We start from the raw sequence: 115,343 nt of genomic DNA, 5'->3' as shown, positions 1-115,343 counted from the left end.
ATTGTCGCCGAGAAACGCCGACAGGCCTTCTGCAATCACACGCCGTTTGAGCCGCCGATTGTTGATGGGAAACGCAACTTCCACGCGGCGGAAGAAGTTGCGATCCATCCAGTCCGCGCTCGACAGATACACCTGCTCGCGGCCGTCGTCGTAGAAATAATAGATGCGATGATGTTCGAGAAAGCGCCCGACAATCGAGCGCACCGTGATGTTTTCCGACAGGCCCGGCACGCCCGGTTGCAACGAGCACACACCACGCACGATCAAGTCGATCTTCACGCCTGCCTGCGATGCTTCGTATAGCTCTGCGATCACCGTGGGTTCGAGCAACGCGTTCATCTTCGCGACAATGCGCGCTTTCTTGCCGGCGCGCGCATGCTCCGCTTCGGCGCGAATCGCCTCGACGAGTTTCGGATGCAACGTGAACGGCGACTGCCATAACTCGTGCAGCTTCAGTTCGCCGCCAATGCCGGTCAGTTGCTGAAAAACGTGGTGCACGTCTTCGCAGATTTTCTGATCCGCGGTCATCAGGCCGAAGTCGGTGTAAAGGCGTGCAGTGCGCGGATGGTAATTGCCGGTGCCCAGATGCACGTAGCGCTTGAGCGTCATCTTGCCGCCCACCGTTGCGCGCCGCACGATCAGCATCATCTTTGCGTGGCACTTGTGGCCCACCACGCCGTACACCACATGCGCGCCGACAGCTTCGAGCTGCGAGGCCCAGTTGATGTTCGTCTCTTCGTCAAAGCGCGCGAGCAGTTCGACGACCACTGTCACTTCCTTGCCGTTGCGCGCGGCTTGCATGAGCGCGTCCATCAGCGGCGAGTCGGTGCCCGTGCGATAAATCGTCTGCTTGATGGCGACGACGTTTGGATCTTTCGCAGCCTGCAACAGCAGTTCGAGAACCGGCTGAAAACTTTCGTACGGATGATGCAGCAGCACGTCGCCCTGATCGATCACGTCGAACATGCTTGCTGCGTTGGCAATGGCGGAAGGGATCGCGGGAATGTGCGGCACGAACTTCAGATCGGGCCGATCCACCATCTCCGGCAATTGCATCAGACGCACGAGATTGACGGGGCCGTCCGCGTAATAGCAGTCCTTGTTCGACAGGCCGCTCTCGTCGAGCAGGCGCCGCACGACATGCGCGGGTGTCTCCGCGGATACTTCGAGGCGTACCGCGTTACCAAGGTGCCGCGCGGGAAGTTCGCCCTGTAGCGCGACGCGCAGATTCGTGATTTCGTCTTCGTCGACGAACAGTTCGCTGTTGCGCGTAATGCGAAACTGATTGCAACTTCGCACGACGAGATTCGGAAACAGTTCGCCGACAAAGCGCTGCAATAGCGAACTCAACAGTACGAAACCATGCGGATAACCCGACAGTGCCTGCGGCATCCGCACGAGGCGCGGCAAGGCGCGCGGTGCCTGCACGATGCCCATCATCGCCTGACGGCCGAACGCGTCTTTGCCTTCGAGTTCGACAACGAAGTTCAGGCTCTTGTTCAGCACACGCGGAAACGGATGCGCCGGATCGAGGCCGATCGGCGTGAGCACGGGCAGGAGTTCGTCGAAGAAGTAGTTGCGCGCCCATTCGGTCTGCGCTTCGCTCCAGGCTTCGGTGCCGTGAAAGTAGATGCCCTCTGCTTCCAGCGCGGTGAACACGGTGTCGTGCAGCATCGTGTACTGCCGATGCACGAGCTTTTGCGCCCGCTCGACCACGAGGTCGTAGACATGCTGCAGCGACATGCCGTCGGGCGACAGCGCACCGGGGTTGTCGCGCATCTGCTCCTGCAGTCCGGCCATGCGGACTTCGAAGAATTCGTCGAGGTTGCTACTGGTGATGCAGATGAAGCGCAGGCGTTCGAGCAAAGGGACGGCGGGGTCGGCGGCTTGCGCCAACACACGCTCGTTGAAACCCAGAATGCCCAGCTCGCGATTCAATAAGGGGTAGCGGATGGACATCGGCAGCGAGAATGGAATGTCAGATATGGAGGCAGAAAGACGCTCGGAAATTCTCACAGTATGATGACGTTGTTATGACATTCTCAATGTTATAAATTCTACGCTGTATTCCTCGCCTGTCGTCAATATGACGCAGTCCGTATGGGACCATGGGGCACCCCCATCTCCGCGAGGTGACATCGTGAGCTCCGGTACGCTTAGAATGGCGTCTTTGAACAGCGCGGCCGGCCGCAAGACGAAGGGAACCTCGCGTGACGGTCCCGCCTTGCTCACATCCACCGCTGCCGCGCTCGCGCGCATGGAGTCCGCATACCCGATGGTCAATACCCCACAACTCCTTGCTGCAGTCGACCTTGGTTCGAACAGCTTCCGGCTGATCGTCGGCCGGGTCGAGGAAACCGACGCGGGCAGCCAGATTTATCAGGTCGATGCATTGCGTGAGCCCGTGCGGCTCGCCGCCGGTCTGTCGCGCGACAAGATGCTCGATCGCGCGTCACAGGTGCGCGGCTGGGATGCACTGAAGCGCTTTGGCGAGCGGCTGCGCGACTTTCATCCCGACCACGTTCGCGCGGTCGCGACCAACACATTGCGTATCGCGAAGAATGCGGGCGAATTCCTCGGCGAAGCACAAGCCGCCCTAGGCTTCCCGATCGAGGTAATTGCCGGCCGCGAGGAAGCACGGCTGATTTACGCCGGGGCAGCACACTCCGTGCCCGCGAGCCCGGGCAAGAGGCTCGTGGTCGATATCGGCGGCGGCTCGACGGAGTTCATCATCGGCTCGCACTACACGCCGATCAAGATGGAAAGCCTGTACATCGGCTGCGTGAGCCACAGCCGGGCGTTTTTCCCGTCAGGCAACGTCGACGAATACACGATGCGTCAGGCCGAGCTTGCAGCAGGCCGCGAAATCCAGATCATTTCGGCCGAATACAAGAAAACCGGCTGGGAGCAGGCAATTGGCTCGTCCGGTACGGCGCGTGCCCTTGCCGAGCTTGTCGAGGCAAACGGCTTTAACGACGCCGGCATCACGCACGGCATTTCGCGCGGCGGCCTCGAGCGTTTGAAGCGTGCGCTGATCAAGGCGGAGAACGTCAATCGTCTAAAGCTGGTTGCGTTGAAGGGTGACCGGATCCCGGTGCTCGCGGGCGGCCTCTCGATCATGATCGCGGTGTTCGACGAACTGGGCGTCGATTACGTCGATACGACAGATGGCGCTTTGAGACTCGGCGTGCTCTACGATCTGCTCGGTCGTTCGCAACACGAAGACATGCGCACGGTCACCGTGGAAGGCTTCATGCGCCGCTATGGCGTGGATCGTCCGCAGGCCGGGCGTATCGGCGAGCTGGCGGTGCGCTTTTACGATCAGTTCGCGGAGCCCGACGAAGAACGCCGCCAGGAGAACCGCATGTTTCTCGGCTGGGCGGCGGCGTTGCATGAAATCGGCTTGTCGATCTCGCACAGCGCCTATCACAAGCATTCGGCCTATATCACGAGCAATGCAGACATGCCCGGCTTCTCGCGCACCGACCAGGCGCGGCTTGCAGCGCTCGTGCTCGGTCATGCAGGCAAGCTCGGCAAGCTGTCGCAAACGCGCGAAGTGGAGTGGCCGCTGCTGTTCTGTTTGCGGCTCGCCGCACTGCTATGCCGTCGGCGTGCGGATGTCGGCCTGCCTGGCATCACGGTCGCGCAGGCCAACGGCGGATATGAGGTACGTTTGCCTAACGAGTGGGTCGCCAATAATCCGCTTACAGACTACAGCCTGATTCAGGAAGCCGCGGAGTGGGAAAAGGTTGGCATTCCGTATCGAGTGGTCTATACGGACGAGTGACGTGTCGATGTCCGGTTCTGTCAGTACGTAGGCAGAGCAAGCGGCACATGGAGAAAAGCCCGGTTTTTACCGGGCTTTTCTGTTTCTGCTTGCAAGCTCGCTCAAGCGTTGTCAGCGCGGCAATGCATCGCCGAGGAAGTGGCGCGCATAGCGGGCGTTGATGTCCGACAGACGGAACAGCGTCAGAAAGTCGGCGGTATTGAAGTCGGGATCCCATGCCGGTGCGCCGCAAATCTTCGCACCTAGTCGCAGATATCCTTTGACGAGCGGTGGCGGTGCGACATTCGCGCCGGTCTGCAGTTCGTCGACGGGCAGCGGCGTGTGCGGAAATGCGCGATATTCCGGCGCGGTCAGCGCGCTATCGCGCAGCGAGCAATAGAGGTTCGCTGCATAGTGCCCGCCGTCGACCATCGCGACGCTCGCGCAGCCGAGCATCGTCTCGTAACCGTTGTGCTTCATATAGGCCGCGAGTCCAGCCCACAGCGACATGATGACGGAGCCGCTGCGATAGTCGGCGTGCACACACGAGCGGCCGACTTCGACCATCTTCGCGCGCAGGTGAGTGAGACGCGAGACGTCGAACTCGCTTTCCGCGTATAGACGCCCGATGCGCGCCGCCTGATGCGGCGGCAACGCGCGATAGGTGCCAACCACTTTCAGGGTGTCGAGATCGCGCACCAGCAGGTGATCGCAGTACGAATCGAACGGATCGACGTCGAGGCCTGCGGGGCCGCTCAGGCGAGCGCCCATTTCCTCGGCGAACACGCGGTAACGCAGACGCTGCGCCTCGCGAAGCTCTTCGTCGGTGCGAGCCCACGTGACTCGCAGGCGGTGCTGGGCGGTGACCGTCTCTTCGGCGCGGGGCAGGCGACGCGACTCGAAGATCGAAGCGAGGGGCAGGGTAGGCGTCGGCAGTTCTCGCATTGGGGCGTCCTGGTCGAAAAAAGGATGAGTCTTTTTTCGCCAATGTAGTAACGCCCGGTGACGCTCGCATGGCAAAGCTGTGACGATTGGATGACTGTATGAAAGCTGCGGGTGCCGCGTCGCTTGCCGGGCCGCGTTCCTCGTACTCGCCGCGCCGGGCTCGCGGACGTTGGCGGCGCGCCGTTTGCCGCTCGGATCAGACGAGTTCGGGCGTCATTGCTGCGAGCAGCACCGCCTGGTCGTCGCCGTGGCGCTCGCGGCTGGCGATCCACCATAGGCCCGCTTTCTTGAGCGGCCAACTGGCGTCGCTGTTCGCAAGCAGCTTTGCGGCAACGTGGCCGAGCGTCGGCTGATGACCCACGATCACTACCGTTTCAGCGATGCCCTTCGGCCAGCCGGATGCGGTGAGCACGTCTTGCGCGCTTGCATTCGGCGCCAGCTCGCGCACGACACGGTATTGATCGCTCAACGTCTCCGCGGTCTGGATGGTCCGCACCGCGGGACTGGCGAGGATCACGGCGTCGTCGGGCAGACGCGTGCGCAGCCACTTGGCGACGTGTTGCGCCTGCTTGCGACCGCGAGTGGTGAGTGCGCGGGCGAGATCCGTGGCGGCGTAGTCCTCGGCTTCGGCGTGACGCCAGAGAATCAGATTCATGCGTGGCTCCTCGAGTCTGGATGCGGGTGTTGCAGTGCTTTGCATGCGGCGCTGCACGGTTCCGACGCTGGGGCGCGGGCTTGAAGTCTAGCGTGGCGGCCTGCTTCGTCGGCTGAATCGCGCTTCGGTTGCAATTGTTTTAGCAGATCGCGAGCCCGGCCTCATCTGCGTTCATTCGGATGCAAAAAGCAAAAACCCGCGAAGCCGGAGGCGACGCGGGTTTTTGTGATGCCGTTGCTGCTTTTTTCGTGGTCGGAGCGAAAGGATTCGAACCTTCGACCCTCTGATCCCAAATCAGATGCGCTACCAGGCTGCGCTACGCTCCGACGAATCCGAGATTCTACGTGGCTTTAGGTGCCAGAGTCAATCGCGAATTGCGTCGGAGTGAAAATAGCCGCGTCATATGCGTCCCATGAGCAGCAACACGATGACGATGATCAGCACAACGCCGAGCAGGCCCGTCGGGCGGTAGCCCCAGCCGCTGCTGTACGGCCAGGTCGGCAACGCGCCGATCAACAGCAGGATGAGCACGATGAGGAGGATGGTTCCGATTGTCATTTGAGTTCTCCCTGTCCGGCTCCGACGAATGCCGGGCCGCATGGTTCGTTGATCCGACGCAAATTGCCCGTCGCGATGAGCGACCTGCAACGTGCGCTGCTTGCAGCCACCCAATCAGCAATGCGTGTGCCTAAGCTTGTAGTGCCGGCTGCGCCCCACGCGGAACGTTGGGCAGAGGCAATGCTTGACGAGACGGACAAGTCGGAGGTGCAACAAAGGCAGTGGTAAGTCGGCGGGCAAAGGAGAGCGTGACGAGGCGCAGTAGAGCACACAGTGACAAAGCTGGACGGAGAGCAGGCCAGACGAAGGCCAAGGCCGGACAGGGAGGGTCAGGACCGGCGCTTGACGGGAAAGGCTCAAGACGGGACAGATTTGGGCGTGACAGGCTCAGGCGCAACCCGGCCAGCCGTGGCGCCTCAATCGCAACATGAGCAGACGACACACCTCGACCGACACGACAGCGCCCCTCCCGCAACCGCGGGACAGCCTGCAATCGAACGAGGCACAAAAACCTTCAGTGCCGGCGGCGCTTCCAGTGCGGCATGTGCACGTGCTGATGAGTCAGCCAGTGATGCAGCATGCCTTCGCCGTGTTCGCGTCGATATGTCTTCGATTCAAAAATCGAAAGTGCGAGCAGCACGGCGAGGCCGATCCCGAGTCCGACCAGACCGGCAACCGATTCAGCGTCCATGGCAGTCTCCTTTGACGTTCTGCTGTGACTTTATAGTAGGTCACGCATCGCGAAACGGCAGAGCGGACTGCGCGCGCCGCGTCATGGAACGAGCGTTGCGGGTAGACTCTCGCGCTCCGCAGCTTCGTATCCCCGGCGCTCACGCCTTGCGTTCCTTCCCATAAGAGAGACTACCGTCCATGTTCCGTGTTTCGATGATTGCCTTGTTCCTGAGTGCCGGTGTCGCGGGTTGTGCAAACGAACCATCCGGCCACCACGCGGCCCCGCCGCAGGATCCCGCCGATTATCATGGTGTGCCCACCGACACCCGTCCGCCCGCAATGGTGCCCGCGCCGGTAGCGCGTTGAGCGCGAGCGGAAAACCGACGCGCCCTCGCCGCTACACCCCCACGCTCGCCACCACTTTCGTCAGATGACGCGCAAGCGTCACGCCACGCGCGGCCATGAAGACAAGCATCGCGGCCCACAGGCCATGGTTGCCGTACAGCATGAGCAGCGGCCACGAGGCGCCGACGAAAATCGCGAACGACAGGACCATCGACGTCATCAGTTCTCGCGTGCGTGTTGCGCCGATAAACACGCCGTCGAGCACATAGCCGCCTACCGACACCACCGGCGAGAGCGCCGCCCAAGGCAGATAACGCTCGGCCGTGGCACGCACGGCTGCCTGATCGGTCAGGCGCTCGACGATCCACGAACCCAGCCCCGCATACACGAGTGCGAAGCCGAGCGCGCCGAGCGCCGACCATAGCGCCGTAACCTTGATGGCCTGGACAAACGCGTGCCGGTCGCGCGCGCCGATTGCCGCGCCGACCAGCGCCTCGGCGGCGTGTGCGAAGCCGTCGAGTCCGTAAGCCATGAAGGTCTGAAAGTTCAGCAGCAGCGCGTTCGCGGCGAGCGTCGCGTCGCCCTGTTTCGCCCCGAGGTGCGCAAACCAGCCGAACGACAGCAGCAGGCACAGCGTGCGAAAAAAGATATCGCGATTGAGAACGATCAGGCGTCGCAGCGCCGCGGCGTCGAAGAGCGCCTGCCGAGTGAGGGCGGGCAGGCCGCGCGTCCTGCCGTGCCACAGCAGCGCCGCGCCGAGCACGAAGCCGAGCGCGTCGGCGGTGGCAGTGGCCGCGCCGATCCCCGCAACGCCCCAATTGAACACATACACATACAGGAACACCGCAACGATGTTCACGCCGTTGATAAACACTTGCGACAACAGCGCGAGACGCACGCGTTGCGTGCCGAGCAGCCAGCCGAGTACCACGTAGTTGCCGAGCGCGAGCGGGGCGGCCCAGATGCGCGCGTGGCAGTAGAGGCGTGCGTTGCGCTGCACGGCGTCGCTTCCGCCGATGGCGCGCAAAGCGTATTCGATCAGCGGCACCTGCAGCGCGAGTATTGCGGCGCCGATCGCGGCCGCGAGCAATAGTGCTCGCACGACGTTATCGCGCAATGCCGCGTGGTCGCCCGCACCGTGCGCCTGCGCGACGAGGCCGGTCGTGCCCATGCGCAAGAAGCCGAAGCCCCAGAACACGAAGTTGAAGAAGAGTCCGCCAAGCGCGACGCCGCCGAGATACGCCGCTCCGTCCAGATGACCGGCGACGGCGGTATCCACGGCGCCGAGAATCGGCTGAGTCAGATTGGCGAGGACGATCGGAAATGCAAGCGCAAGCACGCGGCGATGCCAGCGCACCGGCAGCGCGGGCGCCGTATGTTCGACGCCTGACGCCGCTTCGCTCAATGGCGTTCCTGCACGCAAATCCACGGAGAAACGACCACGGCCCAAAGGTCAGGGTCGCGCGCGGCGAAGTCCGCGGCGGTTTCGGACTGCACTCGCTCGACAAGTCCCGCCGACAGCCATTGCGTGATCTGCGCGGTGTCGTCGCTGGCGATGGCTTCGGCCACGCTCACGAGATCGAGGTCGCTCGCGACGCGTAACAGCATGCCCCGCGCGAAGAAGCGTTCCAGTTCCGGCCAGCCGATTTTCGCTGTTTCGGCGAGGAGCTTGGCGTACAGGGGGCTATGAGCGGCGTCGTTGGAAGTCATCGTAAGCGGGTTCTGGCGGGGGTCGATACTATAAACCATCGGCGCAAGCAGCCGGCGCGGCACGCATTCCGGTACGCTTAGGCCCTTCGCAATTCGTCCGATTCTGAACCTTCATGTCACTCGATTCAACCGCGCCGGCTCCGGGCGCGCCAGTTCACGAAGTGGCCGACGCCACGCTCACTCGCGCCGATGTCGAGCAACTGATCGCGGCAAGCGCCGTCGCGAACGGGCAGGCGAGCGGCACGCAGTTCGTCTTCAACGATTGCGATCTGGAAGGCGCCGATCTTTCGCGGCTCGACTTGCGCGGCGCGCAGTTCCACCGCTGCGCGCTTGCCGAAGCTTCGTTTTTCGGCGCAACGCTTGCGCAGACACGCTGGGTTCGTTGCCGGGCGCGCCAGGCCGATTTTGCATCGGCGGATCTCGTGGATGCGGCATTCCAGTCGAGTGATCTGAACAACACGAACTGGCGGCGCGCCAAGCTCGCGTCCGCGTCGTTTCGCGGCTGCAAGCTGACCGGCGCGAACTTCGAGGCGTGCACGGCGCTGGGCCTGAGCTTCGTCGAAACGCTGCTGGTCGGCGCGCATTTGCGCGGCCTGTCGTTCCGCAAGGCGACGCTGCATCAGCTCGATTTCTCCGACGCCGACCTCGCGGGCGTCGATTTCCGCGAGGCGATTTTCGATGGCGGCAGCCTCAAGGACGCACACTTGAAGGGCGCGCGGTTCGACGGGGCCGATCTGCGCGAGGCTGACTTGAGCGGCGTGCGGCTGGTGGACGCGGCCCTCTTCAAAGGCGCGACGATTTCGCATCTACAGGCTGCGGTGCTCATCACCGAGCTGGGATTGCGAGTCATGTAAAACCACCGCGCAACCCGGCCGGATTATGACTTTCGGCCGACTTGTGCGGAACCGCACGAATGACTAACATCTGATTTATTCAACGCCTGAAACCTGGGATTTTAAGCGGTTTATTTGTCAGTGGATTTGAGTCGAGTTTAGAGTTTTGCCATTCGCGGATTCTCATGAGGGGTATTGGACGTGAACAACGCGCGCTGATTCCGATTATTTAATTGAATTGGTGCGGTGGCGCACCTAGCGTTTTTAACACCAACGGTCCGCGAATAAGGCGAGGCGGCAGCGCTGGAAAGAGAAGCGCGTTATTCGTCAGCCTTGTCGCGGTGAAGTGATCCGGAGCCGTGCTGCGAAAGGGTTTGCGGGCGTATTAACATGTTTGAACCGCCGGGCTAATAACCTGCCGTCTGCCGGGCTGGCCTGATTTATCAGGCGGTTAATGCCTATGTTTTCGGTTCACGTAATGCGAAATCCGTGCGTCGCATCACATTGCTGTCGAAATTAAGATATTGCGCTTGTAAAACCGGGTTGTTAAATTTCGTTCTGGCGCATGGTGAACCGGTCCTTTGCCGATATGCGCCGAACCCCCGTTAGCCCGGCCTCGCGCCGGGCTTTTTTTTGGGCAGACCTTTAATTGCCGTCACTGCGATTACACACGCCGCGCGGATCATAAAAGCTTACCTTTTCTTTCCTCGGTTATGACCTGGGTAATCATATTCGTTGCCGCGTGGCCAATTGCATTCGGAGCGTTGCTGGCGTTCGCCGCACGCATCGAACCGCGGTCGGGGCGTTGGGTGCGCGGCCGGCTGCACTTCGTGCAACCCGGCAGCGTGGTACGCATGCTTTACTGCTTGCAGCGGATCACCATCGAGCGGTTTTTCACGTTCGCCCCAAAAATTCCGCCGACGGAGCCGCCCGAAGTCGCGCCGTTGTCGACATCTTTCGATACGACGTCGTAGCCATAATTGCCGCAGACTTCGCCCGCGCGCTTGTAGCATTCGGCCCAGCTCGTGCTGGCGTCGCTGCCGCTGCAGTTGATCGCAAAGCCGGTGTCGCCGCTTGGCAGATAAGTCATGTTGGTGGTGGTCGAGCAGCCGCTGAGGCCGCCCAATGTCAGCAGGCCCACGCTGATCGCTGCGGCCGTCGCCACGGACGCAAATGCGCTCTTCATTGCAGATTCCCTTACAGATGACATGAAAGACGTGGCGCGAAGCCACGCGTGTCGGATTGAGCGTTTATAGCACGCAGGGTTCCCCTGTCAGTCCGTGTAACGCGGTGCTCCGGATGCGCGGACTGTAGCGCCGCGAGCCAGGCGGCGCGCCAGCCGCAGGCTGTCGCCACGCCTAGGTCGCGTCTAATGCCACGTCTAACGTGCGGGCAGCGCCCGCGACGGGTCGATCGAGCGGCCCTGATAGCGCAGCTCGAAGTGCAGCATGACCCGATTGGTATCGGTGTCGCCTACCTCGGCGATTTTCTGGCCTTGCGCGACGGTTTCGCCTTCCTTCACGAACAGCACGCGATTGTGCGCGTAGGCGGTCAGATACTCCGCGTTGTGCTTGAGAATCAGCAGATTGCCGTAGCCGCGCAGCCCGTTGCCCGCGTAGACGACTGTGCCGGCCGCGGCCGCGACCACAGGCGTGCCCGCTGGAGCGGAAATGTCGATGCCCTTTGAGTTTCCGCCGTCAAAGCCGCGAATGACATTGCCGTTCGTCGGCCACACGAGCGAGATCGATGACGCGGGCGGGGAAGAGGGCGCGCTCTCGACCGGCGCGGAACGCGGCGCGGCCGAAGCACTCGCGCTCCCGTTGCCGCTGCTGCGCACGGCGCCGTTCGTCGAAGCCGCGCCGTTGGGCGGATCGACACGCAGTACTTGCCCGACCTCGATGCTGTCGGGGTTCGTCAGGTTGTTCCAGCGCACGATGCTTTGCACCGACTGGTGATGACTACGCGCGATCTTCGACAGTGTGTCGCCCCGTTCGACGCGATAAAAGCCCGGCCCCACCGGCGCCGACCCGCACGCGGCGATGAGCGCCACTAACGACACGCACGCGAGTCGTTTGATAATTCTTGTTGTTTCAGACATTGGACCTCGCAAAGCGCTGCCGCGCGCCGATCCCGATCACGCGGCAGGTAGATACAAAGCGTCTGATTCTAACGGTTTTGCGTTGCAGCATCGGAAAAACGGGCATTGGGCGCGCTCGGCATCTCGCGCAATCGAGCCGCGCGCACGTCACCGCTGCGCCCGTGTGACCCGAAATTAGTCGAGTTTTCCGACGCTGATGCGCAGCGCGGCAACCTCGGTCTTGCCCGAATCGAGCCAGCGCAGGCCCATGCCGTTATGAATCGCGTCGGGTAGCCCGAGCCACGGTTCGACGCAGTAGAAGTCGGACTCGGCCGCTTCCGTCCATGTCGTCACCGCGTACCAGGGCACGGAGTTCGGCCGCTGCAGATCAATGGTGATCACCCGACCGAGGCCCGGCGCGATCAACCGTACTGGTCGTTCCGGTGCGCCCGTGAGGCAATGGAAGCGGTCGTGAATGCGTGCTTCGTCGAGTGTGTAACGCGCTTCGCCCGGCTCGGCCGCGCTGATCGAGCCGTCTGCCTGCTGGAAGCGCCTTTCAGTGCGCGGCAATTCGAGCGACGTCTCGGCACGTTGCCGGTGCGGCAGCGTGAAGTAGAAGTGATGGCCGGCGTAATAGGGCAGCGGTGCGTCGCCGGTGTTGGTGGTCGTCAGCGTGACTTCGAGCGTGTGCGCGTCGATCAGCGTGTAGGCCGCCTCGAAGCGGAAGCCGAACGGATAACCGCCGCGCGTTGCGTCGCTATCGGTGAGCACGAGGCGCAGGCCCGCGCCGTGCACGTCGGCGTGAGCGTCGAACGGAAGGTCGCGTGCAAAGCCGTGCATGGGCAACTCGCGGACCGTGCCCTGCGCGTCCCGCCAGTAGCCGATCTTGCCGTCCACGCGATGACGTCCGAGAAACGGAAACAGCAGCGGATTGCCGCCGCGGATGCGCGCGGGCTGACTCCAGTCGGCGTGCTCTGGCCAATGGATCACCTCTTCGCCGTCGATGATCCACGAAAGCAGACGGCCGCCGGCTTGCGGCGCGAAGCGGAGCACGGAGGCGTCCTGAGCGATCTCGAGAATGTCCTGCTGCGGTGAAAGAGGCATGGTCGATGGTGTGATGGAGTAAGTGGTAGACGCGCCGGACGCGGCAGCCGCAGCAGCCGCGACTTCCGGTACCGGCGGAAACGACGATTTTGCTCTGCTTTACGCTACGGGGAAACCCTTCTGGGGAAATTGCGGGTGTCGCAAGCGGCCGATCGTTGCCGATAATCCGTCTCACTGCCCGGTGATATCTACCGCCGGGCGAGATCGCTCAGGAGGGGTTATGGATCTCGCAATGGCAATGGGTGTCGCTCTCTTCGGCATGTTCACTGCAAGCACGGTCTACTTCTTTTACAAGCTCGAGCGCTGATCTGCGCGCTCGCCCGCTGTTTGCTCGCTAGCTTCAAACGATGCGTCGCGTTGCCTATGCGAGGGGCTTGCATTTCGTAAGCTTGACGACTTCTCGAACGCGCTAATCCCGCGTTCGCCGTTAGGCGATTGAAAGGGCTGCGGTCTCTCTGCGGCCCTTTTCGTTTGCGTTTCGCGTAGCGACAGTCTTATGTCGTGACGCAGCGCGTCAATATCTCCCCGAATGTGGCCCAAACGCTTGGCGCTGACTTGCCAGCCAGGCATAATCGGTGCGCTTTTTAACGCGCCGGGTAATTCGTTGTGCGGCGCGCTGTCCCCGACATCTTCCTTACAAGGACTGCCGCGTGAATCTGTCGTTTCTTATCTTCCTGAGCGTGCTGCAAGGCGTGACCGAACTTTTCCCGGTGAGCAGCCTCGGTCATACGCTGCTCGTGCCAGCATTGTTCGGCATGCATATCGATAAACACGCGCCGCAGTTGCTGCCGTTTCTCGTCGCCTTGCACCTCGGTACGGCCTTCGCGCTGCTGTGGTATTTCCGCGAACGTTGGTGCGCACTCGTGCGCGGCTTCTTCGCGTCGTTTGGCGGCCGCCGTAACGACGATGCTCACATGATGTGGGCGCTCATCATCGGCACGATTCCGGCTGGGCTCGTCGGCCTGCTGCTCGAGAAGCGGCTAGAACGGATCTTCCACGACCTGCGCATCGTGGCAATCGCGCTGATCGTCAACGGCGTGCTGTTGTGGCTGGGCGATCGCCTACAGCGTTCGCGCGCGCATCAGGCGCCGGAGAAAATGGGTTTTGGCCAGGCGTTCCTCGTCGGCCTCGCCCAAGTCGGCGCGCTGATTCCCGGATTTTCCCGCAGCGGCCTCACGATGATCGCCGGCAATGCTGCTGGCCTCACGGCGGAGAAAGCCGCGGAGTTCTCGTTCCTGCTCGGTACGCCGATCATTTTCGCAGCCGGTTTGCTCGAGGTACCGAAGCTTTTCCATGCACCGGGCCAACTCGCGGACGCACTGCTCGGCGGCGTGCTGACCGCCATCGCCGCGTATCTGAGCGTGCGTTTTCTGATGCGCTATTTCGAAGGCCGCGGACGTCTTGCTTCGTTCGGTGTGTACTGCGTGATCGCGGGCATCGTGTTCCTCGGCTGGTTTGCGCTGCATCCGCAGCCGGTCTGATAATGTGCGATGTGCCCGCCGCGTTCTGGCGGGCATGAGGCGATCGGTTATAATCCGGGCCGACCTTTGCGGCGGTAGCTCAATTGGATAGAGCACAGGTCTTCTAAACCTGAGGTTGTGAGTTCGATCCTCGCCCGCCGCGCCATTGCCCGCATGTCAAGAATCCCATCTACCGAATCCGGTGATGGGATTTTTTTATTGCCTCGCGTTTTCCCGCGTTACGACAGCGCTTGCACGTCGATCGAATCGACGCGGTCGGGATAGAACGCGAGATGCTGGGCTATCTCTTTCACGGCCGCGTACGGCGACTCGTAGGTCCACACTGCATTGACCGCGCGCTCCCCGCCCGGCGTGATGCTGTAGTACGCACACTCGCCTTTGTACGGGCAGTAGGTCGTGTGGTCGGTACGCGCGAGCAGGTTCATGTCGGCGTCGTTGCGCGGAATGTAATACACCGCCGGATAAGACGCTTCGCGCAGCACGAGCGCCTTTTCCGTGTCGGCGATCACGCGGCCCGCCACCGTCACGACAACGCGAGCCCGCGCGGGCTCGACGCTAATCGGATGATCGGCGCCGGGGACCTTGATGGTTCTTTCAGTCATGCTGTCGAACTCCTGATGATCGGGCGAAATGACGTCGACGCAAACCGTCGAGCCTGTAGCGCAGCATACGCTCGTCGAGTCCGATGCGCCGCGCCGAAGGTCACCGGTCATCACGCCCATATCACGGCTGCGGGTCTATGCGTCGCGCCGATAAATCGCGCCAATAAAAATGGGCAGCCGAAGCTGCCCGTCGAAAGCCGCGCCGCAAGGCCGGCTGTTGCTTACCAGTGCCGCTGCGCTGTCGCGCTTACTGCCTGACGTTCAGTGCGGCGGTCAGATCGCCCATCGGCTTGCCGCCGTTGGCGACGAGCGCCGAGTCGCGCGCCGCGATGCCCGGGAGCGTCGGCAGCGAGAAACGGTGCGTGATGAAGCGCAGGATCGAAGTCGTGTCGTATTGCGTGTGATCGACGAAACCCTTCTTCGCGAACGGCGAGATGATGAGGGCCGGAATACGCGTGCCCGGACCCCAGCGATCCGCCTTGGGCGGCGCGACGTGATCCCAGAAGCCGCCGTTTTCGTCGTAAGTGACGACCACCAGCATGTTGTTCCACTGCGGGCTCTTCTGCAGATGCGAAATCACGTCCGCGATATGCTGGTCGCCCGACGCGACGTCGGTATAGCCCGGGTGCTCGTTCAGGTTGCCTTGCGGCTTGTAGAACGTCACTTGCGGCAGCGTGCCGCTGTCGATCGCCTTGATGAACTCCGAGCCGCCGAGGCCGCCGTCCAGCAGATGCTGCGAGCGGTTTGCCGTGCCCGGTGCGAGATCCGCGAAGTAGTTGAACGGCTGATGATGCGGCTGGAAATTAGGCGCCGTCAGATTCGCGCCGTAAATCACGTTCGACGTGCCGTTCTGTGCCGCGCTCAATGCCGCGCCCCACGCGCCGCCGTACCATGCCCACGACACCTTCGCATTGTTCAGCAGGTCGCCGATGTGTTGCTGCGTCTGCGCGGGCAACGTGGTGGCCGCGCCCGGATCGGCGAGATTCGCGTCGCCGCCCGAGGCCGCCTTGTTGCCGCTCGGCTGATACGGCGGCTGCATCGTGTTGATCGCGTAGAAGTCAGGCGTGAGGTTGCCGGACAGCACGAACTTCGGCGGCCCATTGAGCGACGAAGCCGGCGAATTGGACGCAACCTTGAGCGTCACGCCGTCGCTTTCGACGGCCGAAATCGAACCGGCCGCCGGGCTCTTGTCCGCGTTCGGATAGGTCGGCGTGCACGCGCACACGAGCCACTGGTGATTCAGAAACGAGCCGCCGAATGCCCCCATGAAGAAGTTGTCGGCAAGCGTGTACTGCTGCGCGATCTTCCACAGCGGCAGCTTGTCCGCATTGAGCGTGTAATGGCCCATGACGAGGCCGCCCGAATCGGCCCATGCGGCGAACTTGTCGTTCTTGCCGCCGTCGATCTGCATCTGGTTCTCATAGAAGCGGTGATACAGATCGCGCGTCGTCGCGGTGATCGGCGTGTTGAAACCGTTGGGGTCGTCGATCGCGAACGGGCTGTTCGGCAAGTTGGCCGTCATGGCCTGCGTGACGACCGGCGTCACGCCGGTTTGCGTGAGGCCGTTCCAGACCTGCGGGAGCGTCGCGAGCGTGGAGCCGTCGCGATCCAACTGCTTCGCGCTCGCCGCGCTCACGTTCTGCAAACCGTTGGCACCAGGGAAGTTGCCGTACAGGTTGTCGAAGCTGCGGTTTTCCGCGTAGATCACCACAACGTTCTTGATCGACGTGATGTCCGGTTGCGTAACCTCGTTGCCGCCGCATGCATAAAGGCTTAACGCTGCAGCGATCGCCAACGGCGCCGCGCAGATCAGTTTCTTGTTCATCTTTGTAAGTTCTCTCTCTCGCGTTGGGGACGGGCCGGGTGCGTTTGATAGCTCGATGACCGCCCGCGAAAGTGTGGCGATGCAATTTGACAGAAAGATGTATTCATTACGAATTGCTTCGGCGCGGCGATTCGCTGTGGGGCGAATGTCATTTGAACGTCATATCCATGAAATACGCTCGCGGACTTCATATCGCACATTCACATCATTCACATGCGACTCGGTCTGACGGGGATCCGGAAAACAGTAGCGCCTGACGTGGCGCTGTCGCGCGCGAGGCCGGCGGTCAACCGCGGATGTCGCGCGATAGCGCTTTCGTTCGTGGTTGCGGGAATGGCGGTGAGCATGAGTCTCGCCGGCTGCGATGCCGGCACGCCGGCCGCTGCCGCGGATGCGGATGCGGATGCGGGTGCGAGTGCGGCGCGTGCTTCGGTGGGTTCCGGTGCGGCCGTCGTGCGGGTCGCGGCGCGTGAGGTGGCACATGAGGTGACGCAACCAACGCCGGCCGGTGGTCAATCGCGCGCACAAGTCTACGAATCCGTGCGGCAGATGACCGCGGTCGGCAAGCAGCTGTTCTTCGATCCGTCGCTATCCGGCTCGGGCAAGCTGGCGTGCGCGTCGTGCCACAGTCCGGATCACGCGTTCTCGCCGGCCAACTCGCTGTCCGTGCAATTGGGCGGCGGCGACATGCACCGCACCGGCATGCGCGCGGCGCCGACGCTCAAATATCTGCAATCGGTGCCGGCGTTCGCCGAGCACTATCACGAGTCCGACGACGAAGGCGACGAAAGCGTCGATGCCGGTCCAACCGGCGGCCTCACGTGGGACGGCCGCGTGGATCGCGGCAGCGACCAGGCGCGCATTCCGTTGTTGTCGTCGTTCGAAATGGGCAGCTCGCCGGCCAAGGTCACCGCCGCGATCAAGGCCGCGCCGTATGCGGGCGCCTTCCGCGCCGCGTTCGGCGAACATATTTTCGATAGCGACGACGCGACCTTCAAAGCCGTGCTGCAGGCGCTCGAAACCTTCGAGCAAACGCCCGAAGTGTTCTACCCGTACACCAGCAAATACGACGCTTATCTGGCGGGAAAAACGCAGCTCACAAAAGCCGAGCTGCACGGTTTGCAACTTTTCAACGACGAAAAGAAGGGCAACTGCGCGAGCTGTCACATTAGTCAACGGACGCTGGACGGGGCGCCGCCGCAGTTCAGCGACTTCGGGCTGATTGCGATCGGTGTGCCGCGCAATCGCGCGCTGCCCGTGAACCGCGATCCGCGCTTCTACGATCTTGGCGCATGCGGCCCGGAGCGCACCGACCTGCAGGGACGCGCGGAGTTCTGCGGCATCTTTCGCACGCCGACGCTGCGCAACGTCGCGTTGAAGAAGAGTTTCTTCCACAACGGTATCTATCATTCGCTCGAACAGGTTTTGCACTTTTATGCCGAACGCGACACGAACCCGGAGAAGTTCTATCCGGTGTCGAAGGGGAAGGTCCAGAAGTTCGACGATCTGCCGCAGCGCTACTGGGCGAATCTGAATACGGAGCCGCCGTTCGACCGCAAGCCGGGCGACAGACCTGCGCTGAACGATGCGGAGATCAAGGACATGGTGGCGTTTCTGAACACGCTCACCGATGGCTACAAGGTGGGGAACTGACGAACAAGCATCGGGAGCAGCGCGCCGTCGGCCCGATGTGACTTCGCGGTCCCTGGCGCTTCAGACAGACGCGCCGGCGACGATGCAGAAACAGGCGGCGAGCAGCAGCGCAAAAGAGACGAGCATGCATGCGATGCCGGCGCGCGTTACGAGGTTCGGCCAGCGGGGACGGCGCAGTCCGTCGATCCGGACGATAGGCCGCGCGAGACCGGGATCGCCTCGGATAGCGACCGGCACGAGCGCCACGCAAAGCAGCGCCAGTGCGACGGCAAAGGTTTCCAGTGCAACGGTGAATTCCATGATTGGGCGTTTGAAGGGAGCAGCGCGAAAGCGCAATACGGCCAATCTTAGGAAAGCGTGACGCACGGTGATATGGGAGCCATCCTAAAAATGAGAGCGCCTAAATCAGAGTGATTAGGTAAGAGCGGCTAATAGAGCGACAACCGGTCGCGAGCTGCAGGCGCACATCGCGCATTGTTTCGGCGGGCGATCGTTGCGTGGAAGGGGAACGGGTCGCCTCGGTGCAGCGCGCCCAAGCTGTCACGACGGACATGCTATGCTTTTGGGGTCCAGATCAAGCGCGGCCATCAGTGCGCTCGAGACCGCCCAAAAACGCAGTAAAACGTTTCCGAGGAGCCCCTTCATGTCGATGCGAACTCGTGCACTCCGTCAACTGACCGCCGCCGGTCTCCTGCTTGGAGCGGCCATCGGCGCGCAAGCGGCGAATCTCGGTTTCCTCAACGACACGCCGATCAGCTACATGAAAGAACGCGACGTCGAGTCGATCAAGCAGGCGGTCTTCGCCGCACTCGACCAGAAGCACGACGGCGAAAGCATCACTTGGGTCAATGAAGGCACGCGCAACAGCGTGAAGATCGACGCGACCATTACGATCGCGAGCACGTCGAAGGAAGGTGAGCGCACGTGTCGCGACCTCGGTGTCGTGCTCAATGCAAAAGGGCAGTCCATGAACCTGCGCCCGCAGTTCTGCAAGCAGGGCGGCGGCAAGTGGCAGTTGCAGAAGAAGAATTAGGCATGCATCCAGTCGTTGGAATGCCGGCGGGTCGTTCGCGAGCCCGCACGGATGCCGTGAGTCGGACTGGGTCGGGGCGGCGATGAGCCCGCGGATCGTCTCGTGCGGAATCGTGCTACTCGATCCTGAAGGCCGCGTGCTGCTCGCGCATGCCACCGAGACATCGCACTGGGACATTCCGAAAGGTCATGGCGAGGAAGGCGAGGCGCCGCACGTCACCGCGCTGCGCGAGATGATCGAAGAGACCGGAGTCGCAATCGAGCCGGAGCGTCTGAAGGATTTGGGCCTCTTTGTCTACCGGCGCGACAAGGATCTGCATCTGTTCGCAGCGCGCGCCACCGTCGATGAACTCGACCTGAGTTCCTACACATGCACGTCGCTGTTTCCGCGCCGCTCGGACGGTAAGCTGATTCCCGAGATGGATGCCTATCGCTGGACCGCGCCCGACGAAGTGGAAAAGTACGCGAGCCGCAGCCTCGCGCGGCTCTTTCAAACCACGCTTTCACTGACGGAATTGCATCGGTCGTTATAGCGGCGCGGCAGCGCTTCTGTCGGCATTGCTATCAACGATTCCCGACGCGAGAAGGCACGCACAAAGAAAAGGCGTGCATCCGATGAAACAGATGCACGCCCTGGTCGATTATTGGTGCGCGGCTAACGCCCTCTGAAGCGGCGACGCTTGCCATTAGCCGTTGGCTTCGCCGCTTACGCCGGCTTGCCCCAACTGTCGCGCAAACTCACGATCCGGTTGAACACGGGCTTGCCCGGCTGCGAGTCCACGCGGTCCGCGACGAAGTAACCGTGCCGCTCGAACTGATAGCGCTGTTCAGGCAACGTGCCGTGCGCGCCAGGTTCGAGGTAGGCGTTGACCACGCGCTTCGAGTCGGGATTCAGCGCTTCGAGGAAATCGCGGCCGCCTGCGTCCGGTTGCGGTTCCTTGAAGAGGCGGTCGTAAATTCGCACTTCGGCCGGGCACGCGGCTGCCGCGCTGACCCAGTGAATGTTGCCTTTGACCTTGTAGTTGTTCGCGCCTTCGGTGCCCGACCGGCTGTCCGGGAAGTAGCTGCAATGCACCGCGACGATGTTGCCGTTCTCGTCCTTCTCGGCACCCGTGCATTCGATCACGTAGCCGTAGCGCAGACGCACCTTGTTGCCCGGGAAGAGGCGGAAATAGCCCTTCGGCGGCGTTTCGGTGAAGTCGTCGCGCTCGATCCACAGCTCGCGCGAAATCGGAAACTCGCGCATGCCCTGTTCCGGATGATGCGGATGCACCGGCGCGCTGCACGGCTCGGTGAGTCCCTCAGGGAAGTTGTCGATGATCAGTTTCAGCGGGTCGAGCACGGCGGCGATGCGCGGCGCCTTTTCGTCGAGATCGTCGCGCAGCGCGCCTTCGAACACGCTCATGTCGATCCAGGAATCGACCTTCGTTACGCCGATACGCTCGCAGAACAACTGGATCGACTCAGGCGTGAACCCGCGACGGCGCACGCCGACGATGGTCGGCATGCGCGGATCGTCCCAGCCATCCACATGGCCTTCGTTCACGAGTTGCAGCAGCTTGCGCTTGCTGGTGATCGCGTACGTCAGATTCAGACGCGAGAATTCGATTTGCTGAGGCAGCGGGCGCGTGAAGATACCCGCTTCGGCCAGCTCGTTCAGAATCCAGTCGTACAGCGGACGGTGGTCTTCGAATTCGAGCGTGCACAGCGAATGCGTGATGTTTTCCAGTGCGTCCGAAATGCAATGCGTGTAGTCGTACATCGGATACACGCACCACTTGTCGCCCGTGCGGTAGTGATGCGCGAAGCGGATCCGGTAAAGCACCGGATCGCGCATGTTGAAGTTCGGCGACGACATGTCGATCTTCGCGCGCAGCACGTGCTCGCCTTCCTTGAACTCGCCCGCCTTCATGCGGCGGAACAGGTCCAGGTTTTCCTCCACCGAACGCTCGCGGAAGGGCGACGGCGTGCCGACCTCGGTAGCCGAGCCGCGGTTCGCGCGCATTTCCTCGGCGGACTGGCTGTCGACATACGCCTTGCCGCGCTGAATGAGCAACTCGGCGAATTCGTACAGCTTGTCGTAGTAGTCACTCGCGTAGTAGAGGTGTTCCTTGCCGTCTTTCTGCCACTCGAAGCCGAGCCAGCGCACGGCGTCGATGATCGAATCGACGTATTCGACGCTTTCCTTTTCCGGATTGGTGTCGTCAAAGCGCAGATGGCATACGCCGCCATAGCTGCGCGCCACGCCGAAGTTCAGGCAGATACTCTTGGCGTGACCGATGTGCAGATAGCCGTTCGGCTCGGGCGGAAAGCGCGTTTCGACGCGCTGGCCCCACTTGCCGGTACGGTTGTCGTCGTCAATGATGTTGCGGATGAAATTGGATGCCGCTGGCGCGTCGTTGCGTTCGGTATTCATGCGAGATGGTGAAAGTCTGTCGGGGGCGCGCAATACGCCCACTTATCCGACAATTCTACCTGACGAGGCACGATGCGGCAGGCGAGTGCGGCGCGCAGCCGACGTTCGAGCGGCTTTCATGGCGCGCCGCGCCGCGAGTTATGCGAGGACTTGCGCGGCAGTTCGGGCGCAGTTCGATGCGCAGACCGGCTGTAACAGGAGGTAAATCGTTTTGTTCAGCGCCTGACAGCGACTTAGCATGCCGGTCGGCGCGGGTCTGCGCGGGCGCAGGAAACGCGCGTTGCCGGTCAGGCCGCCGCGCGCCGCCCCGGGCGGCCACGTCGGCGCCCGCCGATCATTTAAGAACGGTGCAGGATGCGCCGTGGCGGCGCATCCGCCTCGCGCTGCGCTCACGCAAGCCGCACGTTCCGTCTCGCCTTGCTCGGACTTTTTCTGTTCGTGCAACATGGCGCCCTTAGTTGCCGGAGTTCCTCGGATGCCAATCTTGACGCACGACGCGCCTCGCGCGCCCTTTGCCTTTACTTCGTTCGCGCGACTGATCGCGGCCGCCACGTTATCGGCCACGTTCGCTGCGTGCATCGTCGCGCCTGCCGCGGTGTTCGCCAAAACGCCGCAGCCTAAAGCCGTGTTCGATGCATCCGCGGTGGCCGCGCCGGATCGCTACAGCGCCGACGCCGCGCAGCAAATCTTCGCCGCAGGCGGCAACGCGGTGGACGCCGCCGTGGCCATCGCGTTCACGCTGGCCGTCACGCGGCCGGATGCGGGGAACCTCGGCGGCGGTGGGTTCATGACGCTGTTCGTCGACGGCAAGCCGTATTTTCTCGACTACCGCGAGCGCGCGCCGCAACAGGCGACGCGCGACATGTATCTCGACGACAAAGGCAACGTCGTGCCGGGCATGAGCTCCATCGGCCATCGCGCGGTGGCTGTGCCGGGCAGCGTCGACGGTATGTGGCAGGCTCAGCAGCGTTTTGGAAAGCTGAAGTGGAAGCAGGTACTCGCGCCCGCCATCCGCTACGCCACTGAAGGCTTTCAGGTCGATCCCCGGCTCCAGCAGCAGCGTGACGCGGCGGCGAAGAATTTCGCCGGAAGGACGAACTTCGACGCCTATTTCTCGGGCATGAAAGCCGGCGCCACTTATCGGCAGCCGGAACTGGCGCAAACGCTCACACGGATTGCGAGCGACGGCGGCCGTGAGTTCTACGAAGGGCGCACCGCCGATCTGCTCGCGCAGCAGATGTACGGGCATGGTTTCGTCACGAAGGGTGACCTGTTGCAATACAAGGCCGTGTGGCGTCAGCCGCTCACTGCAGACTGGAACGGCTATCAGGTGCTGACAGCGCCGCCGCCGAGTTCGGGCGGCGTGGGGCTGATCCAGATGCTGAAAATGAAGGCCGATCTGAAGCCGGCTTTCGACGGGCTCGAAGTGAACTCCGCGCCGTATATCCATCTGGTCGCGCAGATCGAAGACCGCGTGTTCGCCGATCGCCAGCAGTACCTGGGCGACCCGGATTCGTACAAGCTGCCGGTCGATAAACTGCTCGACGACGCCTACCTTAGCCAGCGCGCCTCCGAAGTCAGTGCGGACGAAGCGCCAGGCGCGACGCCGGTCAAACCCGGCCTGGGCGACGCGGTACCCGAAAAAGCGCAGACCACGCATTTCTCTGTCGTGGACAAGTGGGGCAACGCGGTGTCGAACACCACGACGCTCGACGGCGAATTCGGCTCGGGCGTGGTGGTCGACGGCGCGGGTTTCCTGCTCAATGACGCGATGGACGACTTCGTAACGAAGGCCGGCGCCGCGGGCCAGTCTGGCTCGACCAGTGCGACGGCTGCGACCGGTGCCACGCCTGCCGCGGGTGCGGAACTCAACACGGTGCTGGCGGGCCGCCGCCCGCTCTCGTCGATGACGCCGACCATCCTGCTAAAGGACAACAAGGTGTCGCTCGTGATCGGGACGCCCGGAGGATCGCGCATTCTCACGTCGATCTTCCAGGTCATGACCGATCTCTACGACTTCAATATGCCGCCCGGCGACGCACTCGCCGCGATGCGCTTTCATCATCAGTTACTGCCGCCCAAGACGATTTACTTCGAGCCGTACCATCCCATTACGGGCGAACTCGCCACCGCGCTGCAGGACCTGGGCTACGCGCTGGAAGGGCAGTCGTTCAACGGCGACGTGCAGATGATCCGCATCGACGGCACGACGCCCGAGCCGGCCGCCGATCCACGTGGCATGGGAACAGGACGTGTGATACGTTGAGCGCTCGACGGGTTGCAGCCGGCCACCGCTAATAGCGGTCGGCCGCGATTGCACGCTAAAACAAAATCTACGGGGAACACAATGAACGCACGACAGCCGGGCGTACTCGTATTGCCGGGTTACCAGAACTCCGGCGCAGGGCATTGGCAGACGCGCTGGGAGGCTCTCGATCCTGCATTCGCGAGGGTGCAGATGCCTGACTGGGATTATCCCGTGCGCGATGCGTGGTGCCGCGCGCTCGACTCAGCGGTGGCAGCCGCTGATGGTCCGGTCGTCTTCGCGGCCCACAGCCTCGGTTGCCTGACGGCCGCGTTCTGGGCCACGCAGTACGCGAGCGTCGCGCAGCTCGGCAAAGTTGCAGGCGCGTTGCTGGTCGCCGTTCCCGATCCCGCTGGAGCGAACTTCCCGCAGGACGCGAGCGGATTCGCGCCCGTGCCGACTGGGCGTTTGCCGTTTGCGAGCATCGTGGTCGCGAGTAGCGACGATCCATACGGCGGCGTGCCGTTCTCGCAAGCCTGCGCAAACGCGTGGGGCAGCCGCTGGATCGACGTGGGTCCGCGCGGACATATCAATGCCGACAGCGGGCTCGGCGATTGGGACGAGGCGCGCGGCTGGCTCGCTGCGCTGCGCGCTTCCGCTTGAGCGCGGGACGAGAGGCAGCCCGGGCGGAAGCGGGCATTTCTCAAATCACGGATTGCCCGCGTAACGCCGCGATCCGTTCGTCGCCGTAACCGAGTACGTCGCGCAGAACGCTTTCCGTATGCTCTCCGAGCGTGGGCGGATGCGTGAGCGCTTGTGGCGGCGTGCCCGTCATATTGATCGGATTGCGCACCAGCTTGACGGTGCCGCCCGACGGATGCGGCAGATCGACCTGCATGCCGCGCGCCACCACCTGCTCGTTTTCGAACACTTCTGCGAGATCGTTGATCGGACCGCACGGCACGCCGGCTGCCTCGAGCGCCGCGATCCAGTCCTGCTTGCCCTTCAAGCGGACCATCTCTGCGAGGATCGGCACGAGCACCTCGCGATGCCGCACGCGCGCGGGATTGGTCGCGAAACGCTCGTCTTCGGCAAGTTCCGGGCGTTGCCCCACCTCGACGAACTTGCGGAACTGGCCGTCGTTGCCGACCGCGACGATGATCCAGCCGTCGCTCGTCTGGAACGTCTGGTACGGCACGATGTTCGGATGCGCGTTGCCCCAGCGGACTGGCGGCTGACCGCTCGCGAGGTAGTTCGAATTCATGTTGGCGAGCATTGCGACCTGAACGTCGAGCAATGCCATGTCGATATATTGGCCTTGCCCGGTGCGGTCGCGGTGCGTGAGAGCCGTGAGCACGGCGATGGTCGAATACATGCCGGTCATGAGATCGGCAATCGCCACGCCGGCCTTCTGCGGGCCGCCGCCAGGCTGGCCGTCGCGCTCGCCGGTGATACTCATGAATCCGCCGATCCCCTGTACGATGAAGTCGTAGCCCGCGCGCTGCGCATACGGTCCCGTCTGCCCGAATCCGGTTACGGAGCAGTAGATCAGATCTGGCTTCACTTCTTTCAGCGACGCGTAATCGAGGCCGTATTTCTTCAGTTGCCCGACCTTGTAGTTCTCCAGCACCACGTCGCTTTGCGCGGCCAGTTCGCGAATGATCCGCTGACCTTCTGGCGACGCGATGTCGATGGTCACCGAGCGCTTGTTGCGGTTCGCGGCGAGATAGTAAGCCGCCTCGCGCGTGTCCGCGCCCTCGGGCGTCTTGAGGTACGGAGGGCCCCAGTGGCGCGTGTCGTCACCCACGTCGGGGCGTTCGATCTTGATCACGTCTGCGCCGAAATCGGCAAGCGTCTGCGCGCACCAGGGGCCGGCGAGCACGCGGGTGAGATCCAGCACGCGGATATGACTGAGAGCGCCCATGTTTGTCGATGTCTCCTATGTAAGCGGCCGGCGCGCAAGGCACCGTGTATGTGGGCAATCTTAAGCGATTCGCGGGCGCCGGCGCAGTCGGCCAAACGTCATAAGACGAATGACGCGCAATTCTCGCAAGCGCTGCAAGAGCCACGCGAGGACCCATGCGCGGCTTGCCGCGTCCTGTGTCTCACACTACCCGGTGCGACCTGGCCGAACGGCTAACCACGCGGCAGCGCGCCGCGCAAGGCCGCCGATCCCGTATAATCAGTCGTTTAAGAAACAAACAGTTGGCGCATCTTCCGATGCCGCCGGTAAAAGTCTGGAAACAGTCAGGACCGTCCCCCGCACGCTATGAAAGCCGCCGAAATCCGCGAGAAATTCCTCAAGTTCTTCGAATCGAAGGGCCATACGATCGTTCGCTCGTCGAGCCTTGTGCCCGGCAACGACCCGACGCTGCTCTTCACCAATTCGGGAATGGTGCAGTTCAAAGATGTGTTCCTCGGCGCGGAGTCGCGTCCGTATTCGCGCGCCACTACCGCGCAGCGCAGCGTGCGCGCGGGCGGCAAGCACAACGATCTGGAAAACGTCGGCTATACCGCGCGCCACCATACGTTCTTCGAAATGCTGGGCAACTTCTCGTTCGGCGACTATTTCAAGCGTGACGCAATCCACTACGCGTGGGAACTGCTGACGGGCGTGTACCAGCTGCCGAAAGACAAGCTGTGGGTCACCGTCTATCACGAAGACGACGAAGCGCACGACATCTGGGCGAAAGAAGTCGGCGTGCCGGTAGAGCGCATCATCCGCATCGGCGACAACAAGGGCGCGCGTTACGCGTCGGACAACTTCTGGCAAATGGCAGACACCGGCCCGTGCGGCCCGTGCTCGGAAATTTTCTACGACCACGGCCCGGACGTGTGGGGCGGCCCGCCGGGATCGCCGGAAGAAGACGGCGACCGCTACATCGAGATCTGGAATCTCGTGTTCATGCAATTCAATCGCGACGCGCAAGGCAACATGACGCCGCTGCCCAAGCAGTGCGTCGACACAGGCATGGGTCTCGAGCGAATCGCCGCGGTGTTGCAGCACGTGCACAGCAACTATGAGATCGACCTGTTCCAGGCGCTCATTCAGGCTGCCGCGCGCGAAACCGGCGTGAGCGATCTCACCAACAACTCGCTGAAGGTGATAGCCGATCATATTCGCGCGTGCTCGTTCCTCATCGTCGACGGCGTGATTCCCGGCAATGAAGGTCGCGGCTACGTGCTGCGCCGTATCGTGCGTCGCGCTATCCGTCATGGCTACAAGCTCGGCAAGAAGGGTTCGTTCTTCCATCGCATGGTGGCCGATCTCGTCGCGCAAATGGGCGGCGCGTACCCTGAACTGAAGGACGCACAACAGCGCGTGACCGACGTGCTGCGTCAGGAAGAAGAACGCTTCTTCGAGACGATCGAGCACGGCATGTCGATTCTCGAAAACGCGCTGGCCGACCTCGAAAAGAAGGGCGGCAAGACACTCGACGGCGAACTTGCGTTCAAGCTGCACGATACGTATGGCTTCCCGCTCGACCTGACCGCCGACGTATGTCGTGAGCGCGAAGTGACGGTAGACGAAGCAGCGTTCGACGAAGCCATGGCGCGTCAGCGCGAACAGGCTCGCGCAGCGGGCAAGTTCAAGATGGCGCAAGGGCTCGAATATTCGGGCGCGAAAACCACGTTCCACGGCTACGAAGAAATAATCTTCGACGACGCGAAGGTGACCGCGCTTTATGTCGATGGTGCTTCGGTGCAGGAAGTCACACACGGGCAGCAGGCCGTTGTCGTGCTGGACCATACTCCGTTCTACGCAGAGTCGGGCGGCCAGGTTGGCGATCAGGGCCTGCTCGCCAACGCAAGCGTGCGCTTTGCGGTATCCGACACGCTGAAAGTGCAGGCCGACGTGGTCGGTCACCACGGTACGCTCGAACAGGGCACGCTGAAGGTGGGCGACGTCGTCAAGGCTGAAATCGACGCGGTGCGCCGCGCACGCACGGCCCGCAACCACTCGGCCACGCACCTTATGCACAAGGCGTTGCGCGAAGTGCTCGGCTCGCACGTGCAGCAGAAAGGCTCGCTCGTCGATCCGGACAAGACGCGTTTCGACTTCGCGCACAACGCGCCAATGACAGACGAGCAGATCCGCCGCGTCGAAGAGATAGTCAACGCCGAAGTGCTGGCGAACGCACCGGGCATCGTGCGCGTCATGCCGTTCGACGAAGCGGTGAAGGGCGGTGCCATGGCGCTGTTCGGCGAGAAATACGGCGACGAAGTGCGCGTGCTCGACCTGGGCTTTTCCCGCGAGTTGTGCGGCGGCACGCACGTGCAACGCACCGGCGACATCGGTCTCTTCAAGATCGTGATGGAAGGCGGTGTGGCGGCAGGGATCCGTCGCGTGGAAGCAATCACGGGCGACAACGCCGTGCGCTTCGTGCAGGATCTCGACGCGCGCATCAATGCCGCGGCGGCCGTGCTGAAAGCTCAACCGTCCGAACTGACACAGCGCATCACCCAGGTGCAGGATCAGGTGAAGCAGCTTGAGAAGGAACTGAGCGCGCTCAAGTCGAAGATGGCGTCAAGCCAGGGCGACGAACTCGCCGGTCAGGCGATCGAAGTGTCCGGCGTGCAGGTTCTGGCCGCCACGCTCGAAGGCGCAGATGTCAAGACGCTGCGCGAAACGGTGGACAAGCTCAAGGACAAGCTGAAGAGCGCGGCGATCGTGCTGGCTTCAGTCGAAGGCGGCAAGGTCAGCCTGATCGCCGGCGTCACCGCGGACGCGAGCAAGAAGGTCAAGGCGGGCGAGCTCGTCAACTTCGTCGCGCAGCAGGTGGGCGGCAAGGGCGGCGGTCGGCCGGATATGGCGCAGGCTGGCGGGACCGAGCCGGCAAATCTGCCCGCAGCGCTTGCTGGTGTGAAGGGGTGGGTCGAAGCGCAGCTTTGATCGGGTTTCGATCCGGCTGTTATGCGTTGGATCAAGCCGAACCTCGTTGAAAAGATCTGAAGTGGGTCACGCGGTGCGCCGGATTGTCGGCGTGGCGCGTGACCCAATTTTTTTGCTGGGTCGGCGGTCGGTTAGCGTCTCGGGCTTGCCGTTGGGGAGCGAGATACGGCGGCGTGACGCGTCTACCGGCCCATTTCAGATACTCGCCGTGTGTCCAGCGTTGTAGCGAAAATCAGGCGACGCCAGCGCTCACGCCAGCGCGAACGCCTGGATCAGCGTCTGAACCTCCACCCGCAACCACCTCCGCCGTCACAACCCCGGCGCCCTCCTGCGCGACCAGAGTCTGCTTAAGCGCGTTGAGGGCCGACGAAAAATGTCCACGTCGCCAAACGAGCAATGTCTCGATTACACCGATGTCGGGCAAGTCATGCACGGCGATGTTGCTCGCGTCCGCTTGCAGTCCCAGCACCGAGCGGGGCGCAACCGCCACCCCGGCGCCCGCGGCCACGCAAGCCACGATCGCATGATACGAGCCGAGTTCCAGCACCCGCGCCGGCCTCACGCCGTGCTCCAGATACCATTTCTCGATGTAGGCCCGGTAGGCGCAGCCGCGCTCGAACGCAACGAGCGTCGATAGCGCGATGTCGCGCACTCCGCGAATGGGCCGATGGCCGCGCGGCGTCAGCATCACCAGTTCCTCTCTGAACACCGGCACAGTCTCGAACAAGTCGCCAAGCGCCGCCGGGTCCAGTGGTGTTGCCACGAGAGCGGCGTCCACTTCGAATTCGCGCACCCGTTCGATCAGCTTGCCGGTCGTACCGGTTTCCAGTTCGAGGGCGACATCGGGCCATTGCTGGTGATAGCGGGCGAGCAACCCCGGAAGACGTGTTGCCGCGACACTTTCCATTGTGCCCAGACGCAGCCGCCCGCTCGGACGGTCGGCGCGCACCGCGTGGCGTGCTTCGTCGGCAAGAGCGAGCAGCCGTTCGGCGTACGGCAGCAGCGTCTCGCCGGCGGGCGTCAGCACGAGGCGTCGCCCGTCGCGGATAAAGAGATCCGCCCCGAGTTGCTCCTCAAGCTGTTTGATGCGCGTGGTGACATTCGATTGCACGCGATTGAGCTTCGCGGCGGCGCGGGTCACGCCGTTTTCGCGCACGACTGCCCGAAAAATCGTCAAGGCTGCCAAGTCCACGATTCTCTCCTAGCGATGGATGGTATCCAAATTATTCATTTTCCATGATCGAATCGTCAAGCTAATATGGATACAGCTTCGGCTCAGGCGCCGCCCGCATGCTGGTCGGCGCTGGGGCCGACCGCGCCGCAGCTCATGTGAGTTGCCGCGCGGCTTCCTGCATGTCGCGTGCGTTTCCTTCAACGGCCATCCATGAACGATTCTGCTTCCCAAGCCCAATTCATGTCCGCGGAACCCCATGCCGCCCGGCGCGCAGCGCTCGCCTGTATGGTGACGCTGGCCGTCGCGCTCGGAGTCGGGCGGTTTGCGTTCACGCCGCTATTGCCGCTGATGCTCCATGGCGGCGGCGTGTTCGGTCAGCCGCCGATCGACATCCAGCACGGCGGCTGGCTGGCGTCGTTCAATTACGCGGGCTATTTCGTCGGCGCTTTGACTTGCGCGGCGTTGCGCGTCGAGCCCGCCCGGATGGTGCGTTCCGGGCTGGTACTGACCGTTCTGTTGACACTGGCAATGGGCGTCACGAGTCAGTTCTGGGTGTGGGCCGCGGTTCGCTTCATCGCCGGAGCGGTGAGCGCCTGGACTTTCGTGTTCGCGTCGCAATGGGGTCTGCGGCGGCTCGCGGAACTCGGTCAGCCTGCATGGAGCGGCGTGATTTACACGGGGCCGGGCGTGGGCATCGTCGGAACCGGCTTGCTGGTCAGCGCGGCGGGCGGTTATGGCGCGACGGTGGGCTGGATCGGCTTTGGCTTGATCTCGGCGGTTCTGGCGATGGTGGTCTGGTCCGCGTTCGGCGGGTCGGCCGCTTCCGGTTCGGGTGCTAGGAGTGCGCGTCGCCGCTCTGCGCCTTTAGTCAATGAAAGGGCGATGGGCGAAAGGCCGACTAGCGGCTCGTTCACTGGAACGGTAGCGGGCGCCGGTCAACGCGCCGGCCAAGAACACACATCGAGTTTTGGCCCGGCGACGCGCGGCCCAACGGCGCCGGAGGGTCTGGCTGCCGCGAACTCCGGCGTAACTACGGCAAAGAGTTTTGCTACCGCCGCGCCTGACGCCATCGAAGCAAACGTCTCCGCCGCTGCAACCGCACATGCAACAGTAGCGCCCAGTCCTGCCCCGGCAACGCCCAACGCCGCCGCCCGAAGCGACTATGGCCACGCAACCCGACCGACCGTGGGCGACGAGCGTCGCAGCCACCCCGCGGACGCTTTCTGGCTCGTCGTCCTTTACGGTGTGCCCGGCTTCGGATACATCATTACCGCGACGTTTCTGCCGGTTATCGCCCGCCATGCGCTGCCCGGCTCGCCGTGGCCCGACCTGTTCTGGCCGATGTTCGGCGCTGCGTTGATTGTCGGTGCATTGCTGGCCGCGCGGCTCCCGCTGCACCTGGATAATCGCGTGTTGCTGGCCGGCAGTTACGTGTTGCAAGCCTGCGGTATCGCGCTCGGCATTGTCTGGCCGACGGCGGGCGGCTTCTCACTCGGAAGCATTCTGATCGGCGTGCCCTTTACTGCAATTACCTTGTTCGCGATGCGCGAGGCACGGCGTCTGCGCGGCGACGACGCGGCCGGCCTCATGGGCTATGCCACTGCCGCCTACGGCCTCGGCCAGATCATCGGACCGCTCGTCGCCGCGCCGATCGCCGCGCATACCGGTTCGTTTTCACCGGCTTTGTGGCTGGCGGCCGGCGTGTTGTTGCTGGGGGCGGGCGGTCTTGTCGCCGTCGCCAGAATGCCTCGCGGGCGAGGGCGCATGCCGGAGTGTGGCTGCGGTTAAAGCCGCGGTTGGACACCTGCGGTAAGTTCGCCGACCGTCGCGCAGCCCGGTGATGAGACGACGCGCCGTCGCGTCCTCCGGTTGCATACTTGTGCTTGGGCACCGGCGGCGGACACCTTGGTAAATCTGCCGACGTTCGCGCAGCCCCGTGACGAGACAACGCGCCGTCGCGCCCTTCGATTGCTTTCTCGCCAGCGAATATCCTCGAACAACCCTCTTCCGCAATCCCACGCAAAAACCTCACGCTTGCCCCCCAAGCTCGATCCACCCACGCTCAACCCCGAAACCGTCCCCATCAAAAACAAATCCCGCCCTCTAGCACTAAAATGACGGCTTTCCGTCATCCCCGCGCGTCTGTCGCCGGCCGCGCTGCTCACCATGCAACATTTCGCGTCCGACAACTACGCCGGCATCTGTCCCGAAGCGCTCCATGCGCTGATCGCCGCCAACAACAGCGGCCACGAACCGGCCTATGGCGACGACTCCTGGACCAATCAGGTATGCGACCGCCTGCGCGAACTGTTCCAGACCGATTGCGAAGTGTTCTTCGTGTTCAACGGCACGGCGGCCAATTCGCTTGCGCTTGCGTCGCTTTGCCAGTCATACCACTCAGTGATCTGCCATGAACTCGCGCACATCGAGACCGATGAATGCGGCGGCCCCGAGTTCTTCTCTGGCGGCTCGAAGCTGCTCACGGCGCCCGGCATCGGCGGCAAGCTCACGCCTGATGCGATCGAGGCGGTCGTCACGCGTCGCGCCGACATTCATTACCCGAAGCCCAAGGTCGTCACGCTCACGCAGTCGACCGAAGTCGGCACCGTCTACACCGTCGAGGAAGTGCGCGCGATCGCTGCAATCGCCAAGCGGCGTCATCTGAAGGTGCATATGGACGGCGCGCGTTTCGCGAATGCCGTCGCCGCACTCGACGTGCATCCGTCCGAGATCACCTGGCGCGCGGGCGTCGACGTGCTGTGTTTCGGTGGTACGAAGAACGGCCTGCCGGTGGGAGAAGCGGTGGTTTTCTTCGACCGCGCGCTCGCTGCCGACTTCGCCTACCGACTGAAGCAGGCGGGCCAGCTTGCTTCCAAGATGCGCTTCATTTCTGCGCCGTGGCTCGGCCTGCTCGATAACGACGTGTGGCTGCGCAACGCGCGTCACGCGAACGCGATGGCGCAACTGCTGCAAACGCGGTTGCAGGAAATTCCGGGCGTCAGCATCATGTTCCCGCGCGAGTCGAACGCGGTCTTCGCGCAGTTGCCCGCGCAAGCCGCGAAGGCCATGCGCGCGCGCGGCTGGAAGTTCTACGAGTTCATCGGCGCGGGCGGCTGCCGGCTGATGTGCGCGTGGGACACGCAGCCCGAAACGGTCGAGCGTTTCGCGACCGAAGTCCGCGAGTTGTGCGCGGCGTAAAGTTCGTCCGCTGTGCAAACCGGGAAGCCGGGAAGCCGGGAATCCGTGTAAGCCGCAACACCGCAACGCCGCCAGCGCGCCGCGCCGGCAAAGACCGAACCTCCAAGTCACCTCACCATGACCGAATACCGATTTTGTCCCCGCTGCGCGACGCCGTTGACGGAGCGCGCCGACGCCGAGCATGAAGGCGGCCGCATCCGCCAAACCTGTCCCGATGCCGGATGCGGCTACGTGCACTGGAACAATCCGCTGCCGGTGGTCGCGGCGATCGTCGAATACGAGGGCAAGATTCTGCTCGCGCGCAATGCTGCGTGGGCGGAGGGCGTCTTTGCGCTGATCACGGGCTTCCTTGAAAACGGCGAGACGCCGGAAGAGGGCATTGCGCGCGAGGTGCTTGAAGAGACGTCGTTGCATGCCGAGTCGGTCGAACTGATCGGCGTGTATGAATTCATTCGCAAGAACGAACTGATCATCGCGTATCACGTGAAGGCAAACGGCACGATCTCTCTGTCGCCGGAACTGCTCGAGTACCGGCTGGTCGAGCCGGCGAAGCTGCGGCCATGGCGCGCCGGCACCGGGCAGGCGCTCGGCGAATGGATGCGGCGGCGCGGCTTGCCGTTCGAATTCGTCGACAAGCCGGGGCAATAGTCGTGAGCGGCCCGATCGCCAGTAACGTCGGCGAGCCGGACAGCGGCGCCGCAAACCCAACCGCACCCCGACACCACCACTCAAGCGACCCAGCCACCTCAATGTCCAAACCCGCTGCCGCGTCACGAAGCTCGTACCCGCACTTTCTCGCCATCACCACGCGCTGGATGGACAACGACGTCTACGGTCACGTGAACAATGTCGTCTATTACAGCTACTTCGATACGGTGGTGAACGAGTATCTGATCCGCGCCGGCGTGCTCGATTTCGAGCGCGGCGAAACGATCGGTCTGGTGGTCGAGACGCATTGCAACTACTTCGCGCCGCTCGTGTTCCCCGAGCGCGTCGAAGCGGGCTTGCGAGTGACGCGGCTCGGCACGTCGAGTGTGCGTTACGAAGTGGGGCTCTTCAAGGAAGGCAGCGACGAGGCCGCCGCGCACGGCCACTTCGTGCACGTGTACGTGGATCGCGTCACTCGCCGTCCAGTGAGCCTGCCCGATGCACTGCGCGAGGCGCTCGAGCCGATCCGCGTTGTCACCGGCACAGCGGCGGATTAGGCACGTGCAGTCGTTAGCCATCAACCTGCTTAACGGGCTCAGCTTCGGACTGCTGCTCTTCATGCTGTCGGCCGGGCTGACGTTGATCTTCAGCATGCTCGGCGTGCTGAACTTCGCGCATGCGAGCTTCTACATGCTTGGCGCCTATGTCGGCTATTCGGTGGCCGCGCGGGCCGGATTCTGGAGCGCGCTCGTGATCGCGCCGCTCGTCGTCGGTTTGATCGGTGCTGCGTTGGAGCGCTGGCTGTTGCGCCGGGTGCGAAGCCATGGCCATCTGGCGGAATTGCTGCTGACGTTCGGCGCTGCCTATGTGCTCGGCGAACTCGTGAAGCTCGGCTGGGGTTTGAGTCCGCTCGACGCGAGCGTGCCGGCCGCGCTGGACGGTCCGCTTTTCACGCTCTACGGCGCGACCTTCGCGCGTTATCGAGCGTTCATGATGCTCGTCTCTCTTGTGATGCTCGTCTCGCTGTACGCGGTGCTGCGCGTGTCGAAGGCGGGCCTGATCGTGCGGGCCGCGCTGACGCACCCGAGCGCCGTCGAAGCGCTCGGCCACAATGTACCGCGCGTCTTCACCGGCGTCTTCGCGGCGGGCACGGCGCTCGCCGCGCTGGCCGGCGTGATCGGCGCGCCGCTTTCCGTGATCGAACCCGCCATGGCCGAATCGCTCGGCTCGATTGTGTTCGTCGTCGTGGTGATAGGCGGGCTGGGATCGCTGGGCGGCGCGCTGGCTGCGTCGCTGCTGATCGGCTGTGTGCAGACACTGGCGGTGGCGAGCGATGTTTCGCTCGGCGACGTGCTCGCCACGTTCGACGCTTCGCTGCCGCGCGAATGGGACGCGCTGACGCTCGCGCAGCTTGCGCCGCTGATTCCGTACCTGCTGCTCGTCGGCATGCTGGCGCTGCGCCCGCGCGGACTCGTCGGCCGGCGCGACGATCATGCGTGAACTGCTCAAGCCGGAGCCCGCGCAAGCGTCGCCCGTAGCCGGGACCCAGCGTTCTCACGCGATGTGGCGTCGTCTCGCACCGTGGCTCGCGCTCATTGTCCTTCTCACGGCACCGCCATTGATCTGGCGTCAAAGCTGGCTGCTCGTCTATCTCGCGCAGACCGCCACGATGATCGTCTTCGCGCTCTCGTACAACCTGTTGCTCGGAGAGACCGGACTGCTGTCGTTCGGCCATGCCGCCTATTCGGGCCTCGGGGCGCTGATTGCCGCGCAGGTTTTCAACCGTATCGGCGCACCGCTCGCGCTGCTGCCGCTGGTCGGCGGCGCGGGCGCCGCGTCGTGCGGGGCGTTGCTCGGTTTTATCTCGACGCGTCGCGCCGGGACCGCGTTTGCCATGATCACGCTAGGCATCGGCGAACTCGTCGCGGCCGCCGCGTGGACCTTGCCCGACTGGTTCGGCGGCGAAGCGGGTGTTGCCATAGACCGCGCAAGTGGGCCCATGCTCGGCGCCTTTACGTTCGGCCCCGCGCGCGAGGCTTACACGCTGATCGCGCTGTGGTGCCTGGTCGCGAGCGCCGCGATGTTCGCCCTGTCACGCACGTCGTTCATGCGGCTCGCCAACGCGGTGCGCGACAACCCGGCGCGCGCCGCGGCGATCGGCTGCTATCCGCGCCGCGTCCGCTATAGCGTCGTGGTCATGTCGGCGTTCTTTGCGGGCATCGCGGGCACACTTGCGCTGATCAACGTCGAGCTGGTGTCGACCGATAGTGTGAGCATGGTGCGCTCGGGCTCCGTGCTGATCGCCACGGTAATCGGCGGTACGGGTGTCTTTTTCGGACCGGTCGCGGGCGCGGTCGTGCTGACGTTTTTCAGCGTGGCCGTGGCCAGCATCACGCGGGCCTGGCTCTTTTATCTGGGCCTTTTCTTTATCGTGATCGTGGTCGCTGCGCCGGACGGACTCGCCGGCTTTATCCAGCGGCATACGTCGCGGCTCGCGCGTGACGGTTGGCGCACATGCCGCGCCGTCTACCTCTGCGGCACGGCTGCGATCCTGTTGTGGACGGTTGCCACCGTGCTCGCGGTGCAATGGGCTTACGCCGTCCAGTTCGGTGCCGAGGCGGGCGCTGCGCTGCGCGTCGGCGGTCAGTCTTCGTGGCTATCGTTCGTCACCGCGTCGCCGTTGCGGCTCGGGCTGACGATCTTCGTGCTCGCAGCACTGGGCGCCTTGGCGGCTTTGTCCGCGTCGCGCGCGCAAACCCGTCTCGCGGCCCATGTACGCACGATGAAGAACGCCGGAGGTCCGCAATGATCCCCGCGCTCGCGCTCTACGGCGTCGAGAAGCGCTTCGGCTCCACGCGCATTCTGCGCGGTGTGAATCTCGCGATCGAACCGGGCGAGCGGCACGCGTTGATCGGCCCCAACGGCGCGGGCAAATCCACGCTCTTCAATCTCATTGCCGGTGCCACGCGGCCAGACGCCGGGCGCATCGACCTCTTCGGTGCTCAGATCACGCGCCTTGCGCCGGCGGCGATTGCGCGCCGTGGTCTCGCGCGCAGTTTCCAGAACACGAGCGTGTTTGCACGGTTGAGCGTGTACGACAATTTGCGCTGCGCGGCGATGCTCGCCGAGCGCGACCGCATACGCTGGTGGCAGCGATTCTCTGGCGCACCGGAGGTCGATGCACGCGCGGCGCAGGTGCTCGAAGCAGTCGGCCTTGACGCGCGCGCGCATGTTCTGGCCGGCGCGCTGAGTTACGCCGAGCAGCGCGCGCTCGACCTCGGCATAGCACTCGCCGGTGGCGCGCATACGTTGTTGCTCGACGAGCCGACTGCCGGCATGAACCGCGCGGAGGCGGCGCGCGCAATCGAACTGATCCGCGAGACCACAGCGGGACGCACGCTGCTGATGGTCGAGCACGACATGGACGCGGTGTTCGCGATCGCCGATCGCATTTCAGTGCTCGTGCAAGGGCGCATTATTGCGACCGGCACGCCTGCGGCGATTCGCGCGGACGCCGCCGTGCGCGCGGCTTATCTCGGCGAAGGATTCGACGCATGACATCCTTGCTCGAGATTCGCGGACTGAATGCCTGGTACGGGCCGAGCCAGGCGTTGCACGGCGTGAATTTGCAGATCGGCGCGGGCGAAGTGGTCGCGCTCGTCGGGCGCAACGGTTCGGGACGTTCGACACTCGTTCGCTCGATCATGGGCCTCTTGCATGCCGAAGGCGAGTTGCGCTTCGCGGGCCACTCACTTGCCGGATTGCGCACCTTTGAAATCGCACGGCTCGGCATCGGCTATGTGCCCGAGCATCGCGATGTGTTTCCCACGCTGAGCGTCGGCGAAAACCTCGAACTCGGCGTAGCCCCGCGCAATCGCGCGCGCACGCCGCGCTTCAGCATAGACGACGCCTACTCGCTTTTCCCCGTGCTGCACGAGCGACGGCGCACGCGCGCGGGCGCGCTGTCCGGCGGCGAGCTGCAGATGCTAAGCCTCGCCCGCGCGCTGCTCGGCGATCCCGATCTGCTGCTGGTCGACGAGCCCGGCGAGGGCCTCGCGGGATTCGTGATGCAGCAGGTCGCCCAATGCCTGCGTGTGCTGCGTGAGCGCGGCATGGCGATGTTGCTGATCGAGCAGCGACTCGTGATCGCGCAGGACATCGCGAGCCGCGTCGCGGTAATGGGTCATGGCGAGATCGTGTTCGACGGCGAACTTAACGCGTTCTTGCAGCGTCCGGACGTCATGCGTGAATGGCTCGGTGTGGGTTGATCCCTGGGTGTGGATTAAACCCTTTCCCTGCGTGCGGTTCTCAACCTCGCGTGTGCTTTTGTCGAATGCCCATTCTTCCGCAAACTAAAAAGGGCGGCGGTATTAGCGTTTGAATCTCCGTTCCGACTGTGCCGCTTATCCCGAGCCCGCACGGCTTTGCGTCGACTCGTCAAAGCGATTCAAACGCTTGATCGTTTGGTGAGCGTCCTCCAGAAATCTTGTCGGCAGCGCGCGTACAAATGAAGACAATCACGTGAAAGACGAGCGACGTCGACGTCAGCGTTGAAGACGCGTCGCGGCTTCAGGAGGAGACATCATGAACGAGACAGGCGCGGTCGCCACAGTGCTCACCGTGGCTCTGCTGATGTGTGCTTGTGCCGACGCCAGTTCGTCGGCGAATCTGGCAACGTCGGCGACCATGCAGGCGTCGCAGGATAAAACGGGTTACGACTCACAAGCCGCATCCCCGTCGCTGCCTGCCATCGAGAGCGCGAAGGCCAACCAGCTCGCCATCGAGCAAAGCATCGCCGCGAGAGTGCCGGCGGCGAGCGGCCTCAGCACGAAGCGCAGCCGCGCGCTCACGCTGCGCGACTCGGGCATCGACGGTTCGCTGATGTTCGCGCGCAACGTCGACTTTCGCGTGACGGGCGACATTGGCTTCATGATTCACGACATGGCCGCGACGCTGATTCCGTCGCGGCCAGGAGAGCCGATCGTATTCGACGACCCGACTAGCCTGAGCATCGACGTTCATCGCGGCGAGGTGATGCTCGACAGTGCAAAGCTCACCGCGATCTTCAACCGTTATCTGTTCCAGTATCGAGGTTCGCCGCTGCGCAACATGCGCGTCGTGCCGCAAGACGATGGCAGCTTGCGCATTACCGGCGAGATGCGTCGCGATACGTGGGTGCCGATCGTTCTGTCTGGTTCACTGTCCATGCGCAGTGCCGACGAACTCGTGTTCCATGCCGATCACGTCGAAGTCGCAGGCGTGGCAGCCGACAGGTTGATGCAGGCCGCGCACGTCAGGATGGCCGATCTGTTGAAGGTCGATACGCCGATTGCGCGTCTCGACGGCGACGACGTCGTCATGCAGGTTGCGAAACTGACGCCGCCGCCCGCGCTACGCCTGACGATAACGAAGCTCGACACGAGCGCGGCGGGCGTGCGCTTCATGCTCGACGACGGCTCCGTGCCGAAGATCGACTGGCCTGCGAACATGCCCGCGCGCGGCATGCTGCTGGAAGGCGGGGACGTCAAATTCATGCGCTCGATGCCGATGAACATCGACATGGCGCTCACGCCTATCGACGCGGACGCGCCGTTCGTGCTCGATCTGTACCACTATCGCGACCAGATGGCCGCGGGATATTTCACCTTCGACGAAGCGGGCGCGCTTGCCGTCCACCTGCCTTCGTACACGACGCTTGCGGGTGCCGCGAAAGATTCGTCGCTGCTGATCGGCAGCGCTAGCGCGCGCTTCAACGACAGCTTGATTCGCGCGCAGCAGGCCTCGCTTGCTCAGGCGCGGCTCGAGTGGCGACGCGTGCCGCAGGAGTTGCAAAGCGCGTCGGCGGCGCGTGCTGTTCCTGTCAGCATGCGGCGGGCGTTTTCCGGTGCCAGGGAGGAGACTCGAACCCCTGCAACCGGCGACGAACGTCATTTATCCGGCCATGCGTCGTTGATACATGTCGAAAACGTCGACTTCTATGTGGCGGGTCGCATCGGCTTTCATGTGCGTTCGCTCGACGCGCAGATGATTCCGAAGACGCCGGGCGAGCCCGTCGACCTCGACGATCCGGGACAGTACGACATTCGCATCATCGGCGGGGAAGTGGTCGAGCCTTGGCCGGCAATGGCGGCGCTCTTCAACGACTACCTGCTCGATTACGAGCCGCGCTCGCTCAATGATCTGCAGTTGAAGCCGGTGGACGGCAAGCTCGAAGTCACGGGCGGCATCAAGTTGTGGAATCACTTTCCCGGCGTGTGGCTGCCCGCGACGATGAGCGGCACCATCGTCGCAAGAGACGAGCGGCATCTCGTGTATGAACCTTCGTCGGTGAAAGTGCTTGGCATACCGCAGGCCGGGCTGCTGCGCGCACTCGACATTCCGCTCGCTTCACTGACGCCATTTGCGCGCAAAGGCGTCGCGCTCGAAGGCAACGAACTCGTGTTCGATCAGTACACGGTGTTCCCGCCGCCCGTCTTGCAAGGGCGTCTTGCAAGCGCGACCGTGACCGACGAAGGTCTTCTACTGAAGTTCAGGCGCGAGACCGGGATTGCGCCCGCGCGGCCGCCGGCAAACATGGTCAACGTCGCAAAAAGTTATGTGTGGATCGAATCCGGCGACGTGAAAATGTTCAATTCGCTCGTCACGAATGCGCGGACGTTCATCAAGGACAGCTCGAACGCCGGCGCGATGAAGTTCAATTTATACGGCTATCGCAGGGACGTTTCGAAGGGCACGGTGAAAATGGACACCAACGGGGGGCTCGAAGTCGATCTCGCCGCGCGAGGCAAATGATCGCGCTTTGGCATTGCGCGAGTCGCTTGCGCGGGGTTGGGTGGTGTTACGCGAAGTTGCCTCGCTCCTCGCGCGAGGCAACTTCGTGCGAGGCAACTTCGCACGGCTCAATCTTCCTTGTTGATGATCCACTCGTGCGCCGGATCGTTGCGGAAATGCCAGACACGTTGGGCACCGGCCATGACATTCAGATAATACGAGTCATAGCCATACGGCACGACCACCGGATGATAGCCGCGCGGCACCATCACGACATCGTGGTCCTCGACGGCCATTGATTCGTCGATGTCGCGCATATCGGTGTACACGCGTTGAAACGCAAAGCCTTGCGGCGGATTCAACCGATGGTAGTACGTCTCTTCGAGCGAACTCTCGTGGGGCACGTTATCGGTGTCGTGCTTGTGCGGAGGATAGCTCGACGCGTGTCCGCCGGGCGTTCTCACTTCAACCACCAGCAACGATTCCGCCGGCTCTGTTTGCGGAAGAATGTCGCATACATATCGCGTATTAAGACCCTTCCCGCGCGTCGAGCGCTTCATTGAAGACGGCTCGATCAGGCGTGCGGGGAACTCGCCTTTCGCAGGCGCGCTCGCTACGCCGACCTCGGCATCGCGGCACGCGCGCACGGTGGCGCGCACGCCCGGCGGCAAATAGACTGCATAAGGCGCGGCATCTTCGAATACGCTGTCGCGCGAACCGAGCGAACTCCATCGCGTGTCCGCAGTTTCAATATCCACCGCGCCCGTGAGCACGACAATGCACACTTCGCGCGACGGCTCCATCACGTGCACGACTTCACTCGTGCCAAGACGGTAAGCGGCAAAACCGACATAGCGCCAGCACGCCGATGCCGGTGTAACTCGCGCGATTGTCTGGCCTTCGCGCTGCGCCTTCACTAATAAAGTCATGCTGCCTCCTGCGTGGTGCTATGGCTGTCGCCCCGAGTGCCGGCAGACGTCGTGTCGAGCGGGGCATCGACCAACGCACGCAATGTTTGATAGCCCTTCTGCGCATACTCGAAAGACGGCGCCACGACCGGGTCCTGTTCCGCCTCCACGACGAGCCAGCCCGAATAGCCATGCCGCTTCAGGCGCGCGATGATCGACGGGAAATCGACTGCGCCGTCGCCGGGCACCGTGAAAGCGCCGGCGATCACCGCGTCGAGAAAGCTCCAGTTGCGATTGCGCGCGAGTTTCATGACGGCAGGGCGCACGTCCTTGCAGTGCACATGACACACCCGTCCGATGTGTTTGTCGAGCACGACGAGCGGATCGCCGCCTGCGAAAGTGATGTGCCCCGCGTCGAACAGCAGGCCGACCGCGTCGCTCGTGCGTGACATCAGCTGATCGACCTCGGCCGGCGTTTCCACATAAGCCCCCATATGATGATGGTAAGCAAGCCGCACGCCGCGGCTTAGCGTATAGCGCGCGAATTCGTCGACGCGTGCGGCGTAGGCGGCCCACTGTGCGTCGCTGAAAAAACGCGGCCGTTGATATAAAGGTCTTGGCGCGCCCTGAATAGAATCCGCCACTTCGCCATAAACCATGACCGTCGCGCCGTTTCGCGCGAGCAGTTCGAGATGCGGGCCGACCTCGGCGATTTCCTCTTCGACGCTACGCCGCGCGAGACGTCCCGAGTACCAGCCGGACACGAGCGCGAGATCGTATTGCGCGAGCAGCGTCTTCAATGCCTGCGGTTCGCGCGGAAACTTGTTGCCGAGTTCGAAGCCCTGGTAACCGATCTCGCGGCCTTCGGTCAGCGCTAGTTCGAGCGGCGTCTCGCCGCCGAGCGAAGGCAGATCGTCGTTCATCCACGACAACGGGTTGATGCCGATGCGTACGTTGAAAGCTGTCATGCGAGCGTCCTCAATCGTTGGCCTGGTCGTTGCTGTTGCTGCCATTGCCGCTGTTCTCTGCCGAAGCGGGTGGTTTCCCGCGCGCCGAGATCTGCGCGTCGTAGTTTGCTCGCGCTTCGCGCACGCTCGCTCGCGGCGAGACTTCGGGCACCGCGACTTCCCACCACCAGCCGCCGTCGCTCGTCGTGCGGGCCGGATCGGTGTCGATGCTGATCACGTAGGTCCGGTCCGCCGAGCGCGCGCGTTGCAGCGCGGCTTCCAGTTCCGCCACATTCGCCGCGTGTTCCGCTCGCGCACCGAGTGCGCGGGCGTGCGCGGCGAAGTCGATCTGCGGCGCGCCGAGCGGTCCCTGCATGCTGTCTTCGAGCAGGTTGTTGAACGGCGCACCGCCGCATGCCTGTTGCAGGCGATTGATGCAACCGTACCCGCGATTGTCGAGCACCACGACAATGAGCTTCGCGCCGAGCATCACCGACGTGGCGATCTCGCTGTTCATCATCAGATAGCTGCCGTCGCCTACCATCACGATCACTTCACGCTCGGGCCGCGCAAGCTTCACGCCGAGTCCGCCGGCGATTTCGTAGCCCATGCACGAGTAGCCATATTCGACGTGATAGGCGCCTGGCGTTCCGGCGCGCCACAGCTTGTGCAATTCGCCGGGCAAGGTGCCGGCCGCGCACACGACAATGTCGTTCGCCGGTGAATTCGTGCTTGAACGTTGCACGGCGCCGATGACATCGCCTTCATAAGGCAGCACGGACTCTCGTTGCGGCGCGTGCGTGAGCGCATGCACCGTATCGCGCCAGCTTGCGGCTAGTTCGTGGGCGCGCGAGGTCCACGCTCGATCCGCCTGCCAGTCTTGCAGACGTTCGGCGAGTGCGTCGAGCGCGAGACGCGCGTCCGCCTCGACGACTTGCGCGCGATGCTTGAGGGCATCGAACGCGTTCGCATTGATGCCGATCACGTCGGCTTGCGTGAACAGCGTATTCGAGCCGGTTGTGAAGTCCTGCAAGCGCGTGCCGAGCGCGAGCACGCAGTCGGCATCGCGGGCAAGCGCGTTGGCCGCGGGCGAGCCGGTCACGCCCAGCGAGCCGGCGTTGAGTGGATCGTCCCATGCAAGCGAACTCTTGCCGGCTTGCGTCTCTGCAACCGGAATGCCGTGCGCGGCAGCAAAACGTTGCAACGCATCGGTCGCACGGCCGTACAGCACGCCGCCGCCCGCAACGATCAGCGGACGCTTCGCGCGCTGCAAACGTGCTACAGCAGCGTCGATTTCGTCGACACGCGGTGCCGGCGCATAGAAGGTGACAATGCGCGGCGCAAAGAACTCGGCAGGCAAGTCCCACGCCTGCGCCTGCACGTCTTGCGGCAATGCAAGCGTGACCGGCCCGCACGACGCGGCGTCGGTGAGCACGCGCAGTGCGCGGGGCAGTGCACTCAGCAGTTGCGCGGGATGCATGATGCGATCGAAGTAGCGCGACACGGGTTTGAACGCGTCGTTCGCGGAAACGCCGCCATCGTGGAAATCTTCAACCTGTTGCAGGACAGGATCGGGCGCCCGCGACACGAAGATGTCGCCCGGCAGCAGCAGCACCGGCAAACGGTTCACGTGCGCGAGCGCGGCGGCCGTCAGCAGATTGGTAGCGCCTGGTCCGATCGACGTGGTGACCGCCATCATGCGTCGGCGAAAGTGCGCCTTTGCATAAGCAATCGCGCTGTGCGCCATCGCCTGTTCGTTATGGGCGCGCAGCGTCGGCAACTCGTCGCGATGCTGATACAGCGCCTCGCCCATGCCGGCGACGTTGCCGTGTCCGAAGATCGCGAACACGCCGCCGAAAAGCGGTTCTGTTCCCAAGCCGTCTTCAGTGGCGACGCGTTGTGCGGCGAGGTAGCGCACGAGCGCTTGCGCCGTGGTCAGCCGGATGGTGGTCCCTGAGACTACTGGGTCCGCCGATGCCGCCTCGTCGTGTCCATGATGTAACTCGCGCTGATTCATGCCGCCTGCTCCTGATGAACACGGTTGCTAGCGCCTCGTTCGGCGGCGGCGGCGTCCCGCGCCGCGCGCCACGATGCGATTAGCGTTTCGAACGTGCGGCGCACGCGCGCGATTAATTCGTCGTCGCCGATATCGCCTGCGAGCCACGCATGACTCGGCTCGTGGAAGATCGTGCGGCCAACTGTGAAACCGCGACACGTCGACGAGCGCGCCGCCGCGCGAAAGCCCTCGTTCAACTGCTCGACGCCCGCCGACAAACCGAGCAGCACGACGCCCCGGCAATACGGATCGCGCTCGGCGATCAGCGCGTCGATGTTGCGCCATTGCGCGGCGTCCATCGGTTCGAGCTTCCACCACTCGGGATAGATGCCGATGTTATAGAGCCGCTTCAACGCGCGATACACAATATCCGGACCCTGCGGCAAGTTCGCGTGCTTCGGCGGAATCACTTCGAGCAGCAACTCGTGCCCGCTCGCTTGCGTCGCGTCGTATAGCGCGCGCAATTGGGCTTCCTGTTCGAGGCGCTGTTCGACGGGTTCGTCGGGGTGGAATTGCACGAGGCACTTCGCGACGTGTTCCTGCGGCCACGACACGAGCGTCGTGCCGACCGAGCGGCCATGGTCGAACACGAGCGGCACCGAGCCGGGCAGCTCGACCGGGCGGCCGATCCACCAGCCGCGGCCCGTTGCCGCGTTCAGCGCGTCCTGACCATAGCGGCTGTCGATCAGCACGCCGATGCGGCCTTGCAGGCCCAATGCGCTTTCGGTCTGCGCGACCGCGTCGACGAACAGCCCCTTGAGCTGGGCGATGCGCGCTTCGCTTGCGCCGCTCTGCTGCGCGAGTTCAAAGAACTGATTCCGATGATCGAACGCGAAGCCGAGCACCTCGTCCCACTGCTTGCGCGCAGGTGTCACGCGATGCAGGCGCGCCAATGTCGCGTCGCGGTCGGGGCGGCGCATACGCTCGGGATCGGCCTTCGCCTCGCGCAGAAAGTAGTCGAGTTCAGCGGGCGTCGGCATGGCCGGCGCGCACGCGTGGCGCGAGACGACGAGTGCGCCGCTCGCATTGGCGGCACGCGCGCAGGCGTCGAGCGGTTGATCGCGCAGCCATCCGGAGAGAAAACCGGACGCGAAGGCGTCGCCGGCACCGAGCACGTTCAGCACTTCGACTTCCACGCCGCCGTGCACCGGCGTGTCGTCGAGCGAGGCGGGCACTTCGCCGTCGATGATCTGGCAGCCCATCGGCCCGCGCTTGAGCACGAGCGTGGCCGGAGTGACCGCGCGCACCATTGCCAGGGCGTCGAGAAGATCGCTTTTGCCGCCCGCAATACGGAATTCCTCTTCGGTGCCGATCACGAGATCGAACAACGGCAGGATGCGCTGCAAATGCGCGGTGACGCCTTCGCTTGCAACAAAGCGCGTTTCGCCGTCCGCCTTACCCGTGAGGCCCCACAACACGGGGCGATAATCGATGTCGAGAACGGTGCGCACCTGGTTGCGCCGCGCGTAATCGAGCGCGCGGCGGCTCGTGCGGTTCACCTGTTCGGTCGAGAAGTGCGTGCCGGTAATCAGCAGCGCTTTTGACGACGCGATAAATGCCTCGTCGAAATCCGCTTCGTCAACGGCCATGTCCGCGCAATTCTCGCGATAGAAGATCAGTGGAAACGTATCGCGATCCTTCAGGCCGAGCAGCACGAGCGCGGTCAGACGTTCGGGATCCACGCGCACGTGGCTCACATCGCAGCCTTCCTTCGTCAACGTCTCGGTAAGAAAGCGGCCCATGTGATCGTTGCCCACGCGTGCGAGCATTGCCGACGCAAGTCCAAGCCGCGCGCAGCCAAATGCAATGTTCGCCGACGACCCGCCGAGATACTTCGCGAAGCTCGGCACGTCTTCGAGCCGCGCGCCGACCTGCTGCGCGTACAGATCGACCGCGAGCCGGCCAAGACACACGATGTCGCGGCTGCGGCCCGGCGCGAAGCGGCTGCCGGCGGTTGCGCCCGGTTGCTGCGCCGGCGTGCCGCTGAATGTACTGGATTGAGCCATGAATGTCCCTGAATGACAGAGCGCGGCGAGCGGTGCCACGGCAGCAGCCGCCGCGCGAATGAATCAGATCGTTGCGCCTTCGAGTTCGCCTATCATCTTCTGCATCTCGGCACCGCCCGCCATCATGTCGAGCACTTCGTCCTTGCTGATCGTTTCTTTTGTGAACGTACCGAGCGATTTGCCGCGATTGAGCAACGTGAACGAATCGCCGATCGGATAGGCGTGATGCACGTTGTGCGTGATGAAGATCACCGAGATGCCTTTCGCGCGCGCCTTGTGGATCAGCTTCAGCACATTGAAGCTCTGCTTGACGCCGAGCGCAGCGGTCGGCTCGTCGAGGATCAGCACACGCGCGCCGAAATGGATGGCGCGCGCAATCGCAAGGCACTGTTTTTCGCCGCCCGACATCGTGCCGATCGGCTGATGCGGATCGCGCACGTTGATGCCCATTTCTGCGAGCTTGTCGCGGGCTGTCGTCGCGCTCGTTTCGAGGTCCATCACGTTCAGGAACCCGAACAGTTTCCTTTGCGGCTCGCGTCCCATGAAGAAATTACGCGCGACGGAGAGCAGCGGCACCAGCGCGAGATCCTGATAGACGGTCGCAATGCCGAGGTCCAGCGCGTCTTTGGGCGACTCGAACAGCACCGGCTTGCCGTCGACGAGATACTGGCCCGACGACGGTTGATGTACGCCCGCCAGAGTCTTGATCAGCGTCGACTTGCCCGCGCCGTTGTCGCCGAGCAGGCAATGAACTTCGCCGCGTTTCAGGCGCAAGGTCACGCCGCTTAGCGCGATTACTTTTCCAAAGTACTTGTTGACGTTCTCGAGAGCGAGGATCACGTCGTCCTGCGGCGCGGCACTCGACAGGTTCATTTCGTTCGTCACATGGTTCGTATCGGACATGTGCGTCTCCTCGTTACGATTGCGCGACGCGACGGCGCACATAGTGATTGAACAGCACGGCGATGAGCAGCATCACGCCGAGGAATACGCGGAACCAGTCGGAACTGACATTCGTATAGGTGATGCCGATTTGCACCACGCCGAAAATCAGCGCGCCGAAACATGCGCCGATCACCGAGCCATAACCGCCCGTCAACAATGTCCCGCCGATCACGGCCGCGATGATTGCCTCGAACTCCTTCTGCAAACCGCGGTCGGCCGCAGCGGAGCCGATATCGCACACTTGCAGCACCGCGAACAGGCACGAGCAGAACGCGGTCAGCACGAAGAGCAGGATTTTTACGCGACGCACCGGAATGCCGACGTTTTTTGCCGCGTTGGCGTCGCCGCCCACTGCGAGGATCCAGTTGCCCGCGCGCGTTTTCGCGAGGACGAATGCGCAGATCGCGGCGAGACCGAACCACCACAGAATCACTTTGGGAATGCCCGGCACGAGCGCGTGACCGTTATCGAGCAGGGTGCCGATGCCGTGATGCGCGAGCATCGTGAAGAGGCCCTGCAGCGCAACGCCGTGAAAGAGCGTGTTGGCGAGCCAGTCCTGCTGTGCGAGATCGCCCACGCCGGAAACGATGGTGCGGTCCGCGAACATGATCGACAGCGCAAGAGTGAGGCCGCGCAGAATGAAGAGGAACGCGAGCGTGACGATGAACGACGGCAGGCGCGTGCGCATCACGAGATAGCCGTTCAGCGCCCCCAGCAGCATCGAGCCGACGAATGCAAAGAGAATCGCGAGCGAGATCGGCCAGTGAAAGTACACAGTGGGGATCGCGACCATCATGCCGGCAAAGCCGATCATCGAGCCGATCGACAGATCGAACTCACCGGCGATCATCAGGAGACACGCGCCCACGGAAAGAATCCCGAGATAAGCGGACACCTGCGACCAGTTCATCACGCCGTCGAGATTGAACATGCCGGAGCCGCCGGCCGTCAACGCGAAGACTAGAAACACCAGCACCGCGCCGGAGATCGCGGCGAACTCGGGGCGGTTCAGCAAATGACCGAACCGTGATTCCTTGCGCACGCGCTCGTCGCGCCCGTCCGTTTCGGGGCGCGACGCAGCGCTATGCGAAGCGGCGCTATTCGAGTCGACGCGCGGTGGAAAGTGCTTGCCGGCTACACCCATGATGTCTCCTTGGAGCCGGCTGTGTGTCCGGGCAAGCGGGAATGCGTTGCGGGAACGACAGCCGGTGAAATGCGCGCTGGCAGCGAAGCCGCCCGGCGGGAGCGTTGCCCGCCGCGCGCGTGACTAGCTAGAGAAAAGAATCAGCGGTACTGCCCTGCGTATTTGATGACCTTGTCGAGGTTTTCCTTCGTGATGAAGCCCGGACCGGAGCGAATATTCTTCGGGCCATACGAGGGCGCCAGGCCGTAAGTGGCAAGCCGTGCCTTGAACTTGGGATTCGCTTCGAGAATCTGGCGAATCTTCGCGGGGTCGGTGGTGTGCTCTTTCTTCACGATGGCCAGCACGGCGACCGGAATGTAGCCCTGCAGATAAGGCTGCTGATCGATCGCGAACTGGATCGTGCCGTTCTGGATCGCCTTCGCGATGTCGTCGGAGAAGTCAAAGGTGCAGAAGTAGATCTTGCCGTTCAGGCCCATTTGCTGCACTGCTTTGAGCGTGGCCGAAGCGGGCGTCGGTCCGAGCGTGAGAATGGCGCCGGTGTTCGGATGATTGCGCAAATAGGCGCTGACTTTCGATTGAATTTCGGTCGGGTCCTGGCCGGAATCGATCGTGGACGACTTGTAGTCGACGCCAAGCGCCTCGGCGAAACCGCGGCAACGGTCGAACGAAACGGTGTTGGTCGCGAGGTGATTCACGCACAGGAACGACTTCACGCCGGCTGCTTTCGCCTTTTCGCCTGCCGCCTTGCCGGCGACGTATTCCGGCTGGCCGATGTGCATGATCGCGCCGAGTTGCGCGCTTTGTTCCTCGGTGCCCGAGTTGATCGTGACGAGCGGGATCTTCTTCGCGGTGACTTTGTTGATAGAGCTTTTCAGCACGTCGAAATCGGCGATGGTGACGATCACACCGTCGTAATTGCGCGCTGCGGCCTGTTCGACGAGACGCGCCATATCGGCGATGTCACCGTTCGGCGGATTGCGATAGTCGGTCTCGACGTTGAAGTCTTCGTCGGCCTGCTTGATGGCGTTTTTGATCGTGTTCCACCACGAATCGGAGTCCGGCGCGTGGCTGATCAGCACGAAATGAGCGTCAGCCGCGCGGGCGGCCGAGGCCGCTCCGAATCCCGTCGCCAACGTCAAAGCCGTCACCAGAATCCTGAGCGTAGCCTTGCCCTTGCAAAGTCTCATGTCTCCACCTTTCTCGGTCTGTCGTTATTGAAGGAGCGTGTGGCGCACGGTACGCAACGCGGCACCGGAGGTGTCGCACGATCGCCGAAGCACCATCGCTCACGACCAAGATTAGGTCATCTTCGAATGGCTTGCAATGGAAATTTCACCGTAGATAAAAATGGAAAATACGTTCCATTTATGCGGTGTGCTGCCTATAATCGGCAACGTCAGCAGCCTCTGCGGCGCACGTCCGAAAGCGTCTGCCGCAGTGCAGTAAAGCCCCGAAGAGAGAACCATGGCGGAAGAGAGCACAGAAGAATTGCCGAGCGTCGAAGAATTGATGCAGCGCATCGCCGATAACTACGAGGCGCTGCCGCGTCAGTTGAAGAACGTCGCGACGTATATCGAGCAACATCGTTCGAGCGTGATGGTGGACCGCACGAGCGACATCGCCGCGAGTTGCGGCGTGCATCCGTCGGCGGTCGTGCGATTTGCGCAGCGCTTTGGTTTCTCCGGCTTCTCCGATTTGCAGGCGGTGTTTCGTCAGGCGTATACAGGCCAGGGTGCGTCGTCGCCCAGTTATCAGCAACGCATTCGCAAGCTCATTGACGAGAAGCCCGGTGCGTTGTCCGGCGGCGCGGTCGCGCGCGAGTTCATCGCGGCTTCGCGTGGCGGTCTCGAAGAACTCGAAGCGGGGCTCGACGACAAACAGTTCGACGCCGCCGTGAAGATGCTGCAACAGGCGGACAACATCTATGTGATCGGCGTGCGGCGCTCGTTTCCGGTGGCGAGCTACATCGTCTATGCGTTGCAGCACACGCCCAAGCGCGTGCACCTCGTATCGGGTTTCGGCGGCATGTACCGCGAGCAGATTCGCAGCGTGAAAAAGGGCGACGTGGTGATCGCGATCAGTTTCGCGCCTTATGCGAAGGAAACGCAGTATTGCCTGCGGGTCGCGCATCATCATCAGGCGAAGACGCTGGTCATTACGGACAGCCAACTATCTCCGCTCGCGCGTTACGCGAGTACCCAGCTGTATGTGAAAGAGGGCAGCGCGTTCGCGTTCCGCTCGCTGACCAGCACGATCTGCCTGTGCCAGGCGCTCTTCATCGCGCTTGCGTACAAGCTCGAATTAAACGTAGAAGAATCGAAAGACACTGGAGGATACGATGACTGACGCAGCAAAACCGATCGACGTCGCAGTGTTCGGCGCGGGCCGTATCGGCAAGATTCACGCGGCCAATCTCGCGCGGCAACCGGGTGTGCGGCTGAAATATGTGGTCGATGTGAATAGCGAGGCGGCCGCGGCGCTGGCTGCCGTGCATGGCGCCAAGGTGGCCGATATTGACGGCGCAATGGGCGACGCGTCCGTCGGCGCCACGGTGATCTGTTCGAGCACGGACACGCATGCGGATCTGATCTTGAAGTCGGCCGCTCAGAAAAAACACGTGTTCTGCGAGAAGCCGGTCGACCTGACGCTGGAGCGTGCGCGGGCTTGTGCTGATGCCGTTGAGCGCGCGGGCGTGGTGTGCATGATCGGCTTTCAGCGCCGCTTCGATCCGACGTTCTCCGCGTTGAAGGCGCGCCTCGATGCGGGCGAGATCGGCACGCCGGAAATGCTGGTGGTGACGAGCCGCGATCCCGGCGCGCCGCCGGTGGACTACATCCGCCATTCGGGCGGCATCTTCAAGGACATGCTGATTCACGACTTCGACATTTTCCGCTGGATTCTCGGTGACGAAGCGGACACGTTGCACGCTACCGGCAGTTGTCTGAGCGACCCGGCAATCGCGGAGGCGGGCGACATTGATTCGACCGCGGTGACCATCCGCACGAAGCGCGGCCGCCTGTGCCAGATCAACACCGCGCGCCGCGCCGCCTACGGCTACGACCAGCGCTTCGAAGTGCTCGGCAGCGCGGGCATGCTGCAGGCGGGCAACGTGCGGCCTACGGAAGTCACCGCTTACTCCAGGACGCAGGTGTCGAGCGACGTGCCCGAAGCATTTTTCCTCGAACGTTATCGCGCCGCTTATGCGCTCGAAATTGCGCATTTCTTCGAGGCGGTCACGCAGGGCAAGCCGGTGCGCACCACGGTGGCCGACGGTTTGAAAGCGCTGGAACTCGCTGAGGCCGCCACGCGCTCATGGCGTGAGGGGCGTGCGGTGAAGCTCGGCGAGGCCGCGCAATGAGTGCGGCGGCGTCAATGCGGCGGCTGCGTCTCGGCGTGGTCGGCCTCGGGCGGCTCGGCAAACGTCACGCTGAGAACCTCGCGTATCGCGTGCCGGGCGCGGAACTGGTTGCTGCTTGCAGCCCGCTCGAAGAAGAGCGGAGGTGGGCGCGCGACGCTTTGCCGTCGCCGCGCCTTTACGATGACTACGCGCGGCTGCTGGACGACAAAGACGTGGACGCCGTGTGGCTCGTCACGCCGTCGTCGTTGCACGCGCAGCAGATCGTCGACGCTTTGCGCGCCGGTAAGCACGTGTTCTGCGAGAAGCCTTTGTCGCTCGATCTGGCCGAGTGCGAACGCGTGCTGCACGAGGCCGCGCAGTTCCCGCATCTGCAGGCGACGATTGGCTTCATGCGGCGTTTCGATCCGAGCTACAAGGACGCCTTCGACAAAATCGAAGCGGGCGCGATCGGGCGGCCGTTTCTCGTGCGCTCGCAAACCACCGACAAGAACGATACCGACGGCTTCTTCGTGCGCTTCGCGGCAACTTCCGGCGGCATTTTCCTTGACTGCACGGTGCATGACATCGACGTCGCGCGCTGGCTGCTCGGAAAGCCGCGCGCAAAGCGCGTGTTCGCGGCGGGCGCTGTCGCGCTGCACGAAGGCCTGCGTGAATTCGGCGATGTGGATAACGGCGTGGCGATCTGCGAATTCGAGGACGGCAAGCTCGCCATGTTCTACGCGTCGCGGACCCAGGCACACGGCAACGACACCCACAGCGAGGTGATCGGCACGACGGGCGGACTGACCATTGGCCGTAATCCGCGCGCGAATCGCGTCGAGATTTACGACGCGACGGGCATTCGCAACGAGTGCACGCCGAGCTTTTTCGATCGCTTCGAAGAAGCGTTTCTGCACGAGGCGCGCGCGTTTGTCGCGTCGGTGCAGGGCGGGGCGGGATCGACCGTGCAAGCGGGCGCGACGCTCGCCGACGCGCTGGAAGCGACGCGCATCGGCAATGCGTTGCGGCAGTCGCTGCAAAGCGGGCAGGCTGTGACGCTGTAGCGTCGATATGGATGGTTGGACGGCGTGGTGCGCGGTGCCTGCGCCGGCAAGGCGGCGAAGGCTGCGGTAGAATTTGACCCTCTGTCCGGCGTCGCGAACGACGCCTTGTCCCGAAGGTCATCGTCGATGCAAATTCAGATTCATAAGGAAGTCGATGCGCGCGGGCTGATGTGCCCGCTGCCCATTTTGCGCGCCAAGAAGGCGCTCGCCGATATGGAAAGCGGTCAGATTCTCAAGGTGCTCGCCACCGACCCCGGCTCGCAGCGCGATTTCGCCGCGTTCGCGAAGCAGACGGGCAATGAGATCGTCGAGAGTTCGGCGCACGACAAGGTCTTTACGTTCCTGATGAAGCGCCGCTGAAGCGCATACATTCAGACGCACGCCTCCAAACAAAAGGCGCTGTGCCCGCGAAAGCGGGGCACAGCGCCTTTTTGACTTTCGGGAGATGCCTCGCGATTCAAGGCATCTCGCAGAGGCTTTAGCCTTCCAGAACCGGCGAACGGGTACGCAGATATTCGTCGAAATCCGCGGCCACTTCGGGGTGGCGCAGCGCGAACTCGACCGTTGCCTTCAGATAGCCAAGCTTGCTGCCGCAGTCGAAACGCGTGCCGTGGTACTTGTACGCGAGAACCTGTTCGTCGGCGAGCAACGACTGGATTGCGTCCGTAAGCTGCAGTTCGCCGCCGGCGCCCGGCTTGATCGAGCGGATGTGATCGAAAATACGCGGTTTGAGCACGTAGCGGCCCACTACGCCGAGATTCGACGGTGCGACGCTCGGCTCCGGCTTTTCGACGATGCCCGACATCTTGATGATCGAGTCTTCCCATTCCTTGCCGTCGACAATACCGTACGACTTGGTTTCCTGCGCCGGGATCTCTTCGACGCCGATCACCGAGCTGTGATAGTGGTCGAACACCTCGATCATTTGCGTCATGACGGGCGGCGTGCCGTACAGCAAGTCGTCAGCCAGAATCACCGCGAACGGGTTGTCGCCCACCAGCTTTTCCGCGCACAGCACGGCGTGGCCGAGGCCGAGCGCTTCGGGCTGACGCACGTAGAAGCAGTCCACATGGCTCGGCTTGATGCTGCGCACGAGTTCGAGGAGCTTGTCCTTGCCGCGCGCTTCCAGTTCGGCTTCGATTTCATACGACTTATCGAAGTGATCTTCAATCGCCCGTTTGCTGCGGCCCGTGACGAAGATCATTTCGGTGATGCCGGCCGCCATCGCTTCTTCCACCGCGTACTGAATCAGCGGCTTGTCGACGATGGGCAGCATTTCCTTCGGGCTTGCCTTCGTGGCAGGGAGGAACCGGGTGCCAAGACCTGCTACCGGAAATACTGCCTTTGTAACTTTTAGCATGTGATTACCCTGAGTCCTCTGGTTTAGCTATCTGTCCGTGCCCACCGCGCGGGCGGGCGTAGAGCGTCGATCAGGCCGGCAAGCGCGCGAGCTGCGCTTTCAGCTTGCCGACAGTCGCTTCGAATTCCGCCAGCCTTTTCTGCTCCTGCTCGACGACTGCGGGCGGCGCCTTGGCGACAAAACTTTCGTTCTGCAGTTTAGCGTTGCACTTGACGACTTCTGTGCTCAACCGCGCAATCTCTTTCGACAACCGCTCGCGCTCGACCGCGACGTCGATTTCCACCTTCAGCACGAGCTTGTCACTGCCTACGATAGCAATTGGCGCGCCATCTGCTTGCGCGTCGAGCGCGGCTTCGTCGGCAATGATCTGCACTTCCGACAAACGGGCCAATGCCTGGGCGTACGGAGCAAAGGTGCGCAGACGCTCCGCGTTGCCGGTAGCGAGCAACGGCACCTTGACCGCCGGCGACAGATTCATTTCGCCGCGCAGATTCCGGCACGCATCGATCACTGCTTTCAGGTCGGCCGCCCATTGCTCCGCGTCTTCGTCGAGCTTCGACATCTCGGCAACGGGGTACGGCTGCACCATGATGGACGCTTCGCCCTCGGCCTTGCCCGCGGGATAACGCCCGGCCAACGGCGCAACTTTTTGCCACAACGCCTCGGTGATGAACGGAATCACCGGGTGCGCGAGGCGCAACACCGTCTCGAGCACGCGCAGCAGGGTGCGCCGCGTGGCGCGCTGCTGGTTCGGCTGACCCGTCTGGATCTGAACCTTGGCGAGTTCGAGATACCAGTCACAGTATTCGTCCCAAACGAACTTGTATAGGGCGTTGGCCACATTGTCGAAGCGATAGTCGGCGAAACCCCTGGCGATCTCGGTTTCCACGCGCTGCAGGCGGGACACGATCCAGCGATCCGCCGACGAGAAGTTCAGGTGGCCGTCCGGGCCGCACTCGCCGCACTGTTCCGGCTTGCCGAAACCGCAATCGTGGCCTTCGCAGTTCATCAGCACGAAGCGGGTGGCGTTCCACAGCTTGTTGCAGAAATTGCGGTAGCCCTCGCAGCGTGCGAGATCGAAGTTGACGTTGCGCCCGAGCGTGGCCATTGACGCCATCGTGAAGCGCAGCGCGTCGGTGCCGAATGCGGGAATGCCGTCGGGAAATTCCTTGCGGGTTTTCTTTTCGATCGACGCGGCCTGCTTCGGGTTCATGAGGCCGGTGGTCCGTTTGGCGACGAGGGCGTCAAGGCCGATGCCGTCGACGATATCGATCGGATCGAGCGTATTGCCCTTGCTCTTCGACATTTTCTGACCTTCGGCGTCGCGCACGAGACCGTGCACGTAGACCGTGTCGAACGGCACCTTGCCCGTGAAGTGCGTGGTCATCATGACCATGCGCGCGACCCAGAAGAAGATGATGTCGAAGCCCGTAACCAGCACCGACGACGGCAGGAAGTGCTTCAGTTCCTGCGTTTCGTTCGGCCAGCCGAGCGACGAGAACGGCACGAGCGCGGACGAAAACCACGTGTCGAGCACGTCTTCGTCGCGTTTGAGCGGGCCCGTGTAGCCGGCTTCTGCCGCTTTTGCATGCGCGCCTTCCTCGGTCTTCGCGACGAAAATCTCGCCATTTTCGCCGTACCACGCAGGAATCTGATGACCCCACCAGAGCTGGCGCGAGATGCACCAGTCCTGAATGTTCTCGAGCCACTGGTAGTAGGTGGTGGTCCAGTTTTCCGGCACGAACCGGATTTCGCCGTTGCGAACCACGTCGAGCGCGGTTTCGGCGATCGATTTGCCCGGATTGAACGTGCCTTCAGGCGCCGGTTTGCTCATCGCGACGAACCACTGGTCGGTCAGCATCGGCTCGATCACGACGCCGGTGCGGTCGCCGCGCGGCACCATCAGCTTGTGCGGCTTGACCGATTCCAGCGCGCCGAGCGCTTCGAGGTCGGCGACGACCTGCTTGCGGGCTTCGAAACGGTCGAGGCCACGGTATTTTTCCGGCGCGTTGTCGTTGATCTTCGCGTCGAGCGTGAGGATCTCGATTTGCGGCAGCTTGTGGCGCAGGCCGACCTGATAGTCGTTGAAGTCGTGCGCGGGCGTGACCTTGACGACGCCCGTGCCGAACTCGCGGTCGACGTAGTCGTCGGCGATGATCGGCACTTCGCGGCCCGACAGCGGCAGCGTGACGGTCTTGCCGATCAGATGCGCGTAGCGCTCGTCTTCCGGATGGACCATCACGGCGGTGTCGCCGAGCATGGTTTCGGGCCGCGTGGTCGCGACCGTCAGATGGCCGGAGCCGTCGGTGAGCGGATACTGAATGTGCCACAGGTGGCCGTTTTCTTCTTCGCTGACCACTTCGAGATCGGAAACGGCGGTGAGCAGCACCGGGTCCCAGTTGACGAGGCGTTTGCCGCGATAGATCAGGCCCTGTTCATAAAGGCGCACGAACACGTCGCGCACGGCGGCCGACATCTTGTCGTCCATCGTGAAGTATTCGCGCGACCAGTCGATCGACGCGCCGAGGCGGCGCACCTGGTTCGTGATGGTCGAGCCGGATTCCTGCTTCCATTCCCAGACGCGTTCGACGAATTTTTCGCGGCCGAGGTCGTGGCGCGACACGCCTTTCGCGTCCAGTTGCCGTTCGACGACGATCTGCGTGGCGATGCCCGCGTGGTCGGTGCCCGGCACCCACAGCGTGTTGTCACCGAGCATGCGGTGATAGCGGGCGAGGCCGTCCATGATGGTCTGGTTGAACGCGTGGCCCATGTGAAGGGTGCCCGTGACGTTCGGCGGCGGCAACTGGATCGAGAAGTCTTTCCTGTTCCCGTCGAAAGAGGGCGCCGCGTAGGCGCGCTTTTCCCATTCGGGGCCCCAGTGCGCTTCGATGGTGTGCGGCTCGAAGCTTTTGGCAAGGGTAGAGGAGGTGTCGCTCGGGGTGTCGCTCATGGGTCGATCGGCTGGTAAATGCGGAGAATGTTCGATTATAAAGGGCGCCGGGGCGCGGCTCTGGTTTTGGTGTTTCTCTGCTGCCGGAGGCTCGAAGGCGAGCGCCTGGCGACGCTGGCCCGAGGTGAGGTGCCGACGCTGCGCGACGTGTGCGACAACACGCTGACTGGCTTCGGGCCGCGCTTGCGGCCTAACGGCTCCGTGTCGTTCGTGTACCGCTGGAGCGTACCTGAAGGCCAGCAGAAAAGAAGCATCGGACGCCGCCCGGGGATAACCGTCGAGGAAGCATGGGCGGCCGCAAAGGCGTTCATGGGCGTGCCGATCACCGCTTGCTCCGCAGGCAGAAGAGGCCGATTCCCACCGCGACAATCAACTGTGGCGCAATCAGACGAATCCAATTTTGTGAATTTCATTGCGCGCGCACAAACCGTGACAGTTCTTGACGATCCCAAGGGCCGGATCGTGGGACCATCGCGCGGCTGTATTCCGCAGACAAAATGGTCTCCTGCACCGGGCTGGAGTTGGTCACGCGGATGTAACCCCGCATCGACGGGATTCAGGACCGGACCGCCAGAGGAAACGAATGCCGTGACGAAGCCGCATCAACCGCTCGCAGACCCCGAACTGCTCGATTACTACACCGGTGAACTGCTCTATGCAGGCAGCCGTGCGCAGGAATTCGCCGCAGGGCACCTGAAGATCGCGGCGCGGCTGGGCATGCAGGCGGGCGGGATCGACGACCCCTCTGTCGAGCGCCTGGTCCAGGCCTCCGCGTTCGTGAACGCCCGCGCGCAGATGCGCATCGACCGTGCGCCGGATCCGTTCACGCAGCGCCTGCTCGAGGGCGTGCATCCCAACTACGTCACGCCGTTGCCGTCGATGGCGCTCGTGCAGTTCTACCCTGGCGAAGGTGCCGGACAGGGCGGCGAGGCACAGACGCTGCCGCGTGGCACGCCCCTTTTCTCGCGTGCGCATGAAGGTCAGACGCCGGTGGAATTGTGCACCGCCTTCGATGTGACCGTCCAGCCACTGACGATTGCCGCCGTCACTGCGGGCGGTATTCCGCCCGATATTCCCAACCTTTACCGCCATGTGTCCGGAGGTGCCCAGGTGCGCGGCTCGCTGCGCCTGCGCATCCGGACAACCCACGGCGGCCCCATTCGCGCGCTGTCCGCTCTGGACCGCCTGCCTGTTTATCTGTGTGGCGCGGAGCGGATTGCCTCGCAGCTCTTCGATCTGATCCACACGGCGACTGTGGCGAGCATTACGGGCGTGCCGGGGAAGTTTGCGACGGGCGAGCTGCACAGCGTGTTCCAGGACGGCATGCGCAATGGCCGTATCGAGCATGCGGTTGAGTATGAGGGGCTGGAGCCGCAGCGGAGTCTCCTGCCGCCCGTCCATGAGGGCATGCACGGCCATAACCTGCTGCACGAGTACATGGTTTTTCCGCAACGGTTCTGGTTCTTCACACTCGCGGGCCTGGCCGGTGGGCTGTCGCGCATCGACGAACCCGAAGCCGAGCTCGTGCTGCTGCTATCCCGCGAGCCGGGAGAACTGGCGCAGCATGTCGATGCCTCGCAGTTTGCGCTGCACTGTGTGCCTGTCGTGAACCTGTATCCGGCAGCGTCCGAGCGGCTGAAGGTGGCCCCCCAGGACAGCGAACACCGGCTCGTGCCCGAGGTGACCGCGCCCGACGATCATCTGCTTCACTCGGTCAATCACATCATCGGCCAGGTGGACGATGACGCGACATCTGAGGCAATTCCCTTTGTGCCTCAGGACGTGGCACTCCCAAACGACGAGCGTCGCGATGCGCGCCGCTTTACCGTGCGGCGTGAACTGGAACTGCCGGCGGACAACGTGCGCCGCTACGCCACCCACCAGCCGTTTGTGCGCACCCATACATGGCTGTCGCTCCTGCGGCACGACCAGCAGCCAGACGATTCGGGGGTGCGCTACCTGTCACTCGATGCATGGCTGACCAATGGCGACCTGCCTTGCACACTGCCGCGCAATGGCCGCGATGACCTGATCGTGCACGGTGCGAAATCAGTCGCCAGTGTGGGCTTCGTGCGGCCACCCACCATGCCCGGGCCACCGCTGGCGCGTGGCGAGGCGGCATGGAAGCTTCTGCGGCAGTTGAACCTCGAATACGGCGTGTTCGATGACGAATACGACGAGCCGTGGCCCGGCGAGGGGCTGCGCATGATGCTGGAGCCGTACCTCGCTGCAGGTGCACCGCAAATGCGCCACCAACTCGATGGCCTCATCGCTGCGCAGGCTGTTCCGGTGAACGACTGGCACCGGATCGCGGGCGACATGCAGTTCATGCGCGGCATCGGTATCACGCTGGAGTTTGACGAGGCGGCGTTCGAAGGCTGGTCGGCCTTCACGTTCGCCCTCGTGCTGGAGCGCTACGTGGCCCGCCACGTTTCCAGACATTCCTTCACGCGCACTACGTTCAGGACGAAGCAGCGTGGCGCGGTTTTCACCTGGCCCGCGCGTGACGGTACGCGCGAGGTTTTCTAGGAGGTGCATTCATGTCATGGAATACCCAGGCCCGCACGCTTGAGGTGAGCTGCGAGGCGTTTCCGACCTACCGGGGCGAGCCGGTGTTCGTGGCCACGCGCCTGGCGGGCACGGAAAAACTCGGCCGTCTCTACGACTATGAGGTCGATGTCTCGACCATCGAGGCGGACGGCCTGTACATCAGCGAATTACACAAGCTGGTTGATGTCAACAAGCTGGTGGGCAAGCGCATGACGGTGCGCATCGCCATCGGAGGCAACGGCACCTGGCAGAACGGCCTGACACTGGACAGCGGCGTGAACTTCGGGGCCGACATCCGCGAGATCACGGGCGTGATCACCGAGGCAAGCTGCCTTGGAGCGGAAGCGCCGCGCCGCATGTTCTATCGCTTTCGCCTGCGGCCCGCGCTCTGGCTCACCAGCCTGAACCGCGAAAACCGCGCGTTCATGGACAAGGATGTCGTCGAGATTACGCGCGAGGTCCTGAAGAAGTATCCCATCGAGGTGCGCTACCGTCTCAGCGGCCCCGGTGGCCAGAAAAGCTACTACCCGAAAAGGGACTACACCCGACAGTGGTTTGAATCTGACTGGAATTTTCTGGACAGACTATGGCAAGAATTCGGGGTGACATTTTTCCAGCAAGGCGACACCCTGGTGCTGTTCGACAACGCGAGCTGGAAGAAGCATGGCCCCGCGTACCGGACCATCCGGTATCTCGACCGGGGCGGCCAGCGCATTGACGAGGAGCATGTTCATACTTTGAAGCTCGCGCGGGCGCTGACCACCGGCCAGACGACGGTCACCGACTACGACTATATGCAGGGCGAGTCGCACCGCACGTACACGGTCAAGATGCATCGGGACGCCTCGCACGACAACGCCGAGGAGTACATCCAGGCCGACTATGCGCAGCCGCTGCAGGGGGCGATGGGTGTCAATGGCCAGCGCAACGACGAGCAGTATGAGGCTCGATTCCTGGCACGGGTGCGCGTCGATGCGCACCGCTGCAAATCAATGCGCATCAAGGGGGAAGGCAACCTGCGGGGCCTGATGACGGGTTACTCGTTCTTCCTTGAAGGCTATCCGTACCAGCCGGCGAACGCCGAGTACGTGGTGACTGGCACGACAATCGAAATCGTGAACAACGACACGGTCACCCAGGGTGGCGGCCTGAAACGCCAGTACACGTGCAAGACGAAGTTCACGGCGCAGGACGCCAACGAGGTATACCGCACGCCGCTGAAGGCGAAGAAGCCACGCGCGTTTGCCGAGACCGCCATCGTGTGCGGCTACGACAACCCGGTTGTGACCACGGACCCGCTCGCGCGGCTGCGCCTGTGGTTCACCTGGGACCGCAAGGGCCAGCGCGACGGGCAGGCCACGTGCTGGGTGCCGCTCGCGCAGCCGTGGCAGGGTACGCGCCGTGGTGCCATCTGGATTCCGCGTGTGGACGACCACGTCCATGTGGGCTATTACAACTCGGACCCGGACCGCCCATTCATCCTGGCAAGCCACACGACGAACGATAACAAGACGCCGTGGGACCTGCCCGCGAACGAGGCGCTGTCGGGCTGGCGCAGCCAGGACATTGGCAGGAAAAGCGGGTCTGCCTCGAACAGCGTGGTGACCGACGACACGCCCGGCAGGCTTCAGGTGCAGGTGACGAGTGACCATGCCAACTCGCGCTTCGTGGCGGGCTTCAACACACGCATTGATGGCAATAAGGGGCGCACGGAGGCGCGTGGGGAAGGCATCGAGGTGGCCACCGAAGCACACGCGGTAATGCGGGCGAACAAGGGCACGCTGATCACGACAGAGCCGCGCTCCGGTGCAACGGCGCCCGCGCTGGATCGGGGGGAAACAGTCCAGCGCCTGGCCCAGGCAGCGGAGCAGCATGACGTGCTGGCCGCCGCAGCCGTTCAGGCGGGAGCGCAACAGTCGCAGGACCGGCACGAACTTGGCCAGCCGCTGAAGCAGCAGGCAACGGAAATTGGTCGCACGGGAGACGACGGTCTCGGCGGGCCATCGAAGCCGCACCTCGTTCTGGCCTCCGCTGCCGATGTTGCAGCAACCGCGACCGGCAGTACCCATCTGCATAGCGGCAGACATACCGCCCTGACGAGCGGCGACCATACGAGCGTCAGCACGGGCGGCAACCTGTTCGCTTCGGCACGCAAGGCGATAAGGCTGTTTGCCTATCAACTCGGCATCCGCATCATCGCCTATGCCGAGGACATTAATATTTCCTCGCTGAAGAAGAACCTCAATCTGCTGGCGAAACTCGACATCACCCAGAGTGCCAACCGCATCACGATCAAGGCAACCGAAGAGGTGATGCTGCACGGTGGCGACAGCTATATCAGCCTGAGGAGCGGCAAGATTACCGTCGGCGGCGGTGTCTATGAGGTCAACGCCCAGGCGAAAAACCTGCCCCCGAAACCGATGGGGGTGAATGCGAATGGACTGCCCGATGTCCAGGCGAACGACCAGCTTTTCCGCGTGCTCTCGCCGACGGGCCAGCCGCTTCCTGGTGTGGACTACCAGATGATCGCCCAGTCAGCCGGTCATATCTTCAGGACAGACGAACTGGGACGCTCACCGGCACTGAATACCGTAGAGCAGGAAGGCGCAGCGTTCCAGTTGCACTGGGATGAATTTGCCGCCGCTCGCGGCGAGGTCAATGCGTAATTACGACATGGATCAGGGAACGAGAAAATTTTGGCAGAAAATCTGAAAGCGACCGGCACGACGAATCCCCGGCCCAATACGTGCGTTGACGCGAAGTGTAGTTGTGATGTTATCTGGTCGCTCGCGCAGCAGTTTGCGATGCGGCACCTCGTGACGCATGCGCCGGTTCACCAGCACATGCCCGACTACCGCGAGGGCGATCCGCATGTTTCGGGCATACAGGTTGAAAAGGGAGCGCCGGCGTTCGTCAGTGATCCTGAGGTACGGGCGAGACGCATCGCCGCAGCCTATGCGCGAGTGTTCCTTGAAGACTTCCATCTGGGTGACAAGAGCAAGATCGGCCGCTTCTATTGGCTCGGCCTGGGCGCGTTCGCGTCCAAGCAGGTTGCGGCCACGCTCGCGCTCTGGCGGGTGAAGTATGGCGCACGGTGGTCCGATTTACGCGCAGGCTTGGGCCGTGGCAATCTCTGGCTCTTCAACGATGTTCTGCCGTGGTTCTATGGCTATGCCGCTGGAGCCGGCACCTTCGATATGTGTGCGCAGTCCCGCGATAGCAGGAATTTTGTCGATCAGGTTGCAACCAACTTCTCCCGGCAGAAGAGCCACGCAGAATCAATCGGCAAAGTTCCGTACGAGATTGATGGCGACACGGGGAACAAGAAGGCAAAGCTCGGTTATCTCAAGTGTACGCCGCTGGTTAGTGATGGATTTGCTGCTGTGAGCCAATGGGAGACGGCGGGGGATAAAGCTCGGCCAGATATTGCATTTACTCATTTGCTGGCGATTGCCAGGCACGAACAAGGCGAGGTGCTGCAGGGTCTGATCTACGACGATCCGTCTTTCCAGTGGTGGCTCAACGGCCAGAGAGCTGCACTGGCGACCTCCGACGATACAGCAATCAATGCTTCGGTAAGCAAAATGCAATACGGCTTGTCGGACGGTTCTGATATTGCGCTGTCGCCGGTTGTTCGTGCCTTGGTGCCAAGTCTTCAACTGGTACTTACTGACGAGGACACCACAAACAACCTGGTATTCCGATCCGATGCGCCCGACCGGCTGGTGCTGCAGGATTACCAGAAGCGGATGGGCTGGATTAAAGATGCTGCAACGAAGTATCACCGACTGATGCAAGGCGACTACCGGCAGACGATGCTCGACTACCTCTCAAACATCCGCAACTGGGGCGATATGCCGGACAACTCATGAGGACGTTCCTTGCTGCAGTGCTTGCTATCGGGGCATTTTTGTTTGCCGTTCTGATGTTTTCACTTTACTGGAGTCCCGCTCCATCATTTTCTAACGGTCACGACATGTCCCAATTACCTACGCTTATCAGGCTTGGCAACCCACGAAGCTCCGATCTCAATGGTCCCGGCTCATCCGTCGACAATCATCCCACAGGCGCGAAGTTTTACCAGCGTGACTGGCAAAGAGGCGACCTTGGCACGGTGCAATTCGTGAATGGGAATCACAGTTTCGTGATCGATAACGTCCTGTCGATGATCGGCTTCGCGGCCGAAAACGTACCGGAGGGGATCTACAGGTGGAACATCAGTTTTGGTGTGAGTCCCGGGCAAGCTGATACGCATGAAGCCGCGCGGGACCGGGTTATGAAGTTGCTCGCACAGTTGCGTGCTTCGGGATGGAAGCGCTATGTAGATGTCGGTGATCCTCGCCTTCAGGGCCGAGCGGCATGGCACTACGGTGCCTCATTCCCCGTTGCTGTCTATTCTTTAGATTCGGAATACCCCCCAACGCAAGACGAATGGAATGCGATGTTACGACACACCCCAAGATGGATTTTCTATGGAGATGGTGCTTATCTAACCCTCTCGGTAATGGAAAGCAACATGGGCGGATTCGTCGGAAAGAGCACCTACCTGCTAACGGTCGATGTGAAGAGTGAATACGCTTTTTATGGTCTAGGGTATTTCCCGGGAAAAGCAGAAAAAATCCACAACTGGAAGGCACTATTGCCCGCAGAACTGGAGAAGTACCACGCCATGAGGCTCAAGACGGAAGCTGCACTGAGGGCACAAGGCTCCGTCATCGACACGACTTACCAGGACCCGCCCATCAAGGCGCTGCCGTCGTCCAGTGCATCCGGAAACTGAGCGGGAGGTCGTGGCGATGGAACGAGCGGACACGAATGGCAAGAAGCAGATCGTAGTGGGCGACACGACAAGCCGCGGAGGTACCAGAAGCGGATGGGCTGGATTAAAGATGCTGCAACGAAGTATCACCGACTGATGCAAGGCGACTACCGGCAGACGATGCTCGACTACCTCTCAAACATCCGCAACTGGGGCGATATGCCGGACAACTCATGAGGACAATCCTTGCTGCAGTGCTTGCTATCGGGGCATTTTTGTTTGCCGTTCTGATGGTTTCACATTACTGGAGTCCTCCTCCATCCTTTTCTAACGGTCACGAGATGTCCCGATTACCTACGCTTATCCGGCTTGGCAACCCACAAAGCTCTGACCTTAATGGTCCCGGCTCATCCGTCGACAATCATCCCACAGGCGCGAAGTTTTACCAGCGTGACTGGCAAAGAGGCGACCTTGGCACGGTGCAGTTCGTGAATGGGAATCACAGTTTCGTGATCGATAACGTTCTGTCGATGATCGGCTTCGCGGCCGAAAACGTACCGGAGGGGATCTACGAGTGGAACATCAGTTTTGGTGTGAGTCCCGAGCAAGCTGATACGCATGAAGCCGCGCGTGACCGGGTTATGAAGTTGCTCACACAGTTGCGTGCTTCGGGATGGAAGCGCTATGTAGATGTCGGTGATCCTCGCCTTCAGGGCCGAGCGGCATGGCACTACGGTGCCTCATTCCCCGTTGCTGTCTATTCTTTAGATTCGGAATACCCCCCAACGCAAGACGAATGGAATGCGATGTTACGACACACCCCAAGATGGATTTTCTATGGAGATGGTGCTTATCTAACCCTCTCTGTAATGGAAAGCAACATGGGCGGATTCGTCGGAAAGAGCACCTACCTGCTAACGGTCGATGTGAAGAGTGAATACGCTTTTTATGGTCTAGGGTATTTCCCGGGAAAAGCAGAAAAAATCCACAACTGGAAGGCACTATTGCCCGCAGAACTGGAGAAGTACCAAGCCATGAGGCTCAAGACGGAAGCGGCACTGAGGGCACAAGGCTACGCCATCGACACGACTTACCAGGACCCGCCCATCAAGGCGCTGCAGTCGTTCAGTGCATCGGGAAATTGAGGAGGAAATCATGCTCATGGAACGCGCGGACATGAATGGCAAGAAGCAGATCGTAGTGGGCGATACGACAAGCCACGGCGGTAAGGTTGTTTCGGGCAGCCCGTCTTCGACCTGGGGGCCTTCGGAAATGCTTATCGCGCGTAAGGGTGACAAGGTGACCTGCCCGAAGTGCGCACCTCATATGTTCGAGATTGCCGAGGGCTACGATGGAAGCCTTGATTTCGGCTCGCCCATCGCAGTAGAGGGGCACAAGACCACATGCGGCGCAACGTTGATCGCTAGCGAGCAATGACGCAGCGGGAAGCAAAATTGCATCCTGTACCTCGGCGTGCCCGCGCGGCAAGACAATCACGCCACGTGCTGGCGCGGACGAAGGGTCTGCGCCTGAGCATCGGGGACATGCGCGCGATGCCGCTATGCGACGGACCGGATATCCTGGTCAATCCGTTCGCCAGCACCTCCGGGCTGCGGTGCCCGGCTGGCGGCCCGGCGCCTGCCAGTCATCTGCTGCATTAGCCGTGCGCTTCACTCTCATGAGATGACCTGATGAAGTCTGAACAACCTGATACGGCTTCGGCTGTGCCGCCGCTCTCGCAGGCGCTGATCGCGCACGTGGAAGCCGAGCCGTGGCGTTACGGGTTTATTGCGCTCATGCGCCGGATCAATGCGAACCCGGCCATCGATCCGGTCGGCACGGCTGCACTGACTACCACCGAGACATTCAGGCTCGGCCAGAAGCCGAGCCTGGTCTTCGCTCCACGCGAAATTGCGGATGCCACGCTCAAGGACGGCAGGCTCCGCATCCGGCTCTTTAGTCTCGGCATGCTCGGCCCCAACGGTCCGCTACCTATCCACGTCACGGAGATTGCACGCGAGCGTGAGGAAAGCCGTCGCGATCCAACACTCTGCAATTTCCTCGACATCTTCCATCACCGCTCTCTCTCGCTGATGTTTCGCGCATGGAAGTGGTCGCAGTCGGCGGCGAGCCTCGACCGGGCCGACGACGATCACTTTTCTTTTTACGTGGCCTCGCTGCTGGGGGATGGGGGGCGGCGCGAGCGGCGCTTTCCGCTGGCCTCCCATGCACGCCTGTCGGCCGCGCCACACCTGATACGCCAGTCGCGCAATCCTGACGGCCTGCGTGCCACGCTGGCGCACTACTTTGGCGTGCCGGTGGAGATAAAGGAGTTTGGACTGCACTGGATGGCCATTGAGCCGGGTCGCGAGAGCCGTCTGGGTGGAGAGCGGATGTCGTCCTGCATGGCGATGGGCGCGACCCTCGGGCAGGTGGTCCCTGACCGCAGGCACCGATTCTGTCTCGTGCTTGGGCCGCTCGATTCGGAACAGTATCAGCGCTTTACACCGCGGGGCGCCGACTTGCTCAAGCTCATCGAGTTCGTTTGGACCTTTGTCGGCCGCGAGTATTCCTGGGAGCTTGAGCTGTTGCTCAAGCCGGAAAGCGCGACACCCTCGGTCATGGGCGGCTCTCAGCAGCTCGGCTGGTCGAGCTGGCTGGGCCAGTCACCCCAGTGGAAGCCCATCGCCGGGATGCGCTTCGAGCCGGAAAACTACGTGCGCCAGCTGCGGCAGAAAGTGAAAGCCCGCGCCTCAGGCGACATGCCCGCGTAACGCTCGACCGTTCTTTGAGTTCAACATCGCTGACCTCCTGGCGGGTACCCCGATAAGTCAGCCGGACTGGTGCGTGTCATCGCTCTTCGGCTCGACTCGCGGGATGCCAGTATCCAGGACGGACATCTGGTGCCCGAACTGGATGTCGAAGACGAAGAAGGGGAAGCGCGAACGCTGTGATGTGGCAGGCCGAAAAGGGACCAAAAGAAAGAGCTGCTGCAAGCAAAGGAAACCGCCGCCGCCGCAGCATGAACCCACCGAGGGCGCAAAAAATCCCTTCCCCCTCGCGGGCATATAATGACGAACACCCCGCCGTCCCTCCGAAAAAATGCCCGATCTGCTAGCCAATCTCAACCCCGAACAACACGCCGCCGTCACACTCCCCAACGAGCCCGCGCTCATTCTCGCCGGCGCGGGCAGCGGCAAAACCCGCGTGCTCATCACGCGCATTGCGTGGCTCATCCAGCACGGGCTCGCGTCGCCCGCCACCATTCTGGCCGTGACCTTCACCAACAAGGCCGCGCGCGAAATGATGTCGCGCCTGTCGGCGCTTTTGCCCATCGACACGCGCGGCATGTGGATCGGCACCTTTCACGGCCTGTGCAACCGCATGCTGCGCGCGCATCATCGCGATGCCGGCTTGCCCGCCACCTTCCAGATTCTCGACACCGCCGACCAGCTGTCCGCGATCAAGCGTCTGATGAAGGGCCTGAACATCGACGACGAAAAATATCCGGCCAAGAACCTCCAGTACTTCATCAACAACGCGAAGGAACAAGGACTGCGCCCGAAAGACGTCGACGCCACCGACAATTTCAACCGCAAATTCGTCGAACTGTACGAAGCGTATGACCAGCAGTGTCAGCGTGAAGGCGTCGTCGACTTCCCGGAACTGCTGCTGCGCTGCTATGAACTGCTCGCGCACAATCCGCCGCTGCGCGCGCATTATCAGGCGCGCTTCAGGCACATTCTCGTCGACGAGTTTCAGGACACGAACAAGCTGCAGTACGCGTGGCTGAAGCTGCTCGCGGGTCAGACCAATTCGATCTTTGCGGTCGGCGACGACGACCAGTCGATCTACGCGTTCCGCGGCGCCAACGTCGGCAACATGCGTGATTTCGAACACGAGTTCAATGTCCGGCATCTGATCAAGCTCGAGCAGAATTACCGCTCGCACGGCCATATTCTCGACGCGGCCAATCAGTTGATCGCGAACAATTCGCGGCGTCTCGGCAAGAATCTGCGCACCGACGCCGGTCATGGTGAACCGGTCCGTGTTTATGAATCGGCGACGGATTCGCAGGAAGCCGGCTGGATCGTCGAGGAAATCAAGGCGCTGATCAGCACCGGCACGTCGCGCAGCGAAATCGCGATTCTCTACCGCAGCAATGCGCAGTCGCGCACGATCGAGCACACGCTCGTCAATGCGGGCATCGCGTATCGCGTGTATGGCGGCTTGCGCTTTTTCGAGCGCCAGGAAGTCAAGCACGCGCTCGCGTATCTGCGTCTGATCGACAATCCGAACGACGACACAGCGTTCGCGCGGGTCGTCAATTTCCCCACGCGCGGCATCGGCGCGCGCTCGATCGAACAGCTCGCGGACGCGGCGCGACTGTATAACTGCTCGATGGCCGCGGCGATCCCGTATGTCGCCGGCAAGGCGGGCTCCAGTCTTGCGAGCTTCGCGAACCTGATCGGCAAGATGCGCGCGGAAACGCAGCAGATGAGCCTGCCGGAAACCGTCGAGTATGTGGTCCGTGCAAGCGGTCTCGCGGACTTCTACCAGAACGAGCGGGAAGGTCAGGACCGGCTCGAGAACTTGCAGGAACTCGTCAACGCGGCCGCCGCGTTCGTCAGCGAAGAGGGCTACGGCATGGACACGCCCGCGCGCTCCATTCCGCTGCGTCCGGGCGCCACCGCGGCGCCGGAACTGGCAGTCGCGACCGACGACCCGAACACCGTAGTGCTCGACGCGCCCGGCATCGCCGATCCCGCGCAAAACCCGGACACCATGACGCCGCTCGCCGGCTTCCTGTCGCACGCGGCGCTCGAAGCGGGCGACAACCAGGCGCAAGCCGGCCAGGAAGCCGTGCAACTCATGACGGTGCACGCGGCCAAGGGCCTCGAATTCACGGCCGTGTTCATCACGGGTCTCGAAGAGGGGCTGTTTCCGCACGAGAACAGCGCAATGGAGTCGGACGGACTGGAAGAAGAGCGCCGTCTGATGTATGTCGCCATCACGCGCGCGAAGGAGCGCCTGTATTTGTCGTTCGCGCAAAGCCGGATGCTGCACGGACAGACCCGCTACAACATTCGCTCGCGTTTCTTCGACGAATTGCCCCAGGAAACGCTCAAGTGGCTCACGCCGAAAGTCGAGGCGGGCGCGCGCTGGGGCGGCCGCTCGGACAATGCCGGTTATGGACGAGACTGGTTCGCCCGGCCCGACCGACAGCAACGGTACGGCGGCGGGGCGTCCACGACAGCCGCGCCGTTGCCGGCCTTCGCTAACGAGCAGCGGGCGGCGGAGGCGGGCTTCCGCGTCGGCCAACAGGTGTTCCACACCAAGTTCGGCGAAGGCACGATCACCGCGCTGGAAGGCGGCGGGGCCGACGCGAAGGCGCAAGTCAAGTTCAAGCGCCACGGCGAGAAGTGGCTCGCGCTTGCGGTCGCCAAACTGCAGGCGGTCGAATGAGCGCCGCAAGTCAGGGCCATGACGCAGCGCTGGCCGCGTCGTCGTCGAAGAGACCGCTCGGCATACTCGCGGCCTTGCCGCAAGAACTCGGCGACCTGATCGAGGCGATGCGCGCGGAATCCGGCGTGCGCACCGTCACGCACGGCCGGCGCGACTATCACGTCGGTACCGTCCATGGCGCGCCGTGCGTCGTAACGCTCGCGCGCGTCGGCAAGGTCGCGGCGGCGGCAACGGTCAGCGCATTGATCCATGCATTCGAAGTCGAAGCTGTCGTGTTCACCGGCGTCGCCGGCGGTGTGGGCGCCGAGGTGCGCGTTGGCGACATCGTCGTTGCCAATGCGTTGTTGCAACACGATCTGGACGCGTCGCCGCTCTTTCCGCGTTTCGAAGTGCCGTTGCTCGGCATGTCGCGCTTTAGCGCCGACGCCACATTGGCCGCGCAGCTCGCCGCCGCGTGTGAGCGTTTTGTCGCGGAGGAAGGCGCTGCGTCGGCGGCGCGTTTCGGCACGATGCGGCCGCGCGTGCATCGCGGGCTGATTATCAGCGGCGATCAGTTCGTGGCGAGCGCGGCGGGCGTCAAGGCTTTGCGCGAGGCCTTGCCGGACGCGCTTGCCGTCGAGATGGAAGGCGCCGCGATCGCGCAGGTCTGTCACGAATACGGCGTGCCGTGCGCAGTTGTGCGCACTATCTCCGATACCGCCGACGATCACGCGCCGGCGTCGTTCGTCTCGTTTCTCACCGAGATCGCGGGCGCTTATTCAAACGCGATCCTCACGCGCTTTCTGGTCGCGCGCAGCGCGGGTTGAGTCGAAGCGGGCCGACGGAAACCCGGCCCTCACTCGTTGCGCGCCGACTCGCTGAGCCCCTCGCGCACCTGCTGCAACGCGGCCGGATCTTCGATAGTCGGCAGTTCGCCCGGCTCGCGCCCTTCTGCGAGTGCGGCGATAGCCCGGCGCAGCAACTTGCCTGAGCGCGTCTTCGGCAGCATGGAAACGATGACCACGCGCGACGGCCGCGCAATCGCGCCGAGTTGCCGGTCGACCGTCGCCGTGAGTTCCGCCTCCAGCTTCGTGCGTGCGTTGGCATCCGCGTAAGCCTGCGCGTCGCGCAGGACGACGAAAGCCATCGCCGCCTGACCCTTCAACGGGTCGGCGACGCCGACCACCGCGACTTCCGCAACGGCCGCGTGACTCGACAACGCTTCCTCGATCTCGCGGGTACCGAGCCGGTGCCCCGCGACGTTGATGACGTCGTCGGTGCGGCCGAGGATCGTCACGTAACCGTCTTCGTCCTGAATGCCCCAGTCGAAGGTCGAATACACCTGCTGGTCCGGAAAGCTCGACCAGTACGTACTGACGAAGCGCTTGTCGTCCCCCCAGACCGTCGACATGCAGCCCGGCGGCAACGGGTAATTCAGCGTCAGCACGCCTTTTTCGCCGGGCGGGCACGGCTCGCCCGTCAGCTCATTGCGCAGGGTCAGATTGAATCCGGCCGACGGTACACCGGGCGAGCCGAGCTTCGTCGGCAGCGCTTCGACGCCGCGCGGAATCGCGAGCATCGGCCAGCCGGTTTCCGTTTGCCAGTAGTTGTCGATCACCGGCTTGCCGAGCGCGCCGGTAATCCATGAGGCGGTCGGTTCGTCGAGCGGCTCGCCGGCAAGGAACAGCGTTCGCAGGCTCGACAGGTCGGCGCTTTCGAGCAGCGCCGGGTCCTGTTTCTTCAGCACGCGCAGCGCGGTCGGCGCGGTGAACATCAGATTGATCTTGTGCTGTTCGACGAGGCGCCACCAGATGCCGCCGTCGGGGCGGATCGGCGTGCCTTCGTACATCACCGTGGTCAGCCCCGCGATCAGCGGCGCGTAGACGATATAGCTATGGCCGACCACCCAGCCGACATCCGACGCGGTGAACATCGTGTCGCCGGCCTTGCCTTCGAAAATGTATTCCATCGACGCCGCCAGCGCCACCGCGTAGCCGCCCACATCGCGTTGCACGCCTTTGGGCTTGCCGGTCGTACCCGACGTGTACAGCACGTACGAAGGCTCGCTCGACTCGAGCCATTCGCAGGACACGTGCGCGTCGAAGAACTGTTCGCGCAGCGGTTCGTAATCGACCAGGTAAGTTGCGTTGAGCCGCTCCGGCGCGAGCTGGCGGTCGATCAGCAGCACGCGCGCCGTCTTGTGGGTTGCGCGCGCGATTGCTTCGTCCACGAGCGGCGTGTAGTCGATCACCTTGCCGCCGCGCGCGCCGGCGTCGGCGGTTACGATCAGCACCGGCTTGGCGTCGTCGATGCGCGCGGCCAGGTTCGGCGCCGCGAACCCGCCGAATACGACCGAGTGGATCGCGCCGAGCCGCGCGCAGGCGAGCATGGCGAAGAGCGCTTCGGGGATCATCGGCAGATAGAGCAGCACGACGTCGCCGCGCTTCACGCCAAGCGAGCGCATCACTGCGGCCATCCGGTTGATTTCGGCATACAACTCGGCGTACGTGTAGCGCCGCTCGATGCCGGTTTCCGTCGACACATATACCAGTGCATTTTGCTGCGCGCGGTCGACAAGATGCCGGTCTACCGCGTTATGACACAGGTTCGTGCGCCCGCCGACGAACCACCGCGCGAACGGTGGGTTCGAGCGGTCGAGCACGGTGTCGAACGGTGTTTCCCAATGAATGCGCCGCGCCTCGTCGCGCCAGAATGCCTCGGGGTTCTCGATCGAACGGCGGTGGAAGTCGCGGTAGCGGGTCATCTGCGGCGATCCTTCGGATGCTGGGTGACGAACAGGTGGAGAGGCCGTGCGCTGCGGCCATGTTGGGCGGCGCCGGAGCGAGGCGTGTGGCACAAGCATAGAGTACGCGCGGCTCGCCGGACAACGGGGGTTCACCATGAGCGGCGCGCGCAAAAGAAAAAGGCGCCGCAGCGCCTTTTTTCATCCGTCAGCAGCAGGCTTTTACGCCTTCGCGCGCTTGCCTTCCACGTCCGGCAGAAACACCGTCAGCACGCCGATCAACGGCAGGAACGAGCAGACCTTGTACACGTACCCAATGCTGGTGGCATCGGCCAGTTCGCCCAGCACCGCCGCGCCGATACCGCCCATGCCGAACGCGAAGCCGAAGAAGAGCCCGGCGACCATGCCGACCTTGCCCGGAATGAGCTCCTGCGCGTACACGAGAATCGCGGAGAACGCCGAGGCCAGCACGACGCCGATGATCACCGTCAGCACGCCGGTCCAGAACAGATTTGCGTAGGGCAGCAGCAGCGTGAACGGCGCGACGCCGAGAATCGACACCCAGATCACGTATTTGCGGCCGATCCGGTCGCCGATCGGACCGCCGATCACCGTGCCCGCGGCGACCGCGGCGAGGAACACGAACAGATGAATCTGCGCGGCCTGCACCGGCAAATAAAAGCGGTCGATCAGATAGAACGTGAAATAGCTGTTGATGCTCGCAAGGTAGAAATACTTCGCGAACACCAGCAGGATCAGCACGCCCATCGCGAACATGACCTGGTTGCGCGACAGCGTCGCATGACCGGTCTGGCTGCGCGCCTTCTTGACCGACGGATGCTGCTTGTACCAGCGCCCGATCTGCGTCAGCACGACGATCGCGACGAGCGCCGCCACCGAAAACCACGCGATGCTGCGCTGGCCGTGCGGAATCACGATCAGCGCGGCAAGCAGCGGTCCGAGCGACGAGCCCGCATTGCCGCCCACCTGGAAGAGCGATTGCGCAAGTCCGTGACGCCCGCCCGACGCCATGCGTGCGACCCGCGACGACTCGGGATGAAACACCGACGAGCCGCAGCCGACGAGCGCCGCCGCCACCAGCAACACGCCGAAATTAGGCGCCATCGACATGAGCAGCAGGCCGGCCAGCGTGAAGCCCATGCCGACGGGCAGCGAGTACGGCTTTGGATGCTTGTCGGTATAGATGCCGACGAGCGGCTGCAGCAGCGACGCGGTGATCTGATAGGTCAGCGTGATCAGACCGATCTGGCCGAACGACAGCGAGAAGTTGTCCTTCAGCATTGGGTAGATGGCGAGAATCAACGACTGGATCATGTCGTTGAGCAGATGCGAAAAACTGATCGCGCCGAGCACCGAATAAACCGTGCGCTGGACGGTCGCGGCCGGCTGCGCGGACGAGCCCGTCGGGTTGGGAGTGGCAGTGGCGGTGGTGCCGGTTACGGCTGACGCGCCGGCAAGTGCGCGTTTATCGAGGCTGGTTTCCATACGCTTGGACAAAGGAAGAGAAAGGGGCAATTCCCGGCTGGCAATAGATCGCGATCGGCGTACTCCGTCGCGCTTTGTCGTTTCGGCATTTCGACGGGGCGTCGCGGGGCGGCCAGCTATTTGTCGCAGTTTAATGTGGCTCGACGGAACTGTAAGGACAAGTTTTGTCGCGAATGAGACATCACGCTGGGCGGTCCACGCCCTCCTGCGCGCAGCGATGGGGCGTTTGACGCACCGTCGCAGTGCCCGGTCGCGAGCGGCCGGCACGCCAGTAAGCGTCTGGCAAGCCTGCCGATAAAAGCGCTATGGGGATTTTTGGCCATGTATAAACGGGCGCGGACGCGCGCTCACAAAGCTGCGCGTCGAGGACCGGGCGATCACGATCGGCTTTTTACGAACCGCACTAAAGATCGCGGACGTCGATGCCGTAGACCCGGAGAGATAAGAAGCAATGCCGGAACAGACCTTTGCGGCAGTTCTAAACGTGGGGACGGGGAATATGAAAGCAGTTTCGTTGGGCAGCCGGACAGGCGCAGGCTTTGTTCCGGATGGAAAAGCGGCGGCGTCGCCGTCGCGCGGAAAGGGTGGAAACGGCGGCCGCTCGCGGGCGGTGAGCTTGAAGGGCTTGTCGGTCAAGACAATGTTGCGCCTCGCGTTCGCCGTGCTGCTGATCGGCACGCTGGCGATCGGCGTGTTCTCCCTCACCCAGATCAGCCGCCTGAATGCGTCGGCCCAATCCATCTACGATCAAGGCCACGTTGCGAGCCGCGCTGCGGAAGAAGCCCGCGGTCACATGTTGCGCGCAAGCCGCGCGCAAAAAATGCTGTTGACGGCGACGACTGCTAAAGAACGCGACGAACTGGGCACCGACATCGACAAGGGCTTGAACGGCCTTTCCACCGAACTGGGCACGCTGCAACAGTACGTCGACAAATCCGACGCGAAGGCCGTCGAGCATCAGAAGAAATTTTCCGCCGCTGTGACGGTGTGGAGCGCGCATCTGCGCGACTTCGTGACGCTCGTGAAGGCGCAACCGCTCGACCTGTCGCAGATGAACTGGCAGGTCGGCACGCAAGACGTGTCGCTGCTGGTCGAAACCGGCAAGCTCGAAAAACTCGTCGACGAAATGGTCACGGAGCGCGGCACGGCCGCGAAGGCGACAATCGACGCCTCCCGTTTCATTTACCAGTCGTCGTTCGTCATGCTCGCCGTTATGACGATTGGGCTGATCGTGCTGGCCGCCGGCATCAGCGAGTGGGTCGTGCGGCGTCTCGCGCGCCAGCTCGGCGGCGAGCCGGCATACGCGAAGGAGATCGCGAGCCGGATCGCGGCGGGCGATCTGTCGAACCACATCACGCTGGGACGCAAGGACAAGTCGAGCGTGCTGTACGCGCTCTCCGACATGCAAAGCGGTCTTGCGACGACTGTGTCCGACATTGCATCGAGCGCCGACGCGATTGCGACCGCTTCGGGCGAAATTTCGATGGGCAACCTCGACTTGTCGCAGCGCACCGAGCAGCAGGCGATGGCGCTGGAGCGCACCGCGACCAGCATGGAGCAGCTGACGTCGACGGTCCGGCAAAACGCCGACAACGCGAAGCAGGCGAGCACGCTCGCGAATAACGCGTCGGAAATCGCGGAGAAGGGAGGCGAAGTGGTGAGCCGCGTCGTCGCGACGATGAACGAGATCAACGACAGCGCGCGCAGCATCGGCGACATCATCGGCGTGATCGAGGGAATCGCGTTCCAGACGAATATTCTGGCGCTGAATGCGGCAGTCGAGGCAGCGCGCGCCGGCGAGGAAGGCCGCGGATTTTCAGTAGTCGCAGCCGAAGTGCGCAACCTCGCACAGAGAAGCGCCGCCGCGGCGAAGGAGATCAAAGGGCTGATCAGCACGTCCGTCGAGCGCGTGAGCAACGGTTCGACGCTCGCTCAGGACGCGGGGCAAACCATGGACGAAGTCGTCAAGGCGGTGAAGCGCGTGACGGACATCATGGGCGAGATTTCGGCGGCTTCTTCCGAGCAGAGCGCAGGTATCGAGGAGATCAATCTTGCCGTCGCGCAGATGGATTCGGGCACCCAGCAAAACGCGGCGCTCGTCGAACAGGCGACTGCCGCAGCACGATCGCTCGACGATCAGGCTCACGGCCTGAAGCAGATGGTGGGTAAGTTCAGGTTGTGAGGTTTAGGACGGGTTAGGCCGATTGATATGGCAGCGCGCCCGGCACGAACCGGGCGCGCACTGCGCCGCTCAACTCTGCTTGACCACCACCGTGCAGGTAATGCCCGCCGCGAGCACCACACCGTCGGGCACCGAATCGATCCTCACGCGCACCGGCACGCGCTGCGCGAGCCTGACCCAGTTGAATGTCGGGTTCACATCGGCGAGCAATTCGCGGCTTTGCGGATTGTCTCGATCGTAAATACCGCGCGAAATGCTCTCCACATGGCCTTCGAGTGTGCCGCCGCTCATCAGCCGGACTTCGGCCTTGTCGCCGATATGCACGTGCGGCAGCTTGGTTTCCTCGAAGTAGCCATAGACCCAGAACGAGTGACTGTCGACAATGGCGAGCTTCGCCGCGCCGGCTGTCGCATAGTCGCCGCGAAACACATTCAGATTCGTCACGTAACCGTCGACCGGCGACACAACCCGCGTGCGCGCCAGATTGAGCTTAGCGGCATCTAGCGCGGCGAGCGCCTGCTGATACGCAGCCTCGGCGGCCGACGCCGTATGCGTCGCATTCTCCTGGTTTTCTTTCGACACCACGAGCGAATCCATATCCGCGCGGCGCTTTGCGTCGTCGCGCCTCATCTGCAATTCGGCCTTGCGCGCGGCCACGGCGGCCTGTGCCTGTTCGACGGCGATCTCGTAGTGCGACGGATCGATCTGCATGAGCAGATCGCCTTTTCTCACCATTTGATTGTCCTTCACCGGCAGATCGACGACCGCGCCTGAAACGTCCGGCGCGACGTTGACGATCTCGGCGCGCACGCGTCCGTCGCGCGTCCACGGTTCGTCCATGTAGTGAACCCACAGCACGCGTCCGAGCAGGATCGCGACGATAAAAATTATGGCTGTCGCGACGAAGCCAACAAGATTTCGAATGGTCATGTTTCGACTCTGATCAACGGTAAACGGCGAGGCCCAGCACGCCGCAAACACACACGAGCAGGCTGGCCCGGAATAGGGACGGGTGCCACACGACGCGATACACGCCCGTGTAGGCGATGACGCGATCCAGCACCCAGGTGAGCACGGCGCCCGCAATGAACAGCAGAACGATCGTCGGCACGTAGGCGTCGAAAACGGCAATGTCACGCGGCATGCGGAACTCCTTCTGACGCGTCGGCTCGTGCGCTCATCAACGGTTCGAGCGGCGATTGCGGATCGAGCAACGCGGTACGAATGAAATGCAACTGACTGAGAATGCGCTGCAACTGATGACGCTCTTCGCGCGGCGGCGCGAACTCGGCGAGCAGCAACTGGACGGCGCCGATCGCGTTTGCGGTAGCGGCGAGTGCGCGCTCGAAGCGCTCGGCGCGCGGCCGCTCGAACAGAGCACTCAGCGCATCGCACACTGCGTGCAGCGAGACCCGCCACGGCATCGTCTTCGCATAGCGCGGGTCGGCGGGCAGCATCGCCACTTCGCGTCGCAGATCGATGACTGCGTTGCCCACTTCGAGCACCGAGAAGAGCCAGCGCAACGTGTCGCGTCTCGCCGACGCGTCGTCCTGTGCGAGCGCGTTGATCTGGAACATCAGATCTCGTGCGCCGCTCTCGAAGCGCGAGCGCACGCGACCGAGGCGTGCGCGGCTCGCCACCGCGACCTGGCGCCGCAAGTCCACGAGCAGCCGGTTGCGCAGCCACGGCGTGGACGGCGGCAGCAGCACGGCGAACGCGACCGACGACACCAGCATCGACAGCACGAGCGCGATCGCATCGTTGATAAAGGCGCTCGGGTCGTAGTGCATCACGTTGTCCGGACCGGCAAGAAAGCAGAAGAAGATGCAGTAGCCGACGCCGTAGCCGGCTAGCGCGGGCCGCGTGGTCATGAAAACGCCGAACAGCAGGAACGGCGCGAGCGCCGCGCACAGCAGCGGAAATCCGTCGATGCGCGGAAACACGCCGTACACCGCAAGCATGCCCATCACCGAGGCGACGAGCGTGCCCCCCGCCATCTGGAACACGGTGCGTTTCGGATTCGGTGACGACGACGCCAGCGCGCAAACGGTCGCTGCATTCAGCGTCAACGTCAAGCCGCTCGGCCACGCGGTGGCGATCCAGAACGCGCCGAGCACTATCATCACGAGAGCCGCGCGCAGGCCCGCGACGCCCGCGGCGATCGCGTTCGTCTTGGGCTGGTAACGCTCGACCCAGCGCTCGCGCTCGTGCGTGTCGACGGCAAGCGACGCGTAAGTGGCGGCATATGCATGCAGATCGTCGATAAAGCGGTACAGCAGTTCCGCGCCCGTGTCGAAGTCGAGCAGCGGCGCATTGGGATGCGCTTCGAGCGCGGCGCGCGTCGCGCGCACGCGGCGCGGCAACTCGGCCTTGTACGCGTCGAGTTGCGCGGCGGCGTGAGCGGCATCGGCCGCGCTCAACACGGGTTCGCCGGACTTCGCGAGCAACGGTGCGATTTCCTTGAAATACGGCTCGAGCGCGTCGATGGCGATGGCCGCGCCGTGCGTGCCGGCGTCGCGCAGTCGGTTCATCAACTGATGCAGCGCGTGAAAACGCGTCGATGCGGTCATGAACTCGCTGTTCAGCCGCGCGAGGCGGCCGCCGCGCATCCGCGAATCCGGTCCTTCGAACACGGCGACACTGCGCGCCGCCTCGAACCCGACGATGTCCGCGACGAAGCGCGCATTGGTCGCTTCGATCTGCGCGCGGTCATTGCGGCCGGCGAGCGACGTCGACACGTATTCGACGAACGCGGAGAACCGCGCTCGCACCGTGCCGCGCATCTGCAAGCCGGTGAACTGCGGGAACACGAGGCCGCTTACGGCGCCCGCGCAGACAATGCCCAATACGACTTCGGCGACGCGCGTGAGCGCGCTCAGAAATGCGCCGTCCGGATGTTGCGAAGCGGGGATGCCGATCAGCGCGGCCGTGTATCCGGCAAGCACAAATCCGTAGGACCTGAAGTTGCGGTTACGCGCGGCGCCCGCTGTGCAGATGCCGACCCAGATCGCCGTCGCGACGATGAACATTTCCGGCTGTTGCGCGAATAGTCCGAGCAACGCAAGCGTCACGACGAGGCCAACGAGCGTGCCGCAAATCCGGTAGAAGCTTTTCGCGAACACCATGCCGCTTTGAGGCTGCATCACGATGAAGACGGTCGTCATCGCGGTGCGCGGTTGGGGCAGGTCGAGCTTCATTGCGATACCGAGCGCGAGGAAGCACGCGGCGAGCGCCTTGAACAGATAGATCCACGCGAGGCCGTCGGTGCGCGCCCATTCGGCGGCGGCCGAGTACCACACGGCGAACGACGAAGGGCGCGGAGCGCATGAAGAGGGGGCTGACATGGCGGGCTTCCTTATTCGGCAGCCGGTGCGGCGTTGCCGGTGTCCGCATGGCTGGCCGCCGCCGCGCGCTTCGGCGTCATGTTCGCCGCAGGCTCTGCGTCGTGCTCGCCTGCCGTGCCTATCGCGGCTGGTGCAACCGCCGCTTTCGCGGCAGTCGCGTTCGACGGCTGTACGGCAGCTTTGCCCTTGCCCTTACCGTGCGCCGGCAGGGTCTGGTCCGCTTGCGGACCGTTGGCTGGATCGTCGAGCCCGCCGCCCAGAGCCGTGACCAGCGACGCATGCACGCCGAGCCGCTCGGCCTGAATCCTGGCCACGCCTTCCTGGGCCCGAAGCAACTGATTCTGCGCGATCAGCACGTTGAGATAGTCGGTCAAACCGCGTCGATAACCCTCACGGGAGAGGTCGTAGTTTTTGCGCGCGGCGGCGACCGAACGGTCGGCGTCTTGCGCCTGGGTCGCGAGCGAACGCATGCGGATGACCTGATCCGAGATGTCCTTCAGCGCGCCGACGATCGACTGGTTGTAGCGCTCCACCGCCTCGTCGTAACCGGCCGACGCTGCGCCAAGCTGCGAGCGCAGCCGGCCGCCGTCGAAAATCGGCAGCGACAGCGCCGGTCCGGCGCTCCAGCTATGCGAAGGATTTTTCAGGAACTGGAACAGCGGCCCCATTGCCGCATAACCGCCGATCGACGCGAGCAGGTCGATATCCGGATAAAACTCGGCTTTCGCGACGTCGATGCCGCGTGCCTGTGCCGCGACTGTCCAGCGCGCGGCAACCACGTCCGGCCGATGCCCGATCAATTCCGCAGGCAGGGCACTCGGCAAGCCGGCAGGCGCGCTGAGCGACAGCACCGGCCGCTGGATCGAGTCGCCCGCGCCGGGACCCTTGCCGGCCAGCGCAGCGAGTTGATTGCGGCTCAACGCGATGTTTTCTTCGATCGAGTCGATCTGGCGTTCGTATTCCGGCAGCGGCGTTTCGGCCTGGCTTACTTCGAGCTGCGTGCCGATGCCGCCTTTCATGCGCCGGCGGGCCAGGTCGGCGATTTGCTGCTGTTGTTGCAAGGTGGCGCGAGCGATGTCGAGGAGCGCGTAATTCAGCGACATCTCGATGTAAGTGCGCACCACGTTGGCCTGGAGTTCGAGTTGGGCGGCGCGGGCATCGGCGGCGCTGGCATGCGCGGCGTCGAGAGCGCGCTCGGCGGCGTTCTTGTCCTTGCCCCACAGATCGAGGTGATAGGACAGCGCGAGCGTGCCGGTGTTGTTCCACGACTGCTCGCCCGCGAGCGGCCCGGGACCGTAGTAGAGGTTGTCGGCCCACTTCTGACGCTGGATCGACAGATGGCCGTTCACTTGCGGCGACAGTGCCGAGCGCGCGACGCCCGCCATCGACATGGCCTGGCGCACGCGCGCCTGAGCGGCGGCGAGGCTCGGGTTGTTCTCCTGTGCGGCCTCGATCCATGCGTCGAGTTGGGGGTCGTTGTACGCGCGCCACCAGTCAGCGGCAGGCCATTGCGCGTCGGCGTTCGCCGCGCGAATGGCGTTGCCGGCGTCGAGCGACGCCGCGTCTGTAGCGCTCGCCTGGGGGGCGATGCCTCCGGTATTTGCGCAGCCGGCGATTGTTAATAGGATCGTAAGAACCGCGGCTGCGGTGATCCTTGTTGGTACCGGAGACTGCACGATTTCCTCCAAAAGTCGCTATAGAAGCAAGTTGCCAATTATATTTTTGGATCGATTGGGGAATAACCGGTAAAAATGCAAGGCATTCTTACGGACGTTGAGATAATCCTCTTGCAAACCGTGTAACAATCGCTGCGGATTCTCAAGGAAAGGTATGGATACGCTTCAAAACATGCGCGTATTTGTCCGCGTCGTCGAAGCGGGCAGTTTCACGGGTGCCGCGCAGCACCTGAATACGACGACTGCATATGCGTCGCGCGCGGTGTCCGATCTGGAAGCGCATCTGCGCACGCGCCTGCTGAACCGCACCACGCGCCGCATTGCGCTGACCGAGGCCGGCGAGCGTTATCTGCAGCGCTGCGAGCAGATTCTTGCGTATGTCGATCAGGCTGAAGCCGAGGCGAGCGACGCGCACGCGCGTCCGTCCGGCAAGCTGAAAGTCCACGCAATGACGAGCTTCGGCCAGCACTACGTCGTGCCAGCCGTGGGCCGCTATCAGGAGCGGTATCCGGAAGTGAATATCGAGCTGACGCTCGCGCAGCGCATGCCGGATCTGCTCGACGAAGGCTTCGACGTGTCGCTGACGCTCGCCACCGGCTTGCCTGATTCGGGACTGGTGTCACAGCGGCTCGGCAGCGCGTTCAGCATTGCTTGTGCGTCGCCGGCCTATCTGGAGAAGCACGGGGTGCCGCAAACTCCCGGCGACCTCGCGCGCCACACGTGCCTGCAGATGGTCACGCCGGTGTTTCCGCCCGACAAGTGGGCGTTCGACGGCCCGAACGGCGAGGAAACCGTTACGCTCGGCCCGGCCACTTTCCAGGTGAACGTGGCGGAGGCAATGGCTGTCGCGGTGGCGAGCGGCATGGGCGTTGGGCTGATTCCGATCTACTCCGCAATCAGCGGTTTGCGGAACGGCTCGCTGGTGTGGCTGCTGCCGGAGTACACATCGCAGGAAATGAATCTCTATGCGTTGTATCCGTCGCGCCAATATCTGGACGCCAAGATCCGGACATGGATCGAGCATCTGCGCGAGGAGCTTCCAGCGACGCTTGCGGCCGATCAGGAGGAGTTGCGGCAGTTTGCGCGGACGTGACGTCGGCGCCGGCAGCGCGCTTGAACCGCGTTTCACGACAGCGGCGCTCGCTGCGCCCGCGGCACTCAGATAACGCCCTGTTACATGAGCGCCGCGTCGCAACATTTCCTTACTTCTGGGCGGAAATCGATTTGATACCGTGTCGATGACGCTGCTGCTCGAGCCGGCACGTTCATTTCGCCGCCACGATTCGGCAATCGCAATCACTGAAGGACGAGGGTTTCATGGATACGCACCTGATGATCGGCGTGGCCGTCATGTTTGGACTAATCGGCATTGCCGCATCTCGCGACCTGCTGCGCCGCCTGCGCGAACAGCAGCCGCAACTTGTACCCATCAAGGTCGAGCGTCCGGAGACGGGCAAACAGCGAGGCGGGCGGTAATCGTTTCAGCGTGCGTTCGGGCGTGCGTTCGAGGGTTCGGCCATGGCCGCGCGAGCTGAACCGCGACCTCTGCCGCCGGGCTATATCTCGACGACCTTGTCCCACGCGAATTGCGGATTTTCCCACTGCCCGCTGCGCCGGTCGAAATAGCCCCGCGGATTGCACACCACGCGTGTGCCGTTGACCGTGTAGTCGAACGGCGTATGCGTGTGCCCGTGAATCCATAGTGCGACCGGGGTGCGGACGAGTTCCGGCAAGTGGTTGACGAATCCGGCGGACACGCGGTCTTGCGCGTAGCGCTCGGCAAGACTCAACCGATGCGGCGCATGATGCGTGACCACGATCGTCTGGCCGGCAAATGGTTTTGCGAGTTCGTGTTCGAGCCATGCGCGCGCATGGCGGTGCAGCGCGAGCGAGTCGCCGGGCGTGAAATCGCGCGATGAGTCCTCGGCATATTTCTGCGAATCTTGCGGCCAGTTCATCTGGATCAGTCCGCGGAAGTCGAGCATGGCGCGCCGCGACGCCTCTATCGATTCTTCAAGCGCTGCGCTATCTGCGCCGAACAGCGCGAAATCTGTCCACAACGTCGTGCCCAGCACGCGCCAGCGGCCCTGCGGATCGACGAGCGCGGCATTGTTCAGCACGTGCACGTTGTCAACCTGCGCGGCGGCATCGTGAAGTGCGCTTTCCAACGCTCCGAACTCGCCGTCGTAGTACTCGTGATTGCCTGGCACGTAGACCACGGGCACCGCGCCGTCGAATGCCTGTGCGGCCCAGCGCGGCCCAGCCGCATGATTGTGGATGTCTCCGGCCAGCACGACGAGGTCCGCCTGCGCGTGCGGAATCAGTTCAGGCTCGTCGTTTTCCAGATGCAGGTCGGACAGCACGCGAATTTTCACGGATAGGGCTCCTGCGAGTGACCCGCGTCGACATGCGCGGGCCAGGCTTCGGCGTGAAGTTTCAGCTTTAGTTCGAGCGTAGCACCTTGCCCGGGTTCATCAGGTTCAGCGGATCGAGCGCGCGTTTGACAGCTTGCATCAATTGGACCTCGACGTCCGGCTTGTAGTGCATCGCCTCGTCGATCTTCAGTTGACCGAGCCCGTGTTCCGCGCTGATGCTGCCGCGATGCCGATGCACGCTGTCATACACCACGCGATTGATCGGGCTCTGGTACTGCTCGAGGAACGCCTTCGCGTCGACACCCTCCGGCGCCTGCACGTTGTAGTGCAGATTGCCGTCGCCGAGATGGCCGAACGTCACCATGCGCGCGCCCGGCGCCGCCTGCTCGATCGCCGCGTCGGTTTCTTCGATGAAGTGACCGATGCGCGAAATCGGCACGGCAATGTCGTGCTTGATGTTCAGACCTTCCTCGGCCTGCGCGAGCGGAATATGTTCGCGCAAATTCCAGAACGCGCGCGATTGCGCGAGACTCTCGGCGACCACCGCGTCTTGCACCATGCCGTCTTCGAGCGCCTGTTCCATCAGACGCTCGAACAGTGCGCGCGCGTGCTCCTCGCTTTCGCTATCCGACAGTTCCAGCAGCACGATTTGCGCGTGCGGTTCCGCGAACGGATAGCGCATCTGTTCGAAGTGCCGGCCAACGAGCCGCAGGCAGAAATCCGACATGAGTTCGAAACCGGTCAGAAGCGGCCCGGCGACGCTTTGTGTGAGCGACAGAAAGTCGAGTGCGGCATGCGGCGATGCAAGCGCGGCGAGTGCCGTTACGCGTGCAGCCGGCTGTGGATGCAGCTTCAGCACGGCTGCGGTGATGATGCCGAGCGTGCCCTCCGCGCCGATGAACAGATCGCGCAAATCGTAGCCGGTATTGTCCTTGCGCAGTCCGCGCAGACCGTCCCACAACTCGCCTTGCGGTGTGACTACTTCCAGGCCGAGGCATAGCTCGCGCGTGTTGCCGTAGCGTAGAACGCCGGTGCCGCCCGCGTTGGTTGCAAGATTGCCGCCGATCGTGCAACTGCCCTCGGCGGCGAGGCTCAGCGGGAAGAGACGTCCAGCTTCTTCCGCGCGCTTTTGCACTTCCGCGAGGATCACGCCCGCTTCGACGGTAATCGTGTTGTTGTGCGGATCGATGTCGCGGACGCGATTCAGACGCCGCAAGCTGACGACCGCCTGCGCACCGCTCGAATCGGGCGTGGCGCCGCCAGCGAGACCCGTGTTGCCCCCTTGCGGCACTACTGCGATGCCGTGTTCGACGGCCAGCTTGACGAGCGCGGCGACTTCATCGGGGGTGGCCGGGCAGAGCACTGCGCAGGCCGCGCCGGTGTAGCGGCGGCGCCAGTCGGTGAGGTAGGGCGCCGTGTCGTGTGCGTCGGTCAACACATGAGCGGCGCCGATGGCGTCGCGGCAGGCAGTGAGAAAAGCGGTTTGGGTCATGTCGGTCGATCAGCGGGGTTGGACTGCGTGATGTGGCGCGTGACGTTCATATGTCCGTGGAGGCGCGTGAAATTCAGGTGTCCGCGCCTGCAGGACGTTCGCGGCGCAGCTTCGCGGCGCGCTTTGCCGCCCGTTTGAATGGCGCAATATAGGCCAGCGTGCAGACAAAAAAGACCAGGGTTAGCACGGCTTCCAGCCAGCCGAGCCGCGCGCTCAAGCCACGGTCGCTCCAGCCGCGCACCACGCCTTCGGCAAAGTACAGCAGGATCAACATCGACGTCCATTGCAGCGTGTAGAGCCGCTGGCGCCACACGCCTGGCAGCGCCAACAGCAGCGGCAACGCCTTGAGCACCAGCGCCGATCCGCCCGGACGCAGCGGCGCCAGCCACCATTCCCATGCGATCGACAACGCGATCAGTGCAATGAGGGCGGCGGTCGCGCCTGACGCGGCGCCGCGTCTTTGCGGCGTTGGATCATTCACGGCCGTTCGCTCATGGATGCCGCCGTGCGCGCAACGCGTGCGCCGAGCGCAACGGCGAGAGTTTTCTCGTCCGCGGAAATGCCCTGTGCGGCACTGCCCGCGCGTGCGAAGTGCGATGCGCCGTATGGTGTGCCGCCGGTTTGCGTCGTGCTCAGTGCGCTCTCCGTGTACGGGATGCCGACGATCAGCATGCCGTGGTGGAGCAGCGGCAGCATCATGGATAGCAGCGTGGACTCCTGGCCGCCGTGCAGACTGCCGGTTGACGTGAACACGCAGGCCGGCTTGCCGGAAAGTGCGCCGGAAAGCCACTGCGGCGTCGTGCCGTCGAGAAAGTACTTGAGCGAAGCGGCCATATTGCCGAAGCGTGTCGGCGAGCCGAGCGCGAGACCCGCACATTCCTCCAGGTCGCGCAGTTCGACGTACGGTGGTCCTTCAGCGGGAATGTCGGGTTGGGTCGCTTCGCAGACGGTCGAAACTGCCGGCACCGTCCGAACGCGCGCCTGCATGCCGGGGACGCTGTCGACGCCGTGCGCGATCGCCAGCGCGAGTTCGCGCGTGGCGCCGTGACGGCTGTAATAGAGCACGAGAATGTCTTTCATAGGCCTCATCGGTGAACGGGTATTATAGGGCTTGGGTCCGCTCTACAGGCCGTTCCCAGCGATTCACAGCCATTGGTGGCCATTCGGCCAGGCTCGCGCCAGGAACTCCGCACAGTTCTGTAATGCGGTCCTGAAACACGGTTCGACGAAGCAAGGAGGCAGGTTTGTTGTCCAGGGTGCGTTTCGATCTCGACACGCTCAAGCGGCTCGCGCAGTTCGCCGCGAAGCGCAGCAGCGAGGACCGTATTCCGCAGGTGGCCGGCAGTCTCACCTTCACGACGATGCTCGCGCTGGTGCCGCTCGCCACCGTCGCGTTTGCGCTCTTCACCGCGTTTCCGCTCTTCAGTTCGTTCCAGGAGTCGCTGCAGTTCTTCCTCGCGGATCACCTGATGCCCGCGCAGCTGAACAGCCAGATTTTCAGGTATCTGAACCAGTTCGCCGCGAAGGCGAAAGGCTTGACCACCATCGGCATGGTGCTGCTGTTTCTCACGGCGGTCATGACCATGATGACGATCGAATCCGCGTTCAATGTGATCTGGCGCGTGCGCAAGGCGCGGCCTATCGCGCAGCGCATCCTCGTGTACTGGGCGATCATCACGCTCGGTCCGATTCTGATTGGCGTGAGCCTCTCTATCTCGTCGTATCTGTTCACGCAGTCAATGACCTTCAGCGCCGCCCAGCGCATCACGCCGGTTATCGAGTGGGCGCTCACGGGTGCGGCATTGCCGTTGACGGCGCTCGCGTTCACGATTCTCTACGTGTATTTGCCGAATTGCCGCGTGGAATGGCGCGATGCAGTGATCGGCGGCGTGACCGCGGCAATCGCCTTCGAACTCGCCAAGCGCGGCTTTGGCTATTACGTGCGCCGCATTCCCACTTACACCGCGGTCTACGGCGCGTTCGCGGCAGTGCCGCTTTTCCTGCTGTGGATGTACCTGTGCTGGTTCATCACGCTGGCGGGTGCAATGATCGCGTCGGCGTTGCCTGCAATCCGGATCGGCCAATTTCATCGCCCGACTTTCGAGGGCAGCAATCTCTTTGATTCTCTCGAATTGCTTGCACGGCTTTGCGAAGCGCGCGACGCCGGCAAGCGCGGCTACACGGTGCCCGAGCTTTCACGAATGCTCCGCCGCGATATGGACACCACCATCAATCTGCTGCAACGGCTCGAACAGATTGGATGGATCGCGCAACTGGAGGAAGACGGCTCGCGCCCGCACTTCCTCTTGCTGGCGAACCCGGCGCAGATCACCGTTCAGCAGGTCTACGACCTCTTTGTGATCGATCGTGCAGAGCTGGAGTATCAGCTTCAGCTTGCTTCTACTCGCGTGGACGGCGCCACGCTGCTCGCCGCGCTCGACAACGACAAACTCAAAGTGACGCTCGCGACGCTGCTCGCGGCCCGTGCCGCAGCACGCGAGTCGGAGGCCGAAGAGAACGAGCGCGGCGCGTCCTCGATGCCGCATCAGGCGGCGTAGGCGTCGCGCGAGGCGGCGGAGCGATCTTGCGCCGGGTCTACAACGAGATCTTGCCTACGCAGATGTCCTTGAACATGACCCAGTCGCCCATCAGGCTATAAAGCGGATGACGAAACGTTGCCGGCCGGTTCTTCTCGAAGAAAAAATGTCCGACCCAGGCAAAACCGTATCCGCAGATCACGGCGGCCGGCAGCCATAGCCAGTCGCCGGTGGCAAGCGCCATGGCGAGACAGCCGATGACCCCGAGCGATCCCACGAAATGCAGCCGCCGCGAGACCTGGTTGCGATGCTCGCTCAGATAGTACGGGTAGAACTCCGCGAAGTTCGCGAAGTGGTCGGTGTGCGCGGTATGAGCCATAACGCCTCCGGATTGCTACGCGCTGCGAGTGCACGCCCGCCGCTGCGAACGCTCTTTTGCTGAGCGCGCCTGCATGCCCGCGGCGCCTCGACGAGGACACGCTCGAACCATTGTGCGGCTATCGTGCGACTCGCGCAACCTGGCCATTCGGACGATGGCGCCGGCGTCCCGCAGCCGCTATCTTGAGAACTGGCACGGCTTGCAAAACGGGAGCGACCGGCACGAAATTGCGCAGCGGCTAGCCCGCGTCGCGTGGCGGCGTACGAGCGAAGCTGAACAACGCGTCGAGCGTCGCATCTGGCTGTTCGGTCATCAGTGCGTGACCGGCGTCGAGCGTCACCGTATCTACCGGTGCGCCTGCTTGCAGAAGCGCATCGGCCAACGCCTTGGCGGCTCGCGGCGGCGTCATCGCATCGCGCCGGCCGACAACGAGCCGTGTGGCGCAGCGAATCTGCGCGGCTCGCGCGAGGCCGTCGGCGTACGTGTTGCACGCGGTGAAGTCGGTATGAAAGAGATTCGCTTCACCCTTTGCTGAAACGCGCTCCATCAACCGCTGGTTCATGCCGTGCAGCCAGAAGCCGGGTCCGGGGCACGAAGGCTTCGCGGCGAGCGTCGAGTGCGACCACTGGTTGACCATGTCGATCGCTTCGGGCTCGCGGTGCAGGGCGGCCTCCAGCAAGGTGTCGGATACCGCCATTGGCAAAGCGGTGGCGAGCAGAGCGAGGTGAGTGGTTCGTTCGGGGTAGCGGCCCGCGAAGTCGAGCGCGACGAGCGAGCCCATGCTGTGGCCGGCTACGAATGCGCGCTGCACGCTGGCGGCGTCCAGCAATGCGGCGAGCCAGTCAGCCATCGCGGTGACCGTGCGTAGCGCCGGGCCGGCGCTACGGCAGTGCCCAGGCAGATCCACGGCGAGCACGCCGAAGCCGTGATGCGCGAAGTAACGCGTCTGCAGCGCCCATACGCTATGGTCGTGCTCCGCGCCGTGGATGAAGACGGCGGTCGGCAGACTGGCGTCGAACGGTTTGCCGCCGGTGTAGGCGTAGGCGGCTTTGCCTTGAACGTCGACGATCATGCGGACTCCTTGCCGGGACGTGTAGCCGCGGAACCCGAGCCACCGGGTTCGGTGGAACCAGATTGCGCGCTTCGCGGCGCTGTCGAGCCAGACGCTTTCTGCGCCGCTTTCAGACCGCGTTTCAGATCGTCGATGAGGTCGTCGGGGTCTTCGAGGCCGATCGACAACCGGATCGTGCCTTCAGCGATGCCGGCTGCGGCCAGCGCGGCGGCGTCCATGCGAAAGTGAGTCGTGGACGCAGGATGGATCACCAGCGAGCGCGCGTCGCCCACGTTCGCGAGGTGCGAGAACAGCGAGAGTGCTTCGATAAAGCTGCGGCCTGCGGCGCGGTCGCCGCGCAGATTGAAGCTGAATACGGCGCCCGCGCCACGCGGCAGCAGCCGCTTCGCAAGCGCGTGGTCGGGATGCGTCGGCAACTCCGGATACGCGACGGCTTCGACCGCCGCATGACCGGCCAGGAACTCGACCACGCGGCGTGTGTTGGCCACGTGCCGCTCCATCCGCAAGGGCAGCGTTTCGATGCCTTGCAGAAGCTGCCACGCGGCTTGCGGATGCAGGCACGCGCCGAAGTCGCGCAAGCCTTCGCGGCGAGCGCGCAGCAGGAAGGGGGCGGCGGTGCTTTCCTCGCTGAATATCATGCCGTGAAAACCTTCGTAAGGCTCGGTAAATTCCGGGAAGCGCCCGGAAGCGTCGAAGTCGAACGTGGCGCCGTCTACCAGCACGCCGCCGATTGTCGTGCCGTGGCCGCCCAGGAACTTGGTGGCCGAGTGATAGACGAAGTCGGCGCCGTGCTCGAAAGGCTTCAGCAGGTATGGCGTGGTGAACGTGGAGTCGACGAGAAGCGGCACGCGGTGCTCATGGGCGATCTGCGCGACGGTTGCGACGTCAAGCACGTCAAGGCCCGGATTGCCGAGCGTTTCGCCGAACAGCAGGCGCGTGTTGGGACGCAGAGCCGCGCGCCACGCGTCGATATCGCCGGGTTTGACGAAGGTGGTCTCGATGCCGAAGCGGCGCAACGTGTAATGCAGCAGATTATGCGAGCCGCCGTATAGCGCGCTCGAGGCCACGATGTGCGACCCTGTGCCCATTAGCGTGACGATCGCCAGATGCAAGGCAGCCTGGCCGCTTGCCGTGCCGATTGCGCCCGCGCCGTTTTCAAGCGCGGCAACGCGCTCTTCGAATACGGCCACGGTAGGATTCGAAATGCGCGAGTAGACGTGGCCCGCGCGCTCCATGTTGAAGAGCGCGGCTGCGTGGTCCGAATCGCGAAACGAGAACGACGTGGTCTGATAGATCGGTGTGGCGCGCGCACCGGTGGCGGGGTCGGGAGCGGCGCCGGCGTGCAGCGCAAGCGTATCGAAACGGTTGGCGGACATGCTGGTCGGCGAGGCCACGGACAGCCTCGCGAAAGGTGAAAGTGGCGGCCATCGTATCACCGGCATGAACTGCTTCAAGCGCGGTTTTCCCGATGCGTCTGCGCGCCGCAAGGCCTTTGCAGGGCGGCGTAAGCCCGCCGTGCCTTGATGGGCGGGCCGCTTTCCTTTTATGGGCCTTTCCGCTAGGATCGAAAGTCATTGATGCATCACCATGCCTAGCGGGTATTTCGGGAGACAGATCATGCGAGTCAGCGACATTCTTAAAGTCAAAGGCAACACCCTTTTCACGGTCACGCCAGACGCCACGCTGCACGACGCAGTCAACACCATGGCCGAGCACGACATCGGCTCGCTCGTCGTCATGGAGTACGGCGACCTGGTCGGCATGCTGACATTCCGCGAGATTATTCTTACGCTGAGCGAGAACGGCGGAAGCGTGGGCACGTCCACAATCCGCAAGGTCATGGACGATCATCCGCTCACCTGCACGCCTGAAACGGACGTCAACGAAGTGCGCCGCATGATGCTCGAACATCACGTGCGCTACCTGCCGGTCATGGAGAGCCGCACGCTGATGGGCGTTATTTCTTTCTATGACGTCGCGAAGGCGGTGGTCGAGGAACAGGGCTTCGAAAACCGCATGCTGAAGGCGTACATCCGCGACTGGCCGGAAGAGCAGGGGCAGCAGCCGGCGCGTTGATGCGCGGCCGCCCGCTGGCGGAGCCGCTGGTATTGCCGCGTGGGTGGCCCGTAGGGCGCCCGGTGCTTGGGAGGGCCGGCGGTGGGGAACGTCCAGTAAAGGCGTAACATCCAGGAAAGGCGTGCGCGAGAGCGCGCGCTTTTTTTGTGCGCGCCGTCATGGTTCTTCATGTGGCCTTTAGCCGCTTTTCCTGGCGCCTGCTACTGAATCTGTTTCAACGAACTTCATGAGTCAAAGCCCGCTGCCCCCAACGCCTCCCACGCCGCCTGCGCCGCCCGCGTCTGCGCCGGCCGCCGTCCACCGTGCCGCGCGCCAGCATGGCCAGCACGAATCGCAGTTCAAGCTGCTGGGCGAGCGCCGCTTTGCGCCGTTTTTCTGGACGCAGTTCCTCGGCGCGATGAACGACAACGTCTTCAAGATAGGTTTCACGTCGCTCGTCACGTTTCAGGCGGCGCGGTTCTCAGGCGTCGATCCGAAGACCGCCGCGTTCATGATCTCGGCGATCTTCATCTTGCCTTTCGTGTTGCTGTCGGCCACGTCCGGACAGATCGCCGACAAGTACGACAAGGCGATGCTCACGCGTTTCGTGAAGAGCTTCGAGATCGTCGTCATGTTGGTCGGCGGCGCGGGCTTCCTGCTGCATAGCGCGCCGCTGCTGTATCTGTGCACGTTCATGATGGGCGTCCATTCGACTCTGTTCGGGCCGGTCAAGTATTCATATCTGCCGCAACATCTGTCGAGCGAGGAACTGGTCGGCGGCAACGGCATGGTCGAGATGGGCACTTTCGTCGCGATCCTGGTCGGCACGATTGTCGGCGGCGCGGGCGCGGGTTTCGTCGAACACGGCGCGCTGGTTCTGGCTTGTGCCTGCGTCGCCATTGCGCTCGCGGGGCGCGTCGTATCGAGCTTCGTGCCGGTAACAGCGGCGCCGCAGCCGGATTTGCGCATCAACTGGAACCCGGTCAGCGAGACCTGGCGCAACCTCAAGCTCGCGCGCCAAAACCGCACGGTGTTTCTGAGCCTGCTCGGCATATCGTGGCTGTGGTTCGTGGGCGCGACGTTTCTGTCGTCGTTCTTCAGCTTTGCAAAAGATGTGCTGTCGGCCAACCCGGACGTCGTGACTGTGCTGCTCGGTACCTTCTCCGTTGGTATCGGCCTTGGCTCACTGCTGTGCGAGAAGCTATCCAAGCGGCGTATCGAGATCGGCCTCGTGCCGCTTGGCTCGATCGGCATGAGCGTGTTCGCCATCGACCTGTTTTTCGCAAGCCACGCGCTGCCGGCCGCCGGTCATCTGTTGAGCGTCGGCGAGTTCCTCGTGCACGCCGCGCATTGGCGCGTGCTTGCCGATCTGTTTCTACTTGCCATGTTCGGCGGTTTCTACAGCGTGCCGCTTTATGCACTGATCCAGAGCCGCAGCCAGCCGAGCCACCGGGCGCGCATCATCGCCGCGAACAATATTCTCAATTCGCTGTTCATGATCGTCTCGGCGTTGATGGCGGTCGGCCTCACCTCGGCGGGTTTCAGCATTCCGGCCATTTTTCTCGTGACCGCGCTGCTCAATATCGTGGTGGCGACCTACATCTATTCGCTCGTGCCCGAGTTCCTGTTGCGATTCATCGCATGGTTGCTCGTGCACACGTTCTACCGGATTCGCCTCGTGCACGCGGAGCGGATTCCGGAAGAGGGCGCGGCCGTGCTCGTGTGCAATCACGTGAGCTTTGTTGATGCGGTCGTGATCATGGCCGAGAGTCCACGGCCGATCCGCTTCGTAATGGACTATCAGATCTTCAAAAACCCGTTCGCCGGCTGGGTCTTCCGTCATGCGAAGGCAATTCCCATAGCGCCCGCGCATCAGGACCCGCAGGTGTTGGCGCGCGCGTACGAGCGCTGCGCACAGGCGCTTGCCGACGGCGAACTCGTGTGCATCTTTCCCGAAGGCAAACTCACCCGGACGGGCGACATGAACGAGTTCCGTCGCGGTGTCATGGAAATCATCGCGCGCACGCCCGCGCCGGTCGTTCCAATGGCGTTGCGTGGCCTGTGGGGCAGCGTGTTTTCCCGCGCCGACGACGCACGCTGGCCACGCCCCGTGCAAAAGGGCGTGATGAGCCGGCTGACTTTGGCGGTAGGCGAGCCTATCGACCCGGCGCTGGCCACTCCCGAGTTGCTTCAGAGAATCGTCACGGACTTGCGCGGCGCGCGGAAGTAGGCGCGCGGCCTTGTCCGGAAGTCATAAGCCGGTGCGCGGCGTCGTCCCGGGCGGCAAGGGGCTGGCATAATAGCGTCTTCCCCGCATTCCTTTGGACGACGCCCATGTCCGGCAACACGCTCGGTACGCTTTTTACTGTCACGACCTTCGGCGAATCGCACGGCCCGGCTATCGGCTGTGTGATCGACGGTTGCCCGCCGGGCATGGCGCTGACCGAAGCCGACATCCAGCTCGAACTCGACCGCCGCAAGCCGGGCACGTCGCGCCACGTCACGCAGCGTCAGGAAGAGGACAAGGTCGAGATTCTGTCGGGCGTGTTCGAGGGAACCACCACGGGTGCACCCATCGCGCTGCTAATTCGCAATACGGACCAGCGCAGTAAAGACTACGGCAACATCGTGGACACGTTTCGTCCCGGCCACGCCGACTACACGTATTGGCAGAAGTACGGTATTCGCGACTATCGCGGCGGCGGCCGTTCGTCGGCGCGTTTAACAGCGCCTACGGTCGCGGCCGGTGCCGTTGCGAAGAAATGGTTGCGCGAAAAATTCGGCACTGAAATTCGTGGCTACATGGCCGCGCTTGGCGAGATCGACGTGCCGTTTGTCGACTGGGCGCATGTGCGCGAGAACCCGTTCTTCGTGCCGAACGCGGACATCGTGCCGCAACTCGAAGCGTATATGGACGCGTTGCGCAAAGAGGGCGACTCGATTGGCGCCCGTATCAACGTGGTGGCTTGTGGTGTGCCCGTCGGTCTCGGCGAGCCGTTGTTCGATCGCCTTGACGCGGACATCGCTCACGCCATGATGGGTATCAACGCGGTGAAGGGCGTTGAGATCGGCGCAGGGTTCGCGAGCGTCGCGCAGCGCGGCTCCGTGCATGGCGACGAACTCACGCCCGAAGGCTTTGTCGGGAATAACGCGGGCGGTGTGCTGGGCGGTATTTCCACCGGCCAGGACATTACCGTGTCGATTGCCATCAAGCCGACGTCGAGCATTCGTACTCCGCGCCGCTCGATCGACAAAGCGGGGCAACCGGCAATGGTCGAGACGTTCGGGCGGCATGACCCGTGCGTCGGCATTCGCGCCACGCCTATCGCGGAATCCATGCTTGCGCTGGTGCTGATCGACCATGCGTTGCGCCATCGCGCGCAATGTGGCGACGTTTCGGTGAGTACGCCGAAGATCGCAGCAAGCGCGCCGTAAAGGGCGCGGTTCGCGCGTTTCAATCGCATTGCGCGAACTGCGCTTTTCGCATGAATCATCTCTCCAGTCAGCCGGCGGACAACATTCTCCCGGCGTTGCGGGCACGCGCCGCGGCGCCGCACGCGGTCGCGCACGACTGTCTCGCGTTCGGCCAGACACTGCTGCAACACGCGGGCGGCGACAAAGCGCTGCAACGCGAAGCCCTCGGGGCGCTCGTACGCGCGTATCAGGCCGACCCAGTCTGTGAGCCGACGCTCCTCCACACTATCGCGCAGGCGGCCTTCGTCGTGCGCGATTGGGCGCTCGTCGAGTCTGCCACGGCACTGCTGCTCTCACAAAACCCCGCCGATGCCAACGCATTGATCTGGCGGTCCGCCGCCGTCCAACATCGGAACGACTTCGCGACTGCCGAGAATTTGCTGCGCGAAGCGGTGCGGCTCGTGCCGGGCAATCCGATCGCGCTTCATAAGCTGGCGTTGTGCATCAAGGAGCAGGCGCGTTTTGCGGAAGCCGAAGCGCTCCTTCGTGAGGTGCTCGCGTTGTCCGCGGATAACGCGCATGCGTTGTTCGATTTGTCCGAACTCCAGATCCGCAGCGGGCGTTTCGCCGAGGGCTGGGCGCTCTACGAGTCGCGCCTTGCGTTTGCCGGCGATCTGAACAACGCGCAGCACGCGCTCGCCGCGATCAGCGCACCGTGGCAAGGAGAGTCGCTGGCGGGCAAGACGCTCGTCGTGTACGGCGAGCAAGGCAACGGCGACTGCCTGTGGGCGTTGCGCTTTCTGCCGCTGCTCGCCGAGCGTGCGCGGCGTGAAGGCGGCCGGGTGATCTTCGGTCACGACGGGCCGTTGCGGCATCTGTTCGAACGGACGCTGCCTGCCGATCTACGGCTTGAAACAAGCCTCGAAACGCAGCCCGATTTTCATTGCGGGCTGATGAGCTTGCCGTTGCGTCTAGGCATTGTCGAGGCGACCGGTTGGGGCGCGCCTTATCTGAGCGCGGACCCGCAACGTCTGCAACCGTGGCAGCAATGGGTGCATGCCCGTGTCGACGGCAAGCCCGGTAATCGCAAAGTGGGACTCGTGTGGAATGGAAATCCGGACCATATCCGCGATGCGCGGCGCTCGGTGCCGATCGAGCAGCTGGAGCCATTGTTGAACGTGGCCGGTGTCACCTATTTCGCGCTGTCGCCAGGACGTGGCGAGACGGTCGCGCAATGGCGCGCAATGGGCTTCGACGTCGTCGATCCTACTCAGTACTTTGAAGCCGGCTTCGACGACGTCGCCGCACTGCTGGCGAATCTCGATCTGGTGGTAACGATCGACAGTGGACCCGCCCATCTGGCCGGCGCGCTCGGCGTACCGACGTGCTTGATGATCGATCACGTATCGGCCTGGTTCTGGGGAGTGGGGGCGCCGGTTACGCCCTGGTACGACTCGATCGAACTGTTCCGGCAACCGGCGGTGGGCGCCTGGGCGCCGGTGGTGGCACAAGTGTGTGCGCGTATCGAAGGAATGGTGCGCGGCTAAGCGGTGGCCTTGGCGGGTTGCCTTGGCGGGTTGCCCTGGTGGGTGGCCTTGGGGTGGCCTTCGCGGCTTGCCTTCGCAACGCAGAGGTCGTCTGCCTATGTTGCGAAGGCGAAGCGCCGCTCACATGTTCGGGTAGTTCGGCCCGCCGCCGCCTTCAGGTGTCACCCACACGATGTTCTGCGTCGGGTCCTTGATATCGCAGGTCTTGCAGTGCACGCAGTTCTGCGCGTTGATTACCAGCCGCTCGCTGCCGTCGTCGTTCTTCACGAATTCATAAACGGCCGCCGGGCAGTAACGCGACTCAGGACCCGCATACGTCTGCCAGTTTACGTTCACCGGGACCGTGGGGTCTTTGAGCGTCAAGTGAGGCGGCTGGTTCTCTTCGTGATTCGTGTTCGATATGAACACCGAAGACAACCTGTCGAACGTCAGCTTGCCGTCCGGCTTCGGGTATGTGATCGGCGTGCATTGCGACGCGGGCTTTAGCATCTCATGATCGGAATGCTGATGGTGCAGCGTCCACGGCACATTCCCGCCGAGCAGCTTCTGCTCGATGCCGACCATCAACGTGCCGAGGTACAGGCCCTTGCTCATCCACTGCTTGAAGTTGCGGGCCCTGTAGAGCTCCGTGTGCAGCCACGAAGTCTTGAACGACTCGGGATAAGCCGTGAGCTCGTCGCTCGTGCGGCCTGCCTGCACGGCTTCAAATGCCGCATCGGCGGCGAGCATGCCGGTCTTGATCGCGGCATGCGAACCCTTGATCCGCGATGCGTTCAGGAAGCCCGCGTCGTCGCCGACCAGTGCGCCGCCGGGGAACACGAGCTTCGGCAGCGACATCAGGCCGCCCGCAGTGATTGCCCGCGCGCCATACGACACGCGCTTGCCGCCTTCCAGAAAATGACGGATTGCCGGATGCGTCTTGTAGCGCTGGAATTCCTCGAACGGCGACAGATACGGATTCGTATAACCGAGCCCGACCACGAAGCCCACCACCACCTGGTTGTTGTCCATGTGATAGAGGAACGAGCCGCCGTACGTGTCCGTCTGCAAGGGCCAGCCGGCCGTGTGCATGACGAGCCCCGGCTTGTGTTTCGACGGATCGATCTCCCACAATTCCTTGATGCCGATGCCGTAGACCTGCGGATCGACGCCGTCGCGCAACCTGAACTTCTCGTTTAGCTGACGCCCGAGATGCCCGCGCGCGCCTTCGCAGAAAAGGGTGTATTTCGCGTGCAGTTCCATGCCGAGCTGGAAGTTTTCAGTCGGCAGACCGTCCTTGCCGATGCCGAGATTGCCCGTGGCGACGCCTTTCACCGAACCGTCGTCGTTGTAGAGCACCTCCGCAGCCGGGAAGCCGGGGAAAATCTCTACGCCGAGCGCTTCGGCCTGCTGGCCCAGCCAACGCGTGACGTTGGCGAGGCTGATCACGTAGTTGCCGTGGTTCTTGAAGTTATCGGGCAGCGCCCAGTTCGGCACGCTCTTCGCGCCGGTTTCCGAGAGGAACAGGAATCGGTCTTCGGTGACTTCGACATCCAGCGGCGCGCCTTTTTCCTTCCAGTCGGGAATCAGTTCATTCAACGCGCGCGGGTCCATGACGGCGCCCGAGAGGATGTGCGCCCCGATCTCCGAGCCTTTTTCCAGCACGCAGACGCCAAGCTCGACGCCCTTGTCGGCCGCCAGCTGCTTCAGGCGGATCGCCGCGGACAAGCCAGCCGGGCCGCCGCCGACGATCACGACGTCGTATTCCATCGACTCGCGCGGGCCGTACTGCTCAATGAGACTTGCGGGGGTCATTGATGCTCCTCTTACCGTTAGAATGCTTTTTTCGGGATCGTATTGTGGGCGATGGTCTCTTGCACCGCAACCCGATCAGCAGAGATTAGCACGAGCGTTCTATTTATATGCTACGGTATTGACCCGAGCATGGGTCGGACCGCGACCGACAACCGTATTCGTAACTACAACCGAACAAGGAACGACAATGGGCCGTTCGATCAATCTGGAAGGCAAGGTCGCGCTCATCACGGGCGCCTCGAGCGGGTTGGGAAAGCGCTTTGCTCAGGTGTTGTCGCAGGCGGGCGCCAAAGTCGTGCTGGCGAGCCGGCGAACCGAGCGCCTGAAGGAGCTGCGCGCCGAAATCGAGGCGTCAGGCGGCGCGGCGCACGTCGTTTCGCTGGATGTGACCGATTATCAGAGCATCAAGTCGGCGGTCGCCCATGCGGAGACCGAGGCGGGCACCATCGACATTCTGGTGAACAACTCGGGCGTGTCGACCACGCAGAAGCTGTCCGAAGTTACGCCGGCCGACTTCGAATATGTGTTCGACACCAACACCCGCGGCGCGTTCTTCGTCGCGCAGGAAGTGGCCAAGCGCATGATCATGCGCGGCAACAACGCGCAGAAACCGTCGTACCGGATTATCAATATCGCGTCGATGGCCGGCTTGCGCGTACTGCCCCAAATCGGCCTTTATTCGATGAGCAAGGCAGCCGTCGTCCACATGACGAAAGCCATGGCGCTCGAATGGGGCAAGCACGGCATCAATGTGAACGCGATCTGCCCGGGCTATATCGACACGGAGATCAATCATCATCACTGGTCGACCGAGCAGGGGCAAAAGCTCGTGTCGATGCTGCCGCGCCATCGCGTCGGCAAGCCTGAGGACCTGGACGGATTGCTGCTATTGCTGGCCGCGGACGAATCGCAGTTCATCAACGGTTCGGTAATCGCCGCCGACGACGGCTTCGGTCTGGCCTGATCGCCGGCTTATGAGTTGACGCGCGATCACCGGGATCCGGCGAGGTGCGACTGGCACTCGTCCCGGCGCGCCAGGCGATTAACGCAGTTTGGAAGAAGCTCTTTTACGCGCGCGGGCCTTCTGCCGACGAAACGTCTGCGCTATGGTGCAGGCATTGGCCTGAATGGCCACGGTTTTACCCGATTCGATCCTTGAGCAATCTTTTGAGAAGTAAGAAGAGCAGAAGCACGATGAGCGATTTTCACGCAGTTTTCGAGATGTCGATGCCGATCCGCTGGGGCGACATGGACGCATTCGGCCATGTGAACAACACGGTCTATTTCCGCTACATGGAGCAGGTGCGTATCTCCTGGTTCGAGCAACTCGGCCTCGCCGGCAGCAATGCGGATGGCCAGGGGCCGGTGATCGTGAACGCGTCGATGGAGTTTCTCAAGCAACTGCATTATCCCGGCGACGTGATCGGCCGCATGACCGTCGCGACGCCCGGCCGCAGCAGTTTCGACACGGGCTTCGAACTCGTGCGTGCAGACGATCCCAGCACCGTCTATGCACGCGGCGCCGCCCGCTGCGTATGGATCGACTACGCGGCCGGCAAGTCGGTGCCGGTTCCTGATTTGTTGCGCGAGACCATCGAGCGCGCCGCGCTCGTGAAAGCGGCCGAGCCGGCCGCATAAGTTCGTCGTTTATTTCTGCATGACCGCGCAGCGCGGGGCCCCAACTCTAAGGCCTCGCTTCATCGTTCCAGTTCTTGCCTCGACTTCGCACAAAGCGGTGTCGCGCGCCGCGGCTGCGGCCGTCAATGCCCGAGCAGACGCTGCAACAGTTCGGTAGCGTTACCCGTATCGTATTTGCGCATCAAGCGGGCGCGATAAACGTCGACGGTGCGCGGGCTGATTTCCAACGCCCGTCCAATCTGTTTGCTGGTTTTCCCGGTCACCAGTTGGGCGGCGATTTCCCGCTCGCGAGGCGTCAACTCGACCGCCACGCGCCGCGTCGCGCTCAGATCCTCGAAAGTCCAGACGCCCGCCGCGTGCGGGTCGGTGCGTCGCTGCGCGCGGCCCGTCACATGGCACCAGAACAGTTCGCCGTTGGCGCGCTTCATGATGCGGTCGTCGGCATAGCTGCCTTGAGCGGTCATGATGGGCGGGATCCGTGCGCCGATCCGCTCGAATTCGTCCGCCGACGGATACAGAATCTGGAACGACTGCCCGAGCAGCGCCTCGCGCGGACAGCCGAAGATGGACGCCAGTTCGTCATTGCAGTCTTCGATAATGCGCTCACGCGACAGCACGAGCCCGATCGGCGCGAGATGAAAAGCGGTTTGGTAATCCAGTGCGGGCATGGGCTGGCGGCAAGTACTTATGTATTTTTGCGTATTGTGCCGTATGGCGCACGCAGCGTACTCTTTCGGGCACATGAGAACGCGGTGAGGCGTCCGTGGCGGCGTTTGCGCGAAGCGTGACACAGGCTTCGCGCACGGCACCCGCCGGATGACTAGAATGACGTGTCGGGCCGCGCCTGAGCGCGTCACACGAGCCGCAAGAAAACGGTTTCAGGTTTCCATAAAGGAAGGGACATACTGATGAACAAAGTCTATCCAGGCGCCGCCGAGGCGCTGAAAGACATCGTCAAGGACGGTCAGACGTTCGCCGTCGGCGGCTTCGGGTTGTGCGGCATTCCCGAAGCGCTGATCGCTGCGCTGCGCGACACCAAGGTGCAAAACATTACCTGCATCAGCAACAACGCGGGTGTCGACGGATTTGGCCTCGGTCTGCTGCTCGAAACGCGCCAGATCAAGAAGATGATCTCGTCGTATGTCGGGGAAAACAAGGAGTTCGAGCGCCAGTATCTGGCCGGCGAACTCGAACTCGAATTCACGCCGCAGGGCACGCTTGCCGAGAAACTGCGCGCGGGCGGCTCGGGCATCCCGGCGTTTTTCACGAATACCGGCTACGGCACGCTGATCGCCGAAGGCAAGGAAACTCGCCAGTTCGGCGAAAACCACTATGTGCTCGAACATTCGCTGACGGCGGATATCGCGCTCGTGAAGGCATGGAAAGCCGACAAGTCGGGCAACCTGATCTATCGCCGCACGGCTCGCAACTTCAATCCGATGTGCGCGATGGCCGGCAAGATCACCGTCGCGGAAGTCGAGGAAATCGTCGAGGTGGGCGAACTCGATCCGGACGCGATTCATACGCCTGGCATCTTCGTTCAGCGCATCGTGCTCAATGCGCATCCGGAAAAACGCATCGAACAACGCGTCGTCCGCGCGAAAGGAGACTGATCATGGCATGGACTCGTGACGAAATGGCCGCGCGCGCGGCGAAGGAATTGCAGGACGGTTTTTATGTGAACCTCGGCATCGGCTTGCCGACGCTGGTGGCGAACCACGTGCCGCCGGGTGTCGAAGTGTGGCTGCAGTCGGAAAACGGCCTGCTCGGCATTGGCCCGTCGCCGACCGAAGACGAAGTGGACGCCGACCTCATCAACGCGGGCAAGCAAACGGTGACCACGTTGCCGGGCTCGTCGATTTTTTCGTCAGCGGATTCGTTCGCGATGATTCGCGGCGGCCACATCAACCTGGCCATTCTGGGCGCCATGCAGATCAGCAAGAAGGGCGACCTCGCGAACTGGATGATCCCCGGCAAGATGATCAAGGGCATGGGCGGCGCAATGGATCTGGTGGCCGGCGTCAAGCGCGTGGTCGTGCTGATGGAGCACGTCGCGAAGGGCGATCAGCACAAGATTCTCGAAGAATGCACGCTGCCGTTGACGGGCGTGGGCGTGGTGGATCAGATCATCACCGACCTCGGCGTGATCGAAGTCACCGACGACGGCCTGAAGGTGACAGAACTGGCGCCTGGCGTGAGCGTCGACGAGATCAAGGCGAAGACGGGCGCGCCGCTCGATGTGAGCGCGGTGAGCTGATCGCGGTTGTCGGGTTTGCTGCCGGGCCGACGCATGTGCGTTGGCCAGGGCGGCGGGAATGGTGGGCGGGGCGGGCGAGGCGGAAGTCTCGCCCGCTTTTCTTTTTGCGGCTCGCGGTTTTACCGCGCCCGTCTTATGCCTTCTGGCCGATCCTTGTCACGCGGCAAAGCGGTTTACAATCGTTCGAAGCAATCACTTGACGATTCGTCGCCTGTTTCTTCGCGCCGTGTTACGGTGCCACGGGCCACATGCACAGCGCTTTTGCAAGGACCACAGATGACCGCAACGACAGCTTTCGCCGGCGAGCGGCTCGCGCCGCGCCAACGTTATGTGCAGTGCGCGAGCGCCGCGGGCCTGCATCGCATTGCCTACACCGAGTGGGGCCATCCGGACAATCCGCGGGTGCTGCTGTGCGTGCATGGCCTGACGCGCTCGGGGCGCGACTTCGACCGGTTAGCGGCGCAGTTCGCCGATACCTACCGTGTGGTCTGTCCTGATGTGGCGGGCCGGGGCTTGTCTTCGTGGCTCGCCAACCCAAACTTATACAGCGTGCCGCAATATGTCGCCGACATGGTGACGCTCATTGCGCGGCTGAATGTGGAAACGGTCGACTGGTTCGGCACGTCAATGGGCGGCCTGATCGGGCTCGGCCTCGCGGGACTCGCGGACACGCCTATCCGTAAGCTGTTGCTAAACGACGTCGGTCCGCATCTGGAGCCGGAGGCCGTCAAGCGTATCGGCGATTATCTCGGCAAGCCCGTGCGCTTCGACTCGCTGCGGCAAGGCATCGATCACGCGGCGTTCCTTGCGCGCAGCTTCGGTCCGCTCACCGCGGAAGAATGGCGCGAGATCAATACGCCGCTGATTCGCGAAGAGAACGGCACATGGCTGTTCCGCTACGATCCGCGCATTGCGCAGCCCTTTGCCGCGACTACAGAAGAAACCGCGAAGCTAGGGGAAGCCGCACTATGGCATTCGCTCGCGTCGTTCCAAGGGCCGGTGCTGGTGGTGAGAGGCGAGCTTTCCGATCTGCTATCGCGTGAAACAGTCGCCAGGATGGTCGAGACGGGGCATGCGGTGTCGAGCGTCGAGATCAGCGGTGTGGGGCACGCGCCGGCGTTTCTTTCGGCGGATCAGATCGACATTGCGAAGCGGTTCTTTATCGGCAATGGCGGCGACGCGTCATAATATGCAGTTGCGCGTGACGCGCTAACGCGTCATGCATAGCGCATCCAGTCAATCTTCTTCTACCTACTTCAGGATTCTTCATGGCAGTCATTCGTCACCATGTCGGCAAGCGTCTTTCTGAAATTGCCGTGCACAACGGCACGATCTACCTTGCCGGCCAGATCGCCGAAGACGCGGACCAGGACATCACGGGGCAAACGCGCGAAGTGCTCGGCCATATCGACCGTCTGCTAGCCGAGGCAAACAGCGATAAATCGCATTTGCTGTCCGTGCAGATCTACATTTCGGACATGGAGCATTTCGCCGGCATGAACGCGGTGTGGGACGAGTGGGTAGCGCAAGGCGCGACGCCGCCGCGCGCGACCGTCGAGGCGAAGCTCGCCAACCCGAAGTGCCTGGTTGAGATCGTCGTGGTCGCGGCGCAGCGGAGCTGAGCGAAGCAAAACCAGGCAGTTGCTGTTGAAATTCCGTTGATTTGCCAGGGCCCGGTGGGCCGCCGCACCATGAATACCGAAACCGCTACGAGCACGCCAAATCCTCTTCCGTCTTTCGACGAAGCGATGGCATTCGTGCGTCGTCACGCGGGCGAGGTGCGGCTGTCGTCGGGCGAGTCTCTCGCGGATCATGCGGCGGGCACCGCGTCGATCATGCGCACGCTCAACGTCGATCCGCCGGCCGTGCTGGCGGCGGCGTTGTTTGCATTGACGCCGCATTTGCAAGATCCCGAGCGCGTGATCGCCGACAACTTCGGCGAGGAAGTCGCGCAACTCGTCGGCGACGTGCGCAAGTTGCTGCGCCTCGGCACAGTGAGCTTGCGCGCTGCACAGAACGCCATGCCCGAAGCGGGGCGTGATGCGCAGGCCGCGCGGCGCGCGCAGGTCGAGGCGCTGCGCAAGATGCTGCTCGCGTTCGCGCAAGATATTCGCGTGGTGCTGATACGGCTCGCGTCGCGGCTGCAGTCGCTGCGCTATTACGCGGCGGCGAAGCTCACGCCGTCGCCGGATGTGGCGCGCGAAACGCTCGATATTTATGCGCCGCTCGCGAACCGCCTCGGCATCTGGCAATTGAAGTGGGAACTCGAAGACCTTGCGTTCCGCTTCGAAGAGCCGGTGACTTATAAGCGCATCGCGAAGTTGCTGGACGAGAAACGCGTTGAACGCGAAAGCTATGTTGCGCAGGCCATTGAACGGCTGCAGCAGGAACTTGCCGCCGCGAACATTCGCGCGGAAGTAAGCGGCAGGCCAAAGCATATCTATAGCATCTGGCGCAAGATGCGCGGCAAGGAACTCGACTTCGCCGAACTGTACGACGTGCGCGCGTTTCGCGTGATCGTGCCGGACATCAAGGATTGCTACACGGTGCTCGGCATCGTGCACAACCTGTGGCAACCGGTGCCGAGAGAGTTCGACGATTACATCTCGCGGCCAAAGCCGAATGGCTATAAGTCGCTGCATACGGTGGTGATCGGCGACGACGGCCGCGCGTTCGAAGTGCAGATTCGCACGCACGACATGCATCAGTTCGCCGAGTACGGCGTGGCCGCGCATTGGCGCTACAAGGAAGCCGGCACGCGTGGGTACGGCGGCCAGTTTGCCGCCAATGAGAAGTACGACGAGAAGATCGCATGGTTGCGTCAATTGCTCGCGTGGAAAGACGACGTGTCCGAAGGCGAGCACGGCGAGAAGCGCGCGGCGCAGCCGTGGGAGCAATTGCGCCAGGCCACACTCGACGACGACCACATCTACGTGCTCACGCCGCAGGCGCGCGTGATCGCGTTGCCGCATGGTGCGACGCCGGTGGATTTCGCGTATCACCTGCATAGCGAGTTGGGGCATCGGTGTCGCGGGGCGCGCGTCGACGGGGCGATGGTGCCGCTGAACACCCAGTTGCAGAACGGCCAGACGGTGGAAATTGTCGCGGTAAAAGAAGGTGGGCCGTCGCGCGACTGGCTCAATCCACAGCTCGGTTATCTGCATAGTCCGCGTGCGCGCCAGAAAGTGCGCGCCTGGTTCAATGCCGTCGAGTTGCAGGAGCACATTGCGAGCGGCCGCGCAATGGTCGAAAAGACCTTGCAGCGCGAGGGCAAGACCTCGGTGAACCTGGACCAGCTCGCGGCCAAGCTCGGCTTCAAGACTACCGACGACCTGTTCTCGGTCGTCGGCAAGGAAGAGTTCAGTCTGCGGCTCGTCGAGCAGGCGCTGCACGATGCGCCGCCGCCGGAACCGGTGGTCGAAGTACCCGAGCAATTCGAGAAGCGCAGTAGTGGCGCGAGCGTGGCGCGAGGTGCGTCGACGGGCGTGCTGGTGGTCGGTGTCGACGCATTGCTCACGCAGCTTGCTCGATGCTGCCGTCCGGCGCCGCCTGACGACATCTGCGGATTCGTGACGCGCGGCAAGGGCATGTCGATTCACCGCAGCGACTGCCCGACGTTTTTGCGCATGGCCGAACGCTCGCCGGAGCGTGTGTTGCAAACGGCGTGGTCAGCGGACGTGATGAGCGGCCGCGGGCAATCGGTGTATCCGGTCGACCTCTCGATTGAGGCGACGGACCGCCAGGGTTTGCTGCGCGATATCTCCGAAGTGTTCGCGCGAGAAAAAATGAATGTGATCGGTGTGAAGACGCAAACCCGCCGCAATGCCGCGTTCATGCAATTCACCGTCGAGGTGTCGAGTGCCGCGCAAATTCAGCGCGCCTGCACGCTGCTCGGCGAAGTGACGGGTGTCGTGCGGGCGTCGCGCAAAGGCTGACGCAGTGACGCGATATTGAGTCGATGTGCTCACTTGCTCATGCGCAAGCGAGTGAATGATGTGGGTAAGCGCAATTTAAAGTCGATGCATAAAATTACTTGCCAAGCAGTGTGGGGCTCCATATAATCTCGTTTCTTCAGGCTCGTAGCTCAGCTGGTTAGAGCACCACCTTGACATGGTGGGGGTCGTTGGTTCGAGTCCAATCGAGCCTACCAACGAAAGAGAAATTCCGGTTCTGCCGGGGTTTCGCAAACTGCAGTAAGCGCCTGTGGCGCAAAAGGCGAATACGGTTATGACACCGCGAACGTTGACCGAAACCACTTCGGAGCGACGCTAGTCGAGGACCACTTTCGCCAGTGTAATTTGCAGGAAATGTGAATGCGGCCCCTCGAAAGCGGGGCCGCATTTTTTTTGGCTTGTTTGATTGATGTATATGCCGCCGCCGGTCGGCACCACGGAGAACGCAATGGTTTCGATACGTCTGCCTGACGGTTCTGTTCGACAGTACGAGCATCCGGTCACCGTCGCCGAAGTGGCCGCGTCGATCGGCCCCGGCCTCGCGAAGGCCGCGCTCGGCGGCAAGATCGACGGTGAACTGGTCGATACGTCCGCGCTGATCGACCACGACGCGGCGCTTGCCATCGTCACCGAAAAAGACGCAGACGGTCTGGATATCATTCGTCATTCTGCGGCGCACCTGCTCGCGTACGCAGTGAAGGATCTATATCCCGAGGCACAAGTCACGATCGGTCCGGTCATCGACAACGGCTTCTATTACGACTTTGCGTATAGCCGTCCCTTCACGCCGGAAGATCTCGAGAAGATCGAAAAGCGCATGCAGGAACTCGCGAAGAAAGACGAGCCTGTTTCGCGCCGCGTCGTGTCGCGCGACGAAGCGGTGGACTACTTCAAGAGCATCGGCGAGAAGTACAAGGCTGAGATCATCGAATCGATTCCGGCTACGGACGAAATCAAGCTGTACTCGCACGGCGGCTTCACCGACCTGTGCCGCGGTCCGCACGTGCCGTCCACCGGCAAGCTGAAGGTCTTCAAGCTGATGAAGGTGGCCGGCGCCTACTGGCGCGGCGATTCGAAGAACGAGCAATTGCAGCGTATCTACGGCACGGCCTGGACGAAGAAGGAAGATCAGGACGCGTATCTGCACATGCTCGAAGAGGCGGAGAAGCGCGATCACCGTAAGCTCGGCAAGCAACTCGACCTGTTTCACATGCAGGACGAGTCGCCGGGCATGGTGTTCTGGCATCCGCGCGGCTGGACGCTGTGGCAGCAGGTCGAGCAGTACATGCGCCGCCGTGTGAACGACGCGGGCTACCTCGAGATCAAGACGCCGATGATCATGGACCGGTCGTTGTGGGAAGCGTCGGGTCACTGGCAGAACTATCGTGAAAACATGTTCACGACCGAATCGGAAAAGCGCGATTACGCGATCAAGCCGATGAACTGCCCGGGTCACGTGCAGGTGTTCAACCACGGTCTGCGCTCGTATCGCGATCTGCCGCTGCGTTACGCGGAATTCGGCTCGTGCCACCGCAATGAATCCTCGGGCGCGCTGCATGGATTGATGCGCGTGCGTGGTTTTGTGCAGGACGACGCGCACATTTTCTGTACTGAAGACCAGTTCATCAGCGAGTCGATTGCCTTCAACACGCTGGCCATGAGCGTGTACAAGGACTTCGGCTTCGATAACGTCGAGATCAAGCTTTCGTTGCGCCCCGACGCACGTGCCGGCACCGACGAGACCTGGGACCGCGCGGAGCAGGGCTTGCGCGAAGCATTGACGGCTTGCGGCGTGACGTGGGAAGAACTGCCGGGCGAAGGGGCGTTCTACGGTCCCAAAGTGGAATATCACATCAAGGACGCTCTCGGCCGCTCGTGGCAGTGCGGCACGTTACAGCTCGATATGGTGTTGCCGGAGCGGCTGGGCGCGGAGTACGTCGCGGAAGACAACAGCCGTCGCCGTCCGATCATGCTGCACCGGGCAATCGTCGGATCAATGGAGCGTTTTCTCGGTATTCTGATCGAGCACCATGCTGGTGCAATGCCCGCGTGGCTCGCCCCGATGCAGGTAGTGGTGATGAATATCGCCGAAAGTCAGGCCGAATACGCCCACTCTCTGGCCCAATCGTTGCAAAAACAAGGGGTTAGAGTAGAGGCCGATTTGCGCAACGAGAAGATTAGCTATAAAATACGTGAGCACACGCTTGAGAAGGTGCCGTACCTGCTTGTGGTCGGCGACAAGGAGCGTGAAGCCCAAACGGTAGCCGTGCGTGCCCGTGGTGGTGTCGACCTAGGCGTGATGCCTGTCGATTCTTTCATTGAACGTCTGCGCCAGAACGTGCAGTCGTTCAACTGAGCCACTTGGCAGCGCGGCTCGTTTTTTTAATTTTTAGAGGAAACGTAACATCGCTACTGATAAGTCTGCGCACCGCATCAACGGTGAAATTACGGCACCCGAGGTGCGTCTGGTCGGAGTCGAGAACGAACCGCTCGGCATCGTGAAACTTGCTGATGCGTTCCGCATGTCGGAACAGCAAGACGTAGATCTGGTGGAAATCGCGCCGCAAGCGGTTCCGCCGGTCTGCCGATTGATGGACTACGGCAAGTTCAAGTACTCGGAAGCGAAGAAGCAGCACGAGGCCAAGCTCAAGCAGAAGATCGTTCAGGTCAAGGAAGTCAAATTCCGTCCGGGCACTGACGACGGTGACTACAACGTCAAACTGCGCAACCTCATTCGCTTTCTCGACGACGGCGACAAGACGAAAATCACGCTGCGTTTCCGTGGCCGCGAAATGGCTCACCAGGAAATCGGTATGCGCATGCTGGAACGCCTGCGCACGGACCTCGACGAAGTCGGTCAGGTCGAGCAAATGCCGAAAATGGAAGGGCGCCAGATGATCATGGTGCTCGCTCCGAAGAAAAAGAAGTAAGCGGTCAGAGCGGCGACGCGCCATGTGGCGCGTGTTCTGGTTGTGAAAAGTCGAACGATGCCGCACCGGGTGTCCGGTGCGACATCAGCAGGTTTCGAGACGGCGCTTATGCAAATGCGCGCTGTCTCCGAAAAGCGGCTGCCGGCAGTATTGGCGGTCTGCATACCAAGTGGAATGGGTTTCGAAGGGCGGGTAATGGCCATCTGGCCGACCGCACACCCATATCCATCTAATAATGGAGTTGTCATGCCGAAGATGAAGACCAAGAAGAGTGCTGCGAAGCGCTTCGTGGTGCGTCCGGGCGGTACCGTCAAGCGCGGTCAAGCCTTCAAGCGCCACATTCTTACCAAGAAGACCACCAAGAACAAACGCCATCTGCGCGGTTCGACGGCAGTTCATGATTCCGATCTGAACTCCGTGCGCGCAATGCTGCCGTTCGCTTAACCCTTAACCGAAACTCATAGGAGCGAAACATGCCTCGAGTAAAACGTGGGGTTACCGCACGGGCCCGTCACAAGAAGATCATCAAGCTGGCCAAGGGTTACCGCGGCCGTCGCAATAACGTCTATCGCATCGCCAAGCAGGCGGTCATGCGCGCAGGCCAGTACGCCTATCGCGATCGCCGCAACAAGAAGCGTGTGTTCCGTGCATTGTGGATTACGCGTATCAACGCGGCGGTGCGTCAGCACGACATGACGTACAGCGTGTTCATCAACGGCCTGAAGAAGGCTTCGATCGAACTCGACCGCAAGGTGCTGGCCGACATGGCTGTGTTCGACAAGGCTGCTTTTGCTGCGATCGTTCAGCAGGTGAAAGCCGCCGTTGCAGCCTGATTGCGCTTCTGGCAATTAACACTGCGTGGTTCGTTGCAGCGAACATCCGGTAGTCTCGGTGACGCTGCAACAAAAACGGGGCTCCTCACCGAGCCCCGTTTTTGTTGGTAGAACCAGTTTTGCATCGATTGAACACTGACGTTGAAATGATGGGATCAATGGACCTGGACCAGATTGTCGCGGACGCGCAAAAAGCCTTCGCAGAAGCCTCCGACGTCACCACCCTCGAAAACGAGAAAGCACGCTTTCTCGGCAAGTCGGGCGTGCTGACTGAACTGTTGAAGGGCCTTGGCAAACTCGATCCCGAAACGCGCAAGACCGAAGGCGCACGGATCAACCTCGTCAAGCAACAGGTTGAAGCCGCGCTGACGGCTCGGCGCCAGGCGCTGGCCGACGCGTTGCTGAATCAGCGCCTCGCCGCCGAAGCCATCGATGTCACCCTGCCTGGCCGCGGCGCCAATACGGGCAGCCTGCACCCGGTCATGCGGACCTGGGAGCGCGTCGAACAGATTTTCGGCAGCATCGGATTCGACGTGGCCGATGGCCCCGAAATCGAAACCGATTGGTACAACTTCACCTCGTTGAACAGCCCGGAAAATCATCCGGCGCGCTCAATGCAGGACACTTTTTACGTCGACGGGAAAGATGCCGACGGCCGCCAACTGCTGCTGCGCACGCATACGAGCCCGATGCAGGTGCGTTACGCGCGTACCAACAAGCCGCCCATCAAGGTGATCGTGCCGGGTCGGACCTACCGTGTGGACAGCGACGCGACTCACTCGCCGATGTTCAATCAGGTCGAAGGCCTGTGGATCGACGAGAACATCAGCTTTGCCGATTTGAAGGGCGTCTATACAGACTTCCTCAAGAAATTCTTCGAACGCGACGATATTCTGGTGCGTTTCCGTCCGTCGTATTTCCCGTTCACCGAACCGTCGGCCGAGATCGACATGCTGTTCGAAACGGGCAAGAACGCGGGCAAGTGGCTCGAGATTTCGGGCTCAGGCCAGGTGCATCCCACCGTGATCCGCAACATGGGCCTCGACCCGGAGCGCTACATCGGCTTCGCTTTCGGCAGCGGCCTCGAACGGCTCACCATGTTGCGCTACGGCGTGCAAGACCTGCGTCTGTTCTTCGAAAACGACCTGCGTTTCCTGCGTCAATTCGCTTGAACGAACGCATTGCGCGACAAGCATAGAGCGCGGCCACGCACAGAGTGCATGCCGCCACAGCGTCCCGGCGGTGACAGGCAGTAACTCGCTGTAACTCATGGCAACTGGCGAATGCGCCGCACGCCGAGTTGCGCGATGTATCTGCCTCACGCGGACCTAACCTGATCAGAACGTACAGAGAACCATGCAATTCCCGGAATCCTGGCTGAGAACCTTTGTCGATCCGCAACTGACGACGGACGAGCTGTCGCACGCATTGACGATGGCGGGTCTCGAAGTTGAAGACCTGCGACCGGCTGCGCCACCGACCTCGAAGATCGTGGTCGGTCAGGTGCTGGAAGTCGTCAAGCACCCGGATGCGGACAAGCTGAACGTCTGCCAGGTCAACGCCGGCACAGGCGCCACGCTCAATATCGTCTGCGGTGCGCCAAACGTAGCGCCAGGCATCAAGGTGCCGGTTGCGCTGGTTGGCGCGCAACTGCCGCCGGCCGAAGAGGGCGGCGCGCCGTTCGAGATCAAACTCTCGAAGCTGCGTGGCGTGGAAAGTCAGGGCATGCTGTGCTCGGCGCGCGAACTGAAGCTCTCGGAAGATCATAGCGGCCTCCTGATCCTGCCGGAAGATACGCCGATTGGCCAGGACATCCGCGAAACGCTCAATCTCGACGACACCATTTTCGAAATCAAGCTGACCCCGAACAAGGCAGATTGCTTGTCGGTGTTCGGCGTGGCGCGCGAAACCTCCGCGATTACCGGTGCACCGTTGCGTCCGCTCGAGATCAAGCCGGTCCAGGTCAAGCTCGACGAGACGCTGCCCGTCAAGATCTCGGCGCCCGATCTTTGCGGCCGTTTCTCGGGCCGTGTCATCCGCGGTGTAAATGCGCGTGCGAAATCGCCGCAATGGATGGTCGAACGTCTTGAGCGTTCAGGTCAGCGCAGCATCTCCGCGCTCGTGGATATTTCCAATTATGTGATGCTCGAGCTGGGCCGTCCGTCGCACGTGTTCGATCTGGACAAGATCCACGGCGGTATGGACGTGCGTTGGGGCCGCAAGGGCGAAACGCTCAAGCTGCTGAACGGCAACACCGTCGAAGTTGACGAAACGGTTGGCGTGATCGCCGACGAGCAACACATTGAAAGCCTCGCGGGCATCATGGGCGGCGATAGCACGGCCGTCACGCTCGACACGACCAACATCTACCTTGAAGCCGCGTTCTGGTGGCCGGATAGCATTCGTGGCCGCTCGCGCAGGTACAACTTTTCGACCGATGCGGGCCATCGCTTCGAGCGCGGCGTCGATTACGCGACCACCGTTGAGCACATCGAGCGGATCACGCAACTGATCCTCGACATTTGCGGCGGCGAAGCGGGTCCCGTGGACGACCAGGTCGTCAATGTGCCTCAGCGCGAGCCCGTGAAGATGCGCGTGTCCCGCGCGAACCGCATCATCGGCATCGCGATCGGCGCCGAGGAAATCGCGCAGATCTTCACGCGTTTGGGCCTTACGTTCGAACACGAAGGCGACACGTTCTCGGTCATGCCACCGTCGTACCGTTTCGATATCGAGATCGAAGAAGACCTGATCGAAGAAGTCGCGCGTATTTACGGCTTCGAGAAGATTCCGGCGCGCCCGCCGGTCGCTAAGAGCGAAATGCGCGCGACCAACGAAACGCGCCGCTCGATCCACGCAATCCGGCACGCGCTTGCCGCTCGCGATTACGCTGAGACGGTCAACTTCAGTTTCGTGGATGCCGAGTGGGAGCAGGACTTCGCCGGCAATGACAAGCCTGTGCGTCTGCTGAATCCGATTGCGAGCCAGTTGTCGGTCATGCGGACCACGCTGATCGGCAGCCTGATTCACGTGCTGCGCACGAACCTGAACCGCCGTGCTGCCGACCGCGTACGCGTGTTCGAAGCCGGCCGCGTGTTCCTGCACGATCCGTCGATCAAGGCCGGAGAGCTCACGGTCGAAGGTTTCGCCCAGCCGAAGATGATCGGCGGGCTCGCGTACGGTCCCGCGCTGGAGGAGCAGTGGGGCGCGCCGTCGCGTACCGTCGACTACTTCGACGTGAAGGCCGACGTCGAGGCGTTGCTCTCGCCGGCAGTCGCGCGTTTCGTGAAAGCGGAGCATCCCGCGCTGCATCCGGGGCGCAGCGCGCGCATTGAACTGAATGGCCGCGCGATTGGCTGGATCGGCGAACTGCATCCGCGCTGGATGCAAAAATATGATTTACCGAATGCGCCGATTCTGTTTGAAGTCGAAGCGGACGCATTAATGCAACGCGTATTGCCCACACCGTCGGAAGTGTCTAAATTCCCGCCGGTGCGTCGCGATATCGCGGTAGTTGTCGATCAAAAAATCGAGGCGCAGGCGCTGCTGGACGAGCTCCAGAAGGCTCAGTCGGAGCCCGCCTGCAAGACCGTCCAGAAGGTTGTGCTTTTTGACGAATTCCGTCCAAAATCAAACACTTCCGGTGGCTTGGGGGCTCACGAGAAAAGCCTTGCGTTCCGTGTTACCTTGCAAGATACTGGCGGGACCCTTCAGGACGAAACGGTCGATCTGGCCATTCAGACTCTGGTGGAACGTCTGGCTCGAGTATATGGCGCACGGTTGCGCGGATAACCCGCATTTAACAATTGCGCGGCTGTTTCCGCATCCTTTGTTTTCTGCATGGCGCGCCATTTGATAGATATGAATGAAATGAACTCGAGTGATTTCGAAGCCCTTCTTACGGCGCAACGCAGCGCCATGATTCGAGAAATTCCGACATCACCCGCCGTCGTTTCAACTGAAACGCCGACGCTCACCAAAGCGGAACTTGCCGAGTTGCTGTTCGACAATGTCGGGCTCAACAAGCGGGAAGCGAAAGACATGGTGGAGGCGTTTTTCGAGGTGATCCGGGATGCGTTGGAGAGCGGCGACAGTGTGAAGCTGTCGGGCTTCGGCAACTTCCAGTTGCGCGACAAACCGCAGCGTCCCGGCAGAAACCCCAAAACCGGCGAGGCAATTCCCATTGCCGCGCGCCGCGTTGTGACGTTCCATGCAAGTCAAAAGCTGAAGGCTCTGGTCGAGAACGGCGCCGAAGCGAGCTTCACGCGCTGATCGACTGGCGCGTTCCTGCGCAACCCACCACGACGGCTAACTGACGATGACAGCGACGATGGAAAAAGTCGTCTTGCCTCCGATTCCGGCGAAACGCTACTTCACGATTGGTGAGGTCAGCGAACTATGCGGCGTCAAACCGCATGTGTTGCGCTATTGGGAGCAAGAGTTTACGCAGTTGCGGCCTGTCAAGCGACGCGGCAATCGCCGGTACTATCAGCATCACGAGGTGCTGTTGATCCGGCGGATTCGTGAGTTGCTGTACGAGCAGGGCTTCACGATCAACGGTGCACGCAACCGCCTGGATTCACATGGCGGCGGCGCGCACAATGCGCCGGCTGAAATGGGCGAGCAGGTCGAGGGCTTCGTTCCGCCGGAGGCACCAGCAACCGCGAGCGCCGTCGACGTCGAGCAGTTGCGCAAAGAACTGCTGAACGTGATCGATCTGCTGAATCGCTAGTCGCTTTATTGGTGCGAACGGTTCTATTCGAATGAAGTGTCTGTTATAATTTTGTGCTGTTCGGGGCGTAGCGCAGCCTGGTAGCGTACCTGCATGGGGTGCAGGTGGTCGGAGGTTCAAATCCTCTCGCCCCGACCAAGAAATCAAGGCCTTATGGATATGTGTCCATAAGGCCTTTTTCGTTTTGGGCCCATCTTAACCACACGTTTGCTCCACAGTACGGACTGCTCCAGCGGCAACAGAACAGGTTCTTATACATCACAGAACACGCCGCAAGAAACAGCGGCACTGCCCACACCTCCGCCCAAAACCACGCCGACCCAACACTCACTCGCGGCTCGGATGCTGATGTACGAAAGCGAGCAGCGTCTTGCGAAAGTGGGAAGCCGCCGGGCTTTGCGAGTCATCACGCGTAACGAGATGCAGTGGTGCGCGAAAAGCATGGTCGCCCGCCACGCGGCAGTAGCGCACGCTTTCCTGGTGGTAGCGATGCATCGACGCAGGAACGAGCGAGATGCCGCCGCCCGCTGCCACGAGGTTGATGGCCGTTACCATGCGCGGCACTTCCTCGACCACGTTTGGCTCAAAACCCTTTGACTGACAGGCGCTAATAAAATCCGCGTACATACCGGGGGCACCAGGCCGACGGACGAAAATGAACGACTCGTTGGCAAGCTTCTGGAGCGCGATTGCGCGGCTGCTTATGAGTCGATGTCCGACGGGCAGCACCAGTGTCAACGGCACTCAGGAATTGATACAGTTTCTGTCGGCATCGGCACTTCAGATTTGATACACCGGGTTGTAGTGTT

General features: G+C 62.7%; 95 protein-coding genes, 4 tRNA genes and 1 pseudogene (1 of these 100 running past the window's edge). 58 read left to right on the top strand and 42 right to left on the bottom strand.

Translation table 11 applies throughout. The features are described from left to right. Positions 1-1,959 carry the 5' portion of a polyphosphate kinase 1 gene (gene ppk1, locus SB753_RS12520; RefSeq protein ID WP_027804861.1) on the bottom strand. Its footprint begins 105 nt before the window's first position, so the window shows 1,959 of its 2,064 coding nt (coding positions 1-1,959); the start codon lies at positions 1,957-1,959; the stop codon falls past the left edge of the window. A gap of 202 nt (positions 1,960-2,161) precedes the next feature. Here ppk1 and ppx point away from each other — a divergent pair, with 202 nt between their 5' ends. Beyond that, positions 2,162-3,787 carry an exopolyphosphatase gene (gene ppx, locus SB753_RS12515; protein WP_020069444.1) on the top strand — a complete coding sequence of 542 codons (1,626 nt, stop codon included), beginning with the start codon at positions 2,162-2,164 and terminating at the stop codon, positions 3,785-3,787. A gap of 111 nt (positions 3,788-3,898) precedes the next feature. On the opposite strand, the gene SB753_RS12510 is transcribed toward ppx, so the two are convergent. The 7 genes from SB753_RS12510 to SB753_RS12480 form a co-directional block, all read right to left on the bottom strand. Next, positions 3,899-4,711 (bottom strand): GNAT family N-acetyltransferase, encoded by an 813-nt coding sequence (locus SB753_RS12510; RefSeq protein WP_087754221.1) that lies wholly within the window; start codon positions 4,709-4,711, stop codon positions 3,899-3,901. Positions 4,712-4,907: 196 nt separating this feature from the next. Beyond that, a complete protein-coding gene (sixA, locus tag SB753_RS12505; protein ID WP_020069446.1) occupies positions 4,908-5,366 on the bottom strand; it encodes a phosphohistidine phosphatase SixA in 459 nt (152 codons plus the stop codon). A gap of 249 nt (positions 5,367-5,615) precedes the next feature. Then, positions 5,616-5,692, bottom strand: a tRNA-Pro gene (locus SB753_RS12500). Between the two features lie 73 nt (positions 5,693-5,765). Next, positions 5,766-5,924, bottom strand: a complete 159-nt coding sequence (locus SB753_RS12495; RefSeq protein WP_020069447.1) for a DUF3309 family protein — start codon at positions 5,922-5,924, stop codon at positions 5,766-5,768. Between the two features lie 514 nt (positions 5,925-6,438). Continuing rightward, the gene (locus tag SB753_RS12490) at positions 6,439-6,615 is read right to left on the bottom strand and encodes a hypothetical protein (protein WP_020069448.1); all 177 of its coding nucleotides are present in this window, start codon (positions 6,613-6,615) and stop codon (positions 6,439-6,441) included. Between the two features lie 378 nt (positions 6,616-6,993). Continuing rightward, a complete protein-coding gene (locus tag SB753_RS12485) occupies positions 6,994-8,346 on the bottom strand; it encodes an MATE family efflux transporter (RefSeq protein ID WP_410800340.1) in 1,353 nt (450 codons plus the stop codon). Continuing rightward, entirely contained in the window at positions 8,343-8,651 is a 309-nt protein-coding gene (locus SB753_RS12480) for a DUF2288 domain-containing protein (protein ID WP_027804863.1), read from the bottom strand. Before SB753_RS12480 ends, SB753_RS12485 begins: the two co-directional genes overlap by 4 nt. A gap of 113 nt (positions 8,652-8,764) precedes the next feature. Between SB753_RS12480 and SB753_RS12475 the strand changes: the two genes are divergently transcribed. Then, positions 8,765-9,505, top strand: coding sequence for a pentapeptide repeat-containing protein (locus SB753_RS12475; RefSeq protein ID WP_408420458.1), 741 nt, complete (start codon positions 8,765-8,767; stop codon positions 9,503-9,505). Between the two features lie 838 nt (positions 9,506-10,343). Here SB753_RS12475 and SB753_RS12470 read toward each other — a convergent pair. The 3 genes from SB753_RS12470 to SB753_RS12460 all read right to left on the bottom strand — a co-directional run bounded on the left by SB753_RS12470 (position 10,344) and on the right by SB753_RS12460 (position 12,665). Further along, entirely contained in the window at positions 10,344-10,670 is a 327-nt protein-coding gene (locus tag SB753_RS12470; protein ID WP_087754218.1) for a hypothetical protein, read from the bottom strand. A 195-nt stretch (positions 10,671-10,865) separates the two neighbouring features. Next, positions 10,866-11,582 (bottom strand): peptidoglycan DD-metalloendopeptidase family protein, encoded by a 717-nt coding sequence (locus SB753_RS12465; RefSeq protein WP_020069453.1) that lies wholly within the window; start codon positions 11,580-11,582, stop codon positions 10,866-10,868. Between the two features lie 174 nt (positions 11,583-11,756). Then, entirely contained in the window at positions 11,757-12,665 is a 909-nt protein-coding gene (locus tag SB753_RS12460; RefSeq protein WP_410800339.1) for an aldose epimerase, read from the bottom strand. Positions 12,666-13,315: 650 nt separating this feature from the next. On the opposite strand from SB753_RS12460, the gene SB753_RS12455 reads away from it, so the two are divergent. Both SB753_RS12455 and SB753_RS12450 read left to right on the top strand, forming a co-directional pair. Next, positions 13,316-14,146, top strand: coding sequence for an undecaprenyl-diphosphate phosphatase (locus SB753_RS12455; RefSeq protein WP_020069457.1), 831 nt, complete (start codon positions 13,316-13,318; stop codon positions 14,144-14,146). 68 nt (positions 14,147-14,214) lie between these two features. Then, positions 14,215-14,291, top strand: a tRNA-Arg gene (locus SB753_RS12450). Positions 14,292-14,364: 73 nt separating this feature from the next. Here the strand turns inward: SB753_RS12450 and SB753_RS12445 are convergent. Together SB753_RS12445 and SB753_RS12440 are read right to left on the bottom strand one after the other, a co-directional pair. Next, a complete protein-coding gene (locus tag SB753_RS12445; protein WP_027804864.1) occupies positions 14,365-14,748 on the bottom strand; it encodes a DUF427 domain-containing protein in 384 nt (127 codons plus the stop codon). Between the two features lie 247 nt (positions 14,749-14,995). Continuing rightward, a complete protein-coding gene (locus SB753_RS12440) occupies positions 14,996-16,573 on the bottom strand; it encodes an acid phosphatase (RefSeq protein ID WP_088173521.1) in 1,578 nt (525 codons plus the stop codon). Positions 16,574-16,906: 333 nt separating this feature from the next. Between SB753_RS12440 and SB753_RS12435 the strand changes: the two genes are divergently transcribed. Further along, on the top strand, positions 16,907-18,226 hold the full coding sequence (locus tag SB753_RS12435; RefSeq protein ID WP_410800519.1) for a cytochrome-c peroxidase: 1,320 nt from the start codon (positions 16,907-16,909) through the stop codon (positions 18,224-18,226). Positions 18,227-18,286: 60 nt separating this feature from the next. Here the strand turns inward: SB753_RS12435 and SB753_RS12430 are convergent, their stop codons facing one another. After that, a complete protein-coding gene (locus tag SB753_RS12430; RefSeq protein ID WP_410800338.1) occupies positions 18,287-18,526 on the bottom strand; it encodes a hypothetical protein in 240 nt (79 codons plus the stop codon). 343 nt (positions 18,527-18,869) lie between these two features. On the opposite strand from SB753_RS12430, the gene SB753_RS12425 reads away from it, so the two are divergent. Together SB753_RS12425 and SB753_RS12420 are read left to right on the top strand one after the other, a co-directional pair. Continuing rightward, positions 18,870-19,259: an RT0821/Lpp0805 family surface protein gene (locus tag SB753_RS12425; protein ID WP_087754213.1), complete on the top strand. Its 390-nt coding sequence runs from the start codon at positions 18,870-18,872 to the stop codon at positions 19,257-19,259. An 82-nt stretch (positions 19,260-19,341) separates the two neighbouring features. Continuing rightward, positions 19,342-19,791: an NUDIX domain-containing protein gene (locus SB753_RS12420; RefSeq protein WP_410800337.1), complete on the top strand. Its 450-nt coding sequence runs from the start codon at positions 19,342-19,344 to the stop codon at positions 19,789-19,791. A 173-nt stretch (positions 19,792-19,964) separates the two neighbouring features. Here SB753_RS12420 and SB753_RS12415 read toward each other — a convergent pair whose 3' ends face one another. Continuing rightward, positions 19,965-21,674 carry a glutamine--tRNA ligase/YqeY domain fusion protein gene (locus SB753_RS12415; RefSeq protein WP_408192298.1) on the bottom strand — a complete coding sequence of 570 codons (1,710 nt, stop codon included), beginning with the start codon at positions 21,672-21,674 and terminating at the stop codon, positions 19,965-19,967. A 475-nt stretch (positions 21,675-22,149) separates the two neighbouring features. Between SB753_RS12415 and ggt the strand changes: the two genes are divergently transcribed. Beyond that, entirely contained in the window at positions 22,150-23,940 is a 1,791-nt protein-coding gene (gene ggt / locus SB753_RS12410; RefSeq protein ID WP_410800336.1) for a gamma-glutamyltransferase, read from the top strand. Between the two features lie 81 nt (positions 23,941-24,021). Further along, complete coding sequence (locus SB753_RS12405; protein WP_410800335.1) at positions 24,022-24,582, top strand: RBBP9/YdeN family alpha/beta hydrolase; 561 nt, start codon at positions 24,022-24,024, stop codon at positions 24,580-24,582. Positions 24,583-24,622: 40 nt separating this feature from the next. On the opposite strand, the gene SB753_RS12400 is transcribed toward SB753_RS12405, so the two are convergent. Beyond that, entirely contained in the window at positions 24,623-25,843 is a 1,221-nt protein-coding gene (locus SB753_RS12400) for a CaiB/BaiF CoA transferase family protein (protein WP_410800334.1), read from the bottom strand. A gap of 345 nt (positions 25,844-26,188) precedes the next feature. On the opposite strand from SB753_RS12400, the gene alaS reads away from it, so the two are divergent. After that, on the top strand, positions 26,189-28,813 hold the full coding sequence (gene alaS, locus SB753_RS12395; protein ID WP_410800333.1) for an alanine--tRNA ligase: 2,625 nt from the start codon (positions 26,189-26,191) through the stop codon (positions 28,811-28,813). Between the two features lie 232 nt (positions 28,814-29,045). Here alaS and SB753_RS12390 read toward each other — a convergent pair whose 3' ends face one another. Continuing rightward, on the bottom strand, positions 29,046-30,005 hold the full coding sequence (locus tag SB753_RS12390) for a LysR family transcriptional regulator (protein ID WP_310353064.1): 960 nt from the start codon (positions 30,003-30,005) through the stop codon (positions 29,046-29,048). A gap of 192 nt (positions 30,006-30,197) precedes the next feature. Here SB753_RS12390 and SB753_RS12385 point away from each other — a divergent pair, with 192 nt between their 5' ends. From SB753_RS12385 to SB753_RS12345, 9 genes are all read left to right on the top strand, one after another. Then, the gene (locus SB753_RS12385) at positions 30,198-31,775 is read left to right on the top strand and encodes a YbfB/YjiJ family MFS transporter (protein WP_410800332.1); all 1,578 of its coding nucleotides are present in this window, start codon (positions 30,198-30,200) and stop codon (positions 31,773-31,775) included. A gap of 378 nt (positions 31,776-32,153) precedes the next feature. Continuing rightward, complete coding sequence (locus SB753_RS12380; RefSeq protein ID WP_087754206.1) at positions 32,154-33,185, top strand: threonine aldolase family protein; 1,032 nt, start codon at positions 32,154-32,156, stop codon at positions 33,183-33,185. Positions 33,186-33,302: 117 nt separating this feature from the next. Beyond that, positions 33,303-33,833, top strand: a complete 531-nt coding sequence (locus tag SB753_RS12375) for an NUDIX domain-containing protein (protein WP_020069473.1) — start codon at positions 33,303-33,305, stop codon at positions 33,831-33,833. A 101-nt stretch (positions 33,834-33,934) separates the two neighbouring features. Beyond that, positions 33,935-34,390 (top strand): acyl-CoA thioesterase, encoded by a 456-nt coding sequence (locus tag SB753_RS12370; protein WP_027804867.1) that lies wholly within the window; start codon positions 33,935-33,937, stop codon positions 34,388-34,390. A gap of 4 nt (positions 34,391-34,394) precedes the next feature. Next, on the top strand, positions 34,395-35,333 hold the full coding sequence (locus SB753_RS12365; protein WP_410800331.1) for a branched-chain amino acid ABC transporter permease: 939 nt from the start codon (positions 34,395-34,397) through the stop codon (positions 35,331-35,333). Beyond that, complete coding sequence (locus tag SB753_RS12360) at positions 35,326-36,642, top strand: branched-chain amino acid ABC transporter permease (protein ID WP_410800330.1); 1,317 nt, start codon at positions 35,326-35,328, stop codon at positions 36,640-36,642. The genes SB753_RS12365 and SB753_RS12360 overlap by 8 nt, the downstream gene beginning before the upstream one ends. Beyond that, entirely contained in the window at positions 36,639-37,391 is a 753-nt protein-coding gene (locus tag SB753_RS12355; RefSeq protein WP_410800329.1) for an ABC transporter ATP-binding protein, read from the top strand. Before SB753_RS12360 ends, SB753_RS12355 begins: the two co-directional genes overlap by 4 nt. After that, positions 37,388-38,101, top strand: coding sequence for an ABC transporter ATP-binding protein (locus SB753_RS12350; protein WP_410800328.1), 714 nt, complete (start codon positions 37,388-37,390; stop codon positions 38,099-38,101). The genes SB753_RS12355 and SB753_RS12350 overlap by 4 nt, the downstream gene beginning before the upstream one ends. Positions 38,102-38,417: 316 nt before the next feature. Then, a complete protein-coding gene (locus SB753_RS12345) occupies positions 38,418-40,625 on the top strand; it encodes a hypothetical protein (RefSeq protein ID WP_410800327.1) in 2,208 nt (735 codons plus the stop codon). 107 nt (positions 40,626-40,732) lie between these two features. Here the strand turns inward: SB753_RS12345 and iolB are convergent, their stop codons facing one another. From iolB to SB753_RS12310, 7 genes are all read right to left on the bottom strand, one after another. Beyond that, positions 40,733-41,533 carry a 5-deoxy-glucuronate isomerase gene (gene iolB / locus SB753_RS12340; protein WP_087754199.1) on the bottom strand — a complete coding sequence of 267 codons (801 nt, stop codon included), beginning with the start codon at positions 41,531-41,533 and terminating at the stop codon, positions 40,733-40,735. Then, entirely contained in the window at positions 41,530-42,480 is a 951-nt protein-coding gene (iolE, locus tag SB753_RS12335) for a myo-inosose-2 dehydratase (RefSeq protein WP_410800326.1), read from the bottom strand. Before iolE ends, iolB begins: the two co-directional genes overlap by 4 nt. Positions 42,481-42,490: 10 nt before the next feature. Then, a complete protein-coding gene (iolD, locus tag SB753_RS12330) occupies positions 42,491-44,476 on the bottom strand; it encodes a 3D-(3,5/4)-trihydroxycyclohexane-1,2-dione acylhydrolase (decyclizing) (protein ID WP_410800325.1) in 1,986 nt (661 codons plus the stop codon). Then, positions 44,473-46,521, bottom strand: coding sequence for a bifunctional 5-dehydro-2-deoxygluconokinase/5-dehydro-2-deoxyphosphogluconate aldolase (locus SB753_RS12325; protein ID WP_410800324.1), 2,049 nt, complete (start codon positions 46,519-46,521; stop codon positions 44,473-44,475). The genes iolD and SB753_RS12325 overlap by 4 nt, the downstream gene beginning before the upstream one ends. A gap of 63 nt (positions 46,522-46,584) precedes the next feature. Next, positions 46,585-47,424, bottom strand: a complete 840-nt coding sequence (locus tag SB753_RS12320) for an ATP-binding cassette domain-containing protein (protein WP_408200550.1) — start codon at positions 47,422-47,424, stop codon at positions 46,585-46,587. 13 nt (positions 47,425-47,437) lie between these two features. Further along, a complete protein-coding gene (locus tag SB753_RS12315) occupies positions 47,438-48,610 on the bottom strand; it encodes an ABC transporter permease (RefSeq protein WP_410800323.1) in 1,173 nt (390 codons plus the stop codon). A gap of 140 nt (positions 48,611-48,750) precedes the next feature. Next, positions 48,751-49,797, bottom strand: a complete 1,047-nt coding sequence (locus tag SB753_RS12310; RefSeq protein WP_088173537.1) for a sugar ABC transporter substrate-binding protein — start codon at positions 49,795-49,797, stop codon at positions 48,751-48,753. Positions 49,798-50,074: 277 nt separating this feature from the next. Here SB753_RS12310 and SB753_RS12305 point away from each other — a divergent pair, with 277 nt between their 5' ends. From SB753_RS12305 to SB753_RS12290, 4 genes are all read left to right on the top strand, one after another. After that, positions 50,075-50,956 (top strand): MurR/RpiR family transcriptional regulator, encoded by an 882-nt coding sequence (locus tag SB753_RS12305; RefSeq protein ID WP_020069488.1) that lies wholly within the window; start codon positions 50,075-50,077, stop codon positions 50,954-50,956. Beyond that, complete coding sequence (iolG, locus tag SB753_RS12300) at positions 50,949-51,968, top strand: inositol 2-dehydrogenase (protein ID WP_410800322.1); 1,020 nt, start codon at positions 50,949-50,951, stop codon at positions 51,966-51,968. Before SB753_RS12305 ends, iolG begins: the two co-directional genes overlap by 8 nt. Then, on the top strand, positions 51,965-53,011 hold the full coding sequence (locus SB753_RS12295; protein ID WP_410800321.1) for a Gfo/Idh/MocA family oxidoreductase: 1,047 nt from the start codon (positions 51,965-51,967) through the stop codon (positions 53,009-53,011). Before iolG ends, SB753_RS12295 begins: the two co-directional genes overlap by 4 nt. Positions 53,012-53,143: 132 nt before the next feature. Continuing rightward, a complete protein-coding gene (locus SB753_RS12290) occupies positions 53,144-53,371 on the top strand; it encodes a sulfurtransferase TusA family protein (RefSeq protein WP_027776570.1) in 228 nt (75 codons plus the stop codon). 118 nt (positions 53,372-53,489) lie between these two features. Here the strand turns inward: SB753_RS12290 and galU are convergent, their stop codons facing one another. Next, on the bottom strand, positions 53,490-54,371 hold the full coding sequence (gene galU / locus SB753_RS12285; RefSeq protein WP_027776571.1) for a UTP--glucose-1-phosphate uridylyltransferase GalU: 882 nt from the start codon (positions 54,369-54,371) through the stop codon (positions 53,490-53,492). A gap of 70 nt (positions 54,372-54,441) precedes the next feature. Continuing rightward, positions 54,442-57,321: a valine--tRNA ligase gene (locus SB753_RS12280; RefSeq protein WP_088173539.1), complete on the bottom strand. Its 2,880-nt coding sequence runs from the start codon at positions 57,319-57,321 to the stop codon at positions 54,442-54,444. Positions 57,322-57,348: 27 nt separating this feature from the next. Here SB753_RS12280 and tssF point away from each other — a divergent pair, with 27 nt between their 5' ends. From tssF to SB753_RS12230, 10 genes and pseudogenes are all read left to right on the top strand, one after another. Then, a complete protein-coding gene (gene tssF / locus SB753_RS12275) occupies positions 57,349-59,850 on the top strand; it encodes a type VI secretion system baseplate subunit TssF (protein WP_410800320.1) in 2,502 nt (833 codons plus the stop codon). 11 nt (positions 59,851-59,861) lie between these two features. After that, a complete protein-coding gene (locus tag SB753_RS12270; RefSeq protein ID WP_410800319.1) occupies positions 59,862-62,537 on the top strand; it encodes a type VI secretion system Vgr family protein in 2,676 nt (891 codons plus the stop codon). 30 nt (positions 62,538-62,567) lie between these two features. Further along, complete coding sequence (locus tag SB753_RS12265; RefSeq protein ID WP_410800318.1) at positions 62,568-63,743, top strand: DUF2515 family protein; 1,176 nt, start codon at positions 62,568-62,570, stop codon at positions 63,741-63,743. Beyond that, a complete protein-coding gene (locus SB753_RS12260) occupies positions 63,740-64,651 on the top strand; it encodes a hypothetical protein (RefSeq protein WP_410800317.1) in 912 nt (303 codons plus the stop codon). The genes SB753_RS12265 and SB753_RS12260 overlap by 4 nt, the downstream gene beginning before the upstream one ends. Positions 64,652-64,741: 90 nt before the next feature. Beyond that, positions 64,742-64,867: pseudogene (locus SB753_RS12255) on the top strand (hypothetical protein); the annotation flags it as partial. Next, positions 64,864-65,775: a hypothetical protein gene (locus SB753_RS12250; RefSeq protein WP_410800316.1), complete on the top strand. Its 912-nt coding sequence runs from the start codon at positions 64,864-64,866 to the stop codon at positions 65,773-65,775. The pseudogene SB753_RS12255 and the gene SB753_RS12250, both read left to right, overlap by 4 nt. A 10-nt stretch (positions 65,776-65,785) precedes the next feature. Beyond that, positions 65,786-66,067 (top strand): PAAR domain-containing protein, encoded by a 282-nt coding sequence (locus SB753_RS12245; RefSeq protein ID WP_410800315.1) that lies wholly within the window; start codon positions 65,786-65,788, stop codon positions 66,065-66,067. A gap of 254 nt (positions 66,068-66,321) precedes the next feature. Next, positions 66,322-67,404 (top strand): type VI secretion system baseplate subunit TssG, encoded by a 1,083-nt coding sequence (tssG, locus tag SB753_RS12240; RefSeq protein WP_310068350.1) that lies wholly within the window; start codon positions 66,322-66,324, stop codon positions 67,402-67,404. Positions 67,405-67,732: 328 nt separating this feature from the next. Continuing rightward, positions 67,733-70,096, top strand: a complete 2,364-nt coding sequence (locus SB753_RS12235) for a UvrD-helicase domain-containing protein (RefSeq protein WP_410800314.1) — start codon at positions 67,733-67,735, stop codon at positions 70,094-70,096. After that, complete coding sequence (locus tag SB753_RS12230) at positions 70,093-70,902, top strand: 5'-methylthioadenosine/adenosylhomocysteine nucleosidase (RefSeq protein WP_410800313.1); 810 nt, start codon at positions 70,093-70,095, stop codon at positions 70,900-70,902. The genes SB753_RS12235 and SB753_RS12230 overlap by 4 nt, the downstream gene beginning before the upstream one ends. Positions 70,903-70,931: 29 nt before the next feature. Here the strand turns inward: SB753_RS12230 and SB753_RS12225 are convergent, their stop codons facing one another. Together SB753_RS12225 and SB753_RS12220 are read right to left on the bottom strand one after the other, a co-directional pair. Then, on the bottom strand, positions 70,932-72,839 hold the full coding sequence (locus SB753_RS12225) for a propionate--CoA ligase (RefSeq protein WP_310068356.1): 1,908 nt from the start codon (positions 72,837-72,839) through the stop codon (positions 70,932-70,934). A gap of 201 nt (positions 72,840-73,040) precedes the next feature. After that, on the bottom strand, positions 73,041-74,324 hold the full coding sequence (locus SB753_RS12220; protein WP_410800312.1) for an MFS transporter: 1,284 nt from the start codon (positions 74,322-74,324) through the stop codon (positions 73,041-73,043). Positions 74,325-74,823: 499 nt separating this feature from the next. On the opposite strand from SB753_RS12220, the gene SB753_RS12215 reads away from it, so the two are divergent. After that, positions 74,824-76,506, top strand: a complete 1,683-nt coding sequence (locus SB753_RS12215) for a methyl-accepting chemotaxis protein (protein WP_310352221.1) — start codon at positions 74,824-74,826, stop codon at positions 76,504-76,506. A gap of 69 nt (positions 76,507-76,575) precedes the next feature. On the opposite strand, the gene SB753_RS12210 is transcribed toward SB753_RS12215, so the two are convergent. The 4 genes from SB753_RS12210 to SB753_RS12195 are packed head-to-tail and all read right to left on the bottom strand — an operon-like array spanning position 76,576 to position 81,526. Next, positions 76,576-77,436, bottom strand: a complete 861-nt coding sequence (locus SB753_RS12210; RefSeq protein ID WP_131319332.1) for an HlyD family secretion protein — start codon at positions 77,434-77,436, stop codon at positions 76,576-76,578. A gap of 13 nt (positions 77,437-77,449) precedes the next feature. Next, positions 77,450-77,650 carry a DUF1656 domain-containing protein gene (locus tag SB753_RS12205; protein WP_020069500.1) on the bottom strand — a complete coding sequence of 67 codons (201 nt, stop codon included), beginning with the start codon at positions 77,648-77,650 and terminating at the stop codon, positions 77,450-77,452. Next, positions 77,640-79,850, bottom strand: coding sequence for an FUSC family protein (locus SB753_RS12200; protein WP_410800311.1), 2,211 nt, complete (start codon positions 79,848-79,850; stop codon positions 77,640-77,642). Before SB753_RS12200 ends, SB753_RS12205 begins: the two co-directional genes overlap by 11 nt. 11 nt (positions 79,851-79,861) lie before the next feature. Then, on the bottom strand, positions 79,862-81,526 hold the full coding sequence (locus SB753_RS12195) for an efflux transporter outer membrane subunit (protein WP_392394139.1): 1,665 nt from the start codon (positions 81,524-81,526) through the stop codon (positions 79,862-79,864). 154 nt (positions 81,527-81,680) lie between these two features. On the opposite strand from SB753_RS12195, the gene SB753_RS12190 reads away from it, so the two are divergent. Both SB753_RS12190 and SB753_RS12185 read left to right on the top strand, forming a co-directional pair. Continuing rightward, positions 81,681-82,619: a LysR family transcriptional regulator gene (locus SB753_RS12190; protein WP_131319328.1), complete on the top strand. Its 939-nt coding sequence runs from the start codon at positions 81,681-81,683 to the stop codon at positions 82,617-82,619. Between the two features lie 224 nt (positions 82,620-82,843). Next, a complete protein-coding gene (locus tag SB753_RS12185; protein WP_165572665.1) occupies positions 82,844-83,002 on the top strand; it encodes a hypothetical protein in 159 nt (52 codons plus the stop codon). 80 nt (positions 83,003-83,082) lie between these two features. Here SB753_RS12185 and SB753_RS12180 read toward each other — a convergent pair whose 3' ends face one another. The 4 genes from SB753_RS12180 to wrbA form a co-directional block, all read right to left on the bottom strand. After that, positions 83,083-83,901 (bottom strand): metallophosphoesterase, encoded by an 819-nt coding sequence (locus tag SB753_RS12180; protein ID WP_020069505.1) that lies wholly within the window; start codon positions 83,899-83,901, stop codon positions 83,083-83,085. A 67-nt stretch (positions 83,902-83,968) separates the two neighbouring features. Further along, a complete protein-coding gene (locus SB753_RS12175; protein WP_020069506.1) occupies positions 83,969-85,393 on the bottom strand; it encodes an FAD-binding oxidoreductase in 1,425 nt (474 codons plus the stop codon). 73 nt (positions 85,394-85,466) lie between these two features. After that, the gene (locus SB753_RS12170) at positions 85,467-85,874 is read right to left on the bottom strand and encodes a DUF2069 domain-containing protein (protein ID WP_410800310.1); all 408 of its coding nucleotides are present in this window, start codon (positions 85,872-85,874) and stop codon (positions 85,467-85,469) included. Then, positions 85,871-86,473, bottom strand: coding sequence for an NAD(P)H:quinone oxidoreductase (gene wrbA, locus SB753_RS12165; protein ID WP_020069508.1), 603 nt, complete (start codon positions 86,471-86,473; stop codon positions 85,871-85,873). The genes SB753_RS12170 and wrbA overlap by 4 nt, the downstream gene beginning before the upstream one ends. A 164-nt stretch (positions 86,474-86,637) precedes the next feature. Between wrbA and SB753_RS12160 the strand changes: the two genes are divergently transcribed. Then, a complete protein-coding gene (locus tag SB753_RS12160) occupies positions 86,638-87,951 on the top strand; it encodes a YihY family inner membrane protein (RefSeq protein WP_408174838.1) in 1,314 nt (437 codons plus the stop codon). Between the two features lie 37 nt (positions 87,952-87,988). Here the strand turns inward: SB753_RS12160 and SB753_RS12155 are convergent, their stop codons facing one another. The 3 genes from SB753_RS12155 to SB753_RS12145 form a co-directional block, all read right to left on the bottom strand. Then, complete coding sequence (locus SB753_RS12155) at positions 87,989-88,309, bottom strand: Mpo1-like protein (protein ID WP_027776586.1); 321 nt, start codon at positions 88,307-88,309, stop codon at positions 87,989-87,991. A 238-nt stretch (positions 88,310-88,547) separates the two neighbouring features. Beyond that, positions 88,548-89,381, bottom strand: a complete 834-nt coding sequence (locus tag SB753_RS12150) for an alpha/beta fold hydrolase (RefSeq protein ID WP_410800309.1) — start codon at positions 89,379-89,381, stop codon at positions 88,548-88,550. Next, entirely contained in the window at positions 89,378-90,757 is a 1,380-nt protein-coding gene (locus SB753_RS12145) for an O-acetylhomoserine aminocarboxypropyltransferase (RefSeq protein ID WP_410800308.1), read from the bottom strand. Before SB753_RS12145 ends, SB753_RS12150 begins: the two co-directional genes overlap by 4 nt. Before the next feature lie 241 nt (positions 90,758-90,998). On the opposite strand from SB753_RS12145, the gene SB753_RS12140 reads away from it, so the two are divergent. The 4 genes from SB753_RS12140 (at position 90,999) to SB753_RS12125 (ending at position 96,397) form a co-directional block, all read left to right on the top strand. Further along, positions 90,999-91,457 (top strand): CBS domain-containing protein, encoded by a 459-nt coding sequence (locus SB753_RS12140; protein ID WP_020069514.1) that lies wholly within the window; start codon positions 90,999-91,001, stop codon positions 91,455-91,457. Between the two features lie 226 nt (positions 91,458-91,683). Then, complete coding sequence (locus tag SB753_RS12135) at positions 91,684-93,666, top strand: MFS transporter (RefSeq protein ID WP_410800307.1); 1,983 nt, start codon at positions 91,684-91,686, stop codon at positions 93,664-93,666. 104 nt (positions 93,667-93,770) lie between these two features. Then, positions 93,771-94,871 carry a chorismate synthase gene (aroC, locus tag SB753_RS12130; RefSeq protein ID WP_410800306.1) on the top strand — a complete coding sequence of 367 codons (1,101 nt, stop codon included), beginning with the start codon at positions 93,771-93,773 and terminating at the stop codon, positions 94,869-94,871. Between the two features lie 50 nt (positions 94,872-94,921). After that, positions 94,922-96,397 (top strand): tetratricopeptide repeat protein, encoded by a 1,476-nt coding sequence (locus SB753_RS12125; RefSeq protein WP_410800305.1) that lies wholly within the window; start codon positions 94,922-94,924, stop codon positions 96,395-96,397. Positions 96,398-96,517: 120 nt separating this feature from the next. Here SB753_RS12125 and SB753_RS12120 read toward each other — a convergent pair whose 3' ends face one another. Further along, the gene (locus SB753_RS12120; protein WP_410800304.1) at positions 96,518-98,191 is read right to left on the bottom strand and encodes an electron transfer flavoprotein-ubiquinone oxidoreductase; all 1,674 of its coding nucleotides are present in this window, start codon (positions 98,189-98,191) and stop codon (positions 96,518-96,520) included. 187 nt (positions 98,192-98,378) lie between these two features. Between SB753_RS12120 and SB753_RS12115 the strand changes: the two genes are divergently transcribed. Both SB753_RS12115 and SB753_RS12110 read left to right on the top strand, forming a co-directional pair. Next, positions 98,379-99,155: an SDR family oxidoreductase gene (locus SB753_RS12115; protein WP_006052429.1), complete on the top strand. Its 777-nt coding sequence runs from the start codon at positions 98,379-98,381 to the stop codon at positions 99,153-99,155. A 230-nt stretch (positions 99,156-99,385) separates the two neighbouring features. Next, a complete protein-coding gene (locus tag SB753_RS12110; protein WP_020069519.1) occupies positions 99,386-99,829 on the top strand; it encodes an acyl-CoA thioesterase in 444 nt (147 codons plus the stop codon). Positions 99,830-99,951: 122 nt separating this feature from the next. Here the strand turns inward: SB753_RS12110 and SB753_RS12105 are convergent, their stop codons facing one another. Beyond that, positions 99,952-100,497: a LuxR C-terminal-related transcriptional regulator gene (locus SB753_RS12105; protein ID WP_020069520.1), complete on the bottom strand. Its 546-nt coding sequence runs from the start codon at positions 100,495-100,497 to the stop codon at positions 99,952-99,954. Between the two features lie 240 nt (positions 100,498-100,737). Here SB753_RS12105 and SB753_RS12100 point away from each other — a divergent pair, with 240 nt between their 5' ends. From SB753_RS12100 to SB753_RS12030, 15 genes are all read left to right on the top strand, one after another. Further along, positions 100,738-101,442 carry a CoA transferase subunit A gene (locus tag SB753_RS12100; protein ID WP_128591947.1) on the top strand — a complete coding sequence of 235 codons (705 nt, stop codon included), beginning with the start codon at positions 100,738-100,740 and terminating at the stop codon, positions 101,440-101,442. A gap of 2 nt (positions 101,443-101,444) precedes the next feature. Continuing rightward, on the top strand, positions 101,445-102,086 hold the full coding sequence (locus SB753_RS12095) for a CoA transferase subunit B (RefSeq protein ID WP_020069522.1): 642 nt from the start codon (positions 101,445-101,447) through the stop codon (positions 102,084-102,086). Positions 102,087-102,362: 276 nt separating this feature from the next. Then, positions 102,363-103,274, top strand: coding sequence for an alpha/beta fold hydrolase (locus SB753_RS12090; RefSeq protein WP_087754170.1), 912 nt, complete (start codon positions 102,363-102,365; stop codon positions 103,272-103,274). Between the two features lie 80 nt (positions 103,275-103,354). Further along, a complete protein-coding gene (locus tag SB753_RS12085) occupies positions 103,355-103,708 on the top strand; it encodes a RidA family protein (RefSeq protein ID WP_020069524.1) in 354 nt (117 codons plus the stop codon). A gap of 69 nt (positions 103,709-103,777) precedes the next feature. After that, positions 103,778-106,021 carry a RelA/SpoT family protein gene (locus SB753_RS12080; RefSeq protein ID WP_410800303.1) on the top strand — a complete coding sequence of 748 codons (2,244 nt, stop codon included), beginning with the start codon at positions 103,778-103,780 and terminating at the stop codon, positions 106,019-106,021. A 138-nt stretch (positions 106,022-106,159) separates the two neighbouring features. Next, positions 106,160-106,236 (top strand) — tRNA-Val (locus tag SB753_RS12075). A 251-nt stretch (positions 106,237-106,487) separates the two neighbouring features. Beyond that, positions 106,488-108,395 (top strand): threonine--tRNA ligase, encoded by a 1,908-nt coding sequence (gene thrS / locus SB753_RS12070; protein WP_410800302.1) that lies wholly within the window; start codon positions 106,488-106,490, stop codon positions 108,393-108,395. Between the two features lie 49 nt (positions 108,396-108,444). Continuing rightward, the gene (gene infC, locus SB753_RS12065; protein ID WP_074263967.1) at positions 108,445-108,969 is read left to right on the top strand and encodes a translation initiation factor IF-3; all 525 of its coding nucleotides are present in this window, start codon (positions 108,445-108,447) and stop codon (positions 108,967-108,969) included. 246 nt (positions 108,970-109,215) lie between these two features. Continuing rightward, positions 109,216-109,413, top strand: a complete 198-nt coding sequence (gene rpmI / locus SB753_RS12060) for a 50S ribosomal protein L35 (protein ID WP_006052501.1) — start codon at positions 109,216-109,218, stop codon at positions 109,411-109,413. A gap of 29 nt (positions 109,414-109,442) precedes the next feature. Then, positions 109,443-109,802 carry a 50S ribosomal protein L20 gene (gene rplT / locus SB753_RS12055; RefSeq protein ID WP_006052502.1) on the top strand — a complete coding sequence of 120 codons (360 nt, stop codon included), beginning with the start codon at positions 109,443-109,445 and terminating at the stop codon, positions 109,800-109,802. A 158-nt stretch (positions 109,803-109,960) separates the two neighbouring features. Continuing rightward, positions 109,961-110,974, top strand: coding sequence for a phenylalanine--tRNA ligase subunit alpha (gene pheS / locus SB753_RS12050; RefSeq protein ID WP_020069527.1), 1,014 nt, complete (start codon positions 109,961-109,963; stop codon positions 110,972-110,974). 184 nt (positions 110,975-111,158) lie between these two features. Beyond that, the gene (gene pheT, locus SB753_RS12045; RefSeq protein ID WP_020069528.1) at positions 111,159-113,594 is read left to right on the top strand and encodes a phenylalanine--tRNA ligase subunit beta; all 2,436 of its coding nucleotides are present in this window, start codon (positions 111,159-111,161) and stop codon (positions 113,592-113,594) included. A 69-nt stretch (positions 113,595-113,663) separates the two neighbouring features. Beyond that, positions 113,664-114,074, top strand: coding sequence for an integration host factor subunit alpha (locus tag SB753_RS12040; protein ID WP_012433735.1), 411 nt, complete (start codon positions 113,664-113,666; stop codon positions 114,072-114,074). 46 nt (positions 114,075-114,120) lie between these two features. Beyond that, positions 114,121-114,534 (top strand): MerR family transcriptional regulator, encoded by a 414-nt coding sequence (locus SB753_RS12035; protein WP_288828356.1) that lies wholly within the window; start codon positions 114,121-114,123, stop codon positions 114,532-114,534. Between the two features lie 61 nt (positions 114,535-114,595). After that, positions 114,596-114,672: transfer RNA gene (locus tag SB753_RS12030), tRNA-Pro, on the top strand. A gap of 189 nt (positions 114,673-114,861) precedes the next feature. Here the strand turns inward: SB753_RS12030 and SB753_RS12025 are convergent. Continuing rightward, positions 114,862-115,263: a LysR substrate-binding domain-containing protein gene (locus SB753_RS12025; protein WP_410800518.1), complete on the bottom strand. Its 402-nt coding sequence runs from the start codon at positions 115,261-115,263 to the stop codon at positions 114,862-114,864. Positions 115,264-115,343 lie beyond the last annotated feature (80 nt).

The sequence above is a fragment of the Paraburkholderia sp. SIMBA_053 genome, assembly GCF_046534895.1.
GTDB classification, from domain to species: Bacteria; Pseudomonadota; Gammaproteobacteria; order Burkholderiales; family Burkholderiaceae; genus Paraburkholderia; species Paraburkholderia caledonica.
This window is presented reverse-complemented; position numbering and strand designations above follow the sequence as displayed.

Excerpts from the sequence above, each read along its gene's own strand:
- ppx (WP_020069444.1), top strand. The coding sequence starts at position 2,162 with ATGGCGTCTTTGAACAGCGCGGCCGGCCGCAAGACGAAGGGAACCTCG.
- SB753_RS12510 (WP_087754221.1), bottom strand. The coding sequence starts at position 4,711 with ATGCGAGAACTGCCGACGCCTACCCTGCCCCTCGCTTCGATCTTCGAG.
- sixA (WP_020069446.1), bottom strand. The coding sequence starts at position 5,366 with ATGAATCTGATTCTCTGGCGTCACGCCGAAGCCGAGGACTACGCCGCC.
- SB753_RS12495 (WP_020069447.1), bottom strand. The coding sequence starts at position 5,924 with ATGACAATCGGAACCATCCTCCTCATCGTGCTCATCCTGCTGTTGATC.
- SB753_RS12490 (WP_020069448.1), bottom strand. The coding sequence starts at position 6,615 with ATGGACGCTGAATCGGTTGCCGGTCTGGTCGGACTCGGGATCGGCCTC.
- SB753_RS12480 (WP_027804863.1), bottom strand. The coding sequence starts at position 8,651 with ATGACTTCCAACGACGCCGCTCATAGCCCCCTGTACGCCAAGCTCCTC.
- SB753_RS12475 (WP_408420458.1), top strand. The coding sequence starts at position 8,765 with ATGTCACTCGATTCAACCGCGCCGGCTCCGGGCGCGCCAGTTCACGAA.
- SB753_RS12470 (WP_087754218.1), bottom strand. The coding sequence starts at position 10,670 with ATGAAGAGCGCATTTGCGTCCGTGGCGACGGCCGCAGCGATCAGCGTG.
- SB753_RS12465 (WP_020069453.1), bottom strand. The coding sequence starts at position 11,582 with ATGTCTGAAACAACAAGAATTATCAAACGACTCGCGTGCGTGTCGTTA.
- SB753_RS12460 (WP_410800339.1), bottom strand. The coding sequence starts at position 12,665 with ATGCCTCTTTCACCGCAGCAGGACATTCTCGAGATCGCTCAGGACGCC.
- SB753_RS12445 (WP_027804864.1), bottom strand. The coding sequence starts at position 14,748 with ATGACTGAAAGAACCATCAAGGTCCCCGGCGCCGATCATCCGATTAGC.
- SB753_RS12440 (WP_088173521.1), bottom strand. The coding sequence starts at position 16,573 with ATGAACAAGAAACTGATCTGCGCGGCGCCGTTGGCGATCGCTGCAGCG.
- SB753_RS12435 (WP_410800519.1), top strand. The coding sequence starts at position 16,907 with ATGGCGGTGAGCATGAGTCTCGCCGGCTGCGATGCCGGCACGCCGGCC.
- SB753_RS12430 (WP_410800338.1), bottom strand. The coding sequence starts at position 18,526 with ATGGAATTCACCGTTGCACTGGAAACCTTTGCCGTCGCACTGGCGCTG.
- SB753_RS12425 (WP_087754213.1), top strand. The coding sequence starts at position 18,870 with ATGTCGATGCGAACTCGTGCACTCCGTCAACTGACCGCCGCCGGTCTC.
- SB753_RS12420 (WP_410800337.1), top strand. The coding sequence starts at position 19,342 with ATGAGCCCGCGGATCGTCTCGTGCGGAATCGTGCTACTCGATCCTGAA.
- SB753_RS12415 (WP_408192298.1), bottom strand. The coding sequence starts at position 21,674 with ATGAATACCGAACGCAACGACGCGCCAGCGGCATCCAATTTCATCCGC.
- ggt (WP_410800336.1), top strand. The coding sequence starts at position 22,150 with ATGCCAATCTTGACGCACGACGCGCCTCGCGCGCCCTTTGCCTTTACT.
- SB753_RS12405 (WP_410800335.1), top strand. The coding sequence starts at position 24,022 with ATGAACGCACGACAGCCGGGCGTACTCGTATTGCCGGGTTACCAGAAC.
- SB753_RS12400 (WP_410800334.1), bottom strand. The coding sequence starts at position 25,843 with ATGGGCGCTCTCAGTCATATCCGCGTGCTGGATCTCACCCGCGTGCTC.
- alaS (WP_410800333.1), top strand. The coding sequence starts at position 26,189 with ATGAAAGCCGCCGAAATCCGCGAGAAATTCCTCAAGTTCTTCGAATCG.
- SB753_RS12385 (WP_410800332.1), top strand. The coding sequence starts at position 30,198 with ATGAACGATTCTGCTTCCCAAGCCCAATTCATGTCCGCGGAACCCCAT.
- SB753_RS12380 (WP_087754206.1), top strand. The coding sequence starts at position 32,154 with ATGCAACATTTCGCGTCCGACAACTACGCCGGCATCTGTCCCGAAGCG.
- SB753_RS12375 (WP_020069473.1), top strand. The coding sequence starts at position 33,303 with ATGACCGAATACCGATTTTGTCCCCGCTGCGCGACGCCGTTGACGGAG.
- SB753_RS12370 (WP_027804867.1), top strand. The coding sequence starts at position 33,935 with ATGTCCAAACCCGCTGCCGCGTCACGAAGCTCGTACCCGCACTTTCTC.
- SB753_RS12360 (WP_410800330.1), top strand. The coding sequence starts at position 35,326 with ATGCGTGAACTGCTCAAGCCGGAGCCCGCGCAAGCGTCGCCCGTAGCC.
- SB753_RS12355 (WP_410800329.1), top strand. The coding sequence starts at position 36,639 with ATGATCCCCGCGCTCGCGCTCTACGGCGTCGAGAAGCGCTTCGGCTCC.
- SB753_RS12350 (WP_410800328.1), top strand. The coding sequence starts at position 37,388 with ATGACATCCTTGCTCGAGATTCGCGGACTGAATGCCTGGTACGGGCCG.
- SB753_RS12345 (WP_410800327.1), top strand. The coding sequence starts at position 38,418 with ATGAACGAGACAGGCGCGGTCGCCACAGTGCTCACCGTGGCTCTGCTG.
- iolB (WP_087754199.1), bottom strand. The coding sequence starts at position 41,533 with ATGACTTTATTAGTGAAGGCGCAGCGCGAAGGCCAGACAATCGCGCGA.
- iolE (WP_410800326.1), bottom strand. The coding sequence starts at position 42,480 with ATGACAGCTTTCAACGTACGCATCGGCATCAACCCGTTGTCGTGGATG.
- iolD (WP_410800325.1), bottom strand. The coding sequence starts at position 44,476 with ATGAATCAGCGCGAGTTACATCATGGACACGACGAGGCGGCATCGGCG.
- SB753_RS12325 (WP_410800324.1), bottom strand. The coding sequence starts at position 46,521 with ATGGCTCAATCCAGTACATTCAGCGGCACGCCGGCGCAGCAACCGGGC.
- SB753_RS12320 (WP_408200550.1), bottom strand. The coding sequence starts at position 47,424 with ATGTCCGATACGAACCATGTGACGAACGAAATGAACCTGTCGAGTGCC.
- SB753_RS12315 (WP_410800323.1), bottom strand. The coding sequence starts at position 48,610 with ATGGGTGTAGCCGGCAAGCACTTTCCACCGCGCGTCGACTCGAATAGC.
- SB753_RS12310 (WP_088173537.1), bottom strand. The coding sequence starts at position 49,797 with ATGAGACTTTGCAAGGGCAAGGCTACGCTCAGGATTCTGGTGACGGCT.
- SB753_RS12305 (WP_020069488.1), top strand. The coding sequence starts at position 50,075 with ATGGCGGAAGAGAGCACAGAAGAATTGCCGAGCGTCGAAGAATTGATG.
- iolG (WP_410800322.1), top strand. The coding sequence starts at position 50,949 with ATGACTGACGCAGCAAAACCGATCGACGTCGCAGTGTTCGGCGCGGGC.
- SB753_RS12295 (WP_410800321.1), top strand. The coding sequence starts at position 51,965 with ATGAGTGCGGCGGCGTCAATGCGGCGGCTGCGTCTCGGCGTGGTCGGC.
- galU (WP_027776571.1), bottom strand. The coding sequence starts at position 54,371 with ATGCTAAAAGTTACAAAGGCAGTATTTCCGGTAGCAGGTCTTGGCACC.
- SB753_RS12280 (WP_088173539.1), bottom strand. The coding sequence starts at position 57,321 with ATGAGCGACACCCCGAGCGACACCTCCTCTACCCTTGCCAAAAGCTTC.
- tssF (WP_410800320.1), top strand. The coding sequence starts at position 57,349 with ATGTTCGATTATAAAGGGCGCCGGGGCGCGGCTCTGGTTTTGGTGTTT.
- SB753_RS12270 (WP_410800319.1), top strand. The coding sequence starts at position 59,862 with ATGTCATGGAATACCCAGGCCCGCACGCTTGAGGTGAGCTGCGAGGCG.
- SB753_RS12260 (WP_410800317.1), top strand. The coding sequence starts at position 63,740 with ATGAGGACGTTCCTTGCTGCAGTGCTTGCTATCGGGGCATTTTTGTTT.
- SB753_RS12250 (WP_410800316.1), top strand. The coding sequence starts at position 64,864 with ATGAGGACAATCCTTGCTGCAGTGCTTGCTATCGGGGCATTTTTGTTT.
- SB753_RS12245 (WP_410800315.1), top strand. The coding sequence starts at position 65,786 with ATGCTCATGGAACGCGCGGACATGAATGGCAAGAAGCAGATCGTAGTG.
- tssG (WP_310068350.1), top strand. The coding sequence starts at position 66,322 with ATGAAGTCTGAACAACCTGATACGGCTTCGGCTGTGCCGCCGCTCTCG.
- SB753_RS12235 (WP_410800314.1), top strand. The coding sequence starts at position 67,733 with ATGCCCGATCTGCTAGCCAATCTCAACCCCGAACAACACGCCGCCGTC.
- SB753_RS12230 (WP_410800313.1), top strand. The coding sequence starts at position 70,093 with ATGAGCGCCGCAAGTCAGGGCCATGACGCAGCGCTGGCCGCGTCGTCG.
- SB753_RS12225 (WP_310068356.1), bottom strand. The coding sequence starts at position 72,839 with ATGACCCGCTACCGCGACTTCCACCGCCGTTCGATCGAGAACCCCGAG.
- SB753_RS12220 (WP_410800312.1), bottom strand. The coding sequence starts at position 74,324 with ATGGAAACCAGCCTCGATAAACGCGCACTTGCCGGCGCGTCAGCCGTA.
- SB753_RS12215 (WP_310352221.1), top strand. The coding sequence starts at position 74,824 with ATGAAAGCAGTTTCGTTGGGCAGCCGGACAGGCGCAGGCTTTGTTCCG.
- SB753_RS12210 (WP_131319332.1), bottom strand. The coding sequence starts at position 77,436 with ATGACCATTCGAAATCTTGTTGGCTTCGTCGCGACAGCCATAATTTTT.
- SB753_RS12205 (WP_020069500.1), bottom strand. The coding sequence starts at position 77,650 with ATGCCGCGTGACATTGCCGTTTTCGACGCCTACGTGCCGACGATCGTT.
- SB753_RS12200 (WP_410800311.1), bottom strand. The coding sequence starts at position 79,850 with ATGTCAGCCCCCTCTTCATGCGCTCCGCGCCCTTCGTCGTTCGCCGTG.
- SB753_RS12190 (WP_131319328.1), top strand. The coding sequence starts at position 81,681 with ATGGATACGCTTCAAAACATGCGCGTATTTGTCCGCGTCGTCGAAGCG.
- SB753_RS12185 (WP_165572665.1), top strand. The coding sequence starts at position 82,844 with ATGGATACGCACCTGATGATCGGCGTGGCCGTCATGTTTGGACTAATC.
- SB753_RS12175 (WP_020069506.1), bottom strand. The coding sequence starts at position 85,393 with ATGACCCAAACCGCTTTTCTCACTGCCTGCCGCGACGCCATCGGCGCC.
- wrbA (WP_020069508.1), bottom strand. The coding sequence starts at position 86,473 with ATGAAAGACATTCTCGTGCTCTATTACAGCCGTCACGGCGCCACGCGC.
- SB753_RS12155 (WP_027776586.1), bottom strand. The coding sequence starts at position 88,309 with ATGGCTCATACCGCGCACACCGACCACTTCGCGAACTTCGCGGAGTTC.
- SB753_RS12150 (WP_410800309.1), bottom strand. The coding sequence starts at position 89,381 with ATGATCGTCGACGTTCAAGGCAAAGCCGCCTACGCCTACACCGGCGGC.
- SB753_RS12145 (WP_410800308.1), bottom strand. The coding sequence starts at position 90,757 with ATGTCCGCCAACCGTTTCGATACGCTTGCGCTGCACGCCGGCGCCGCT.
- SB753_RS12140 (WP_020069514.1), top strand. The coding sequence starts at position 90,999 with ATGCGAGTCAGCGACATTCTTAAAGTCAAAGGCAACACCCTTTTCACG.
- SB753_RS12135 (WP_410800307.1), top strand. The coding sequence starts at position 91,684 with ATGAGTCAAAGCCCGCTGCCCCCAACGCCTCCCACGCCGCCTGCGCCG.
- aroC (WP_410800306.1), top strand. The coding sequence starts at position 93,771 with ATGTCCGGCAACACGCTCGGTACGCTTTTTACTGTCACGACCTTCGGC.
- SB753_RS12125 (WP_410800305.1), top strand. The coding sequence starts at position 94,922 with ATGAATCATCTCTCCAGTCAGCCGGCGGACAACATTCTCCCGGCGTTG.
- SB753_RS12120 (WP_410800304.1), bottom strand. The coding sequence starts at position 98,191 with ATGACCCCCGCAAGTCTCATTGAGCAGTACGGCCCGCGCGAGTCGATG.
- SB753_RS12115 (WP_006052429.1), top strand. The coding sequence starts at position 98,379 with ATGGGCCGTTCGATCAATCTGGAAGGCAAGGTCGCGCTCATCACGGGC.
- SB753_RS12110 (WP_020069519.1), top strand. The coding sequence starts at position 99,386 with ATGAGCGATTTTCACGCAGTTTTCGAGATGTCGATGCCGATCCGCTGG.
- SB753_RS12105 (WP_020069520.1), bottom strand. The coding sequence starts at position 100,497 with ATGCCCGCACTGGATTACCAAACCGCTTTTCATCTCGCGCCGATCGGG.
- SB753_RS12100 (WP_128591947.1), top strand. The coding sequence starts at position 100,738 with ATGAACAAAGTCTATCCAGGCGCCGCCGAGGCGCTGAAAGACATCGTC.
- SB753_RS12095 (WP_020069522.1), top strand. The coding sequence starts at position 101,445 with ATGGCATGGACTCGTGACGAAATGGCCGCGCGCGCGGCGAAGGAATTG.
- SB753_RS12090 (WP_087754170.1), top strand. The coding sequence starts at position 102,363 with ATGACCGCAACGACAGCTTTCGCCGGCGAGCGGCTCGCGCCGCGCCAA.
- SB753_RS12085 (WP_020069524.1), top strand. The coding sequence starts at position 103,355 with ATGGCAGTCATTCGTCACCATGTCGGCAAGCGTCTTTCTGAAATTGCC.
- SB753_RS12080 (WP_410800303.1), top strand. The coding sequence starts at position 103,778 with ATGAATACCGAAACCGCTACGAGCACGCCAAATCCTCTTCCGTCTTTC.
- thrS (WP_410800302.1), top strand. The coding sequence starts at position 106,488 with ATGGTTTCGATACGTCTGCCTGACGGTTCTGTTCGACAGTACGAGCAT.
- rpmI (WP_006052501.1), top strand. The coding sequence starts at position 109,216 with ATGCCGAAGATGAAGACCAAGAAGAGTGCTGCGAAGCGCTTCGTGGTG.
- rplT (WP_006052502.1), top strand. The coding sequence starts at position 109,443 with ATGCCTCGAGTAAAACGTGGGGTTACCGCACGGGCCCGTCACAAGAAG.
- pheS (WP_020069527.1), top strand. The coding sequence starts at position 109,961 with ATGGACCTGGACCAGATTGTCGCGGACGCGCAAAAAGCCTTCGCAGAA.
- pheT (WP_020069528.1), top strand. The coding sequence starts at position 111,159 with ATGCAATTCCCGGAATCCTGGCTGAGAACCTTTGTCGATCCGCAACTG.
- SB753_RS12040 (WP_012433735.1), top strand. The coding sequence starts at position 113,664 with ATGAATGAAATGAACTCGAGTGATTTCGAAGCCCTTCTTACGGCGCAA.
- SB753_RS12035 (WP_288828356.1), top strand. The coding sequence starts at position 114,121 with ATGACAGCGACGATGGAAAAAGTCGTCTTGCCTCCGATTCCGGCGAAA.